98 protein-coding genes, 6 pseudogenes and 1 riboswitch (2 of these 105 cut by a window edge) are annotated in these 115,343 nt (G+C 63.4%); of the genes and pseudogenes, 39 read left to right on the top strand and 65 right to left on the bottom strand.

The features are described from left to right. Positions 1-80 carry the start of a DUF2259 domain-containing protein gene (locus tag NLY44_RS25360; protein WP_245260737.1) on the bottom strand. 577 nt of this gene lie to the left of the window's left edge, so only the first 80 of its 657 coding nucleotides appear in the window; its start codon is at positions 78-80; its stop codon lies off the left edge, out of view. A 358-nt stretch (positions 81-438) separates the two neighbouring features. Between NLY44_RS25360 and NLY44_RS25355 the strand changes: the two genes are divergently transcribed. Together NLY44_RS25355 and NLY44_RS25350 are read left to right on the top strand one after the other, a co-directional pair. Beyond that, positions 439-2,346, top strand: a complete 1,908-nt coding sequence (locus NLY44_RS25355; RefSeq protein ID WP_023732537.1) for a propionyl-CoA synthetase — start codon at positions 439-441, stop codon at positions 2,344-2,346. Positions 2,347-2,417: 71 nt separating this feature from the next. After that, on the top strand, positions 2,418-3,119 hold the full coding sequence (locus tag NLY44_RS25350; RefSeq protein WP_348524264.1) for a metallophosphoesterase family protein: 702 nt from the start codon (positions 2,418-2,420) through the stop codon (positions 3,117-3,119). Between the two features lie 89 nt (positions 3,120-3,208). Here the strand turns inward: NLY44_RS25350 and NLY44_RS25345 are convergent, their stop codons facing one another. The 6 genes from NLY44_RS25345 to NLY44_RS25320 all read right to left on the bottom strand — a co-directional run bounded on the left by NLY44_RS25345 (position 3,209) and on the right by NLY44_RS25320 (position 10,846). Then, the gene (locus tag NLY44_RS25345; RefSeq protein WP_023732539.1) at positions 3,209-5,587 is read right to left on the bottom strand and encodes a polysaccharide biosynthesis tyrosine autokinase; all 2,379 of its coding nucleotides are present in this window, start codon (positions 5,585-5,587) and stop codon (positions 3,209-3,211) included. A gap of 190 nt (positions 5,588-5,777) precedes the next feature. Beyond that, entirely contained in the window at positions 5,778-6,674 is an 897-nt protein-coding gene (gene galU / locus NLY44_RS25340) for a UTP--glucose-1-phosphate uridylyltransferase GalU (RefSeq protein ID WP_023668795.1), read from the bottom strand. 75 nt (positions 6,675-6,749) lie between these two features. Continuing rightward, on the bottom strand, positions 6,750-7,700 hold the full coding sequence (locus NLY44_RS25335; RefSeq protein WP_023806156.1) for a glycosyltransferase family 2 protein: 951 nt from the start codon (positions 7,698-7,700) through the stop codon (positions 6,750-6,752). Beyond that, a complete protein-coding gene (locus tag NLY44_RS25330) occupies positions 7,690-8,637 on the bottom strand; it encodes a glycosyltransferase family 2 protein (RefSeq protein ID WP_023732541.1) in 948 nt (315 codons plus the stop codon). Before NLY44_RS25330 ends, NLY44_RS25335 begins: the two co-directional genes overlap by 11 nt. Further along, on the bottom strand, positions 8,634-9,629 hold the full coding sequence (locus NLY44_RS25325; protein ID WP_023806157.1) for a glycosyltransferase family 2 protein: 996 nt from the start codon (positions 9,627-9,629) through the stop codon (positions 8,634-8,636). Before NLY44_RS25325 ends, NLY44_RS25330 begins: the two co-directional genes overlap by 4 nt. 44 nt (positions 9,630-9,673) lie before the next feature. Beyond that, complete coding sequence (locus tag NLY44_RS25320) at positions 9,674-10,846, bottom strand: glycosyltransferase (RefSeq protein WP_286439494.1); 1,173 nt, start codon at positions 10,844-10,846, stop codon at positions 9,674-9,676. A 177-nt stretch (positions 10,847-11,023) separates the two neighbouring features. Between NLY44_RS25320 and NLY44_RS25315 the strand changes: the two are divergent. Continuing rightward, positions 11,024-12,190 (top strand): annotated as a pseudogene (locus NLY44_RS25315) (polysaccharide pyruvyl transferase family protein); the annotation flags it as partial. Between the two features lie 225 nt (positions 12,191-12,415). Here the strand turns inward: NLY44_RS25315 and NLY44_RS25310 are convergent. The 10 genes from NLY44_RS25310 to NLY44_RS25265 form a co-directional block, all read right to left on the bottom strand. Further along, entirely contained in the window at positions 12,416-13,879 is a 1,464-nt protein-coding gene (locus NLY44_RS25310; RefSeq protein WP_023684224.1) for a lipopolysaccharide biosynthesis protein, read from the bottom strand. Beyond that, complete coding sequence (locus NLY44_RS25305; RefSeq protein WP_023806159.1) at positions 13,876-15,045, bottom strand: glycosyltransferase; 1,170 nt, start codon at positions 15,043-15,045, stop codon at positions 13,876-13,878. The genes NLY44_RS25310 and NLY44_RS25305 overlap by 4 nt, the downstream gene beginning before the upstream one ends. A gap of 221 nt (positions 15,046-15,266) precedes the next feature. Next, positions 15,267-15,917, bottom strand: coding sequence for a glycosyltransferase (locus NLY44_RS25300; protein WP_286455638.1), 651 nt, complete (start codon positions 15,915-15,917; stop codon positions 15,267-15,269). After that, positions 15,806-16,507: a glycosyltransferase gene (locus tag NLY44_RS25295; protein ID WP_286455637.1), complete on the bottom strand. Its 702-nt coding sequence runs from the start codon at positions 16,505-16,507 to the stop codon at positions 15,806-15,808. The genes NLY44_RS25300 and NLY44_RS25295 overlap by 112 nt, the downstream gene beginning before the upstream one ends. 216 nt (positions 16,508-16,723) lie before the next feature. Next, complete coding sequence (locus NLY44_RS25290) at positions 16,724-17,803, bottom strand: glycosyltransferase (protein ID WP_023702333.1); 1,080 nt, start codon at positions 17,801-17,803, stop codon at positions 16,724-16,726. A gap of 31 nt (positions 17,804-17,834) precedes the next feature. Next, a complete protein-coding gene (locus NLY44_RS25285) occupies positions 17,835-19,166 on the bottom strand; it encodes a UDP-glucose dehydrogenase family protein (protein WP_023755600.1) in 1,332 nt (443 codons plus the stop codon). A 55-nt stretch (positions 19,167-19,221) separates the two neighbouring features. Continuing rightward, a complete protein-coding gene (exoK, locus tag NLY44_RS25280) occupies positions 19,222-20,121 on the bottom strand; it encodes an endo-1,3-1,4-beta-glycanase ExoK (protein ID WP_023806161.1) in 900 nt (299 codons plus the stop codon). Between the two features lie 121 nt (positions 20,122-20,242). Beyond that, a complete protein-coding gene (locus NLY44_RS25275) occupies positions 20,243-20,638 on the bottom strand; it encodes a hypothetical protein (protein ID WP_023806162.1) in 396 nt (131 codons plus the stop codon). Positions 20,639-20,765: 127 nt separating this feature from the next. Further along, positions 20,766-21,788, bottom strand: a complete 1,023-nt coding sequence (locus NLY44_RS25270; protein ID WP_023806163.1) for a glycosyltransferase family 2 protein — start codon at positions 21,786-21,788, stop codon at positions 20,766-20,768. Between the two features lie 145 nt (positions 21,789-21,933). After that, entirely contained in the window at positions 21,934-23,058 is a 1,125-nt protein-coding gene (locus NLY44_RS25265) for a nucleotidyltransferase family protein (RefSeq protein ID WP_023806164.1), read from the bottom strand. Positions 23,059-23,536: 478 nt separating this feature from the next. Between NLY44_RS25265 and NLY44_RS25260 the strand changes: the two genes are divergently transcribed. The 6 genes from NLY44_RS25260 (at position 23,537) to NLY44_RS25235 (ending at position 29,252) form a co-directional block, all read left to right on the top strand. Then, entirely contained in the window at positions 23,537-23,689 is a 153-nt protein-coding gene (locus NLY44_RS25260) for a lasso RiPP family leader peptide-containing protein (protein ID WP_023684233.1), read from the top strand. Positions 23,690-23,823: 134 nt separating this feature from the next. Further along, on the top strand, positions 23,824-24,123 hold the full coding sequence (locus NLY44_RS25255) for a PqqD family protein (protein ID WP_023806165.1): 300 nt from the start codon (positions 23,824-23,826) through the stop codon (positions 24,121-24,123). 25 nt (positions 24,124-24,148) lie between these two features. Next, the gene (locus NLY44_RS25250; protein WP_245263854.1) at positions 24,149-24,523 is read left to right on the top strand and encodes a lasso peptide biosynthesis B2 protein; all 375 of its coding nucleotides are present in this window, start codon (positions 24,149-24,151) and stop codon (positions 24,521-24,523) included. A 3-nt stretch (positions 24,524-24,526) separates the two neighbouring features. Further along, positions 24,527-26,443 carry a lasso peptide isopeptide bond-forming cyclase gene (locus tag NLY44_RS25245; RefSeq protein WP_023806167.1) on the top strand — a complete coding sequence of 639 codons (1,917 nt, stop codon included), beginning with the start codon at positions 24,527-24,529 and terminating at the stop codon, positions 26,441-26,443. Continuing rightward, entirely contained in the window at positions 26,443-27,411 is a 969-nt protein-coding gene (locus tag NLY44_RS25240; RefSeq protein WP_023806168.1) for a phosphoenolpyruvate carboxykinase (ATP), read from the top strand. The genes NLY44_RS25245 and NLY44_RS25240 overlap by 1 nt, the downstream gene beginning before the upstream one ends. A 5-nt stretch (positions 27,412-27,416) precedes the next feature. Further along, positions 27,417-29,252: an ABC transporter ATP-binding protein gene (locus NLY44_RS25235; protein WP_023703578.1), complete on the top strand. Its 1,836-nt coding sequence runs from the start codon at positions 27,417-27,419 to the stop codon at positions 29,250-29,252. Positions 29,253-29,299: 47 nt separating this feature from the next. Here the strand turns inward: NLY44_RS25235 and NLY44_RS25230 are convergent, their stop codons facing one another. Next, positions 29,300-29,572 carry an exopolysaccharide production repressor protein gene (locus tag NLY44_RS25230; protein ID WP_023668815.1) on the bottom strand — a complete coding sequence of 91 codons (273 nt, stop codon included), beginning with the start codon at positions 29,570-29,572 and terminating at the stop codon, positions 29,300-29,302. A gap of 607 nt (positions 29,573-30,179) precedes the next feature. Here NLY44_RS25230 and NLY44_RS25225 point away from each other — a divergent pair. From NLY44_RS25225 to NLY44_RS25215, 3 genes are all read left to right on the top strand, one after another. Next, positions 30,180-30,857 carry a sugar transferase gene (locus tag NLY44_RS25225; protein WP_023668816.1) on the top strand — a complete coding sequence of 226 codons (678 nt, stop codon included), beginning with the start codon at positions 30,180-30,182 and terminating at the stop codon, positions 30,855-30,857. A 218-nt stretch (positions 30,858-31,075) separates the two neighbouring features. After that, on the top strand, positions 31,076-32,299 hold the full coding sequence (locus NLY44_RS25220) for a polysaccharide biosynthesis/export family protein (protein WP_032905183.1): 1,224 nt from the start codon (positions 31,076-31,078) through the stop codon (positions 32,297-32,299). Positions 32,300-32,415: 116 nt separating this feature from the next. Then, on the top strand, positions 32,416-33,507 hold the full coding sequence (locus NLY44_RS25215; protein ID WP_023806170.1) for an acyltransferase family protein: 1,092 nt from the start codon (positions 32,416-32,418) through the stop codon (positions 33,505-33,507). 10 nt (positions 33,508-33,517) lie between these two features. Here NLY44_RS25215 and NLY44_RS25210 read toward each other — a convergent pair whose 3' ends face one another. The 5 genes and pseudogenes from NLY44_RS25210 to NLY44_RS25190 all read right to left on the bottom strand — a co-directional run bounded on the left by NLY44_RS25210 (position 33,518) and on the right by NLY44_RS25190 (position 40,785). Beyond that, on the bottom strand, positions 33,518-34,801 hold the full coding sequence (locus tag NLY44_RS25210; protein WP_023806171.1) for an O-antigen ligase family protein: 1,284 nt from the start codon (positions 34,799-34,801) through the stop codon (positions 33,518-33,520). A gap of 274 nt (positions 34,802-35,075) precedes the next feature. After that, positions 35,076-35,903, bottom strand: a complete 828-nt coding sequence (locus tag NLY44_RS25205) for an SDR family NAD(P)-dependent oxidoreductase (protein ID WP_023806172.1) — start codon at positions 35,901-35,903, stop codon at positions 35,076-35,078. A 96-nt stretch (positions 35,904-35,999) separates the two neighbouring features. After that, complete coding sequence (locus NLY44_RS25200; protein WP_023729650.1) at positions 36,000-36,485, bottom strand: acetone carboxylase subunit gamma; 486 nt, start codon at positions 36,483-36,485, stop codon at positions 36,000-36,002. After that, positions 36,482-38,686, bottom strand: a complete 2,205-nt coding sequence (locus NLY44_RS25195) for a hydantoinase B/oxoprolinase family protein (protein ID WP_023806173.1) — start codon at positions 38,684-38,686, stop codon at positions 36,482-36,484. Before NLY44_RS25195 ends, NLY44_RS25200 begins: the two co-directional genes overlap by 4 nt. A 12-nt stretch (positions 38,687-38,698) precedes the next feature. Continuing rightward, positions 38,699-40,785, bottom strand: a pseudogene (locus NLY44_RS25190) (hydantoinase/oxoprolinase family protein). 182 nt (positions 40,786-40,967) lie between these two features. Here NLY44_RS25190 and NLY44_RS25185 point away from each other — a divergent pair. Continuing rightward, positions 40,968-41,746: pseudogene (locus tag NLY44_RS25185) on the top strand (helix-turn-helix transcriptional regulator). Positions 41,747-41,755: 9 nt separating this feature from the next. Here the strand turns inward: NLY44_RS25185 and NLY44_RS25180 are convergent. From NLY44_RS25180 to NLY44_RS25145, 8 genes are all read right to left on the bottom strand, one after another. Beyond that, positions 41,756-42,337 carry a DUF1349 domain-containing protein gene (locus tag NLY44_RS25180; protein WP_023755594.1) on the bottom strand — a complete coding sequence of 194 codons (582 nt, stop codon included), beginning with the start codon at positions 42,335-42,337 and terminating at the stop codon, positions 41,756-41,758. A gap of 14 nt (positions 42,338-42,351) precedes the next feature. Further along, positions 42,352-43,791 (bottom strand): aldehyde dehydrogenase family protein, encoded by a 1,440-nt coding sequence (locus NLY44_RS25175; RefSeq protein WP_023684246.1) that lies wholly within the window; start codon positions 43,789-43,791, stop codon positions 42,352-42,354. Between the two features lie 165 nt (positions 43,792-43,956). Then, on the bottom strand, positions 43,957-44,442 hold the full coding sequence (locus NLY44_RS25170; RefSeq protein ID WP_023694218.1) for a hypothetical protein: 486 nt from the start codon (positions 44,440-44,442) through the stop codon (positions 43,957-43,959). A gap of 75 nt (positions 44,443-44,517) precedes the next feature. Beyond that, a complete protein-coding gene (locus tag NLY44_RS25165; protein WP_286439495.1) occupies positions 44,518-45,423 on the bottom strand; it encodes an ABC transporter permease in 906 nt (301 codons plus the stop codon). After that, positions 45,420-46,379 carry an ABC transporter permease gene (locus NLY44_RS25160; protein WP_031196280.1) on the bottom strand — a complete coding sequence of 320 codons (960 nt, stop codon included), beginning with the start codon at positions 46,377-46,379 and terminating at the stop codon, positions 45,420-45,422. The genes NLY44_RS25165 and NLY44_RS25160 overlap by 4 nt, the downstream gene beginning before the upstream one ends. A gap of 37 nt (positions 46,380-46,416) precedes the next feature. Continuing rightward, a complete protein-coding gene (locus NLY44_RS25155) occupies positions 46,417-48,060 on the bottom strand; it encodes an ABC transporter substrate-binding protein (protein WP_023806176.1) in 1,644 nt (547 codons plus the stop codon). Positions 48,061-48,095: 35 nt separating this feature from the next. Next, entirely contained in the window at positions 48,096-48,872 is a 777-nt protein-coding gene (locus NLY44_RS25150; RefSeq protein WP_023806177.1) for a DUF427 domain-containing protein, read from the bottom strand. Between the two features lie 15 nt (positions 48,873-48,887). After that, positions 48,888-50,246 carry an LLM class flavin-dependent oxidoreductase gene (locus tag NLY44_RS25145; protein ID WP_023806178.1) on the bottom strand — a complete coding sequence of 453 codons (1,359 nt, stop codon included), beginning with the start codon at positions 50,244-50,246 and terminating at the stop codon, positions 48,888-48,890. Positions 50,247-50,437: 191 nt separating this feature from the next. Between NLY44_RS25145 and NLY44_RS25140 the strand changes: the two genes are divergently transcribed. After that, positions 50,438-52,240 (top strand): dipeptide ABC transporter ATP-binding protein, encoded by a 1,803-nt coding sequence (locus NLY44_RS25140; RefSeq protein WP_023806179.1) that lies wholly within the window; start codon positions 50,438-50,440, stop codon positions 52,238-52,240. A gap of 77 nt (positions 52,241-52,317) precedes the next feature. On the opposite strand, the pseudogene NLY44_RS25135 reads toward NLY44_RS25140, so the two are convergent. Next, a pseudogene (locus tag NLY44_RS25135) lies at positions 52,318-52,497 on the bottom strand (ATP-binding cassette domain-containing protein); the annotation flags it as partial. Positions 52,498-52,666: 169 nt separating this feature from the next. Between NLY44_RS25135 and NLY44_RS25130 the strand changes: the two are divergent. Genes NLY44_RS25130 through NLY44_RS25110 form a run of 5 tightly spaced genes read left to right on the top strand, consistent with a single transcriptional unit; the run spans position 52,667 to position 57,492 of the window. Further along, positions 52,667-53,872 (top strand): ROK family transcriptional regulator, encoded by a 1,206-nt coding sequence (locus NLY44_RS25130; protein WP_023709211.1) that lies wholly within the window; start codon positions 52,667-52,669, stop codon positions 53,870-53,872. A gap of 14 nt (positions 53,873-53,886) precedes the next feature. Beyond that, on the top strand, positions 53,887-54,966 hold the full coding sequence (locus NLY44_RS25125) for a Gfo/Idh/MocA family protein (protein ID WP_023668836.1): 1,080 nt from the start codon (positions 53,887-53,889) through the stop codon (positions 54,964-54,966). Beyond that, positions 54,966-55,802 (top strand): sugar phosphate isomerase/epimerase family protein, encoded by an 837-nt coding sequence (locus NLY44_RS25120; protein ID WP_023668837.1) that lies wholly within the window; start codon positions 54,966-54,968, stop codon positions 55,800-55,802. Before NLY44_RS25125 ends, NLY44_RS25120 begins: the two co-directional genes overlap by 1 nt. Next, a complete protein-coding gene (locus tag NLY44_RS25115) occupies positions 55,799-56,602 on the top strand; it encodes an alpha/beta fold hydrolase (RefSeq protein ID WP_023806181.1) in 804 nt (267 codons plus the stop codon). The genes NLY44_RS25120 and NLY44_RS25115 overlap by 4 nt, the downstream gene beginning before the upstream one ends. After that, positions 56,599-57,492, top strand: coding sequence for an ROK family protein (locus NLY44_RS25110; RefSeq protein WP_023806182.1), 894 nt, complete (start codon positions 56,599-56,601; stop codon positions 57,490-57,492). Before NLY44_RS25115 ends, NLY44_RS25110 begins: the two co-directional genes overlap by 4 nt. Before the next feature lie 26 nt (positions 57,493-57,518). On the opposite strand, the gene NLY44_RS25105 is transcribed toward NLY44_RS25110, so the two are convergent. The 6 genes from NLY44_RS25105 to NLY44_RS25080 all read right to left on the bottom strand — a co-directional run bounded on the left by NLY44_RS25105 (position 57,519) and on the right by NLY44_RS25080 (position 64,066). Continuing rightward, complete coding sequence (locus NLY44_RS25105; RefSeq protein ID WP_023668840.1) at positions 57,519-58,517, bottom strand: ABC transporter ATP-binding protein; 999 nt, start codon at positions 58,515-58,517, stop codon at positions 57,519-57,521. A 30-nt stretch (positions 58,518-58,547) separates the two neighbouring features. Continuing rightward, a complete protein-coding gene (locus NLY44_RS25100; protein WP_023806183.1) occupies positions 58,548-59,609 on the bottom strand; it encodes a Gfo/Idh/MocA family protein in 1,062 nt (353 codons plus the stop codon). After that, on the bottom strand, positions 59,606-60,445 hold the full coding sequence (locus NLY44_RS25095; RefSeq protein WP_023668842.1) for a carbohydrate ABC transporter permease: 840 nt from the start codon (positions 60,443-60,445) through the stop codon (positions 59,606-59,608). Before NLY44_RS25095 ends, NLY44_RS25100 begins: the two co-directional genes overlap by 4 nt. A 227-nt stretch (positions 60,446-60,672) precedes the next feature. Then, positions 60,673-61,602 (bottom strand): carbohydrate ABC transporter permease, encoded by a 930-nt coding sequence (locus NLY44_RS25090; protein ID WP_023806184.1) that lies wholly within the window; start codon positions 61,600-61,602, stop codon positions 60,673-60,675. A 245-nt stretch (positions 61,603-61,847) separates the two neighbouring features. Further along, positions 61,848-63,107 carry an ABC transporter substrate-binding protein gene (locus NLY44_RS25085; protein ID WP_023668844.1) on the bottom strand — a complete coding sequence of 420 codons (1,260 nt, stop codon included), beginning with the start codon at positions 63,105-63,107 and terminating at the stop codon, positions 61,848-61,850. Next, positions 63,104-64,066 carry an N-acetylmuramic acid 6-phosphate etherase gene (locus NLY44_RS25080; protein WP_023806185.1) on the bottom strand — a complete coding sequence of 321 codons (963 nt, stop codon included), beginning with the start codon at positions 64,064-64,066 and terminating at the stop codon, positions 63,104-63,106. The genes NLY44_RS25085 and NLY44_RS25080 overlap by 4 nt, the downstream gene beginning before the upstream one ends. A 197-nt stretch (positions 64,067-64,263) precedes the next feature. Here NLY44_RS25080 and NLY44_RS25075 point away from each other — a divergent pair, with 197 nt between their 5' ends. The 6 genes from NLY44_RS25075 to NLY44_RS25050 all read left to right on the top strand — a co-directional run bounded on the left by NLY44_RS25075 (position 64,264) and on the right by NLY44_RS25050 (position 71,370). Next, a complete protein-coding gene (locus NLY44_RS25075) occupies positions 64,264-65,142 on the top strand; it encodes a glucosamine kinase nucleotide-binding domain-containing protein (protein ID WP_023689956.1) in 879 nt (292 codons plus the stop codon). Further along, on the top strand, positions 65,139-65,921 hold the full coding sequence (locus NLY44_RS25070) for a GntR family transcriptional regulator (protein ID WP_023689955.1): 783 nt from the start codon (positions 65,139-65,141) through the stop codon (positions 65,919-65,921). The genes NLY44_RS25075 and NLY44_RS25070 overlap by 4 nt, the downstream gene beginning before the upstream one ends. Continuing rightward, a complete protein-coding gene (locus tag NLY44_RS25065; RefSeq protein ID WP_023668848.1) occupies positions 65,918-66,949 on the top strand; it encodes an SIS domain-containing protein in 1,032 nt (343 codons plus the stop codon). Before NLY44_RS25070 ends, NLY44_RS25065 begins: the two co-directional genes overlap by 4 nt. Next, positions 66,946-68,121: an N-acetylglucosamine-6-phosphate deacetylase gene (nagA, locus tag NLY44_RS25060; protein ID WP_023806186.1), complete on the top strand. Its 1,176-nt coding sequence runs from the start codon at positions 66,946-66,948 to the stop codon at positions 68,119-68,121. Before NLY44_RS25065 ends, nagA begins: the two co-directional genes overlap by 4 nt. A gap of 9 nt (positions 68,122-68,130) precedes the next feature. Beyond that, positions 68,131-69,243 carry an NAD(P)/FAD-dependent oxidoreductase gene (locus tag NLY44_RS25055; RefSeq protein WP_023806187.1) on the top strand — a complete coding sequence of 371 codons (1,113 nt, stop codon included), beginning with the start codon at positions 68,131-68,133 and terminating at the stop codon, positions 69,241-69,243. Between the two features lie 72 nt (positions 69,244-69,315). Continuing rightward, positions 69,316-71,370: an ABC transporter ATP-binding protein/permease gene (locus NLY44_RS25050; protein ID WP_023806188.1), complete on the top strand. Its 2,055-nt coding sequence runs from the start codon at positions 69,316-69,318 to the stop codon at positions 71,368-71,370. Positions 71,371-71,442: 72 nt separating this feature from the next. On the opposite strand, the gene NLY44_RS25045 is transcribed toward NLY44_RS25050, so the two are convergent. The 3 genes from NLY44_RS25045 to rpe form a co-directional block, all read right to left on the bottom strand. After that, positions 71,443-72,954, bottom strand: coding sequence for a malonate--CoA ligase (locus NLY44_RS25045; protein ID WP_031356166.1), 1,512 nt, complete (start codon positions 72,952-72,954; stop codon positions 71,443-71,445). 230 nt (positions 72,955-73,184) lie between these two features. Further along, on the bottom strand, positions 73,185-73,922 hold the full coding sequence (locus tag NLY44_RS25040; protein WP_023694237.1) for a GntR family transcriptional regulator: 738 nt from the start codon (positions 73,920-73,922) through the stop codon (positions 73,185-73,187). Positions 73,923-74,413: 491 nt separating this feature from the next. Continuing rightward, complete coding sequence (gene rpe, locus NLY44_RS25035) at positions 74,414-75,091, bottom strand: ribulose-phosphate 3-epimerase (RefSeq protein ID WP_023684266.1); 678 nt, start codon at positions 75,089-75,091, stop codon at positions 74,414-74,416. A gap of 172 nt (positions 75,092-75,263) precedes the next feature. On the opposite strand from rpe, the gene NLY44_RS25030 reads away from it, so the two are divergent. After that, complete coding sequence (locus NLY44_RS25030; RefSeq protein ID WP_023806191.1) at positions 75,264-75,404, top strand: hypothetical protein; 141 nt, start codon at positions 75,264-75,266, stop codon at positions 75,402-75,404. A gap of 59 nt (positions 75,405-75,463) precedes the next feature. On the opposite strand, the gene NLY44_RS25025 is transcribed toward NLY44_RS25030, so the two are convergent. Together NLY44_RS25025 and NLY44_RS25020 are read right to left on the bottom strand one after the other, a co-directional pair. Continuing rightward, positions 75,464-79,321 carry a DUF7929 domain-containing protein gene (locus NLY44_RS25025; protein ID WP_023806192.1) on the bottom strand — a complete coding sequence of 1,286 codons (3,858 nt, stop codon included), beginning with the start codon at positions 79,319-79,321 and terminating at the stop codon, positions 75,464-75,466. A 10-nt stretch (positions 79,322-79,331) separates the two neighbouring features. Continuing rightward, positions 79,332-81,285, bottom strand: a pseudogene (locus NLY44_RS25020) (NHL repeat-containing protein). A 499-nt stretch (positions 81,286-81,784) separates the two neighbouring features. Between NLY44_RS25020 and NLY44_RS25015 the strand changes: the two are divergent. Together NLY44_RS25015 and NLY44_RS25010 are read left to right on the top strand one after the other, a co-directional pair. Next, a complete protein-coding gene (locus tag NLY44_RS25015) occupies positions 81,785-83,377 on the top strand; it encodes an ABC transporter substrate-binding protein (RefSeq protein WP_023806194.1) in 1,593 nt (530 codons plus the stop codon). A gap of 6 nt (positions 83,378-83,383) precedes the next feature. Beyond that, positions 83,384-84,247: a hypothetical protein gene (locus tag NLY44_RS25010; protein WP_023806195.1), complete on the top strand. Its 864-nt coding sequence runs from the start codon at positions 83,384-83,386 to the stop codon at positions 84,245-84,247. 5 nt (positions 84,248-84,252) lie between these two features. Here NLY44_RS25010 and NLY44_RS25005 read toward each other — a convergent pair whose 3' ends face one another. The 7 genes from NLY44_RS25005 to bcoG all read right to left on the bottom strand — a co-directional run bounded on the left by NLY44_RS25005 (position 84,253) and on the right by bcoG (position 91,996). Continuing rightward, entirely contained in the window at positions 84,253-85,188 is a 936-nt protein-coding gene (locus tag NLY44_RS25005) for an alpha/beta hydrolase (protein WP_023806196.1), read from the bottom strand. A gap of 124 nt (positions 85,189-85,312) precedes the next feature. Then, positions 85,313-86,095, bottom strand: coding sequence for a carnitinyl-CoA dehydratase (locus tag NLY44_RS25000; RefSeq protein ID WP_023711294.1), 783 nt, complete (start codon positions 86,093-86,095; stop codon positions 85,313-85,315). Next, positions 86,088-88,166, bottom strand: coding sequence for an acetate--CoA ligase family protein (locus NLY44_RS24995; protein WP_023711295.1), 2,079 nt, complete (start codon positions 88,164-88,166; stop codon positions 86,088-86,090). Before NLY44_RS24995 ends, NLY44_RS25000 begins: the two co-directional genes overlap by 8 nt. Positions 88,167-88,169: 3 nt before the next feature. Next, positions 88,170-89,333, bottom strand: a complete 1,164-nt coding sequence (locus NLY44_RS24990) for an acyl-CoA dehydrogenase family protein (RefSeq protein ID WP_023668860.1) — start codon at positions 89,331-89,333, stop codon at positions 88,170-88,172. A gap of 4 nt (positions 89,334-89,337) precedes the next feature. Beyond that, positions 89,338-90,432: a carnitine 3-dehydrogenase gene (locus NLY44_RS24985; protein ID WP_023806197.1), complete on the bottom strand. Its 1,095-nt coding sequence runs from the start codon at positions 90,430-90,432 to the stop codon at positions 89,338-89,340. Between the two features lie 2 nt (positions 90,433-90,434). Beyond that, positions 90,435-91,058, bottom strand: a complete 624-nt coding sequence (locus tag NLY44_RS24980; protein WP_023806198.1) for an HD domain-containing protein — start codon at positions 91,056-91,058, stop codon at positions 90,435-90,437. 14 nt (positions 91,059-91,072) lie between these two features. Then, the gene (bcoG, locus tag NLY44_RS24975) at positions 91,073-91,996 is read right to left on the bottom strand and encodes a 3-dehydrocarnitine:acetyl-CoA trimethylamine transferase BcoG (protein ID WP_023668863.1); all 924 of its coding nucleotides are present in this window, start codon (positions 91,994-91,996) and stop codon (positions 91,073-91,075) included. A gap of 77 nt (positions 91,997-92,073) precedes the next feature. On the opposite strand from bcoG, the gene NLY44_RS24970 reads away from it, so the two are divergent. Then, on the top strand, positions 92,074-93,054 hold the full coding sequence (locus NLY44_RS24970) for a GlxA family transcriptional regulator (RefSeq protein ID WP_023668864.1): 981 nt from the start codon (positions 92,074-92,076) through the stop codon (positions 93,052-93,054). A gap of 61 nt (positions 93,055-93,115) precedes the next feature. On the opposite strand, the gene NLY44_RS24965 is transcribed toward NLY44_RS24970, so the two are convergent. Together NLY44_RS24965 and xylA are read right to left on the bottom strand one after the other, a co-directional pair. Further along, positions 93,116-93,319 carry a hypothetical protein gene (locus NLY44_RS24965; RefSeq protein ID WP_023668865.1) on the bottom strand — a complete coding sequence of 68 codons (204 nt, stop codon included), beginning with the start codon at positions 93,317-93,319 and terminating at the stop codon, positions 93,116-93,118. 205 nt (positions 93,320-93,524) lie between these two features. Next, on the bottom strand, positions 93,525-94,850 hold the full coding sequence (xylA, locus tag NLY44_RS24960) for a xylose isomerase (RefSeq protein WP_023684279.1): 1,326 nt from the start codon (positions 94,848-94,850) through the stop codon (positions 93,525-93,527). A gap of 113 nt (positions 94,851-94,963) precedes the next feature. On the opposite strand from xylA, the gene NLY44_RS24955 reads away from it, so the two are divergent. Continuing rightward, positions 94,964-95,326, top strand: coding sequence for a nuclear transport factor 2 family protein (locus tag NLY44_RS24955; RefSeq protein WP_023806199.1), 363 nt, complete (start codon positions 94,964-94,966; stop codon positions 95,324-95,326). Between the two features lie 191 nt (positions 95,327-95,517). Here NLY44_RS24955 and xylB read toward each other — a convergent pair whose 3' ends face one another. From xylB to NLY44_RS24940, 3 genes are all read right to left on the bottom strand, one after another. Beyond that, positions 95,518-96,972 (bottom strand): xylulokinase, encoded by a 1,455-nt coding sequence (gene xylB, locus NLY44_RS24950; protein WP_023806200.1) that lies wholly within the window; start codon positions 96,970-96,972, stop codon positions 95,518-95,520. A gap of 81 nt (positions 96,973-97,053) precedes the next feature. Continuing rightward, positions 97,054-98,379, bottom strand: coding sequence for a tetratricopeptide repeat protein (locus NLY44_RS24945; protein WP_023806201.1), 1,326 nt, complete (start codon positions 98,377-98,379; stop codon positions 97,054-97,056). Positions 98,380-98,403: 24 nt separating this feature from the next. Next, positions 98,404-99,027, bottom strand: coding sequence for a LysE family translocator (locus NLY44_RS24940; protein WP_023694251.1), 624 nt, complete (start codon positions 99,025-99,027; stop codon positions 98,404-98,406). 229 nt (positions 99,028-99,256) lie between these two features. On the opposite strand from NLY44_RS24940, the gene NLY44_RS24935 reads away from it, so the two are divergent. The 6 genes and pseudogenes from NLY44_RS24935 to NLY44_RS24910 all read left to right on the top strand — a co-directional run bounded on the left by NLY44_RS24935 (position 99,257) and on the right by NLY44_RS24910 (position 103,779). Further along, complete coding sequence (locus NLY44_RS24935; protein WP_023668871.1) at positions 99,257-100,024, top strand: L,D-transpeptidase; 768 nt, start codon at positions 99,257-99,259, stop codon at positions 100,022-100,024. Between the two features lie 99 nt (positions 100,025-100,123). Beyond that, on the top strand, positions 100,124-101,290 hold the full coding sequence (locus tag NLY44_RS24930; RefSeq protein ID WP_286455630.1) for a diphosphate--fructose-6-phosphate 1-phosphotransferase: 1,167 nt from the start codon (positions 100,124-100,126) through the stop codon (positions 101,288-101,290). Then, the gene (locus NLY44_RS24925; RefSeq protein ID WP_050588119.1) at positions 101,290-102,054 is read left to right on the top strand and encodes an MBL fold metallo-hydrolase; all 765 of its coding nucleotides are present in this window, start codon (positions 101,290-101,292) and stop codon (positions 102,052-102,054) included. Before NLY44_RS24930 ends, NLY44_RS24925 begins: the two co-directional genes overlap by 1 nt. Positions 102,055-102,081: 27 nt before the next feature. Beyond that, a pseudogene (locus tag NLY44_RS24920) lies at positions 102,082-102,300 on the top strand (PDZ domain-containing protein); the annotation flags it as partial. Between the two features lie 130 nt (positions 102,301-102,430). After that, complete coding sequence (locus tag NLY44_RS24915; RefSeq protein ID WP_023806203.1) at positions 102,431-103,042, top strand: molybdopterin-dependent oxidoreductase; 612 nt, start codon at positions 102,431-102,433, stop codon at positions 103,040-103,042. Then, positions 103,039-103,779 carry an FAD-binding oxidoreductase gene (locus tag NLY44_RS24910; protein WP_023703620.1) on the top strand — a complete coding sequence of 247 codons (741 nt, stop codon included), beginning with the start codon at positions 103,039-103,041 and terminating at the stop codon, positions 103,777-103,779. The genes NLY44_RS24915 and NLY44_RS24910 overlap by 4 nt, the downstream gene beginning before the upstream one ends. A gap of 45 nt (positions 103,780-103,824) precedes the next feature. Here NLY44_RS24910 and NLY44_RS24905 read toward each other — a convergent pair whose 3' ends face one another. From NLY44_RS24905 to NLY44_RS24870, 8 genes are all read right to left on the bottom strand, one after another. Then, positions 103,825-105,291, bottom strand: coding sequence for a nucleotidyltransferase family protein (locus tag NLY44_RS24905; RefSeq protein ID WP_023806204.1), 1,467 nt, complete (start codon positions 105,289-105,291; stop codon positions 103,825-103,827). After that, positions 105,291-105,983, bottom strand: a complete 693-nt coding sequence (locus tag NLY44_RS24900) for a glycosyltransferase family 2 protein (protein WP_245260052.1) — start codon at positions 105,981-105,983, stop codon at positions 105,291-105,293. The genes NLY44_RS24905 and NLY44_RS24900 overlap by 1 nt, the downstream gene beginning before the upstream one ends. Continuing rightward, positions 105,968-106,720, bottom strand: a complete 753-nt coding sequence (locus NLY44_RS24895) for a glycosyltransferase family 2 protein (RefSeq protein ID WP_023668879.1) — start codon at positions 106,718-106,720, stop codon at positions 105,968-105,970. The genes NLY44_RS24900 and NLY44_RS24895 overlap by 16 nt, the downstream gene beginning before the upstream one ends. A 33-nt stretch (positions 106,721-106,753) precedes the next feature. Next, positions 106,754-107,497: a glycosyltransferase family 2 protein gene (locus tag NLY44_RS24890; protein ID WP_023668880.1), complete on the bottom strand. Its 744-nt coding sequence runs from the start codon at positions 107,495-107,497 to the stop codon at positions 106,754-106,756. After that, positions 107,494-108,543 (bottom strand): hypothetical protein, encoded by a 1,050-nt coding sequence (locus NLY44_RS24885; RefSeq protein WP_023806205.1) that lies wholly within the window; start codon positions 108,541-108,543, stop codon positions 107,494-107,496. The genes NLY44_RS24890 and NLY44_RS24885 overlap by 4 nt, the downstream gene beginning before the upstream one ends. Before the next feature lie 152 nt (positions 108,544-108,695). Beyond that, positions 108,696-109,118: a PqqD family protein gene (locus tag NLY44_RS24880; RefSeq protein WP_023696905.1), complete on the bottom strand. Its 423-nt coding sequence runs from the start codon at positions 109,116-109,118 to the stop codon at positions 108,696-108,698. 161 nt (positions 109,119-109,279) lie between these two features. Further along, positions 109,280-110,380: an FAD-binding oxidoreductase gene (locus tag NLY44_RS24875; protein WP_023690258.1), complete on the bottom strand. Its 1,101-nt coding sequence runs from the start codon at positions 110,378-110,380 to the stop codon at positions 109,280-109,282. Positions 110,381-110,417: 37 nt separating this feature from the next. Continuing rightward, entirely contained in the window at positions 110,418-111,665 is a 1,248-nt protein-coding gene (locus tag NLY44_RS24870; RefSeq protein ID WP_023668884.1) for an aromatic ring-hydroxylating oxygenase subunit alpha, read from the bottom strand. Positions 111,666-111,782: 117 nt separating this feature from the next. After that, positions 111,783-111,984, bottom strand: a riboswitch (cobalamin riboswitch). 499 nt (positions 111,985-112,483) lie between these two features. Between NLY44_RS24870 and NLY44_RS24865 the strand changes: the two genes are divergently transcribed. The 3 genes from NLY44_RS24865 to NLY44_RS24855 all read left to right on the top strand — a co-directional run bounded on the left by NLY44_RS24865 (position 112,484) and on the right by NLY44_RS24855 (position 113,265). Beyond that, positions 112,484-112,690 (top strand): DUF680 domain-containing protein, encoded by a 207-nt coding sequence (locus tag NLY44_RS24865; protein WP_023668885.1) that lies wholly within the window; start codon positions 112,484-112,486, stop codon positions 112,688-112,690. 66 nt (positions 112,691-112,756) lie between these two features. After that, positions 112,757-112,960, top strand: a complete 204-nt coding sequence (locus NLY44_RS24860; protein WP_023668886.1) for a DUF680 domain-containing protein — start codon at positions 112,757-112,759, stop codon at positions 112,958-112,960. A 71-nt stretch (positions 112,961-113,031) separates the two neighbouring features. Then, the gene (locus tag NLY44_RS24855) at positions 113,032-113,265 is read left to right on the top strand and encodes a DUF680 domain-containing protein (protein WP_023694259.1); all 234 of its coding nucleotides are present in this window, start codon (positions 113,032-113,034) and stop codon (positions 113,263-113,265) included. 72 nt (positions 113,266-113,337) lie between these two features. Here the strand turns inward: NLY44_RS24855 and NLY44_RS24850 are convergent, their stop codons facing one another. Both NLY44_RS24850 and bglA read right to left on the bottom strand, forming a co-directional pair. After that, on the bottom strand, positions 113,338-114,450 hold the full coding sequence (locus NLY44_RS24850; RefSeq protein ID WP_023806206.1) for an ABC transporter ATP-binding protein: 1,113 nt from the start codon (positions 114,448-114,450) through the stop codon (positions 113,338-113,340). Between the two features lie 66 nt (positions 114,451-114,516). Then, a protein-coding gene (bglA, locus tag NLY44_RS24845) for a beta-galactosidase BglA (protein ID WP_031198273.1) crosses the window boundary here: on the bottom strand, positions 114,517-115,343 show its final stretch. Its footprint extends 838 nt past the window's final position; only the last 827 of its 1,665 coding nucleotides appear in the window; its start codon lies beyond the right edge, outside the window — the gene reads right to left on this strand; its stop codon occupies positions 114,517-114,519.

Below are 115,343 nucleotides of genomic sequence, written 5' to 3'. Positions count from 1 at the left end.
ACCGTCGTGGTCGCCTCTTCCGATTCATCGAGGACAAGGATCGGCTTGCCGCCGACGAACTCGTCTGTGCTTGTGTCGATGATGTCGATCTGCGACCAGCCGGAAACGGCAGCGTCGAGCTCGCCATATTGCTCGAAGGCGAAATATTTGCCGTCGGGGGAAAAGCCGATGATGCGCCGCGGGCGGCATCGCCGGCCTGGGCGGCGAAAACGATCGTCAACAGCAGCGCTGCTCCAACGGCAGATCCAACCCCGTATCGTACCGTCATTGCGCGCCCTGCCCCGGTTTCAAACCCGGCCATGGTGCCTGCAATTTATGGCCAAGGCGAGATCGGCCAAGCCCCAAATTTCGGGAAAGACATGGCATTTGGGGAAAGACGTGGCCGGGAAAACCCGCATAGGCTATTGCAAGATAGAGAGTTTTCCCGAGGAGGGATGAATGGCGTCACGCTACCACGAGGTCTATGACGGCTGGAAACGCGACCCGGAACAATTCTGGGCCGATGCGGCCGAGGCGATCGACTGGTATTCGCCGTGGGCCAGCGTCTTCGATGCCAAGGCGGGCGTTTACGGGCGCTGGTTCAACGGCGCCAGCTGCAACACCTGCTTCAACGCTCTCGATCGCCATGTCGCAGGCGGCCGCGCCGACCAGATCGCACTTATCTACGACAGCGCGATTACCGGCACGGTCAAGAAATTCACCTATGCCGAATTGAAGCGCGAAGTGGTAGCGCTGACTTCGGTGCTCAAGAACCGCGGCATTCGCAAAGGCGACCGCGTCATCATCTACATGCCGATGGTGGCCGAAGCGGCGGTCGCGATGCTTGCCTGTGCCCGCATCGGCGCGGTGCATTCGGTGGTGTTCGGCGGCTTTGCCTCGCACGAGCTCGCCACCCGCATCGACGACGCCAAGCCGAAGCTGGTCATCTCCGCGTCCTGCGGCCTGGAGCCTGGACGTGTCGTGGCCTACAAGCCGCTGCTCGACAAGGCGATCGAAATGTCCCGCCACAAGCCGGACGCCTGCCTGATCCTGCAGCGCGACCAGCTGCGCTGCGATCTGAGGGAGCATTACGATATCGATTTTGCCGACGCCGTTGCCCGCGAGCGCGCCGCGGGCGCCAACGTCGATTGCGTTCCGGTGCTCGCCACCGACCCGCTCTACATCATCTACACCTCCGGCACGACCGGCCAGCCTAAGGGCATCGTGCGCGACAATGGCGGCCACATGGTCGCGCTCAAATGGACGATGGAAAACGAATTCGGCGTCAGACCGGGCGAAGTGTTCTGGGCGGCCTCCGATGTCGGCTGGGTGGTCGGCCATTCCTACATCGTTTACGGACCGCTGCTGCATGGTGCGACAAGCGTGCTGTTCGAGGGCAAGCCGATCGGCACACCCGACGCCGGCACCTATTGGCGGGTGATCGCCGAACACGGCGTGGTCGCGCTGTTCACCGCGCCGACAGCCTTCCGCGCCATCAAGGGGCAGGACCCCAAGGGCGAATTCGTGCCGAACTACGATCTGTCGAAATTCCGCACTCTGTTCCTGGCCGGCGAACGCGCAGACCCGGAAACCATCAAATGGGCGGAGCAGAAACTCAACGTGCCGGTGGTCGATCATTGGTGGCAGACCGAGACCGGCTCGCCGATGACCATCAACCCGGCGGGCCTCGGCCTGCTGCCGGTGAAATACGGCTCGCCCGGCGTGCCGATGCCGGGCTACGACATTCGCGTGCTCGACGATGCCGGCCATGAAGTGCCGCGCGGCACACTTGGCAATGTGGTGGTGAAACTGCCGCTGCCGGCCGGCTGCCTGCCGACGCTGTGGAATGCCGACGAGCGTTTCCGGCAAGCCTATCTCGAGGAATTTCCCGGCTTCTACAAGACGGCCGATGCCGGCATGATCGACGAGGACGGCTACCTCTATGTCATGGCGCGCACAGACGACATCATCAATGTCGCCGGACACCGGCTGTCGACCGGAGCCATGGAGGAGGTGCTTTCAGCGCATCCCGATGTTGCCGAATGCGCCGTCATCGGCGTCGCTGACGCTATGAAGGGCCAGGTCCCGCTCGGCTTCGTCGTGCTCAATGCCGGTGTGTCGCGCGATACCGCTGCCATCGAAGGCGAAGTGGTGGGGCTGGTGCGCGAACGGATCGGCCCTGTCGCGGCCTTCAAGACCGTGGTGACGATCAAGCGCCTGCCCAAGACGCGCTCCGGCAAGATCCTGCGCGGCACCATGCAGAAGATCGCCGACAAGGAAGAATGGACGATGCCGGCGACCATCGACGATCCCGCCATTCTTGACGAGATCACCGCGGCGCTCAAAGCCCGCGGCATCGGGGTCTGACGGCCCCAGTGGCGTTGTTTCAGCGGTCCAGACCTCCCCGGCCGGCGCCGCGCGAGCGCCTGGAAATGGATATGGACGACACCGTCGTCTACGCGATCGGCGACGTGCATGGCTGCTACAAGGAATTGCTGTCGCTGGAGCAGAAGATCCAGCTCGACGCGCTGCAATTTCGCGGCCGCAAGATTATCGTCATGCTCGGCGACTATATCGATCGCGGGCCGCAATCGGCGCGCGTGCTCGACCACCTCTTGGCTCTGCCGCCAACAGGGTTCCTGCGCGTCTGCCTGGCGGGAAACCACGAAGTGGCGATGCTGAACTATCTCGACGGCTATCTGTCGCGGGACCGCTGGCTGGCGGTCGGCGGCCTCGAGACGCTGTTTTCCTATGGGGTCGATCCGGCGCGGCTTGCCAGCCTCTATGCCTCAAGCGACGCGGTCGACCGGCGCGTGAAGGAAGTCATTCCGGCCAGCCATATCGACTTCCTGCGCAGCCTGCCGGTGCTGCTCTGTTCGGATAAATTCGTTTTCGTCCATGCCGGCATCAGGCCGGGCATCGACCTGGTCGCACAGGATGAGCAGGATCTGCTCAACATCCGCGACGAGTTCTTCAACGCCGCCTATCTGCTCGACCGCTTTGTGGTGCATGGGCACACGCCGGTCGATATCCCCAGGATTGACGGGCGAAGGCTCGGCATCGACACCGGCGCCTTTCAAAGCGGCCGGCTGACAGCGCTCAGGATCGCCGGTAAATTCGGCAAGCTGATCTTTTCCTGACCTGCCGTGCTTCTTCGTTTGAGCGTGATCCTTTCCGAAAACCGGATCCGCTTTTCCGGATCACGCTCCTTTTCAGGATCGCGCTCCGTTCAGGCGGCGGTCTTGGCCCGCACGTCCGATTTCTCCAGATAGTAGGTCGAATAGCGGTCGAAGAACTTTTCCGAGCCGCCGAGCGAGCCGTATTTCGGCAGCTTCTTCAGATCGACCTTGTTGAGCACCGCGCCGACGACCTTGCTTGCGACGTAGGGTTCCTGCTCCAGCAGCGAGCGCACCATGGCGCGCGGCGTGCGGCCCCATTCGGCAACCAGCACGAAGCCGTCGACCAGCGGCGCAAACGCCTTGGCGTCGACCACGGGGCCGAGCGGCGGCAGGTCGACGATGATGTACTCGAACGTCTCCTTGGCGTTGTCGATGAAGCGCCGCATGCCGGCCGACGACAGCAGCTCGCTGGTGTGCGAGAACTGGCCGCGCAGCACGGCCGGGATGATCGCCAGCTTGGTCTGGCGGTCGACCTTGCCGACCGACTGCCATGTCTGGCCGTTGACCACGGCCTCCATCAGCCCCTGCTCGGCCTCCATGCCGAGGTTGCGGCTGAGACCAGGATTGCGCAGATCGGCGTCGATCAAAAGCGTCTTCGAGCCGTTGGCGGCCAGCAATCCGGCGAGATTGGCGGCGACCGTAGACTTGCCCTCGCCGGGCAGGACCGAGACCACGCCTATGACCCGGCTGCCTTGCCCTTCCATGACGACGTCGAAGGCGATCTTGGCGTTGCGCAGCGTTTCGGAGAACATCGATGCCGGCGCATCGACGCTGACCCGCATGCGCGCCCGTTTCTCGACCGCCGACAATGTGTTGGCGCCTTTGGCATCCGCCGCACCGTCGTCGGCGTCCTTGCCGAGCCTGCCGCCGATCATCGGCAAATAGCCGAGGAATTTGAGGCCGACGCGATCGCGAATGTCCTCGCCGGTCCTGAAGAAGCGCTCGTTGAACTCATTCAGGCCACCAAAGCCGGCGCCAAGCAGCACGCCAAGCACCAGCGACAGCGCCAGCACCCTGGATGTGCGCGGGCTTGAGGCGGAAAGCGGCGTTGAGGCATCCGAGATGATGCGGACCTTGCCGACCGGGAAGGATTGCTGCTGCGAGGCCTCCTCGTAGCGGCTAAGGAAGGTCTGGTAGAGCGTGGTCAGCGCCTGCGCCTGCTGGTCGAGTTCGCGCAGTTTGACCTGGCTCTGGTTGTCGATGGAGCTCTTGCCGGCCGCGTCGGCGATCTTCTGCCTCAGTGAGGTCTCGCGTGAAAGCGCGACTTCATATTCATTGCGATAGCTTTCGGTCAGTTGCTTCAACTCGCCGAAAATCTGGGTCGACAGGTCGGCCTTTTCCTTGGCCAGCGCCACCGCCTGCGGATGGTCGGCGCCGAAATTGGCCGTCACGTCCTGCAGCCGCTTGGCCACTGCGAGATAGCGGGTCTTGAGCGTTGCAATGACGGAGCTTGCCGGCTGATCGCTTGAGATGGCGGAATCGTTGAAGGCATTGTCCGAGCCGCTTTCGACGATGGTCTTGTATTGCTGATAGCGGGCGCTGGCGCGCGCCGTATCGGCCTGCGCGACGATCAGTTGCGCGGTGAGATCGGCAATCTGCTTGTCGCTGATCAGCTGGCCGTCGCTGTTGGCGGCCAGACCATGCTCGGCCCTGAATTTCTCGACCGCCATAGCGGCCGCCTGTGAGTTCTGACGAAGCTCGGTCAGCCGGCCCTGCAGCCAGACCGCAGCGCGCTCGGTGGCGTCGAAGCTGGCATTGAGCTGGTCGGCGAGATAGGCGTCGGCATAGGCCTTGGTGATGGCGGTGGCGAGCGCCGGATTGGTCGACTGGTAACCGATGGCGAGCACATAGGAGCGGCCGTTGCGCTGCGCCAGCACCTCGCTCTGCAGCTTCAGCACGGCATAGTCGTGGCGCGCCGTCTGCATCATGGCCTGGCGTGTCGCCTCATCGACGTTTTCCATGCCGGGAATCTGCTCGGCGGAACTTGAGCGGAAATAGCCGATCACGCCGCGCACGAAGCCGATGCCCTTGACCAGCGCCGATTGCGGCGGGTTCATGAACTCTGCGTTCTGGTCGAGTTTCAGCTTGTCGACCACCACCGAGGCCAGCCGCGCCGAGGTGATGATTTCGATCTGGCTGAGCAGGGCGGCGTCGGTCTGCATGGTGACGGATGCAGCCGAGATGTCGTCGATGACCTTGTTCAGGCCTTCGTCGATCAGCACGCTGGCGACCGACATGTATTGCTTGGGCGTGGTCTGCAGATAGAGCAACCCCAGGAACAGGCCGATGATGGCGCAGACCGCCACCACCTTGACCTGACGCGCCGCCATGCCAAGCAGGCGCTCGACGTCGATGAAGTCTTCACCCTTTTCCTGATCGGGGTTGGGCAATGGCATCCTCTTGTCGAGAGGAAAGCTGGCATAATTCATCTTCGATCCAATTCTAGGTTACAGGCGCCGGAGCGAGACGGGTCAGGTCCCACCTCGTCCGAAGCTGCGGAGATCGGGGGCAAGATATGCAACGCAAGCTTCATGCCATCCGGCGCCGGGCCTGAGCGGCCAGGCGTGCAGGCATGAGCCGCGCCATCGTCCAAACGCATATGCCCTCGAAAGATGGGCATTATGCGGCCACTTCCTGACGCTCATGCGACCGCACGAACGCCTGCAGCATTTCCAGCACAGGTCCCTTCATGTCGTCGCGCGCCAGCGCGAAGGCGATGGTCGCCTCTATGAAGCCTTCCTTGGAGCCGCAGTCGAACATTCGGCCATTGAAAGGCTGGGCAAAGAAAGACTGGCTTTTCGCCAGCCGCACCATGGCATCGGTAAGCTGGATTTCGTTGCCGGCGCCGCGCTGCTGGTTGCCCAGCAGCGAGAAGATCTCGGGCTGCAGGATGTAGCGGCCGTTGATGTAATAGTTCGACGGCGCATTGGCCGGCGCCGGCTTTTCGACCATGGCAGTCACCTCGAAGCCGCTCCCTGTCTCGGCGCCGCGCCCGACGATGCCGTATTTGCTGGTCTCGCTGGGATCACAGCGCTCGACGGCGATCACATTGCCGCCGGTCTGCTGATAGAGATCGACTGTTTCAGCCAGGCAACCTCGGCGACCGAACGACACCATATCGGGGAGCAGCAGGGCGAAGGGCTCGTCGCCGATGACTTCGCGTGCGCACCACACCGCATGGCCGAGACCATGTGGCGACTGCTGGCGGATGAAGCTGGTGGCGCCGGCCACGGGCAGCATGCTTTCGAGCGCCTCCAGCTGGGTCTTCTTGCCGGTTTGTTCGAGCGTTCCAATCAGTTCGGGGTGCAGGTCGAAGTAGTCCTCGATGACAGCCTTGTTGCGGCCGGTGACGAACACGATGTGCTCGATGCCGGCTTCGAAGGCCTCGTCCACCGCATATTGGACGACCGGCCGGTCGACCACGGGCAGCATCTCCTTCGGAATCGACTTGGTTGCCGGCAGGAACCGTGTTCCAAGCCCCGCCACAGGGATGACTGCCTTCCTGATTTTCTTCATCGCAAATTCCTTCTGAGCAGATCGATTTCAGCCTGTTGCAGGCCACGAACAAACGTCTTCATGTACTCGCCCTCCTTACCTCTCCGCGCCGACGGCAAACTGCGCCGCCACCCTTTTGAGGCGGACGGCGATCGGCATCGACATGTGCCTGACAGCCGCCGGATCACTTAGCGCGGTGCGTATCGCTTTCAACGGCGAACGCGCCTTGATGTGCTGGACCAGCGACAGGAACGATGCCGCCTTGCGCAGGCTGCGGGCGCGTTTGGCGAAGGCGGCCGCAGCAGCAGCGTCCATGGAATTGGTCTCGGCGAAGACCGCGTCGGCCTTGCGCATCGCCTCGATATGGTGAAGCTCGAGCACGCGCGAGATCGAGCCCGTGCGGATGTGGTAGATATAGCCGGTCGTCGGCTCGACGACGCATTTTCCGCTCTTGGCCAGCGCGTTGGCGAGCAGGATGTAATCCTCGCCTATGCTCAGACTTTCATCATAGCGAAGCCCGTTTTCGATCAGGAAACGGCGCTGGAAGATCGGCTTGAGATAGCCAAGGTTGAACGTGGATTCGAAAACGATGTTGCCAGCGATGTAGTCGGCGAGCGTGATTTCACGCAGGCCCTCCAGATATTTGGCGGGAAACATCGTCGCTTCGGCAATGCCGTCCTCGCGCACCACCTGGAGGTTGTCGACGGCGATTACAGCGCCCGCACTTTCGGCTCGCGCGATCATGGCGGCGAGCCGCCCGGGCAGGACGGCATCGTCGGAATCGAGCACCGCGACCCAGCGGCCTGTGGCGAGGTCGAGGCCGGCATTCCTGGCGCCGCCAGGGCCACGATTTGCCGGCAGCGCAACCACTTTGACGACATCTTTTGGATAGGCTCTTGCGACGTCGAGCGTGTTGTCGCGCGACTGGTCATCGGCGACGATGATTTCGACGCTGATATCGCGCTGGGCCATGGCGCTTGCGATCGCCCGGTCGAGCGTGGCCGCGGCATTGTGGGCTGCGATGACAAAGGAGACGTCAGGCTGCACGCTTGCCTCCTTGCTGCGGGGAAGACAGTCCGTATTGGCGAATTTCGCTGATACCGACCAGGCCGCTGACGACGCCGACATGCATGATGCCGCGCAGCACGCTGCGGTTGCGGCGGACCGGGCTAATCGCAGTCAACGCCGCCATGCCGAAGCAATAGGCGGCCTTGGCCGAGGCGAGGCCGACCTCCTTCGCCCGACGGACTGCGCCCGCATTGTGGCCAACAAGGTGGCCATGCGTCTGACCGAAGCGGAAGCGGCGGCGGCGCAGCCAGTCGAAAGCGGCTCGCGAACGCGGCACGACTTCCTCGACCAACGCCTCCGGCGCAAAGGCGATGCGACCGCCTGCCTTGACCATGCGGTCGAAGAATTCGGTGTCTTCGCCGCCGCTCTGGCCGCGCGCCAGGCTGAAACGACGGTCGCGCAAGCTGTCGGCGCTCATCCTCAAAAGGACGTTGCAGGTGTAGCCGGTGCGGATTTCGCCCTGCACCCAGACCGGCAAGGTCGAATGGAAATCGCCCTTGCGCATCCAGTCCGGCGCATCCGGGCGGTAGAGCGCCCGCACCGGACCGAGCACGGCCTCGGCGCCGCTTGTCTCCGCGATAGCAATCAGTTCGGCCAGCCATTGCCGGGAAGCGGTTTCATCGTCGTCGATGAAGGCGAGAAAATCGGCCGTGCTGGCATCAAGACAGGCGTTGCGGGCGACCGAGATGTTGCGCGCCGGGGCGTGCCGGTAGCGGACCACGAGCTTCAATTCGCTCGCCAGCGCGGTCACCAGCGGCTCGGCGGTCGGCTCGTCGTCATTGTCGGCGACGATGACGCCGATGCCGAAACCGGCAGGCATATCCATGGCAGCGAGCGACCGCAGCGTGTCGGCCAGTTCCGGCCGCCGGAACGTGCAGACGCAGATGTCGATTCGGCGGCTGTCGGCGACCATCATGCCACCCCGCGCTGCGATCGCGAGCCGAGCAGTTGCAGCCAAAACCCGAGCGACCAGCCGAAATGCATGACCATCGCCGAAATGCCCGCCAGCACATTGTTGGGATTGCGCTGGCTGATGGCGGTCACAGCGCCGTAGCCCAGACAGACCGAAGCCCAGACCAGCAGCGGCACCGCCGCCAGCCAGTGGATAAAGGAAAATACCGCGAGAAGGACGACCGGCGCCACCAGCAGCGGGATCATCTGCCGAACTTTCGGGATCATGCGGTGCTTGAGCACATTCTTGGCGCGGCCGCGGCCATAGCCGAGATATTGGAAATACAGGCCCTTCAGCGACGAACGCGGATAGTAGACCATCTGCGTCTTGCCGCTCATCCAGATGCGGTAGCCTGCCCGGCGCAGGCGGTAGTCGAGTTCGGCATCCTCATTGTGGCTGAAGGTCTCGTCATAGCCGCCGACCGCGGTGAAGGCCGAGATCCGGATCAGCGCGTGATGGCCATGGTCCACCCATTCGCCGGCGGAAAGGTGCCGGTGCTTGGAGCCGCCGGTGCCGAGCTTGGAATTCTGCGCCGCCGCGACCGCTTTCTGCACCGCGCCGCTGCCGCTGGTCAGCATCGAGACGACGACCGAATCGGCTGAAGTGGCGAGCGCCTCCTCGACCAGCCGGTCGCAATAATCGGCGGGATAGCCGCCATGGGCATCAATGCGGATCAGGTATTCGGCGCCGTCACCGAGGCTGGCGACGGCGAGATTGATCGCCGCGCTCTGGATACGTTTTGGGTTGTGCAGGAGGACGACCTGAGGGTCCTTGGCCGCAACCGCTTCGACAATGGCCAAAGTACCATCGGTGCTGCCGCCATCGGCAACGACGATGCGGGCGCCGAGCCTTAGCGCTGCCGGCCTGAGCTGCTCGAGCAACGCGCCGATATGGGCTGCCTCATTCAGGCACGGAATGACGATCAGGCTTGGCGGCAGCGCTTCGGTTTGCGTCATCGGCGCCTTCCCATGCTCTGTATTTTTCCCATCATCAGCCATCGCTAAGCCAGCGCTTCGGTGACGAAGGGACCGGGGACCGCCGCCAGACCGCGCAGCCTGTCGACAAAGGCGCGGCAGTCGCTGCCGTCGTAGCTCCAGGTTCGTGGGTTGCGGGCCAGCACGCGCGCCTTGGCCTTGCCGAAGTGCTCCTGGTCCATGCGGCCGAGCGCGGTTTCCAGGATTTCGGGCGTGGCATCGGAAAGCAGGATGCCAATGTCCTGCTGGTTGAGAAAGCGCCCCGTCTCGGTATTGCCCATCGAGATCGGTACGGCGCCGAAGCGGCAGCCCTCATAGAGGCGGTTGGGCAGCAACCATTCCGAATTCTGCCCTTCCTCGAAGAAATCGATCGCCCAGGAAAAATGCACTTCGCCGTAGATCGCGGCCATGTCTTCCGGGTTGCGGTAGGGGCCACGAAAGGAGAGATAGGGTTCGGCCTCGACAAAAGCGTGGAAATCCGGGAATTCCGAGAGTGCCGGACGGCCCCGGAGGACGACCTCGAAGCGCCCGCCCTGACGGCGCGTGAAGTCGGCCAGCAGCTCCAGCGAGCGGCGGCAGCGCAGCGCGCCGAACCAGCCGATGCGCCACGGGGGTGCTGCAGGGTTTTCGGCCTTTGACCTGTCATCCAAGGCGATCGGCGCGGTTTCGAAGTATTTGTTTTCGACCAGTTCCACCGGTGCGGCGACCTGCCCGAACGGCTTGAAATAATTGGCGATGAAGGCCGGTGAGCTCGTCACCAGAAGCTTCACGTCGCGGGCGAGATAACGCTCCGCTGTGCGCAGTGCTTTGCCCAGCATGTCATTGCGCAGCACCAGGCGATGGATGTCGAGGCATTCGTAGACGATCGGCACGCCGCCGCGAAAGGCGGCCTTGGCGCGCCTGGCCAGCGCCAGCATTTCCAGATTGCGCGCGATGATGAGGTCGGGCTTCGGCATCGCCGCAAGCTTCGAGCCTATCGACAGCGCCGCCTTGGCGACCGCCGCCAGACGCTGGCCGAATCGGCCGTCACGCGTCGCGCCGAGGTCGACCGGCTGCAGCCCCTCGACGTCGGGAACAGCATTTGTGGTCCGACGGAAGCCGGCCAACGTGACCCGCGCGCCGCCTGCCTTGAGCATTATGATCCGCCGGCGCACCGCCGGGTCGGAAACATCGTGCACAAGGTACAAGACATGCAGCATGAAAACTCGACCGCTGTTGGCCCACCCAGGGGAATGCTAACCCAGCTTTTGCTGCATCGCAACATTTTTGGTGCGCCGTAGCATAAGTGCACGTTTTTTGTTGCACTGCAAAATTGATGCGTTACCCTCCGTCGGGCTTGAGCGCCGCTCTGGCTGGTCACCCAGCCCGATGCAGCGATGGATTGTGACGCGAGCCGCATCGGGATCGTCCTGGCGTGGGTATTTTCGGTCACCATGCCCGTCCTAGGCACCGCAGGCCACGCCGCGGAATCTGCTGACGAAATGAGGTATCCCATGAAGATCGTCGTTGAAAACACAGTCTGCCTGAATACCGGGGATGCGGCGATTCTGCTGGCGATCCGCCACATTCTCAAGACGATCGTGCAAGGCGACGTGCGGTTTGCCGTCTTCGACAGCCAGCCCGAGGTTGCGGAACGACTCTATCCGAAGACGGATTATCCCGACCTCGAATTTCATAAGCTGCTGTCGGAATCCCTGTTCCGATACAAGAATGGCAGCGGGCTGAGGGACCGGTTCAAGCCGATCTACAATCGGCTCGTTCTCCAGGCCCTGCGCTGGTTTGGCAGCAGCGCGCTAGGCAATTTTTTCAGCCATCGCGACCGGCGCGGTCTCGATATCTACGCCGACGCGGACATGGTGGTCACCACAGGGGGAACCTATCTCGTCGAGAACTACAATCTCGAACGACGCCTCAATCAGTTCAGGCTCGATGCCGTATTTGGCAAAGATCCGGTCTTCTTCACGCAATCCCTCGGTCCGTTCGACAAAAGTTACAACCGCCAGGAGCTCGGCCCGATCTTTGACCGCAGCCCGCTCATCCTGCTGCGCGACGAACGGTCGCGGACCCATATCCGGGACTTGGTGAAGGATCTCGGCAAGTGCCACGTGGTGGCCGATGCCGTATTCGCCTTGGCCGATACCGACAGGATCGGCAAGCGTCTCGCTTCCAGCCAGCCGCCGGCGTCGACGGGCCGCGTCGCTATTTCGGTCCGCCACTGGAACTACGTCAGCGACGGTGAGGGCGGCATGCGCCGCTATCTGGATTCGGTCCGCGAGATCGCCACAATTCTTGTCAGGGACCTTGGCAAGGAGGTGACCTTCGTCTCCACGTGTCAGGGTGTGCCGGAATATGCCCATGACGATTCCAAGACCGCGCAGGCCATCGTTGCCGAGCTCGATCCTGAGATCGCCAGCCACGTGACGGTGGACGCTTCGTTCCACACGCCGGACCAGTTGATGGCGCTGGTGAAGGGCTTCGACTTCGTCGTCGCGACTCGCATGCATATGATGATCATGTCGCTTTGCGTCGGCACGCCGGTGCTGCCGATCGCCTACGAGTTCAAAACCAAGGAAGTGGCCAAGCGAATCGGTGTCGACGATGTGCTGCTCGACATCGACACCGTGACGCCCGAAGAGGCGCGCGAAAAGCTCGGCCGGTTTGCGGGAGATCTCGACCGCTATCGCAAGACAAGCCTTCAGGCCGTGCTCGAAGAACATGCTTCGGCAATGTCGGCCACAAACCTGCTGGCGCCGCTGTTCGCCGGCCGCTCAGCGGATATTGCGCGCGGCGTTGGACAGGGTGGTGAACAAAGCGCGTCGCGACTGCGGGACGGCAAGCATGAAAACGAGACCGATGCCGTAGTTGAGGGCAAGCGCCAAAAAGACCGCGAGCAGGTCTGACTGGCCCGTTAGAGACGCCGGCAACCACAGGTACAGGAACCAGGCAAGCAGGGACGAGGCGATGAAAAGCCCCTGCATGAGCAGGAAGTCGGCGGCGGTCACCGGACCCACGCGATGGACCAGTAGCGCCAGCACGGGAACGCGCAGCACGTAACCGCTGATGGCATAGGCCGCGGCAACGCCGACGGCGCCCCAGTGCAGGCCGACGACGAAGGCAGCGACGGTCGTCAGCGACGAATAGATGCCCCAATGGAACATGGTCTTCGTCTTGCCCTGACAGATGAATATCCATCCCGTCGTGCTTGAAACGGACTGGACCAGGCTGGCGATGCCCAGCCAGGCAAAGATCGGTGCGACCGGTGCCCAGCCCGCGCCGAAGAGAAGTCCGACGATCTGATTGGAGGTCAGCGTCAGCGCCGCGATGCCCGGCATGGTAACGGCCGCCAGCATCCAGTTGGTGCGCACATAGATATCGCGAAAGCGGGCCTTGTCATCGTGAATGCGGCTGAGCAGCGGCACCATGACCCGTGTCAGCGGCTGGTTGATGTTCTGCAGCGGGAACAACAGGAGCTTGTAGGCGCGGTCGTAATAGCCGAGTTCGATCGCACCGGAATATTTTCCGATGAGAATGTTGTCGAGATTGCGCGAGAAGAAGTTGGCGAGGTTGAAGCCGGTCAGGTTGGCGCCGAACGACAATATATCGGCATCGACCTTCAGGTCCGGCCGCAAAGGCGTCCAACGCGCCACCAGCCAGGCGGCAGCCAGGGCGATAGCTGCCGAAACCGCCGGGCCGATGACCAGCGACCAGTAGCCCAACCCCGCATAGGCCGCGATCGCGGCGGCCAGAAGTCCGGCGGCGGCGCTTATCACGTCGTTCAGTGCGAGCTGGCCGAACTGCAGGTGCCGGTTCATCAACGCCAGCGGCACTGCGGCCAGACTGCCGAGAAGCAGCGGCAGGGCAGAGCCAAGGGTGATGCCGGACATACGTTGATCGCCATAGAACGCGGCGATGGCAGGCGCCAGGCCGGCCACTACCACGGCACTACCCAGCCCGACGAGCGCGCTGATCCAGAACACCTGGTTGAGCTGCTGGTTGCTGATGTCCTTGCGCTGAACCACAGCCTGCTGCAGGCCCAGATTCTGAAGCAGCCCGACGAAGGCCACGATCGGCCCGACGGAAGCCACCAGACCGAAATCCTCGGGGACCAGCAGACGGGCCAGCACGATGACGGAGAGAAACTGGATCGCCATCTTGAAGCCCTGGGCGCCGATGGTTACCAGCCCGCCGCGCAGGGCGACACGACCGAACTGGGGGGGCGGATTGGCGTTCATGCAAGCGACCTCGTTTCGCCAAGCCGCATGGCGATTTCCACGAAATGTTGGTTCAGCAGATCGGAGTTGAACTCGGCCTCGATCTTCTTGCGCGCCGCGAGAGCGATCCCTTGACACGGCTTCGGATTCTCGGCGATCCAGGCAAGCTTGCCGGTCAGCGCCGCAACGTCCCGCTCAGCCACGAGAAAACCCGTCTTGTGATCATCGATCAGTTCAGGGATCCCGGAATGATACGTGCTGACCACCGTCAGGCCGGCGGCCATCGCTTCCATCAGGGAAACCGGAATGCCTTCCAGATCGCCATCGCGGGCGCCGACGCTGGGCAGCAGGAACACATGCGCGGCGCGCAGAAGCTGTTTGACTTCGCTGTGCGGCCGGGGCCCAAGAAAATTCACCCTGTCGGCAATGCCGAGCTCTGCGGCGATCCCCTTCAGCTCCTCGAGAAGTTCTCCGCCGCCGATCACCGAGTAGATCCAGTCTCGCCGCGGCAGGCCAGCAAGCGCGCGAAGCGCATATTCGATGCCCTTCTTTTCAGTCAGGCGGCAGACCGAGATGAAAGAGAGCGTAGCCTGCTCCCATGAACGCCACCGATAGTCGATGTCACTCGGCCGCACCCCCATATGGTGAACCACAACCTGCTCCGGCGATGCACCGACCTCAATCAAGGCATCGCGGAAAAACGCATTCACCGGCAGTTGAAGAACGCCCTTTTCGAACACAATCTTGTAGCGCGCGAGCGTATTGTCATGCAGCGGTTCGCCGACATCACGGCCGTGAAATATCGTCACCAGGGGAGCGGAAATCCTCCCGCGCTTGATCGCGCGGGCCACGCGCATGCCGTTGTTGCCGAAATGGGCAACGATGACGTCGGCGCCCTGCAGTTTTCGCGCATGAGCAATGTCGATGGCGGTCGAGAGCTTGTCCCAGAACCTGCCGGACCACTTCCTGAGCAGCGGGCGATAGCGACCCAGGCCACCCCACCAGCATACGACCTTTCCTGGCAACGCCTGCCAGCGCGGATCATCGATGTTGCTGTCCCTGCCGAAGGACGTCTCGTTGCAGACGACGCCGACTTCCATGCCGCGCTCAAGGCATCCGGCTATCTGGTCGAGAACAAAGGTTTCGGACAATGAGGGAAACTTGTCGACTACAAAGCAGATCTTCATCGGCAGGATGCGCTCGTCCGGGGAGCCGGTGTCCCTTTGACAAAAGCCGGGCCGAAGACAGGGTGGCGGAAGCACAAGACATGCAGCATGGAACTCTACCGCTGTTGGCCCACCCGCAGGAACGTTAGTACAGGTCTTGCTGCACTGCAACATTTTTGGTGCAGTGTAGCAAGATTTCCCTCAGCTTGGCGTGCCTGCCGATCAAACGCAGAGGAGCAGTGTCAGCCGGCAGATGAAGGATCCGCCAAGCCCTCGGAAACGCCGACATGACCGGTGGGTGCATGCGCAGGGCTCGATGTGGCCAGTTGGGTAACGATCTGCGCAAAACGTTCATTCAGAACATCTGCGTTGAAGTCCTCCTCGACTTTGCGGCGTGCGGCAAGCGCGATACGCTCGCATTCGGTCGGGTGCTCCGCGGCCCAGGCAAGCTTGCCGGCAAGCGCTGAAATATCTCGCTCGGGCGCAAGCAACCCCGTCTCCCCATCCTTGATGAGCTCCGGGATTCCCGAATGATACGTGCTGACCGCAATCAATCCGGCGGCCATGGCCTCCATGAGCGCGACCGGAATGCCTTCCATATCCCCGTCGCTGGCAGTGATACTTGGCAGCAAAAAGAGATGCGCCATGCGAAGCCGTCTTTTCACCTCTGCGTGAGGGAGGCTGCCGAGGAATGTTACGCGACCAGCCAAGCCCAGCTCTACGGCCAGCTTCTCCAGATTCATCCGCAGAGGACCGTCGCCAACAATGTCGTAACGCCAGTCTAGCTGCGGCTGGGAGGCCTTGAGGGAGGCCAGGGCTCGCAAGGCGAACTCGACGCCTTTCTTTTGACCAGGCGGCAAACCGTCGTCACGACCAGTTGGGTGCCTTCCCACGATTCCCAGCGATAGCCGATTTCGCGGGTGTCAATTCCCATATGGTGGACCGTCGTGCTCGCCTGGGACAGGCCGGCTTCCAGCAGCATCGTGCGGAAGTAATCGTTGACGGGCAGGTTCAGGGTCCCATGCTTGGTCAGCCCGGCATATTGTGTCGCGAGCACTGCCTGCCGCGCCGGGATCGCCACGTCCGCGCCGTGAAAGATGGTTATGATCGGTGGTTTGAGCACCTTCCATTTCTTCAGTGCGGCTGCTCTCTCGCCGTTCTGTCCGAAGTGGGCGACAATCACGTCGCAGCGGTTCAGGCGGCGTGCAAAGGCGATGTCGAGAACGGTCGAGGCCTTGTATCGCAGACGCGGCGGCAGACGCTGTACAAATTTGCTGATTACAGCGGCCCATCGCCACCAATGTCGGGTTCTGGCGAGCAGCGTCGCCATCGGCTCGCTTTGCCGGTCAATTCGGTGGTCACCTTGCATCTTTTCGCAGACCACTTCGACCTGAAAGCCCCGCGCCAGCAGCCCAGCCATCTGGTCCACGACGAAGGTTTCCGAAAGCAGAGGGAATTCGCCGACGACAAAGCCCACGCGCATGACCCGCCCATAAGGTTGGGGCTTGCTCGGACCAAGCGGTCGCACAAGCCCTAATGTAGACAGGCAGAATACACGTTGATTGCTGCAGTGCCACAAAATATTGCACTGCAGCAATTAAAAGTGATCCGGACGGGCGCACGACGCCTGGACCTGGCTAACGGGACTTTGCGCGACCACGGTCGTGCAGCGTCTCAGCTGAAATGCAACACGACGCGTTTAGGCTGCGCGCTCCAAACCGACACGTCTTGCGCGGTCGAGAACGCCCATGAACGTTGCGAACTGGCTGTCGGGGTTCATTTGCCGCCGCTCCGAAAACTGACGTGCTGTCGCTGACAGCCGCTTGTACTCGGCCTCATCGCTCCACAGCCGCCTGATCGTTGCGACCCAGTCGGCGAGCGGGGCGTCGTAGTCCAGTACCACGCCGCCGGCGCCGATCGCTTCCGGCAGACCGCCGCGGCGCGAGCCGACCACGGGAATGCCACTACAATGCGCTTCCGAGGCCACCCGGCCCCAGGCTTCTTCCCATTTGCTGGGCGCAAGCAGGATTTTCGTGCGGCCGTAGACCGTCTTCATGTCGCTGGTGCGGCTTTCCAGCTTGACGTTCTGGAGGGGAGATATTGTTGCTTCGATCCGGGCTCGATGATCGTCGTCGAGCTTCCAGCTTTCGACGAACAGGAACGGGATCTCGGGACAGGCGGCGGCAATGCGCACCGCAAGATCGAAGCCTTTTTCCTCATATGGATTGATGAGCGTGACAAATTCACCGGTCGTCGGTGTGCTGTAGAACGCGGGATTGATGGTCGGCGGAATAACCGTCGAATCGATATCGAATTTTGCCTTATAGGCGCGCGCGGTGAACTCGGAGTTGGCGATATAGACCGCCGAATGGAGCTCACGCAGATCGCCGGCCAATTCGTCGAATTCGACATTCCTCAGATAGACGGTCAGCGGCACGCCAAGCCTCTGCAGCTCTCTGCCGATCGGCACCGAATTGTGGCACTGCACGACCGCGACATCCGGCCTCAACTTTTTGACGGCGAAGCCGGCCGCTTCCCAGGGAAACCACGCCCGTACAACCGGATAGCCCGGGAAATTGTCGATGACCGCGCGCTGACGAAGGAGCTTCATCTTGGCGCGCGCCCTGAAGCCGAACATGCCGTCGCCGAACAGCGCTGCCAGAACGGATGCCTCGTGACCGTTTTCGCGCAATTGCTCGACCAGGTGGTGGGTGCTCGACTGGACGCCCCCGCTGAATTGCGGCGTGTAGCCGGTGCCGCCTGCAAACAGAACTTTCATGAACCTGGCTCCGCGTTGTGCCGCCCTGCCTTCACGCCGCCATCCTGCCGATCGAGAAATACTCGATGCCGTGACGGGCGATGACCTTGGGATCATAGAGGTTGCGACCATCGAAGATGACCGGCGTGGTCAGAGCATCCTTCACCGCGTCGAAGGACGGGGCGCGGAAACTCTTCCACTCGGTGGCGATCAGCAACGCGTCGGCGCCGCGCAACGCCGCCTCCTTGGTGCCGCACAACAAAAGGTCGTCGCGCAGGCCGTAGATGGCCTGGCATTCCTGCATAGCCTCGGGATCGTAGGCCTGCACATTGGCGCCGGCCTGCCACAGCGCCTCCATCAGGACGCGCGCCGGCGCCTCGCGCATGTCGTCGGTGTTGGGCTTGAAGGCGAGGCCCCAGAGCGCGAAGGTCTTGCCCTTGAGACTGCCCTTGAAATAACGGTGCACCTTGTCGAACAGCACCGACTTCTGGGCATTGTTGCGCTCCTCCACGGCGCGCAGCAGCTTGGCGTCGAATTTGACACCTTCGGCGGTCTTGATCAGCGCGCGGACATCCTTGGGGAAGCACGAACCGCCATAGCCGAGGCCGGGATAGATGAAGTGATAGCCGATGCGTGGATCCGAGCCGATGCCCTTGCGCACCTCCTCGATGTCGGCGCCGAGTTGCTCGGCCAGATTGGCCATCTCGTTCATGAAGGAGATCTTGGTCGCCAACATGCAGTTGGCGGCGTATTTCGTGAATTCGGCGCTGCGCACGTCCATCACGATCATCTTCTCGTGGTTGCGGTTGAACGGCGCGTAGAGCTCGCGCATCACCGCCTCGGTGTCCTCGCTGTTGGTGCCGACAATGATGCGGTCAGGCTTCATGCAGTCGGCGACGGCGGAACCTTCCTTGAGGAACTCAGGATTGGAAGCGACGTCGAAAGCCAGGTCCTGGCGCCCGCGCGCCTTCAGCGTCTCGGCGATTTTGGCCTTCACCTTTTCGCAGGTGCCGACCGGCACGGTCGACTTGCCGACGACGATCTTGGGACTGTCCATCTCGCGGCCGATGGTCTCGGCCACCGCCAGCACATATTTGAGGTCGGCCGAACCGTCCTCGCCGGGTGGCGTGCCGACCGCAATCATCTGGATCTCGCCATGCTTGACGCCGGCGGCGGCATCGGTGGTGAACTTGATGCGGCCGGCGGCGTGGTTCTCCTTGACCAGGGCCTCCAGTCCCGGTTCGAAAATCGGCACCAGGCCCTGGTTGAGCCGCTCGACCTTCTTTTCATCGACATCGACGCACACCACCTGGTGCCCGACCTCCGCCAGCACCGCGGCCTGCACGAGACCGACATAGCCAATTCCAAAGACCGTCAAATTCATTCGGGTTAATTCCTGTTCACGCCCTTTGGCCTTATATGGCCGGGCCGGTTCAGATCTACTTTATGCTGCTTACACTGCATGCCAGCGATTCCGGAAACTGGCACGGCTGGCCGAGCGCGGTGAAGGCCACGCGCTGCACCTGCATCGTCACCTGGCGGCCGGGGTCCGAAAAGGCGCCCATCCAGTTTTTCAGCGTGTCGCTGCCCCAGAGGCTGAAGAATATCTTCTGCGAGTGGGTCGGCAATTGCTCGGGATTGGTCACTTCCTGGACCAGCTTGCCGTTGACGTACCAGCGCAGCCGGTCCTTTTCCCAGATAAAGGCATAGTCGTTGAAGCCCTTGTCGGCGCCGCCTTCGACCTCGGCCAGCTTCTCGTTCTTGGGCTTGCCGGCGATGTAGCTGTTGACCTGCACCTTGGATGTATCCTTGGTCAGCACCTCGAAGTCGATCTCATACCAGGGCTGTTTGTCGGCAGGGCCGATATAGGTGAAGAAAGCGGCGTTGAGACCGGATCCGGTGTCGGTCTTCATCCGTGCTTCATAGGTCCCATAGCCGAAGCGCTGCTTGGTCTGGATCTCGGCGCAGGCGAACTCGCGGTCCTTCAGTTTGCGCTTTTCGAAGCCGAGCGTCAGCATGTTGTCGGAAAGTTTTACCAGGCTTTTCGACCAGGTGCAGTTCTGGTGATTGCCGTTCGACCAGCCGTCGGAGACATACCAGCGCGAACGATCGAAACTCTTGAAATCGTCGACGAAGGACGGTGCGCTTTGCATCTCCGGGGAGGCGTCCTGGGCGCGGGAGGGGTGCGCGGCGCCGAGCAGAGCTGCGGCTGCCGCCAACAGAAGCGCACCAACCGATAGAAGACGCGGTGGGAATACAAGACGCATTGGCCGATTTGGCCGCGTCGAAATCATGGCATCGATTGCCGCCATGGGCGTCGTCTTCGGATCTGCGTTCATATCAATTCACCTTTGTGCTGTTCCGCCCCAACCCAAAGTCACCGATTGGCCCACATTGCTAACGGGCCGATCCCGATCCTCCGTCCCCGAACTTTCTCTTCTGTGTCTCGTGTGACCGTGTTCAGCCGAAGCGACCTGCGGATTCGACATATTCGCCGTGCGAATCAAAACCATGGCCATTCTCGCCGACGATCGCGTCGAGCGAATGACGCAGCTCCTTCATCCGGCTCGTCTGGCGCACCAGCTCGGCGATGCGCTGTTCGCAGTTCAGGATGGACTTCGTCAACTCGCCGACTTCCGACAGCTTGCTTGCCGACGCCGAGCCGTTCTCCATCGACTCGACCAGGAAGGCCGCGTTGGTGGACTTCGACCGGTAGCGGGCCTCCAGCCCGGTCTTTTCGGCCGCAATCTCGGCCGTGATCTGATCCAACAGCTTTGCCAGACGGTCGAAACGCGCCAGATCGGTCTGCTTGTCCCGCGCTGGGTCCCTGGACCTGAAGCTGAAAATTGAAGCCATTCCGTTGGCCTTCCAAAATTGCTGCACCGCAACATACAGTGCCATCGTCGGGGCGTGTAGGCAACCTCCGAGTTTCAGAAAGGCAATTTTTTCAGCCTTGCGGCCGCCGTCCCGGACTTGGCGGAGCCTACTTTTGCGCCGCCGTGTTGGTAGCGGCCATGAGGAAGCGCAAGGGCGGCACCGGCTGCTGCCGCGGGGACAGACCGGCGTGGCGAAACAACGCATCGAGCTTGTCGGCGGCCACGCCGACAACGATAGGAATGAGGTTCGACTGGCTGGCCAGCGCATAGGCGGCGGCAGACGCCATGCCGCGCTCGGCCTTCACATCGAGGAAATTGCGCAGCCGGTATTTGTCACGCACATGCCGCTCGTGCTTGCGCAGCAGGGCCTTGGAGCCTTCCGGCAGGCTGTCGATCTCGAGCAGTGCCAGATCCGCATCGGCGAGGCGCTTCAGATCCTGTGTCTTGTGGCGCCCGCTCAACGAATCGGCGCGCACGATCGCGCCATAGCCGCAGGAACGGATGACCTTGAAGCGTGCGCCAAGGGCAAAGGCGCGGGCGTACAGTTCATAGTCTTCGCCGAGACGCAGGTTCTCGTCGTAACGCAGCCCATGCCTGTCGAGGAAAGCTCTTGATATCACCGGCTTGAGAAAGCCGAGTTCGCCGCGCTGGACACGCCGTCTGGAGATGTTGCCCTCGATGAACCGCTCGAAGTCGAGGAATTCCGGGTCCGCCGAAAAGGACGGGGCGACGATCTTAGAGACGTCGGTCGCCGTATCGTCACGGATCAGCATGATGTTGTCGGCGGCGAAATCCCAGTCGGTGCTGGCAAACAGCTGGCGAAACCGTCCCTGAAGGAAGAAATCGTCGGCGTCGAGAATGCTGATGAAAGGCGATTTCGACCCGGCAATGGCGGCATTGCGGGCGAAGGACGGGCCGCGATTGACGTCGAGCCGGATGACCGAAAGCCGACCGCTGCCATCGTCGGCAGCGCTGGCCACTTTTGCGGTGTCGTCGGTGGAGGCGTCGTCGACGACAACGACTTCCGCCACCTCCGGCTCGCGCAGCGCCGAGGCGATGGCTGCGGGAATGGTCCGGGCCGCGTTGCGCGCCGCGATGATCACGCAGACCCGGGATTCTGTCATGGACATAGGATGGCCTTTCGATTGCGTAAAGTGTCGCGAGGCCCCTCGCCCTCCCGGCGCGCGGCGCCGGACCCCGATCCATCCTCCCATGATCCATCCCCAGCGGATCGGGACGGAACGTTTTCTGCCTGCTGCATGACGACCCTCATCGTCACCGGCTTTCCCGCTCGAAAATCCGCCGGCTGAGGTCGGCTGACGCGGCCCAGCCGGCCTCGGTCAGATAGCGGACAGGTTCGCGGCCGCACAATTCCCACAAAACGGTGCGCCGTTGCGGCCATCTGAGCGACGACAGCCACGGCGCGATGACCATGTGGAACAGGTCTTCATTGCCGATGCGTGACAGGATCCTGGTGGCCCGATCCGACAGCAGCGTGCCGGCGCCACCAAGCAGCACATCGGCGACGCGCAGGCCCAGCAGCAGGGTGTCGGCCAGCCCCTGCTCGGCCGCGTAGTCGAGCACAGTCTGCTGCTCGGCCTCGCTCAGCCGACTGGCAGCGGCCCGGATATCGCAGACATAGCCCGCGCATGGCTCGCGGTTGAACAGCGCCTTTGCGACACTGATGCAGGACAGAAGCAAAGTGTCGGAGGCCGAGATGAACGGCACGCTGGAGCCGGCGATCGCAAGCGCGCGCTTGCGGCGCAGGAACCCTTCCGTATCGCGCGGGCTGGGCGATCCCGGCTGCTGGAGCCGGTAATGGAGATCGACGGTGGACAATTTCCGACCTTGGCTGCGAACCATGTGCTGCTCGCCCAGAAAGCGCACCCACCAGACGGAGCGGGACTTGCCGGCGACCTCGTAGCCGATCGAGCGCAGCGCATCGCGAGCTCTAAAGAAGCCGACCGGCGACACCAATATGTCGACATCTCCGGACGGCTTCATGAAATGGTCGCCATAGAGCAGTTGCTGCTGGAGGGGCCCCTTCAGGAACACGAAATCGATGCCGCTGCCGCGCAGCGCCTTGTCGATGGCCATCGAATCCATGATGCCGGACGAGTTCATCGCAATCGTGCGCCGGCGATAAGTGTCGAGCCACTCGAGCAATCCCGGCGGCGTCTCGCCCGCCGGTGGGCGCGACAGCGCCTTCAGAATGAAGGTGGCGACCTTGTTCAGCCTGGCGATGTCGCAAACATCGGCAACGGAGATGGCCGGTGCAGGCGCGGTGCTGGGGCTCGCCCCGGAGGCGAAGAACAGCCGCAGGCACGCCTGCACATAGGCCATTTCGTCGGCGCAGCCAGCGGCGCGCAACCTTTCGAAGGTCCCTTCCTGCAAGGCCATCTGCTGCAGCATCTCCGCAAAAAATTCGCCAGGCGCGTTATATTGCAAGTGCGAAGCAAAGCATCGCCAAATTCATGCGCCGCGTCCAGTTTTTCCTTTGGCGCCAATTTCCTGCAACCTGAACGTTTCGCAACACAGTCCTAGATGCAAGGCGCCGCCTGATCGGGGCTTGTGACGGGTACGTCAGCAACAATTTTGTGGGAATGCGCCAGCGCCCAAGTGAGGAGCATTCGAAGAAAAATTTAACGCAATTAGATCAGACAATTAGTTGGTAGCCTCGGACACTCTGCTGAATTCTCCTGGGATGTGAAAATGCAAAGCGCTTTGATCACCATTGAAGGGAGTCGCAACCGAGAATTGATTAACGGCTGGTAAATCAGGCTTGACTCATAAATGCTGCCATGCAGCTATTGCGGTGCAGCAATAGCTCGCTGCCGGCAATCGACAGGCCGCTTCCAGTCCACAAGTGGAGAGTAAATTGGAACAGAATGTTGAAAAGCATGAGTACGAAACCCCTAGCCTGACGGTCCACGGCTCGATCGAGACCATCACGCAAGGCGGTAGCGGTACTACGGCACTCGACGCCTCGTTTCCGGCACATACGCCGGTCGGCGAACTCACCTTCTCCTGAGTCTTCTCTCGTTGGGGTGACAAAGTCCGGACTCTGCAAACAGAGCGCACTAAGGAGAGTCGGGGGTCAAACCCCGGCTCTCGCGCCTTTTTCCGGACTTGCCGAAGCGTTGGTGTTGTGAGTGAGGTTTAGGAATGGACTGGAACCCCTCGGACCATGATCGGGTGAGCGCGAGCGAGGATGCCGTGGCCTGCGAATTTGGCAACGGCCTGGCGCTGCTCGATATGAGGTCCAACATCTATTACAGCCTGAACAGCGTCGGCGCCTATATCTGGGAGCTGATCCAGGAGCCGCGGCCGATTTCCGAAATCCGCAGCGCCGTGCTGGATCGCTACAATGTCGATCCGGAACGCTGCAAGGCCGATGTCGATGGATTGTTGAAGGGCTTGGCGGACGCCGGGCTTGCGAGGCTCCATGATGAGGAACTTGTCTAGAGCTTTCTCACTGAGCGGGCCGGAGATGCTCTTTCTCGCCCATTGCCTTGCGGTGGTCGTGGCGGTGCGGCTGGGGCTGACGCTGCTTTCCTACAACAAAGTGCGCCGCATGGTGACCCGGCTCGACGCGCGCGAACCAGCCGACATCGGCGATCTCAGGCGTGTCGCCTGGGGCGTGGCTGCGGCTGCCCGCCTGGTGCCTGGCGCAAGCTGTCTGACCCAAGCGCTTTCCGGCCAATATTTGCTTGCCCGCCAGGGCAACGCCTCAAAAATCCGCATCGGCATCGAGCGCGATACCGGCACCGAGTTGAAGGCGCACGCCTGGCTGGTCAGCGGCGACCACATCGTGCTCGGCGGCTCGCTTGGCGGGTTTAACCATCTCGTCGACCACGGCCATTGAGCGATGAGCGGCGTCGCCGGAATTCTGCTGAGGCAGGAAGGCAGGCAGGCCGCCGCGGCCGGCATCCAGCGCATGCTTGCCCGCATGCAACATCGCGCGCCTGACGGCAGTTCGTGGTGGATGGACGAGGGCGTCGTTCTTGGCCACGCCTGGCTCAACACCACCGCTGAAGCCGGCCCCGGCCCGCTGACCATGGCCGGCGGCAAGCTCGCGATCACCGCGGACTGCCGGCTGGACAATCGCGACGAATTGCTGGCCAGGCTCGGCATCCGGGACAATTCGGTTGCCGACGCCGTGCTTGTGATGCGCGCCTATCTGCGCTGGGGCGAAGCCTGTCCCGAACATCTGCAGGGCGACTTCGCCTTTGCCATCTGGGACGCCGAGCGCCGGCAGCTGTTTTGCGTGCGCGATCATTTCGGCGTCAAACCCTTCTATTACCATTCGAGCGACCGGCGTTTCGTCTTTGCTTCCGAGATCGGGCCGATCCTCGATGTCGGCGGCGTCGACATGCGCATCAGCGAACACCAGATTTCGGGATTCCTGGCCGGGCTGCCCGATAATCCGCAGTCGACAGCCTATGCCGATATCTTCCGCCTGCCGGCGCGCCACAGTCTGACAGTGACCGGCAACCAGGTGGTGCTGCGCCGCTACTGGCAGATCGAACCCTCGCCAAGGCCGATGCGATCGGATACGGCCGAGGAATTCCGGCATCTGTTTTCGCAATCGGTCCGCAACCGTATGCGCGGCACGCCTGCGGTCGGTGCTATGCTGAGCGGAGGGCTCGATTCCTCGTCGATCGCCTGCGTGGCGGGCCTGCAGAATGCCGCGCAGCGAAAGCCGAGGCTGCCGACCTTCTCGCTGATGTTCGAAAAGGGTTCGCCGATGGACGAGCGGCCTTTCATCGAGGCAGTGCTTGGACAGGAGAAGGTCGACGGCACTTTGATTTCCGTCGGCAACTATGCGCCCTTCGCCGAATTCGAACGCATTCTGGAGGAGCAGGAAGAAACGTTCCTAGCGCCCGGCCTGTCGCTGACCCGCGACATCTACAGGACCGCCGGCGCCAAGGGCATGAGGGTGCTGCTGGACGGCCATGGCGGCGACGAGGTGGTTTCGCAGGGCCACGGCCATCTGCACGAACTCGCCTATGCCGGCAAATGGATGGAGCTGTGGCGTGAGCTGCGCAGCGCTTCCAACACTTATGGCGACGGCATGCTCGGCCTTTACTACAAGTTCCTGACCCTCTACGGGCCTGCCTGGCGCGTCGCGAAAATCATGCGGTTCGCGAACCGCGCAATCAACAAGCTGCGGCGCCATCCCGCCGGGCGCCCAGCGACCAGCTGGCGCGGGCTGATCAATCCGGACCTGGCGATGCGCACGGACCTCGTCGAGCGCTTTCGCCGGGCCGGCTACATGTCGCCCGCGGTCAGCGCCAGCGAGACCTTGACCCATCGCTGGCTGCTGTCGAACGGCATGGTGCCGCACGCCTTCGAGGTACTCGACAAGGCGGCGGCGAATTTCGGCGTCGAGCCGCGCTACCCCTTCTGGGACAAGCCGCTGGTCGAGTTCTGTCTGGCGCTGCCCGGCGCGGAAAAGCTGAACCAGGGCTTTGGCCGCTCGGTGCTGCGCCGCGCCATGGAAGGTATCCTGCCGCCGGCAGTGCAGTGGCGGCGCGACAAGATCGATTTCACCTCCAATTTGGTCAAAGGCATGCTCGGCAATCACCGCGATCTCCTGGACAAGGTGCTGGTGAAAGATGCGGCGCGGATCGCCCCTTACGTCAACCTGCCTGAGGTGACCGCCGCCTATGGCCGCATTTCCAGCCAACCCGAGGCCGCGACCTTGCCCGATGTCCAGTATGTATGGCGTTCGATTTCGCTATCGTTGTGGCTGCGGCAGGTGCAACAGCGCGGGAGCCACTGATGATGCCGGCCAACATGCCTCTTGCCGCTGATGACCGCCATGCAATTGCTGCTCGCGCACAGCACTTCTACAAAGCCTATGGGCTGACGATCGCTTCTCAGGTCGAACTGCCTGAGCTAGAGCCGAGCGAACCAGCTTGCGTCGATGTGCTGATCACGGTCGGCCCGATCGACCTGCCAAAACCCTCGCCCGAGACCGGAACCGCTTTCGGTTTCGAGGCGCGGCAGCAATATTTGGCATGGCAGACGGTCGGCGCCTTCCTGATCACCGATGCCTGCCGGATCGAGGTGGAGCCGGCGCCCGATGTCGACGATGCGCTGCTGGCGTTTCCGCTGCTCGGTCCGGTCATGGCACTGCTCCTGCACCAGCGCGGCCTGCTCATCCTGCACGCCAGCGCCATTGCCGTCGGCGGCAAGAGCGCTGTTTTCATGGGCGACAAGGGCGCCGGGAAATCGACGACCGCGAGCGCGATGATCCGCGCCGGCCATCGCTTGCTGACCGACGATGTCGTGGCGCTCGATCTCACGGACCGGCCGATGATCGTTCCGGGTTTTCCGCAGTTGAAGCTCGCCGCTGATGCCGCCGCCGCGTTTCCCATCCGCCAGGCAGAAATACGCCCGCAGGTGCATGCGGCGATCGACAAGATGCAGCATCGCCTGCACGCCGGATTTGCGGCAGACGCGGTGCCGGCGACCCGGATCTATATCCTCGAGCGCAGCGACAAGGCAGCGATCACGCCGCTGCCAGGCATCGGCGCCCTGCCGGCAATCATCAAATTTTCCTATGTGACGCGTTTCGGCCGTCCAGCCCTGGTCGGCGATTTTGCCACGACACATCTTCGCCAATGCGCCGCCCTGGCCAGCCAGATCGGCGTCTGTCGCCTCGAAGTGCCCACCGGGCTCGACCGTATCGGCGAAGCCGTCGCCCTGATCGAAAACGATCTGGCGGCCGACAAAGGGCCGCGGTGACTGACATGTCCGCATCGCAGATCCTGCGCTTTTCGTTTTACCGCGATGTCGCCGGCTTCGGCGCCGCCATGGCCCGGATCGGCGGGCGCAGGACCTTCACGGCATTGCTGTTCCTGATCCTGGGAAGCCTGACCGAAGGCATCTCGATCCTGCTTCTGGTGCCGCTGCTGCATCTGGTCGGGCGACCCGAGCAGAATTTCGCGGTCAGGTTGCCTGACCGCGACTGGGTGCGCTGGCTGGCTCCGGACGGAACGCTGCAATTGACCACGGTGCTTTGCCTGCTGGTCGGGCTTGTCGCGCTGCAGGCAGCGTTCAACCGCTATAAATCCGTCTACATGGCGCGACTGCTGCTCGACTTCATCAATCGCCTGCGCATGAACCTGTTCGAGAGCATCGGCAAGGCGCGGTGGGGGATATTCGCGCGCATGCGCAGCTCCGATCTCGACCATGCGCTGACCGGCGATATCGACCGCGTGCAGTCGGCGGCGTTCTCGCTGCTGATGCTGGTGCAGATCGCCGTGCTTCTGGCGGGTTATCTCGTTGTCTCGCTGTTCATTTCGCCAGTGATGACGGCGTTTGCCATTGTCGTCGGCATCGTCACCTTCCTGGCACTGCAGCCGTTTCGGGCACGAGCCAGCGCCTTCGGCCGGGTCTTGACCAGCAATCGCCAGGAGCAGTACCGAACGGTCTCGGAGTTCCTCGGCGGCATCAAGGTGGCCAAGAGCCTGAATGTCGAGGCGACCTATTACGCGCAGCTTCGCGCGACGCTGGAGAAGATGAAGGCCGACAACATCAACTATGTGCGCAACAGCACCATCGGCACCGCGCTGTTCCAGGTCGCCAGCGTCATTGGTCTGAGCCTGTTCATCTATGTCGCCCTGGTCCGCTTCAACCTCTCACTGGCCGAGATCGTAGTCTTGCTTCTGGTGTTCATGCGCATCGCGCCGCGTTTCATGGACATGCAGATGCAGGCGCAGCAGGTGCTGATCAATCTGCCGGCCTATGCCTCGATGCGCGACATGCAGGCGCGTTTCGATGCCGAAAGCGAGCCGGCAAACCTCGAATCGGATGCCAAGCTGTCGCTCGATGTCGGGCTCAACATCCGCAACGTCTCCTTTGCCTATGAGGCCGGCGGCAAGCCGGTGGTGAGCGATGTGACGTTTGGCCTTCCCGCCGGCAAGGTAACGGCGCTGATCGGTCCGTCAGGCTCGGGCAAGAGCACGCTTGCCGACATGCTGCTTGGCCTGCTCGAACCGAGCGAGGGCAAAATCCTGGCCGATGGCGTCGAGATCGGCGCCGCCAACCGCCGGCGCTGGCGCGACCAGGTGGCGTATGTGCCGCAAGACGTGTTCCTGCTGCACGATACGATCGCCGCCAATCTGCGCCTTGCCGCGCCGCAAGCCAGTGACGCGGAGCTGTGGACTGCACTGCGCGCTGCGCATGGCGCCGACTTCGTCGAGCGGCTGGAGTTGCGGCTCGACACGGTGGTCGGCGACCGCGGCGTCCGGCTCTCGGGCGGCGAACGCCAGCGCATCGCGCTGGCGCGCGCGCTGCTGCGCAAACCTTCGCTGCTCATTCTCGACGAGGCGACCAGCGCGCTCGACTGGCAGAACCAGTCCCTGATCGCCAAATCGATCGACGGCTTGCGCGGATCGATGACGATCCTGACCATTGCGCACAGGCCATCGATGATCGCCTTCGCCGACTGGGTGGTTGCAGTCGAAAACGGACGAATCGTCGAAGTGGGGCAATATCAGAGGTTGAAAGCGAAGGCCGGCAGCCGCCTGTCGAAAATGCTTTCAGGCGAGCAATCGGAACCCGAGCCGGCCGAAGCAGGCTGAGTCCGGCTGCAAGATGATCCGAGGCCGACCTTGCGGCTTCAGACTGTTCAATGCACGCTGCGCCTCGCCGAGAGCTTCTCGCCTTCAACCGCCTTGTCGGCGCCGAGGCTTCTTTCGGCGTCGCGAGCCCTGTCGGCCGATGTCGGCGCGCTCCTGGCGATCATCACATACACCAGCAGGAAATAACCGATTTGGATGAGGACAGCGCAGCCGATGACGCGAAGCACCGTTGTGGTGACCGTCGCGCCGTCGACATAGGACCACGCGACCACGATCGCGAGGGCGAAAACCATTCCAATGACGAATTTTGGTAATGACATGTTCGGCGGCCCGTCAACCGGCCCGAGCATGCAAAAGCGATGACTTACCCACCCGAGTATCTCCCCATTCGCCATGCGAGCTTATTTAGCTGCTCTTTTTCGGCCGGTTGCTTCCGGCCTTCCCAACCCATCCAGACTCTATCAGGAATAATTTGCGACTCTATTAAGGCGCGAAACTGACGGCAAGGGCAACCAGCAATAATTTTCGGCTTGGCGGCGGCTTGGACTCCGCCATGCTGCGATGCACACGCAGGGGTGGTGGCCTAACTCGTCATGCGCTTTATACTACAGTAGAATCTGCAATGTTGATTAGTATTTTACTTGATTAATTTAGCAAAGCCAGTGATTCGAAAATCAGTTAAAGCCGTTCCCTCTGCGGCAAAGGACGATTTGCCCAAAACCCGCCGAAAAAAGGCATTACATTTCCTACGGTTGCTAATTATTCGTCACAAACCCGCCATAAAGGGCAAAATTTGGGCAAGGAGGGTTTATTAATTAGTCAATTCCTGACGTGACTATTTCAGCCATATGGGAAATTGTGTGTTGCGCTGCAGCATTTTTTTGGTATCGTGGCATAAACCATCCGTTCAACGTATGGAGCTTTTGCATGAGGGACGTTGCCAAGTCGGCTAATGCGGCATTTTCGCATGTCGGCGTAGATTTTCCGCCACCCATCGGCGGGCTGCTGAAGCGCAGTTTCGATATTTTCGGTTCACTTGTCGGCCTGGTGGCGCTTAGCCCGCTGTTCCTGATGGTGGCCCTTCTGGTCAAGCTTTCCGACGGCGGCTCGATCTTCTACGGCCACAAGCGCATCGGACGCGGTGGGCGGATTTTCCCCTGCCTCAAGTTCCGCACCATGGTCGAAGACGGCGAACGTGTGCTGGCCGCCTATCTCGCGGCCAATCCGGAAGCCAACGCCGAATGGATCGCGACCCGCAAGCTGAAGAACGATCCGCGCGTCACCCGCGTCGGCGCCGTTCTGCGCAAGCTCAGCCTCGACGAGCTGCCGCAGATCATCAACATCCTGCAGGGCGACATGAGCCTTGTCGGGCCTCGCCCGGTGGTGCGCGACGAGCTTGAGATCTACGGCAGCGCCGCGGTCTATTATTTGAAGTCGCGGCCGGGCCTGACCGGGCTTTGGCAGGTCAGCGGACGCAACGATGTCTCCTATGACAGTCGCGTCGCGTTCGACCGTCACTATGTCGAGAACTGGTCGCTGTTCGAAGACGTTCGCATCATCCTCAAGACCGTGCCCGCGGTGTGGATGTCGCGCGGTTCCTACTGACCGACCGCAACTGGTCAGCAATCGGGCCGGTACGGCCCGAAGCCAATCCGGTCCAAAGCTATTCGGTGATGGGCCGGTCTCGCATTGCAGCCATAGTGTTCTGCCAGGTTCCGAAGGAGGCACTCGGCAGCAGGCCTATCGGGCGGATGGGGCCAAAACGGATCGGAAACGTTCAGTTGAAAACAGACATATCAGCGTATTTTCGCCTTGCCGGCCCGATGCGGCCGGCACGGCTCGTCGCCACGTGCCTCGCTCTGTCGCTCGCGGTTCCGGCCATGGCCGACGAGTACCGGCTCGGCTCGCAAGACAAGCTCAACATCCGCGTCGCCGAGTGGCAGACGGTGGAAGGCACGTTCCGTGACTGGTCGGCGGTAAACGGCGAATATTCGGTCGGTCCAGCCGGCAATTTGTCGGTGCCGTTCGTCGGCGAACTGCCGGCCGCCGGCAAGACCACGTCGGAGGTTGCGGCCGCGATCAGCGTCGCCCTGCAGCGCAAGCTTGCCTTGTCGGACAAGCCGGAAGCCTCGGTGGAAATGGTGCAGTTCCGGCCGTTCTACATCTCGGGCGAGATCCAGACGCCTGGCCAGTTTCCCTATGTGCCGGAGCTGACCGTGCTCAAGGCGATCAGCATCGCCGGCGGCATCCGGCGCAACGCCGATTTCGGCACCCAGCTCGGCAAGGACCTGATCACCGCCAAGGGCAATTTCGACATTTATGACGACCAGCGCGTGCGGTTGATCGTCAAGCGTGCCCGCATCGATGCCGATCTCGCCGGCAAGGAGAGTTTCGAGGCGCCTAAGGAAGTCGAGGGCGACCCGCGCCTGGCGACAATCGTCTCCGACGAAATGCAGATCCTGATCTCCGACCAGAAAGCGTTGAAGCTGAAGCTGCAGGCGCTTGACGATCTGAAAGGGGTCCTGCAGTCCGAAATCGAGGCGCTGCAGAAAAAGATCGTCAACCAGCAAAAGCAGGTCGACCTGGCGCAGCAGCAGGCGGACAGTATCGGTCCGCTGGCGCAAAAGGGCCTGGTCGCCAACGCACGCCTGCTTTCCTCGCAACAGTCGGTCACCGATCTGCAGGGCAAGATCCTGGACTATGAGACGGCGATCCTCACCGCCAAGCAGTCGGTCAGCAAGGCGACGCAGGATGCCATCGATGCCCAGAACACGTTGAACTCGAGACTTGCCGCCGACCGGCAGCAGGTCGAAGCAGACCTCAACGAAGCCGCACTCAGGGTCAACATGCAACAGGGCCTGATGGCCCAGGCATCGGACCCGGCCACGACCGCCGCCATGACAAACAGCAATGAAGAGCCGGCGCTCATCTATTCGCTGGTGCGCGTGACCGACGGCAAGACCAGCGAGATAGACGCCAAGGAAGATACACCGGTGCTGCCGGGCGACGTCATCAAGGTGAAGCTGGCGCCGACGGCCAGCCAGTAAGTTCCTGTCTCGCTCAGCTAGACCGGAACGACGGAGGGGCGGGAGGAACCAGTTCGGCTCGTTCGCGCCAGGGTGCGGGCGGGAACTTCCGTTTTTCGACCGCTTGAAGGCATTCCATGCAGCCCGCCGCACCGCGCCACGTCTACCTCAATCTCGATGCCATCCGCGGCGTCGCGGCGATCAGCGTCATGCTCTACCACTTCTCGCCGTTCCTGGCCGCCGGCAAGGTGCTGCCGTCGAGCTATCTGGCGGTCGACCTGTTCTTCCTGCTCAGCGGCTTCGTCATCGCGCATGCCTATGACCGCAAGATCGAAAACGGCATGGGCTTCGGCACGTTCCTGGCGATCCGCCTGATACGCCTCTACCCGCTCTACCTCGCCGGCACGCTGCTCGGTTTCTTCTATCTCATCGTCAAGAACCGGCTGATTCCGGCGGAATACATGCCGATCTCCGAGATCGGCACCATGCTGACGACCGGCATGTTCTTCATCCCGCTGGTCAGCGATGCCTATCACACGATCTTTCCGCTCAACCCCGCGTCGTGGTCGCTGTTCTTCGAGCTGATCGTCAACATAGCCTATGTCGCCGTCTTCTTCCTGCTGACGAAACGCGTGCTGAGCACGCTCATTGCCGTCAGTCTGGTGTTGCTGGTGGTCGTCTCTATCATTGCCGGCACCCTCGACTTCGGCATGACCGGATCGACCATCATCAGCGGCCTGCCGCGCGTCTGTTTCTCGTTCTTCCTGGGCGTGCTGCTTTGCCGGTCCATGACACGCTATCAAAGCGGGCTCGGCTTTCTGCGGCGCGGCTGGTGGATAGAGGCCGCGATCGCACTGACGCTCGTCGTCTTTGCCATCGCGCCGGCCGGCGGCGCGCGCGTCGCCTACGATCTCGCCTGCGTCGTCTTTGTTTTCCCGGCGCTGGTGGTGGTCGGCACTATTGCGCCGACGGCGCCGCGCCTGTCAGGCCTCTATGGCTGGCTGGGGCGGATTTCCTACCCGATCTACATCATCCACACGCCGCTGCTGATGATCATCGCCGGGGCGGGCAAGGCCGCAGCGATCGACCCGTTCGCGCATCATCCCTGGTTCGGCATCGTCATGGCGGTTTCCGTCATCGTCATCGCCGACATCGCCACGCGCCTCTATGACGAGCCGTTGCGCCGCTTCCTGCAGCGGCTGATGCTGCGCAAGCGCGCCGTCGCGTGAGATAAGCAAGTCAGACGCGCGCCGGCATGCGGCCGTTGGCGGTGTTCTCGTCCGGCACCGGAACATAGGCCCGCCTTGCCCTGGCGAGCGGCACCGGGCGCAGCTTGAACAGGCCGTAATAGACGATGAACGAGGCCATGAAATAGGGGCCGAGGATCTCGACCTCGAAGAAGGAGCGGATCAGCATCATGCCGACCGCGCCGGCGAGCACCACTGAATCGGCGCTCCAGTCACCGAACACCACCTTCGAAACATGGCCCCAGAAGGAGCGCAGGATGATCAGCGCCAGCATCGTCACGCCGATGAAGCCGAGCTCGACCAGCGTCTCGATATAGGTGTTGTGGAAATGGAAGCCGGTGCGGGTGGAGATGTAGAACTCGGCCCAGAGCCGTTCCGGATCGGCAAAACCCTGGATCCAGTAGGCGGCATAGCCATAACCGAGCACCGGACGCTGCTGCGCGGCGGCCCAGCCCTGTTCCCAGAGATAGGTGCGGCCGGTCAGCGTCGAATCCTTGCCGAAGATGCCGAGCACGACATCGAGCAGGCCAAGGTTCAGCGCAGCCATCACACCGCCGACCAGCGCGGTAGCGCCGACGACGAACAGCACGCGGCGGTAGCGGCGTGACAGAACCTTGCTCATGGCAAGCAAGGCAACGACACCGATCACCGCCGGAAGCGAAGCGACCGACGTCGCCGAGTGGGCGATCGCCAGCATATAGACCGACAGCAGGATGATCGGCGCGGTCCAGACGAAGCTCATCCAGTTGCGCCGGTAGAAGGCCAGAAAAGCGAAGCAGAAGAAGATGCCGAGCGAGGCGAAGAAGCCGATCTGGTTCTTGGAGCCGAAGGCGCCGACGAAATTGGTGGTGCCGTCGATAGTGTCGAGCGCATAGGCGCCAACCTTCAGCGAATACAGCAGCACGATGAAGATGCCGATCAGCGAGCCCAGCACCAGCGTGCGCGTGCTGATGGTGCGCGCCGCGATGTAGGCGCACAGCATGTGGGAGAAATATTGCAGCCCCGCCCGCGCGCTGGTGCCCGCCGCTTGTGACCAGAACAGCGACAGGCAGACATAGGCCGCAAACAGCAGCGGCAGCCAGGCGCTGGAGAGATCGCGGGCGAAACGCCGGTAATCGACGAACAGCAGCGGCAGCCATACCAGATAGTAGGCGAGGATCAGGATCTGGCCGAAATTGGTGGAGTAGGCGAAGGCAAAGACCGACACCGCAACGGCGAAGGCGGCATAGGCCTTGTTGTTGTCCGGATCGATCAGAATGGCTTTCGGGATCTTCATATCCGTACCGGATTTCTCATGCTGCCGCCTTTCGGCTGGGCTGAAGCGCCCATGGTCGGCTTTTCTGCGTCATGCGCGATCGCCGGAACCTGCCCTTGCCGGACCCCGATCAGCGGGCATCCATTGTGCAGTGCACAATATAACCTCTATCGCCTGTCACTCAATGGTAAATTTGCCGCGAGGGGTAAAGTTGCGCAGGCAGGGCCAAAGCGACCATGCAACCGACAAATGGCGTTAATGCGGCTCGCTCGTTCGAAAATTCAAACTGTGGCCGCTACCACAGCGCTCCGCCGGTGACCTGGATGTTTTCCATGGTGATGCCCTTGGCCAGATCCGAGCACAGGAACACGGCTAGAGCCGCGATTTCCTGCGGCTGCAGCATGCGCTCCTGGGGATTGCCCTTGGCGATCTCGGCCATCGCTTCCTCGGCGGTTCTGCCCTTGCCCTCACGCTCGACGACCTGCGCCACGTTGCGGCGCATCAGTTCGGTCTCGACCCAGGTCGGGCTGATCATGACGCAAGTGACACCGTGCGCGGCGCCTTCCAGCGCCACGCAGCGGGTAAGGCCGAGCAGCCCGGCCTTCGAGGCGCAGTAGGCCGGGTTGTCCTTCCAGCCGACGGAAGCCGCTGTCGAGCCGATGTTGACGATACGGCCCCAGCCGCGCTCGATCATGCCGGGCAGCACAGCTCGGGTGACGCGGAACGCTCCGCTCAGATTGGTGTCGACGATCTTGTCCCACAGTGCGTCGGAATGGCCGCAGACCGGCTGTTCGGCGGTGGTGCCCGCGGCATTGACCAGTATGTCTCCCGGGCCGATGGCGGCTTGTGCGTCAGCCGCAAACCGGTTGGTCACATCGCTGTCGCGGACATCGAGATGGGCGGCATAAACCCTGGTGCCGTGTGCCGACAGGGCCAACCGCACGCGCTCGATTTCATCGGCGCCGGGATAGTAGGCGGCGTCGGTTCTGTCGGCGCCGGCGGGGGCGATGTAGGAGCCGACCGCTACATTTGCGCCGGCCTGCGCCAACGCCGTCGCAATGGCGAAGCCCATGCCGGAAAACCCGCCGGTGACGATCGCACTGCGGCCGGAAAGGTCTGTCATGGGCAGTGAATCTCCGATGCCGACGTTTGATGCCATAGTCTTAGACCCAGCCCGGTGACGAGCGCTACCTTGCCTGCAGCGCTGGTCACCACGTCGCTAAAGCGGTTTGCCCAGCCACTCGCGATAGAAGCCTTCGAGATCGGGTTCGAAATCATGCACGATCGGATAGCCGGGTGCTGCCGCCTCGACCTCGTGCATGGTGCCGCATTGCGGGCAGATGAATTCGCGGATTTCCATCCATTGCGGATCGGGGATATCGCTGTTGGGATAGATCTCGCGCAGCGCTGCCTCGGTGTTGCGCACGTTGATCGCGGCCTTGAGCTTCCAGTTCTTGCGGTAGTCGCCGAAGGAGTGGCCGCATTCGCAACGGGTGATGCGCTCGTCGCCGCTCTGGCAGATGAACAGGTGATCCGAGACCGGCAGCAGGATCGGGTCCTTCCAGGTGACACGGTCCTGATAGACGGCGAGCATCTTGAAGAAGCGGTCGTCGTCCTTGTAGGCGCTCATGATGCGCTTTGTCTGAGGCCAGGGGAGCTTGCCGGCTGAGAGATCGCCGAGGACTTCCTTGCTGTATGAGGTCATGGCTTTGCTCCCGGCATGAAGATCGATCTGGCGTCGACGGTCCAGAAATCGCTGAAATCCCTGGTGAAGCGCGACGACAGCTTGATCGCGCTGGCATACATTTTCTTCACCTCGGGCGCGAAGTCGGCCTTCTCGACACGGCCGTGTTCGGCAGCGATCCAGTCGGAAACCGGGATCGCCTTGGCCAGACGCTCTCTGCGCATGGCGGCACGACGTTCGACGGTGGCGTCGATATCGGCAACCGGATAACCCTCGGCGTCGTCCTTCAGCACGATGCCGAAAATCTGGATCGCCGCCTGGCGGGTGAGAAAACCGTTCTCGACATCCCAGGCGGTCTTGACCGGATCGCGCTCCAGCACGTCGCCGTAACCGCCGCCACCATTGTAGGAATGGCTGAAGATGTCCCCCGACTTGTGCGGCGAGGTGATGTAGGGGCCTTCGACCACGGCATGGTCGCCGCCGATGTTCTTCTCGTAGTCGGAGACATGCGGATCGATACCTGGGGCATGCGCGAGCGGTTCGCCTTTTGCCGCCAGTTCATGGATGTTGGAATTGCGTACCGCGCGATGCTTCTGGCAGGTCGGCGCGGGATAGCCGCCACACATGCCGCCATTGTCGAATACCCGCGAGGAGTGTTCCGAGGTGTGCAGTCGCAGGTGCGAGGTCTTGTTGATCAGCCAGGTCGAGACGAAGGAACAGCCGCCGCGATATTTGCCGGCGCCCCCTGAATTGGGGACGATCGAGCGGCCGATATAGACCATCGGCATCGATTGTTCCCAGACCTCGATGTTGCCCATGTCGGATTCCGGATTCCAGCCGACATAGGCGGTGTCGAGGCCATCGGCGATGGCCAGCGCGCCGGAGCCGGCGGCGGCGCATTCGAAATGCGCCATGCCGAACGGCGTACCGTACTGGCTTTCGCCGCCCATCTCGATCATCGGGCTGTTGACCTGGCCAACGAAGGCCTCCTCGACGAAGCCGCGCGCGACGAAGCCGCGCGACAAAAGGCGCTGGAACACGCCATAGGCCGGCAGCAGCAGCGCCCAGGATGTGGCGGTCGCCACCATCTCATTGTCGGGGTTGGTCCAGGTGCCGTGCGGCAGCTTCAGCTCGGTCGCCATCCAGGCGCCGTCATTGACCAGGCCCTCGAAATTCATGTGCTGGGTCAAGGTGACGAACATGCCGCCATCCATGCCGGCCGGCGTGCAGTTCATCGAATGGTAGCCCCAGGGCTGCGTGCCCTCGAAGTCCATGGTGATCTTGCCGTCGGTGGTGATCTCCATCTCGATCGGGATGTTGTAGAGCCAGTCGGGATCGCCAAGCAGCTGGAAGCCGGGCTTGCCCGCCGTGACATGGCCGTAGAAGGTGTGGCCACGATAAATGCCGGGCACGGTGAGCTGGCGGGTGCGGGCGAGCTGGGCGCGACGGCCCTCCTCGATGAACTCCTTCGACACCTTCATCCAGTAGTCGAGGCCGATCTCGGAGATCAGCTGCTTGACGCTTTCGCGCATGTCGATGCAGGAGGCGACCTTGGCCTTCTCGTCGAGCACCCAGTAGATCGGCATGCGTAGATTGCGCTCGCAGCGGATGACGTGGTCGCGGCGGATCTCGTCATTCTCGCCGATCTTCTCGGCGCAGACGAACAGGCCTTCGGTGAAGCGCTCCTGCGCCAAGCAGACGTCGCCGCCGGGCGTGATGCCGCCGGCTTCGAGCTCGTGGCAGACCGCACCGGCCCAGCCGACCAGCGTGCCTTGATGGAAGATCGGCACCACGTCCATGACGTCGGGCACCTGCACGGTGCCGATGAAGGCATCGTTGTTGGCAAAGATGTCGCCTTCGCGGATCTTCGGGTTTTCCTCGTAATTGTTCTTGATCATCCATTTGATGAAGCGGCTCATCGTGTGGACGTGGACCATGATGCCGTTGGACAGCGCGATCGCATCGCCCTCGGGCGTATAGATCGCCACCACCATTTCGCCGACTTCGCGCACGCCGGGCGAGGCCGAGATGCGGCGGGCCATTTCGCGGGCCGAGACGCAATAGGCGCGCAGCTTGGTGTGCAGCGTCTCGAATTTCAGCGGGTCCTGGTTGCGCAAGGTGAGCTCGGTGATGCCGTCATAGCAGCCGGTCTCTTCCATCAGCCGTTCTGAATCGAGCAATCGTTCGCGAAGGCGCAGGGCCGAGGCAGGTTTGTCCAACATGGCGGTGCCCTCTCAAGAATGGGTGTAGTGCAGCAGCGTCCATTCATCGACATGGACACGGTCCTGCGGATGAACGACGAGCGTCGTCGCGGGATGTTCGATGATGGCCGGACCGAACACCTCATGGCCGGGCTGCAGTAGGTCCATCTCGTAGAGATTGGCCTTGTGCCAGCGTCCCCCGATATAGGCCTCGCGCACGCCCTTGTGCGCTGCTGCCGGGGCCGACTTGCCGAGCGGGCGCTTCAAGAGCACCGGCTTGACCTTGTCGGCGGTGGCGATCAATCCGAGCTCGGTGATGGTGAAGCCGGCTTCGCCATAGCGCGAAACGCGATGGTTGACCTTGGCGTAGCCCGCCTCGAACTCGTCGATGACCCTGCGCATGTCGTCAGCCGAATTGACCTCGGCAAGCGGTGCCATGACCTCGACATCCTCGAGCTGGCCGGTGTAGCGCATCATCAGGAACGGCACGGTCTTGATCTTGTCTCTGATATGGCCGTCGCTGATCATCTCGTCGACCGCCGCCTTGGTGAGATCATTCCAGACGTCGGTGACCTTCTTGCCGAAAGCGAGCAGCTCGTCATCGCTTGCGCGGGCGCCAATGTCGTGCTGCGTCGACACCGAATGCCGACGCATGAAATCGGCGGTGGTGCAGCCGAAGGCCGAGAAGGCGGCGGCAAACTGAAAGGTGATGATGTCCTTGAAGCCGATGCCCCTGGAGCAGCCGGCCAGATGCAGCGGACCCGAGCCGCCATAGGACAGCAGCGTGAATTCCGAGGGATGGATGCCCTGGCCGGAAATGACCCGGCGCAGCGCGTTGTTGGCATCGGCTTCCAGCATGTCGATCATGCCTTCGGCAGCCTCCTCGACCCCGACGCCAAGGATGCTGGAGCATTTTTCCTCAAACGCTTTGCGCGCCTTCTCGACGTGCAAGACGACCTTGCCGCCGAGGAAATAATAGGGGTTGAGGCGCCCGAGGATGGCGTCGCAATCGGCGATGGTGGGTTCGGTGCCGCCCTTGGCAAAGCAGATGGGGCCGGGATCGGATCCGGCACTTTCCGGCCCGAGCGAGACCTTCTTGGTCAGCGGGTCGACCTTGAGGATCATGCCGGCGCCGGCGCCGATCGTGTCGAGATGCAGCGTCGGCACGTTGAGCTTGAAACGGTCCATCAGCGGCTCGTTCTCGATCCGCGTCTGGCCGCGCGAGATGACGCCCATGTCGAAGGAGGTGCCGCCCATGTCCGAGCAGATCAGCGAGTCGTTGCCGATCAGCTTGCCGACATAGGCCGCGCCGAGAATACCGCCGATCGGGCCGGAAATCATGGTTTCGTGCAGGCGCGGATGGTTGATCGAGGTCAGGCCGCCAAAGGACAGCAGCGTCTGCACGCCGTATTTGAAGCCGTATTTTTCGAAACGTCCTCGATGCTCTTGAGCTGCTTGCGGCCGCGCGACGTCGCGTAGGCTTCGATCAGCACCGAGTTCAGCCGCGACTGTTCGCGGATGACCGGGCGGACCTCGTGGCTGGTGTAGATGAGGATGTCGGCGCCGGCTTTCAGCACCTCCTCGCGGCAGATCTCGGCGATGCGCTTTTCGTGCACCGGATTGACGTGCGAGAAGATGGTCATGATGCAGATCGCTTCGACCTTGTCGGCGATCAGCTTTTTGGCCGCAGCCGAGACCTCATGGTCGTAGAGCGGCAGCACGATGTCGCCGAACTGGTCGATGCGCTCGGTGACGCCATGGGTGCGACGGCGCGGCACCAGCGGATCGGGATGATGGTGGGTCACCGCATGCAGCCGGTCGGCATAGGAATAGTCGGCCCAGGCCTGCAGGCCGCGACCCATCAGGATCATGTCTTCCAGACCCTTGGTGGTGATCAGGCCAAGCCGGCGCCCGGTGCGCGACAACAGTGTATTGAGCATGCCGGTGCCGGAATAGAGCACGACGTTGACGCCGGAGAACAGCTGCTCCAGCGAGATGCCCCAGGCGTCGGCCGCGTCTTCGGCCGATGCGAGGAAGCCTTCGGCCTCGTTCTTCGGCGTGGTTGCCGACTTGCCGATCTTGAAGTGGCCGTCCTGGTCGACAAGGATCGTGTCGGTCATGGTGCCGCCGGCGTCGATGCCGATGACGATTGGATTGCCGACGATGGGGCTGGTGAGGTTGGGTTGGGTCACGGTCGCCTCAGGATTGCTGTAGGATGGCTCAAGCTAGATTCCTTGGGCGGCCTTGCGCCATATGCCAAAAGACACAATGTCCGCCGGACCGGGATCGCCGAGAAAAGGGCATGCGCATGGGCAATATCTGGGGGCCGCTCGCCAGGGCGATTGCCGCCACCGGTACGGACAGGCATGTCGACTGCCTGATTGACCTGATCGGCGCCGATATCGAGCACGATCTCGTCACCGTGACCCGATATTCGGCGACGCAGACGCCGGAATTCATCAAGCACCGGCGCTTCTCCGACGAGATGGTCCGGCGCTATCTCGACAATTACTACGTCTTCGACCCGTTCTATGCCTCGTGGCGGCGTGAACGCCGGCTGGGCATCCTGCCGCTGAAGCGGCTTGCCGACGACGAGGCCAAGCGCGGCCAGTACATAGCGGGCTTCCTGGCGCAGTCGGAAATCTGCGACGAGGTCGGCATCATGCTGGCCGATGGCGGCGACTGGTGCCTCGGCATCTTCCTCGACCGCTCGACCTCCACCTTCAAGGAGAGCGAGATCGCCCTGCTGGACGAGCGGCTGCCGGTGTTCGAGGCGCTGCATGCACTCGACATTGAGGCGCGGGGGACGGAATTCTCCCGCACATCGGCGCCGACCGGCCCCGGCGCCTCGCCCCGGCAAGAGCCGACTATTCCTGCGAGCCTGTGGCCGGAGCTTTCCTTGCGCGAGCGCGAACTGGTGCAGCTGATCCTCGCGGGTCACCCGACCGCCAACATCGCCGAGCGGCTCGGCATCACCGTTGGCACGGTGAAGAACCACCGCCGCCGCATCTATGAGAAGCTCGACATCACCACCGAAAGAGAACTGTTTTACAGTTCTTCCAGCACCGCGCGGACGGCTAGGTATCGCCCTCAGTCGTGCAACTGCCTGGAAATCGGCGGGCCGACCGTAAAGCCCGAAAAGGTGACTTCGAAACCCTCGCGCTGCGGCGAGCAGCACATCATGCCGACATCGACGGATTTCGAGACCGGGAAATAGGCCAGCCGCACCGGCTTCCAGTGACTATCGGTGGAGTCCAGATACTGGACGCGGATCGCCTCGGCGTGGCGGGTCAGGCGGATGCGGACGCCGTCGGGGCCGGCCGCGATGGCTACAAGGGACCAATCGGAGGTGTCGTTGGTGACGACGACAGAGAAATACGCCAGCCCGTCGGTGTATTCGATGCCGGCCTTGATCCAGTGCGTTTCGCTCAGCCGCAGCATCAGCCCGGCCTGGTCGTAGAGCACCTTGTAGTCGCCCTTGACGGTGACTTCGGCGCTGAAGTCACCCTCGACCGGCCGATACAGGAAATGGCCATTGTCACGCCAGAAACCGTAAAAGGTTTCGCGCCAGAAGTCGGTTTCCTTGCCGGTGCGCACATGCACCGTGTCGTCGCCGACAACATGATGCGGCGGCGGGTTGAGCCAGGTCAGGTCCTCTTTCGCCGCCGTCATCGGTTCCCCCGCGATCAGCCGGCAAATGTATAGGCCGTCTTTACCGTGGTGTAGAACTCCGCGGCATAGCGGCCCTGCTCGCGCGGGCCGTAGCTCGAGCCCTTGCGACCACCGAACGGGACGTGGAAATCGACGCCCGCCGTCGGCAGATTGACCATCACCATGCCGGCTTCGGAGTTGCGCCGGAAATGCGTGGCATGCTTGAGGCTCGAGGTGCAGATGCCGGACGTCAGGCCGAAGGGGGTGTCATTGGCAACCGCCAGCGCCTCGTCATAATCCTTGACACGGATGACATTGGCGACCGGCCCGAAGATTTCTTCGCGCGAAATGCGCATGGCGTTGGTGCTCTCGGTGAACAGTGCCGGCCTGAGGTAGAAGCCGGGCGTTTCGCGATCGAGCCGCTCGCCGCCGAAAGCGAGGTTGGCGCCTTCCTTGCTGCCGATGGCGATGTAATCCTCGTCCTGCTTGAGCTGGCTCGCATCGACGACCGGTCCTATCTGGGTCTTGGTGTCGAGCGCATCGCCGATGACGAGCTTTTCCAGGCGCTCCTTGAGCGCGGCGACGAAGCGGTCGTGAATGCCCTCGGTCACCACCAGGCGAGAAGAGGCCGTGCAACGCTGGCCGGTCGAGAAATAGGCGCCGTTGATGGCGCATTCGACCGCCGTGGCGAGGTCGGCGTCATCAAGCACGACCATCGGGTTCTTGCCGCCCATTTCGAGCTGGAACTTGCGCATATGCTCGACGCTTGCGGCGGCGACGCGTTTGCCGGTGCCGACCGAGCCGGTGAAGGTGATGGCGTTGAGGTCGGGGCTGTCAAGCATGGCCTGGCCGACCACCGAGCCCTTGCCCATGACCAAATTGAGCACGCCTTTCGGCAGGCCGGCGCGGTGCAGGATGTCGACGATGGTCCAGGCGCTCTCCGGCACCAATTCGGCCGGCTTGAAGACGATGGTGTTGCCGTGGGCCAACGCCGGCGCGATCTTCCAGGTGGGGATGGCGATCGGGAAATTCCACGGGGTGATGATGCCTACCACGCCGACGGCTTCGCGGGTGATCTCGACGCCGACGCCCGGGCGCACGCTGGGCACCAATTCACCCGACAGGCGCAGCGTCTCGCCGGCGAAGAAGTCGAAGATCTGGGCGGCGCGGATGGTCTCGCCAATGCCCTCGGCCAGCGTCTTGCCCTCTTCGCGCGACAGCGCGCGGCCGATCTCGTCCTTGCGCGCCATGATCTCGTCCGACGCCTTTTTCAGCACGGCGTGGCGCACCAGCGGCGCCGAACGCGACCAGGCCGGGAAGGCGGCTTTGGCCGCCGCGATGGCCTGCTTTGCCTGCTCGGCGCCGGCCGAGGCATATTCGCCAACGACATCGCCCGTGTTCGAGGGATTGATGTTGCGCGAGCCGGCCTCGCCCACCCACTCGCCATCGATCAGATTTTTACGAAACAGGCTCATGTCGCGGTTTCCTTGTATTGGTTCGCTGGGGGTGCCGTATGCCTGAATCATTTATCAGACAAATGACGACACTGTGAGGGCTGAAATCTAGCTGCGGACTGGATAGCCGATGGCGCGCGGCTATGAAAGCCGCGACCTCAAGATGGACAATATGAAGCGGCCCTGTCAGGTCGGAAAAGTCCAGAACAGGCAAGCCAGCGTCGCCGCGGCGAAGATGACGAAGAACAAGCTCCTGAGCAGGATGTTGCGGCGCAGCTCGTTCATGGTGAAATGGCTGCCAACGATGGCCGCGGCGAACAGGAAACGCCAGTTCAGGAGCGCCCACAGCACGCTGCTCTGGCCGAAAGCCCAGCGGGCGACGAGACAGCCGACAATTGTGGCGAACAGGGCAATCACCGCCCAGAACAGCGCATCCGCAGCATGGGTCAAGACGATGCCGGCGGCGCGGATCGGCAGGATCATCATCAGCATGGCGCCGAAAAAATAGACGGCGGCGAGTGGCAGGAACGACCCGGCATCGGCGATGCCGTCCAGCCGCCTCACCCCGATCGCGCCATAGGGATAGCCGTGCCTGGCGACCGCCAGGCTGAGCGCCATGAGCAATGCGGTGAGCACCGCGACCAATGCGAATGTAATGAGGGCCTTGCTCATGCCGTTCCTTGCTTTGAGGCCCTGTCAGAGCCGAATCACGAGGAACGATTTTAGCGCACGGTCCGCGATTGCGCGTCAGCTTTGCTGAGCGTTCCGCTCTTCACCGGTCGCTGTTTTCGAAGGCCCCATGCCTTGCGCGATCAGATTGGTTGCCATGACAAGCGAAACGATGGCTGCGGAGTTGAAGATCACCACCCACCATTTGCCGCCGGTCAGGAAGCCGTAGCCGTCGGCGACCGCCAGTCCCCAATCGGCTGAGGGAGGCTGGATGCCGAGGCCGAGGAAGCTCAGCGTGGCGATCGAAAAGAAGGCGTAGCCAAGCCTTGTGACCAGCTCGATGAGGATGGTTTCCCTGACATTAGGCAGGATCTCGAGGAACATGATGGAAAGAGCGCTCTCGCCGCCGAGACGAGCGGCGCTGACATAGTCGCGTTCGCGCTGCTCGCGCACGGCGGCACGCACCGTCCGTGCCACCAGCGGGGCATAGGCGATGCCGATCACAAGGATGACGGTGAGGTTCGATGGCCCAAGCGCGACCAGCGCCATGGTGACGAGGACGATGAAGGGAAAGGCCATCAGCGTGTCGAGCAGCCTGGCGCCGATGGCGTCGATCAGCCCGTCGAAATAGCCGAGCACGAGGCCAAGCACGCTGCCGGCGGCAACGCCGAGCAGTGTTGCTGCCGGCGCGACCAGCAGGATGTCACGCGAGCCGACGACGATGCGCGACAGCACGTCGCGGCCAAGTTGGTCGGTGCCGAACCAGTGCGCGGCATCAGGCGGCGCCAGCATGACGAGGAAATCCTCGGCATAGGGATCGTAGGGCACAAACAGGCTGCCTAACACGGCGCAGCCGACCCAGAACAGCAGGATCAGCGATCCAACGATCACCGAGGGCGGCAGCTGCGAAACAGTCTCGCGGATGCGACTTGCTGCCCGCCAGCCCAGCGTACGGCGCTCCGGCAATTCCATCAGTTCCATCATGGCGAAACACGGCGGCGCTGCCGCGGATCGAGCAAGGCATTCACGAGATCGCCTGCCGCGGCCGACAGCACGAAGATGGTCGCCATGACCAGCACGCCGGCTTCGAGCATCGGGAAGTCACGCGACTTGGCGGCGTTGAGCACCAGATTGCCGAGACCCTGTATGCCGAACAGCGCTTCGATCACCACCAGCCCGCCAAGCATGTAACCGGTCTGCGTCGCCAGCACGGCGATGGTCGGCGTCAGCGCATTACGCAGCACGTGCCGGATGAGGATTTCGCGACGCTCAAGGCCTTTCAGGACGGCGGTGCGCGTATAGTCGGCGGCCAGCGCCTCGATCACACCGGCCCGCGTCATGCGGGCGATGTAGCCGGCAAGGTTCAGCACCAGCGGCAGCGCCGGCAGGATCAGATAATAGCCACTGACCCACAGCCCGGCGCCATCGGGAGCAGCGCCGGTGATCGGGAACCAGTTCAGCCACAGGCCGAAGACGATGAGCAACAGCAGGCCGGAGACGAAGTCCGGGACGATGCCGAAGGACACGCCGGCGAGTACGATCAGGCGGTCGACAAAGCGGCCCTGGTTGAGACCGGCGACGATGCCGGCGCCGATGCCCAGCGGCAACAGAAAGACGAGGATAATTCCGGCAAGGGCCGCCGAGCGCTTGAGGCTTTCCAGAACGAAGGGCGCCACCGGCAAACGCAACGACAGGGAGGTGCCGAAGTCGCCTGACAGCACGCTGCTGAACCAGTGCCAGTATTGCACGAGCACCGGCTGGTCGGCGCCGAGCTGCCTGTTCAGCGCCGCGACGGCCTCGGCATCGGCGAACGGCCCGAGCATGAGGCGGGCGACATCGCCGGGCAGAACCTGCCCGGCGAAGAACACCAGCATGCTGACCAGCCACAGCGTGAGCAGAAGCGAGGCTGCCCGCACCGACACAGTGCGGCCGGTCAGCATCGGATTCCGGTGCCCGGAGTGGCTGGACGTCTCGCAATCATGCCTGGGCGAACGTCACGCGATCGAGCAGCAGATGCGAGATTGCCGTGAAGCGGACGCCCTCGACCTTCGACGAGACGATGCGGCTGTATTGCGAGAAGTAGCTGATGATCAGCGGCGTCTCGTCCAGCAGCAAGGTCTGGATCTTGCCCGCGGCAAGGCGTTGCGCCTGAAGGTCGCGGGCCTTGCCGTATTCGAGCAGCAGCCCGTCATAGGCCGGGTTGTTGAAATGCGCGGCGTTCCAGGCGCCCGAACTCTTCAGCGTCGCGTTGAGGAAGATGTCGGGCGTGCCGCGATGGCCAAAATCGGTAATGCCGAGATTGGAATCGAGCCATGGCGACGAGCCGAACTTCGCCGAGCCATAATAGGCGTCCTGCGGCAGCACGTTGAGCTTGATGTCGATGCCGGCCTTCTTGGCAAAATTCTGGATCAGCACGGCATAATCGGGAATGTCATAGGCGCGCTCGGTGGTCAGCGTCACCGGGAAGCCGTTCGGCACGCCGGCCTCGCCAAGCAGGCGCTTGGCCTCGGCGATGTCCTGCTTGCGCTGCGGCACCGACGGATCGGCCGAGGGGAAGATCGGCGCGAACGGGGTGTCGTTGCCGACGATGGCGCGGCCCTTGAGCAAGCCCTTGACCACCGCCGCGCGGTCGATGGTGAGCGCCAAGGCGCGGCGAATGCGCTTGTCGGTGAACGGCGCCTGGTCGGTCCTCAGATGCACCTCGTCATGCGAACTTGCCTGCACGCTGAGCAGCTTGAAGTTGGGATTGCCCTCGATCGCCAATTCCAGCCGGGTCGTGCTCGGGATGACGTCGAGCTGGCCGGCCTGCAGCGCCAGCACCTGCGCCTGCTCGTCGTCGAAGAACTTGATTTCGACGCGGTCGGGCAGCGCCTTGTCGCCCCAATAGTCAGGGTTGCGCACGAAGCTGGCGCCCTGCTTGGGGCGGAAGGATTCGAGCTTGAACGGGCCGGTGCCGTTGAAATTCTTCTCGAAATCGCCGGCATAGTCGGCCGGCAGGATGACGGCATTGTAGACGTCGGACGAGACATAGAAGGGGAAGTTGCTGTTGGGCCCGTCGAGATCGAAGGCGACTGTCTGGTCGTCGACGACCTTGGCGCCGCCCTTGGACAGGATGCCCTTATAGGCCGACAAAGCGGACGAACCGCTGGCCGGATCGACCAGCCGCTCGAAGCTCGCCACCACATCCTTGGCGGTGACGGTGCGGCCGTCGTGGAATTTTACGCCCGGCCGCAATTTGAAGGTCCAGCGGCTGGCGGTCTCGTCGGCCTCCCACGACAGAGCGAGCTTGGGCTGCAGACCGTCCTTGGGATCGTCGAGGATGAGATATTCGCCGACCTGGCTGATGACGCCGATGCTGGCCGGATCGGTGATGGAGACGGGATCGATCGCCTTGGTCGGCTGTCCGAGCCCAACGCGGACCGTGCCGCCGGCGCCGGCAGCGCGCGCCGTGCCGAAACCAGCAAGTCCCTGCGAGGCGGCAAAGCCGGTGAGGCCGATCAAGGCTGCGTATTTCAGCAGATCGCGGCGCTTGAGGAAGCCGGCCTGGTGCTCATCGACGGCGACGTTCCAGATGTCGCCGGACAGATTGCGAAGCGTATCGATGTCGTTGCGTTTGGTCATTTGAAACCCCTGTCTGAAATGACTGTTGAATGCCTTTAAGCGACTGGTTCGCCGTCGAGATGGATGCAGTCGACGGCTTGCGGGTAGAAGGCGATGAGGCCCTTGATCTTGGGCATTTCGGCAATGGGATCGCGGTAGCTCCAAGCGATATCAGGGCTCACCGAGCCGTCGGCGCGCAGGCCCGACCAGTAAGAGGCAATGCCCTTGTAGGGACAGCGCGTCGTGCTGTCCGAGGCGACCAGACGGTCGAGCCTGACATCGTCCGGATGCAAATAGAAACGCGTCGGCAGATGCGTTTCGAACAGCAGCACCGGGCGATGGCTGTCGGCGATCACTTCGCCGTCGAACCAGATCCGGACGTGACTTGAACTCTGCAGCACATCGATGCGTGCGTATGGATCGCGGGCGTGGACGAAGACTTCTTCCTCCTCCTCGAACCATTGGTCGACCGCTTTCCAGGTGAAGGCGATGCGTCCGGCCAGCGGCGACAGGCTTTCATCCGGCGGCGCGACAAGCGACCAGGCCGCGTTGGGCGAAGCTTTTTCTCCCGTCTCCAGGTTCCAATAGGTGGTTTCGCCACCGACGGGATGGGGCTGGCTATGCTCGGACGGCTTCAAGAGCGAGCGGTCCACCGAGGATGCCGGGAAGAAATAGATCGGCAGGAAATGGTTGGAGCGCAGCACCAGGACGTTGCGGCTGTCGGCGATGGTGCGGCCGGCGAATTTGACCCGAATGCGCTTGGGGCTGTGCAGAACATTGATGAGCTGCGGAGCCGTGGCTTCGCGGGGCTGGAGTTTTGGCGCTGCGGTCATACCAATTGCTCCAAGTCAGGATACGGCGCGCACATTGTCGCGCTGTTCGGTGAAGCGGTTGGCCGGCCGCGCCAGGCCGAAACGGTCCCGCAGCGTCCCCGGCGCATATTCGGTGGGGAATACGCCGCGGCGCTGCAGTTCCGGCACGACCTGCTCGGCAAAATTCACCCAATCCTCCGGCAGCAGCGGGAACATCAGGTTGAAGCCGTCGGCGGCACCTGCCTCGAACCAGTCCTGCAGCTGATCGGCGATCTGGTTCGGTGTGCCGACGACGGTCGGCACCGAACCGCTGTTGGCGAGCTTGCGAGCGATCTCGCGCAGAGTGAGGTTCTGCTTCGACCATTCCTTGACTCGATTGAGCGAGGTGCGGCCGCCATTGAAGGTGCTCTCGTCCGGCAGCGGCGGCAGCGGGCCGTCCGGCGGATATACGGAGAGATCGACGCCGCTCCAGCTAGAGAGAAGGTCGATGCCGACCCGATCGGGAAGCAAGCTCTGCAGATACTCCTGCCGCTCGCGTCCCTCCGCTTCGGAAGCTGCGACGATCGGCAGGATGCCCGGCAGGATCTTGAAGCTCTCGGGCTTGCGGCCGTAACGGGCGAGGCGCTCGTTGATGTCCTGCCTATATTTGATGCCGTCTTCCTTGGTGCTGTAGATGGCAAAGTGCGCATCGGCATGCGCGGTAGCGAAATTCTTGCCGTCTTCGGACGAGCCGGCCTGGACGATCAGCGGATGGCCCTGCGGCGGGCGCGAGACATTGAGCGGTCCGCGCACCTTGAAGTGCGGGCCCTTGTGGTTGATCGCATGGACCTTGTCGGGATCGGCGAAATAGCCCGATGCCTTGTCGATAAGCAGGGCTTCGTCTTCCCAGCTGTCCCACAGTGCCTTGACGATATCGAGGAATTCGGTGGCGCGCTCATAGCGAAAGGCGTGCTCGATATTGCCGTCGCGGCCGAAATTGCGGGCCTCCTCGTCCATGGCCGACGTCACCACATTCCAAGACGCCCTGCCCTTGCTGATATGGTCGAGCGAGGCAAACATGCGGGCGACATTATAGGGCTCGCTGTAGGAGCTCGAGGCGGTGGTGATGAGGCCGATATGCCTGGTCACGCCGGCAAGCGCCGACAACAGCGTCAGCGGTTCCAGGCGGGCATTGGCGTAATGGGCTACGCCGCTCTGTACGGAATCCCAGATCGCGACATGGTCGGCGACGAAGATCGTATCGATCCTGGCGCGCTCGGCAGACTGGACGAGATCGCGGTAGAAGTCGAAGTCGAGCACTTCGCGGCCCGGCGCGCGCGGATGGCGCCACGACATGCGATGATCGCCCTGCGGATTGAAGAAAAACGCGCTGAGGATCATGTGGTCGCGTGCCATGCCGGTCTCCTTGCAGAACTGCTTCAGGCGACCGTCGCGATGCCTCGACCGGCTGCGACAATCTCTCCTGAGCGGTGAAAGGTAGATTGCGCTCCAGCTTAATTCGAGTAATTTTATAGAGATTGTGCGGCGCGAAAGCGGAAGCGATTGCCCTCGAAGACCGCGCCGAAAGAAAGTGGTTTCAGCAAGACATGTCGTCATCGGTTCTGAACGTCGAGCAGCTCACCGTCGCCTATGATGAACGCCGGGGATCGCATCCGGCCGTCAACGGCGTGTCGCTCACCATCGGCGAAGGCGAAGCGCTCGGCCTTGTCGGCGAGTCCGGCTCGGGCAAAAGCTCGGTGGCACTCGCTATTCTGCGCTATCTGCCGAATAACGCCCGGATCGCCGCGTCGGCGCTCGAGTTCCAGGGCCGCGAGATCCGCAATCTCTCCGGCGAACAGCTGCGCCGGCTAAGGGGCGATCGCATCGCGGCCGTCTACCAGCATCCGGGTGCGGCGCTCAATCCGGCCATGACGATTGGCCGGCAGATCACCGAGACGATCATGCGGCATCGCCCGGTTCGGCAGGACGAAGCACGCACCCGCGCCGCCGAGCTGCTCGGCCGCGTCAGGGTGAGCAATCCGGAGCGGGTGCTCGATCTCTATCCGCACGAATTGTCGGGCGGCATGCAGCAGCGCGCCAACATCGCGATTGCCATTGCGCTCGACCCGTCGCTGCTGGTGCTGGATGAGCCGACGACGGCGCTTGACGCCAGCGTCCAGTCCGAGATCGTCGCCATCCTGCAGGACTTGCGCCGCGATCACCAAACCAGCGTTCTGCTGATCAGCCATGACATCAACATGGTCCGCCGGGCCTGCGATAGGGTGGCCGTGATGCAGTCGGGGACGGTGGTCGAAAGCGGCATCGCCAACGATGTCTTCGAGAACCCTGTTCACGCCTACACCAAGGCGCTGATCGCCTCGATCCCGGCGCTCAACTTCACCAAGCGCGACGGCAGGCTGGCCGAGATGCACACAACCGGCCCGTCGAAGCCTGTCCGCAGCGATCAACCGGAAGCCGCACGTCCGATCGCCGTCGCCTGCAAAGGCATCAGCCGCGCCTTCGGCTCCCAGGCCGTCCTGCACGATATCGACCTGGAGATAGCCCAGGGCGAGACGTTCGGGCTGATCGGCGAATCCGGCTCCGGCAAGTCGACATTGGCAAGGATCGTGACTGGCCTCCAGACGCCGGACGCTGGGTCGGTCGAGCTGTTCGGCAGCACTGTCGCGCCGCGCGTCGAGAAAAGAAGCCTGAGCGAACGGCGCGACGTGCAGATGGTGTTCCAGTCACCCGACCGCACGCTCAATCCGCGCCAGCGGATCGGCAGGATCCTCGGCCGTCCGCTGCGGCGGCTCGCCGGCTTTAGCCGCAGCGAGGTGAAGCAGCGTGTCGGCGATCTCCTGGCCTCGGTTCGTCTTGCCGCTACGACCGTCGACCAGAAGCCGAGATCGCTGTCTGGTGGCCAGCGCCAACGGGCGGCGATTGCGCGCGCCTTTGCCGGCGTGCCGAAGCTCGTGGTGTTGGACGAGCCGACCTCTGCGCTCGACGTTTCCGTGCAGGCGACCGTGCTCAATTTGCTCAACGACCTGCAGCGCGACAAGGACACCACCTATCTGTTCATCAGCCACGACCTCAGGGTGGTGCGCTATATGGCCGACAGGATCGGCGTGCTCTATCGCGGCCGGCTGGTCGAGACGGGATCATCCGAGCAGATTTTCCGTGGCCTCAACCACCCCTACACGAAGCTGCTTCTGGCCGCGTCCTCGGATGAGACGGCGCCGAGGGCTCCGGCTCAGCTCCACGTCGCGGCACACGATGCCGAGACCTCCGGATGCTCCTTTGCCGCCCGCTGTCCTGTCGCGCTGCCCGATTGCCGAAAGGCGCAACCACCCGTCAGGCAGGCCGGCGACGGTCATCTGATCGCCTGCTGGAGAGACGCAAGCAGTCTCTGATTGCGAAGCGGGCAACTGACAAGCCTTCTTTCGAGGAGATGTCCCCCGGCCGATGCGGCCGGAGGACAGGCTTGGGAGGCGCCTGACGTCGGCTGGAAATTTCCGGCGATGGTTTTGACCAGCGTCGATTTGCCGGCGCCATTGTCGCCCGTCAGGCCGAGAACCTGGCCCTCATTGATGTCGAGCGAGACATTGTCCAGCGCGCGAACGGCACCGAAATCCTTCACGATATGTTCGAGACGCGCTAGAACCGTCATCGCATCTTCCCATGCCAATTTGTAAGTTTCTAATACAAATCATCGTTTGAAACTTGGGTCAATGGGCTTGGAGATGCTGAAGATTTATTGCAATGCACCCAACCTTGGGTCTTTCAAACCGCCTAGAAATTCTATTAGTATGTCAAGCAAACAAATTGTGGAGAACGACATGCTGGTGTCGACCGATCTTCGGCCGAACGAAACGCGGGCACTTGCGGCGCTGTTTCGTGCCGGCGCGTCGAGCCGGGCAGCGCTCGCACGCGATCTCGGCCTGACCCGGTCGACCACCGGCGCCCTGGTGCTGGGGCTGACGGAAGCCGGTCTGGCGCGCGAGCGGTCGGATGGAGCGGATGACGAGCAGGATAGCGAGGGTCGGGTCGGCCGTCCCGGTATCCTGGTCGAGATCGACGGCAATGGCGGCTTCTTCCTTGGCGCTTATATCGGCGTCAACTGGATCGCAGTCGTGACTGTCGACCTTGCCGGCGCGCGGCGTGCGAGCGCCTCTAGGGCATTTGCCGGCCCCGGTAGCACGCCCGAAGCCGCGGTCGACATCATCGGGGAACTCGTCGCCGAGATCCGCTCACAATTGCCTGCGGGCACGCGCCCCTACGGGCTCAATGTCGCCGTGCCCGGCTTCCCCGCCGCCGACGGGATTTCATACCATGCCACCATCCTTGGCTGGCACGGGGTCAATCTGGCGGAGCTTTTGCGCACTGCCTTTGGCGCGGACTTTCCAATCCTCTTGGAAAACGATGCCAATGCCGTGGCGGTGGCCGAGACATACCGGGCGCAGCCGGGCAAGGACCATGAGGATGCTCTGGTCATCCTGATCGAGAACGGCGTTGGCGGCGGCATCATCAATGCCGGCAGGCTGCATCGCGGCCGGCTCGGCGGCGCCGGCGAAATCGGGCATCTGCGCATCGGCGACGAAGGTTTTGTCTTCGACGCGAAGCGCCCGGGCCGACTGGAATCCTATGTCGGCAAGGATGCTTTACTGGCTCGCTATTTGCACATAAGCGGACTGCGCGCCGGCGTGGATGAGTTTGTCGCAGCGCTGGCCGGCGGCGATCCGGCAGCCGTTGCCACCGCGCGCGACTGGGCGCTCTGGTTCGGCCGCGGCCTGGCGACACTTGCCTGCACCTTGCAGCCGGAGCGCATCATCCTCTCCGGCTCCGTCAATGCTGTCTATCCCTTTGTCGCCGAGCAGGTGGAAGCTTTCTTGCTGGAGTTCCTGGCTGAAGGTTACCCCGTTCCTACGGTCGAACTGTCGCGCGTCGGGGCCGACGGTCCGGCATTGGGCGCTGCCTGTCTGCTGCATCAGGCAGCTTTGTCGGGCGATCCGCAATTTCAACTTCGCGGCCTCGCCGCGCGCTAATCAGGAGAGATTCCATGCCTCGCAAAGACGAAAAGCGGCTGCGTGTCGGCGTGCTCGGCTGCGGTCCGATTGCCCAGGCGGCGCATTTCGAATCCTGCACCAAGGCACGCAATACCGATCTCTATGCCATCTGCGATGTCGCCGACGATCTGCGCGACAGGATGGCGGCGACCTACGCGCCTGAAAAATCCTATGCCGACTACGGCCTGATGCTGGCCGATCCCGATCTCGATGCCGTCATCATCGCGACATCGGACATTTTTCACGTCAAGGCCGCGGAACTGGCGCTCGATGCCGGCAAGCATGTGCTTTGCGAAAAGCCGCTGGGCGTTTCGGTCGAGGAGGTCGAAGGCTTGCGGGCCACGCTCGACAAGAGCGGCAAGGTGCTCCAGGTCGGCCATATGAAGCGCTTCGATCCCGGCATCCAGGCGGCAAAGGCTTTCGTCGACGACGAAATGGGCGAGCGGCTGGCGTTCAAAGGCTGGTACTGCGACAGCACCCACCGCTACCCGATGACCGATGCGGTGCAACCGCTGATCATCACCAGCGCCAAGGCGCGCAAGCCTGCCGTCAATCCCAAGGCGGATCTGCGCCAATACTACATGCTGGCGCATGGCAGCCATCTCCTCGATACGGCGCGCCATCTGCACAGGCCGATCGAGGCGGTCGAGGCCCGGCTCACCGAGCGCTATGGCGCCTATTGCTGGTTCATCACCACCATCTTCGCCGACGGCACGATCGGCCATCTCGACCTGACGGTCGCCGTGCGCATGGACTGGCACGAAGGGTTCCAGATCTATGGCCAGAACGGCAGCGTTCTCGCGAAGACGTATAACCCCTGGTACTACAAGAGCAGCGAGGTCGACATTTTCCGCGAGGCCGATGGCAGTTGGCATCGCACGCTTGGCGCGGATGGCCACTTCTATCGCCGGCAGCTCGAAGGCTTTGCCGATGTCGTGCTGAATGGCGCGCCCATGATCGGCGCCAGCATCGAGGACGGCATCGCCTCGGTCAGGGGCATGGCGGCCATCGCCCGCTCGGCCGCTGCCGGCGGCCGCGCCGTCCGTCTGGCCGATGTCGACGGGGTCGTGTGATGCAGCTTGGGATTTTCGCCAAGACCTTCGCCACCACCGGCGCCTTGCCGGTGCTGCGCGCGGTCGCGGACGGCGGCTACACGGCGGCGCAGTTCAACATGGCGTGCCTTGGACTGCCGTCGATGCCGGACAGCATTGAGCTCGGCGCGGCCCGGTCCGTCGCTAAGGCGAGCGGCGAGGCCGGCGTTTCGATCGCGGCCGTGTCTGGAACCTACAATATGATCCACCCGGATCGCTCGGTTCGTGTGTCAGGTCTTGCTCGGCTGGAGGTGCTGGCTGCGTCATGCGCTGACATGGGCACGCGCCTGATCACGCTGTGCACCGGCACAAGGGATGCACAGGATCCGTGGCGCTGGCATCCCGACAATGCAAGCGAGGCGGCATGGAGCGATCTGCGGACGGAGATGGAAGCGGCGATCGCGATTGCCGAGCGCTTCGACATCGAGCTCGGCATCGAACCGGAACTGGCCAATGTCGTCTCCAGCGCGCGGGCCGCTCGCCGGCTGCTCGACGAGATGAACAGCGCGCGGCTGCGCATTGTGCTCGACCCGGCCAATCTATTCGAAGTGGCGGACAGCGCGGAGCGTCACCGCCTGATCGACGAGGCCGTCGATCTGCTGGCTGCGGAGATCGGCATGGCCCATGCCAAGGACCGCAATGCCGATGGCAGTTTTGCCGCCGCCGGACAGGGCGTCGTCGATTTCCCGCATTTCATCGGCTGCCTAAGAGCCGCCGGGTTCGACGGCCCCCTGATCACGCATGGCCTGACAGAGGCCGAGGCGCCCGGCGTCGGCGCGTTCCTGCGCAATGTCCTGGAAGCGAGCGACGACACGTGAAAAAGACCTTCAGCCGAGATGGCGTCGACCTTGCCTACCGGGAGGTCGGCACGGGCCTTCCCGTCATCTTCCAGCATGGGCTGGGCGGCGATGAGGCGCAGGTGGCCGACGTGTTTCCCGATCTGCCGGTGACGCGGCGCGTGACGCTCGAATGCCGTGGCCAGGGCGGATCCGGCTACGGGCCTGTCGAGCAGCTTTCGATCGCGACGTTTGCCGAGGACGTCGATGCACTGGCCGACGATCTCGGCCTCGGCCCGGCCGTCGTCGGCGGCATCTCGATGGGCGCGGCGCTGGCGCTTCGCCTGGCGGTGCACAGGCCGGCGCGGGTGCGGGCGCTGGTGCTCGCCCGGCCTGCGTGGGTATCCCAGGCTGCACCGGCCAATATGAGGCCCTATGCCGTGGTCGGCGATCTCTTGATGCGGCATTCGCCCCAAGACGCCAGGCGTCTGTTCGATGACAGCGCTGTTGCCGGCGAACTGGCCAGATTGGCGCCGGACAATCTCGGCAGCCTGCAAGGCTTCTTCACTCGCCCGGACCCGGTTCTGTTCGGCAGGCTGCTTTCGGCGATCGCCGGCGATGGTCCCGGCGTGAGCGAGGCGGACATCCGCGCTATCGCGGTGCCGACTCTTGTCATCGGCCATGACCATGACCTCGTCCATCGACTGGACGACGCACAGACGCTGGCCGGACTCATTCCGTCGGCCCGGCTTTGCACCATCACAGCCAAATCGCAGGATCGCGCCGCCTACCGGCGGGAATTCCGCGCCTGTCTTTCGGAATTCCTGGAAGCGCTGGCATGACGCATCAAACGATGGACGACACGATCGCCGTGGTCGAGATCGGCGGCACGTCGGTCAAGGTTGGCTTTGCCGATCGCGGCCACCCGGTGGATTTCGCCCGCACCTACCCGACCGCCCAACTGCGCCAGGGCGCGCCCGTGGCGGGGTTGGCCGATGCGGTCACCGCAGCCTGCCGCGATGCCTGCCTCACGCCTGCGCGCGTCGTTGCGACGGTGCCGGGTTTCATCGACCGCGATTTCGACACCGTACTGCACACGGCCAACATTCCCGAACTGAACGGCATCCGGCTGGGTACGGAATTGGCTTCTAAGTTAGGCATCCCTGTCCGCCTGGAGCGCGATGTCGTGTTGCAATTGCTGGGCGAAAGCGTTGCCGGCGCGGTGAAGCGGCAAAAGGAAGTGCTGGCGGTCTATCTCGGCACCGGCATTGGTGCAGCCTATCTCGGCAAGGACGGCATTTTCAGGGGCGGCGGCTGGGCGCTCGAGATCGGCCACATGCCGATCTACCGACCCGACGAAAGCGGTCCGCCAAACCGGGTCGAGACCTATGCCTCAGGGGCAACGCTCGTCGAACTCGCGACAGACTACGATATCCCGGTGGCCGATCTGTTTTCGGCGGCCGGGCAGCCGCCATCGCTGCGCGAATGGCTCGACGAAATCGTCTGGCAACAGGCGGTGGCCGTCGCAACGGCAGCCGCCCTGTTTTCCCCGCAGACGATCCTGATCGGCGGCGGTATCGTCGACATGAAATCCTATCCCCGCCAGACGCTCAAGCAGCGCATCGCGGACAGCCTGCCGCATTCGCTTGTTGTAGAGCCTCTGGACATACGCTGGGCGGCCCTGGGCTGGCAGGCGGCGATCCATGGCGCGGTGCTGCTCGGCGCGGTGTGATCGCCGTGGTTGCTGTCCGCGAAGGATTACTTGATCGTCTTCCCGTCCGCCCCAAACCGGTATGTCTTACCCGGCTCGGGCGTCGCATACAGCGTCGCGCCCGGCTCCGCGTCGTAGACACCGAAAATGCGCACCGTGATCAGCCCGGCCTTTTCGCAGTCGAGATAGAGGTTGGTGTCGGCGCCGAGATGTTCGGCATGCACCACCGTTCCCTTCCAGGCGCCGGACCTTGGATCCACGGTCAGATGCTCCGGCCGCACGCCGATCGTCTTGGCCGTCTCGCCCAATCTGGCGCCGTCGATGAAATTCATCTTCGGCGAGCCGATGAAGCCGGCGACGAACTCGTTTGCCGGCGAATTGTAGAGCTCCATCGGGCCGCCGATCTGCTCGATCTGGCCGGCGTTGAGCACGACGATCTTGTCGGCCAGCGTCATCGCCTCGACCTGGTCGTGGGTGACGTAGATCATCGTCGCCTTCAGCCGGCGATGCAGCTGCGCGATCTCCAGCCGCGTGTTGACGCGAAGCGCTGCATCGAGGTTCGACAAGGGCTCGTCGAAGAGAAACAGTTTTGGCTCACGCACCACGGCGCGGCCGATGGCGACGCGCTGGCGCTGGCCGCCCGACAGTTCCGCCGGCCGGCGCTCGAGATACGGTTCCAGCGACAGCATCGACGAGGCGACGCCGATGCGTCGCTCGATCTCTGGGGCGGGCGTGCCGGCCTGCTTGAGGCCGAGGCCCATATTGTTCTTCACCGTCAGATGCGGGTACAAGGCATAGGTCTGGAACACCATGGCGATGCCGCGTTTTGCCGGGGGCGTGGCCGAGACATCGGCGCCGTCGATCACCACCCTGCCGGAGGTCGAATCCTCCAGCCCGGCGATGACCCTGAGCAAGGTTGACTTGCCGCAGCCAGATGGGCCGACGAAGACGACGAATTCGCCGTCGGTCACTTCGAGGTTGATGCCTTTCAGCACCTCGACCGGCCCGAAGGCCTTCTTCACATTCTCGATTACCAGCGAGCCCACGGCTTCGTCCTTGTTCTAGAGTTTGCCCTACTAGAGCTTAACTGGGGCGCCGCTGCGCACGCTCTCATCGGCGGCAAGGCAGACGGCGAGCGATTTCACCGCGTCGTCCATGTGGCGGGTCAGGTCAATGTCTTCCCGGATCGCCTTCAGCACGAAGGCCTGTTCGAGATCGCAGAGGTCCTGGTGGCCGGGTTCGCCGTCCATCGACAGCATCTCGTCCGGCCTGGCGAACTTGCCGTCCGCGCCGGTCGCCGCACTGTGCAGGCGGATGGTCGAGGTCTTGGTGTGGGTGTCGATGTCGTCCGACTTCACACCTTCCTTCATGACGATCGACACGCAGCCATTGGGCGAAATCACGTCCTTCACGAAGAACGCTGTCTCCGAGATCATCGGGCCCCAAGCCGCCTCGTACCAGCCGACCGAGCCGTCGTCGAACAGCACCTGGAGATGGCCGTAATTGTACATTGTCGGCGCGATCTCCTCGGTCAGCCGCAGCCCCATGCCGCGCACCTCGACCGGCCTGGCGTCGGTGATCTGCAGCATCACGTCGAGATAGTGCACGCCGCAATCGACGATCGGCGACGTCGTCTGCATCAACTGCTTGTGCGTCTGCCAGGTCGGCCCTGACGATTGCTGGTTGAGGTTCATGCGGAAGACATAAGGGCCGCCGAGCTTGCGCGCTTCGGCGATGAGCCGGACCCAGGACGGGTGGTGGCGGAGGATGTAGCCGATCACCAGTTTTCTGCCGTTGGCCTTGGCCGCGGCGACGACGCGCTTGGCGTCGGCGACCGTCGTTGCCAGCGGCTTCTCGACGAAGACGTGGCAGCCGGCCTCGAATGCCTTCACCGCATAGTCGGCATGGCTGTCGGAATAGGTGGCGATGCAGGCGACATCTGGTTTCTCGTCGCGCAAGGCGTCGTCGAAGGAGCGCCTGATGCCATAGCCCGATAGCCCGTCCGGCAATGGGACGTCAGAACGGTTGATCAGTGCAGCGATCTCGAAGCCCGGATTGTTGTGATAGGCCAGCGCATGGCTGCGGCCCATATTGCCGAGGCCGGCGACGACAACACGAAGAGGTTTTTCTAGACTCACTTGACGGCTCCGGATGTGATGCCGCGGATCAGCTGCCGCGAGAAGATGACGTAGAGGGTCAGCACCGGCATGATCGCCAGCGAGAGTGCGGCCAGGATGGCGTTCCAGTTGGTGACGAACTGGCCGAGGAAGAGCTGCGCGCCGAGCGTCACCGTTTTGGTCTCTTCCGACGGCGCCAGGATCAGTGGGAACCACAGATCGTTCCAGATCGGGATCATGGTGAAGACGGCGACCGTCGCCATCGAGGGCCGCACCAGCGGCAGCACCAGCCGGAAGAAGATGGTGTATTCCGACAGGCCGTCGATGCGGCCGGCATTCTTCAGATCGTCGGACACCTGCTTCATGAATTCCGACAGGATGAAGACGGCCAGCGGCAGCCCCTGCGCGGTGTAGACCAGGATCAGCGCCGTCAGCGTGTTGACCAGCCCGCTCGCCACCATCAATTGCAGGATGGCGACGGTGCCGAGCCGGATCGGGATCATGATGCCGAGCGCGAGGTAAAGCCCCATCAGCGTGTTGCCGCGGAAGCGGTATTCCGAGAGCGCGAACGCCGCCATCGCGCCGAACAGAAGCACGAAGAACAGCGAGGCGACGGTGACGACCAGGCTGTTCTGGAAATAATGGATGAAGTCGCCCTGGCCGATCACCGTGGTGTAGCCGATCAGGTCGAAGGTTTTTGGCGTCGGCGGCGTCAGCGGCTCGCTGAAGATGCCGGCGCGCGATTTGAACGAGTTCATGATGACCAGGATCACCGGAAACAGCGCGATCGCCGTGTAGGTCAACAGGATCGCGTGGGCGCCGATGGTGCGGGGCAGCGAACGGGTGGCGGTGCTCATTGGAAGGTCTCCTGACGAGCGATGACTGTTGAGGTCGGCACCAAGGCACCCCCCTCTGTCCTGCCGGACATCTCCCCCTCAAGGGGAGAGATTGGCAGCGTTGACCTTGCCGTCCACCTTGCAACGCTGGTGATTGGCGAAAGCGACGATGACATCTGATCTCCCCCCTTGAGGGGGAGATGCCTGGCAAGGCAGAGGGGGGTGTTTAGCCGTAACATGTCTGCCCCTCAGAACTGGTAGCGACGCAGGCGCGTCTGGACGAGGAAGAGGTAGACGCAGACGCCGCCGAGGATGATCAGGAACATCATCGTGGCGATCGCCGCGCCCATATTGGGATCGCCGGTCTGCAGCTGAAAGCCGAAGAAGGCGCGGTAGAGGAAAGTGCCCAGAATGTCGGTCGAATAGTTCGGGCCGGCGAGCGCCCCTTGCGCGGTGTAGATCAGGTCGAAGGCGTTGAAATTGCCGACGAAGGTCAGGATCGAGATGATGCCGATCGACGGCAGGATCAGCGGCAGCTTGATCTTCCAGAACTGCGACATGCCGGTGATGCCGTCACATTCGGCCGCCTCGATCACCTCTTCGGGGATCGACAAAAGGGCTGCATAGATCAGCATCATCGGGATGCCGACGAACTGCCACACCGAGATCAGGCTGAGCGCGGTCAGCGCATATCGTTCCTTGCCCAGCCACGGCGTGAACAGGCTTTTCAAGCCGACCAGGTCCATCAGATGCGGCGCCACGCCCCATAACGGCGACAGGATCAGTTTCCAGGCGAAGCCGACGATGACGAAGGACAGGATGGTCGGCACGAAGATCGCGGTGCGGTAGAAGGCGGCGAACCTCAGCCTCGGGCTGGAAAGAAGTGCGGCCAGAAGCACGCCGATCGGGTTCTGCACCACCATGTGGATGATGAAGAACCAGGTGTTGTTCCTCAGCGCGTTCCAGAAACCCACCGACCAGTTGGGGTCGCCGAACAACGTACGGAAGTTGGTGAAGCCAACGAACACCTGATGCTGCTCGACGTTGCGGAACAGCGACAGCTGCAAGGTGCCGGCCAGCGGCAGGATCATGATCGCCGTATAGACCAGCAGCGCCGGCGCCAGGAAGACGCCGATATGCCAGCGGAACGGTCGTTTCGGTCGTATTTGTGCGGCCATGAGTGCGGTCCCCGCCGATCAGGTTTAGCAATGCCTTCGACGGCAGCGCTGCCCCTCACCCTCACGCTCTCCCCGTGAAGGACGGGGAGAGGGGGCGCCTGCGTTTCGGCTGATCCTTCTCCCCGTCACTATACGGGGAGAAGGTGCCGGCAGGCGGATGAGGGGCGGCGCCGTCGTTCGCAGTCGATGATGCTGTCGAAAAACGCAGGGCCGTCCACTTGGGGCCCTGTCTGTTGTCTGAGCTCTTACTTGCCCGGCTTGTACCAGCTGTCGAGGCCGTCCTGCAGCTTCTTGGCGGCAGCTTCCGGCGTGTCGGTGCCATTGATGACGTTGGCCGATTCAACCCAGGTTTCGTTCTCGAGGTTCGGCGTGCCGCGCGACAGGATCTGGTAGGTCGAGCGGATCGTCGACTTGCACTTGTCGCGCCAGGAGACGAATTCCTGCGCCAGCGGGTCTTCCATCTTCACCGGGGTGGAATTCAGGCTGAAGAAGCCCGGCAGTGCGTTGGCGTAGATGGTGGCGAAGTCCGGCGAGGCGACCCAGGACAGGAAGGTCTTGGCCGCGTCGGCATTCTTCGACGCCGCATTCAGGCCCATGCCGATATCGGTATGGTCGGAGATGTAGCAGGTGTCGCCGGCCTTCTCGACCGGCGGCGGGAAGGCGCCCATCTTGAACTGCGCCTGGGTGTTGAACAGGCCGATCTCCCACGATCCCGCCGGGTAGATGGCGGCGCGGCCAAGCGTGAACAGGTTCTGGCTGTCCGGATAGGTCTGGGCCTCGAAGCCGTCGCCGAGATAAGGCTTCCACTTGGCCAGTTCCTCATAGGGAGCAACCCAGTCCTTGTCGGTCAGCTTCTGGTCGCCCTTGATCAGCGCTGCGCGGCCCTCTTCGCCCTTCCAGTAGTTCGGACCGATGTTCTGATAGCCCATGGTCGCGGCTTCCCATAGGTCCTTGGTGCCCATGGCCATCGGGATGTAGGTGCCGTCGGCCTTGATCTTGTCGAGCGCGGCGAAGAACTCGTCACGCGTCGTCGGCACCTTGAGGCCGAGCTTGTCGAAGGCGTCCTTGTTGTAGATGAAGCCGTGAATGACCGAGGCCATCGGCACGCAGAAGCTCGCCTTGCCGTCGTCGGTCTGCCAGGCGGCCTTGGCAACGGGCGAAAAGTTTTCCATGCCGGGCAGCGCCGACAGGTCGGCAAGGTTGCCCTTCTTGAACAGTTCGAGCGACTTGTCGAACGGGCGGCAGGTGATCAGGTCGCCAGCCGAGCCGGCGGCGAGCTTGGCGCCGAGTGCGGCGTCATACTCGGTCGGCGCCGACGGTGCGAACACCACTTTGATGCCCGGGTTCTTGGCCTCAAAAGCCGGGATCAGCTTGTCCTTCCAGATGGCAAGGTCGTCGCCGCGCCAGCTTTCGATATTGAGCGTTACGTCATCGGCGTGAGCCAACCCGGCGGTGCCGAGAATGCTGGTGCCGAGAAGCAGTGCCGTCAGTAACTTCGTTGTCATGCTAGTCTCCCTGTTGACCTTTTTTTAGGTTCGGTTTTGAGAACAGGGGCCTTCGCGCCCTTGTTCCCCTCGATCGCGGAAAGGGCTGGCCGCAGCTTCTGGTCGGTCCCTTCCAGTATCTTCTCGGCCGCAACGGCGTTGGCAGCGCCGGCGGCGAGCAGAATGGCTATCTTGACGACGCCGCCGCTCGCTTCGAGCAGCCGCACGGCGTCTTGCCGGTCGCGGCCGCTGATAGCGGCGACGATGCGAGCCGCGCGGTCGCGCAGCTTGATGTTGTCGGCGGTGAGATTGACCATGTAGCCGTCATGGACATGGCCGAGATGAATGGCGGTAAGCGTCGACAGCATGTTGAGCGCGATCTTCTGGGCAGTGCCGGCGCCCATGCGCGTCGAGCCGGCAATCACCTCCGGTGGCGTCTCGAGCAGGATGGCGACGTCGGCCAGCCTGAGCAGGGGCGTGTCCTTGTTGTTGGCAATGGCGATGGTTGCCGCGCCCCGGCTGCGCGCATCCTTCAGCGCCTGCACCGCATAGGGCGTCGAGCCGCTGGCCGAAATCGCGATCAGGCAGTCGCCCTTGCCGATGCCGGCGCCGGCAATTGCCGTCGAGGCTTCGTCGGTGTCGTCTTCCGGTCCGCCGGCCAGGGTCTTGAAAGCGTCGTCGCCACCGGCGATGAGGATGGCGATGCGTTCGCGCTTGATGCCGAAGGTGCCGGGCAACTCCAGCGCGTCGGCCAGCGCCATCAGGCCGGAGCTGCCGGCCGCAGCATAGGCGAGCTTGCCGCCGCCGTTCAGCCGCCCGGCGATGATTTCGGCTGCGGCGGCGATGGCGGGAATGGCGTCGCGCACAGCCTTGGCGGCCTCGATCTGCGCATTGACCAAAGAAGAAAGGATGGCGTCCGGGGCCTGGATGTCCAGTCCCTCGGCATTGCTGTGAAGCGCTTCGGTGCGCGGTTCGGCCATCCCTGTCCCTCCCATGGACGAACAATACCAAAAAATACCACTTGTCCAGACGCATTAACGAAATTGCGAACTGGAAATCGTTGAGCCGGCGAAATTCCCGGGTTTTTCAACCTGATACGCCTTAATCTTTTTGAAACGGAAATTAATCCCTTGGCTATTGGTATTTTATTGGTATTATCGCCCGGAGGAGACATCGCGTGAAATTCGTGCTCGGTATCGACGGCGGCGGCACCAGCTGCAGGGCAGCCCTTGCGACAGGCGATGGCGTTGTCATTGGCCGTGCCAAAAGCGGCGCCGCCAACATCCGCACCGATCTCACCGGCGCTCGCACCCACATCGTCGAGGCTGCTCGTCAGGCCTTCATCGCCGCCGGGCAAGATCCGGACCTGATCCCGCAGACACCAGCTATTCTCGGCCTTGCCGGCGCCAATGTCGGCACCTACCGCCAGCAGCTTGAAGCAATCCTGCCGTTCAGCATCAGCCGCGTCGAGACGGACGCCGAGATCGCGCTCGAAGGGGCAGTCGGCTCTGGTGACGGCGCCATGGCCATCCTCGGCACCGGCACCGCCTATATGGCGCGCAAGGGCGGCACGTCGCGCGCCATCGGCGGCTGGGGCTTTCAGGTCGGTGATCAAGGCAGCGGCGCCCGGATCGGCCGCGACCTGCTGGAGCAGACGCTGCTCGCCCATGACGGCGTCCGGCCGCGCTCAGCCCTGACCGACAGCATGATGGCCATTTTCCGCAACAATCCCGAAGACGTGGTCGAGTTCACCACCAATGCCAAGCCCGGCGATTTCGGCGGCTTCGCGCCCAAGGTTTTCGAGCATGCCGAGAAGGGCGACAGCGTCGCCAACTGGATCGTGGACAAGTCGGTTGCCGATGTCGAGGCGTCGCTCCACGCGCTCGACCTCTCTGATGACGCCCCGCTCTGCCTGCTCGGCGGGCTGGCGCCGCTCTATGGACCGCGCCTCTCGCGGCGCTACCAGGCGCTGCTGAAAGCGCCGCTCGACGATGCGCTGGGCGGCGCCGTGCAGATGGCGGCCCGCATCTTCGTCAAAGCGGAGGCGACGCGATGAGCGATGCCGCCGACCAGATCTTCGCCACGCTGAGGCAGTCGTCGCAGAGCGGCGCCCCGCTCTACCTGCAGCTCAGGAAAAGCATCGAGGACGCCGTCAATCGCGGCCTGATCGGGCCGGGCGATGCGCTGCCTTCCGAGCGCGACATCGCCACCAAGGCCGACATTTCGCGCGTCACCGTGCGCAAGGCGGTGCAGGATCTGGTCAAGGGCGGCATCCTCGTGCAGCGCCACGGCTCCGGCACCTTCGTCGCGCCGCGCATGGAGCGCGTCGAGCAGTCGCTGTCCAGGCTCACTTCATTCACCGAGGACATGGCAAGGCGCGGCATGGCGGTGCGTTCAGTCTGGCTCGACCGCGACCTCTACCCGCCCTCGCCCGACGAGATGATGGTGCTCGGCCTGTCCTCGAACGAGTTGGTGGCGCGCGTGGCGCGCCTGCGCATCGCAAACGACACGCCGCTGGCCATCGAACGCGCCTCGTTGTCGGCCAGCGTGCTGCCGGATCCGGCCGGGATAGGCTCGTCACTCTATGCGGCGCTGCAACTGACCGGCAACCGGCCGGTGCGGGCGGTGCAGCGCATTTCCGCCGCCAATCTCGGCGACGCCGATGCGCGTCTGCTCGAAGTGCCATCCGGCATTGCCGGCCTGCACATCGAACGCATTTCCTATCTCGCGAGCGGCAAGGTGATCGAGTTCACCCGCTCCATCTACCGCGGCGACGCCTATGATTTCGTTGCCGAACTGCGCCTGACAGGGCCGAGCGAAGAGGGCCGACCATGATCCCCAAGACCACCCATATGCGGCGCGAGATCGACGAAATTCCGCAAGCCGTCGCGCGTCTGCTCGATGGCTCGGCGGCGGTGCTGACCGAGGCCGGACGCGGCATTCGCGAGCGCGATCCGAGCTTCGTCGTTACCGTCGCGCGCGGTTCGTCCGACCATGCCGCCACCTTCATGAAATATGCCGTCGAACTGACCGCCGGCCTGGCCGTGGCATCGGTCGGTCCGTCGATCGCCTCGATCTACGGCGCCAAGCTCAAGCTCGCCGGTTCCGCTTGCCTCGCCATCTCGCAATCCGGCAAGAGCCCTGACATCGTCGCCATGGCCGAGACGGCACGGGCCGGCGGTGCGCTCACCGTCGCCATCACCAACACCGCCGATTCGCCGCTGGCGCGGGCTTCGGATTTTGCCATCGACATTCTGGCCGGCCCCGAGCGCAGCGTCGCGGCGACCAAGACATTCGTCAATTCGGCGGTCGCCGGCCTGGCGCTGATGGCGCATTGCACCGGCGACGACAGACTGCTGGCCGCCCTTGCCCGCCTGCCCGAGCATTTCAGCAAGGCGATCGCCTGCGACTGGATGGCGCTGGCCGGCGCGTTGGAGACGCCGCAATCGCTGTTCATCCTGGGACGTGGCCCGTCGGCGGCGATGGCCGACGAGGCGGCGCTGAAATTCAAAGAGACCTGCGGCATGCATGCCGAGGCCTACAGTGCAGCCGAAGTCATGCACGGCCCGCTGGCGCTGGTCGGGCCAGGCTTCCCGGTGCTGGCGCTCGCCGCCCGCGATGCCTCCGAGCCGTCCGTGGCAGAGGCTGCCGACAACCTTGCCGGCAAGGGTGCAGCAGTTTTTGTAACCTCGGACAAAGCCAAGAGCGCGGCGCGGCTGCCGCATGTCGCCACCGGTCATCCCTTGACCGACCCGCTGACGCTGATCGTCTCCTTCTACGGCTTCGTCGAAGCCTTCGCCCGCCATCGCGGCCTCGATCCGGATGTACCGCGCAATCTGCGCAAGGTGACGGAAACCGTATGAGCGACCGTTTTGCCCTGACTGGCGCCCGAATTTTCGATGGCGACGACTGGCATGATAACGCCGCCCTTGTCGTGCACGGCGATGTGGTCGAAGGCATTCATCCCGTCGGCGCCATTCCGTCGGGCGTTGCCCGCATCGACGCCGGGGGCGGCATGCTGGTGCCGGGTTTTGTCGACCTGCAGGTCAATGGCGGCGGCGGCGTCATGCTCAACGACCATCCCGATGTCGCCTCGCTGGCAACAATCTGCCGGGCGCATGCGCCGTTCGGCACGACCGCACTGCTGCCGACGCTGATCACAGATACGCCTGACATCACCGCCGCGGCCATTGCCGCCGGCACCGGGGCGGCACGGCAAAAACTGCCGGGATTTCTCGGCCTGCATCTCGAAGGGCCGCATCTCTCCGTCGCCCGCAAGGGCGCGCACGAACCGGCGCTGATCCGGCCGATGACGGATGCGGATGAAGCGGCGCTGGTCGCGGCACGCAAAAACCTGCCGGTGCTGCTGACGACGATAGCGCCTGAATCCGTCGAGCCTGCCCGCGTTGCGGCCTTGGCCAAGGCCGGTGTGATTGTCAGCCTCGGCCATTCCGACACCGGCTACGCCACGGCCAGAGCCTTTGCCGATGCCGGCGCCAGCGTGGTCACACATCTGTTCAACGCCATGAGCCAGATCGGCAACCGTGAGCCGGGGCTGGCGGGTGCGGCCATCGACATAGGCAGTCTGTCGGCCGGGATCATCGCCGACGGCATCCATGTCGATCCCGCCACCATGGCAATCGCGCTGCGCGCCAAGCAGGGGCCGGGCAGGATCGTGCTGGTCACCGACGCCATGGCGACGATCGGCACCGACATGACGTCGTTCACCCTTAACGGCCGCATCATCTATCGCAAGGATGGCAGTCTGCGGCTGGCCGACGGCACGCTGGCCGGCGCCGATCTCGATATGATCTCGGCCGTCCGCTACATGCACAGGATCGTCGGGCTGGACCTGTCGGAAGCGTTGCGCATGGCCTCGCTCTATCCGGCGCAGGCGGTCGGCCAGGCCCACCGGCTCGGCCGCTTCGCCAATGGCACGGCTGCCGATATCGTCGCTCTGTCGGACGCCCTCGACGTCAACGGCGTCTGGATCGGCGGCGACAAGGTTTTTGCAGGCGCGGACAGTCCGCGCTAAAGTCCACCCATGCATGATGTCGACTGCGTTGTCGCCGGAGCCGGTGTTGTCGGCCTCGCCATTGCTCGCGCGCTGGCGCTGTCGGGCCGCGAGGTGCTGGTGGTCGAGAAGGCCGCAGCCATCGGCACGGGCACCAGTTCGCGCAATTCGGAAGTCATCCATGCCGGGCTTCATTATACGCCGGGCAGCCTGAAGGCCCGTCTCTGCGTCAACGGCCGCGAGCGTCTCTATGCCTATTGCCGCGAGCACGACGTCGCCCATCATCGCACCGGCAAACTGATCGTTGCCGTCGAACCCGACCAGTTGGACAAACTGCAGGCGATCCAGATCAACGCGGCGCAATGCGGAGTCGGTGACCTCAAGCTTTTGACGCGCGCAGAGGCCGAAAGCCTGGAACCGGCGCTGAGCTGCGCCGGCGCGCTGCTGTCGCCGTCAACCGGCATCGTCGACAGCCAGGCGCTGATGCTGTCATTGCGTGGAGACGCGGAAGCGGCCGGCGCATCTTTCGCCTTGCTCACCGTTGTCTCAGGCGCGAGCATCGGAGCGGGCGGCATCCGGATCGACACGCGCGACGCCGATGGCGAGGGTTTCACCTTGAAGACCGGCGCCTTCATCAACGCCGCCGGCCTCGACGCGCAGGCGCTCGCCGGCCGCATCGAAGGCCTCCCGCAAGACCGTGTTCCGCCGCTGTGGCTGGCGCGCGGCAATTATTTCGCGCTTTCCGGCCGCTCGCCCTTTTCGCGGCTGATCTATCCAGTGCCAGTCCATGGCGGCCTCGGCGTGCACCTGACCCTCGACATGTCGGGGAGCGCGCGCTTTGGCCCAGATGTCGAATGGATCGATCGCGTCGACTATACCGTCGATCCCGCACGAGGCGCTGCCTTCTACGACGAAATCAGGCGCTACTGGTCCGGCCTGGCGGATGGCGCCCTGCAACCGGCCTATGCCGGTGTCAGGCCGAAACTGTCGGGTCCGGGACAGCCGGCCGCCGACTTCGTCATCCTGGGACCGGCTGACCACGGGGACGGCCAGATCGTCAATCTGTTCGGCATCGAGAGCCCTGGCCTTACCGCCAGCCTCGCCATCGCAGAACATGTCGTTGGGCTTTTATATCCGCAATGACGGGCGTTTCCTGAAACGTCGGGCAGGCGCATACCATGAAACCTTTTGATATGGAGGTCGTTGTCGGGGCATATGTCCGAGGCAAAACCCAAATCGAAACCGGCCGACGGCATCGAAGCGCGCGATGCCACGAAGTCGCGTCGGGAAAAGCCGTCACGGCAAACGCGCGGAGATGGACCGCGCGAGGACACGCCGCGCGAGAAAAAAGCATCGGCCGCCGAAGCCGCGTCCGAGCCCGTTGGCGAGGCTGCGCCGCCGCCGGATGCCGTCGAACCCGATCCCAAGCTGACGCCCGAGCAGGCCGAGCAGGCGCGCAAAAAATATCTGCTGCGGCGTTTCTGGATCAGCGGGCGCGGCTATTGGGGGAGGCATGGCGACAAGCTCGCCTGGCCTTTGACGATCGGAGTGCTGCTGCTGATCTGCATCAACATCGGTTTCCAGTATGGCATCAACGTCTGGAACCGCTCGATGTTCGATGCCCTCGAGCAGCGCAACGCCCGCACGGTCTATCTCCTCAGCGCCGTATTCGTGCCGCTGGTGATCTGCAGCGGCAGCCTTGTCGTCGCGCAGGTCTATCTGCGCATGACGATCCAGCGCCGCTGGCGTTCCTGGCTGACCACCGGGGTCGTCGCGCGCTGGCTGGCAAACGGCCGCTACTACCAGCTGAACCTCGTGGGCGGCGACCACCAGAACCCCGAGGCCCGCATGACCGAGGACCTGCGCATCGCCACCGAGTCGCCGGTCGATTTCACCGCCGGCGTCCTCAACGCGTTCCTGTCGGCCTCGACCTTTATCGTCGTGCTGTGGACCATCGGCGGCGCGCTCACCCTGCCGATCGGCGGCGAGAGCATCACCATTCCCGGCTTTCTGGTCATCACCGCGATCATCTATGCCGCCATCACCTCGACCTCGATGGTGGTCATCGGCCGCGATTTCGTCCAGCTCTCCGAGCGGAAGAACCAGGCGGAGGCCGAACTGCGTTACACGCTGACGCGCGTGCGCGAAAACGGCGAGAGCATCGCCTTGCTGGGAGGCGAGGACGAGGAGCGCAGCGGCATCGACAGAAATTTCGGCCACGTGCTGAGGCAATGGGCTCTGCTGACCGGACAGCACATGCGCACGGCGGCGGTGTCGCAGGGATCGAGCCTGTTTGCGCCGGTCGTGCCGATCCTTTTGTGCGCGCCAAAATTCCTCGAAGGCTCGATGACGCTTGGCGAGGTGATGCAGGCGGCGTCTGCCTTTGGCATCGTGCAAGGCGCGTTCGGCTGGCTGGTCGACAACTATCCGCGCCTCGCCGACTGGAACGCCTCCGCGCGGCGCATTGCCTCGCTGATGATGTCGCTAGACGGGCTCGAGCGCGCCGAGCAGAGCGATGCGCTCGGACGCATCAACCGAGGCGAAGCCGAAGACGGCGCCATCCTCAGCCTCGACAATCTTTCCGTGACACTCGACGACGGCACCTCCGTGGTCAAGGAAACCGAGGTCGTGATCGAGCCGGGCGAGCGGGTGCTGGTTTCAGGCGAATCCGGTTCAGGCAAGTCGACGCTGGTGCGGGCCGTCGCGGGCCTGTGGCCATGGGGCGGCGGCAGCGTCAATTTCCACACCGACAGGCGCCTGTTCATGCTGCCGCAACGCCCCTACATCCCTTCCGGAACGCTTCGCCGCGCGGTCGCCTATCCCGCGGCGGCGGACAAGTGGACCATCAAGCAAATCAAGGCTGCCCTCGACAAGGTGGGGCTTGGCTATCTCACCGGCAGGATCAAGGAAGAGGCGCCATGGGACCAGACGCTGTCGGGCGGCGAAAAGCAACGCCTCGCCTTCGCGCGCCTGCTGCTGCATCGCCCCGATATCGTGGTGCTGGATGAAGCGACTTCGGCGCTCGACGAGAAGAGCCAGGACACGATGATGTTGACGGTGATCCGCGAACTGCCTGACGTCACCATCATCAGCGTGGCGCATCGTGCGGAGCTCGAAGCCTTCCACAGCCGCAAGATCACCCTGGAGCGGCGCGAGGGCGGCGCCAAGCTCGTCAGCGACGTCGACCTCATCCCGCGCAAGCGCAAACGCAGCCTGCTGAACCGCGCTTTGTGGGGTTCCAGCACTCGGGTGAAAAAGCCGCGCAGGTAAAAGGCGCCACTGCCGAACCGCGAACAGATGTCCAGGCGAAGCGCTTAGGCAAAGACATTAGCCGGCTATGGATTAGCCGTAGAGACCCTTGTAGGTCTCGCGCAGCAGGTTCTTCTGCACCTTGCCCATCGTGTTGCGCGGCAGCTCATCGACGAAGATCACCTGCTTCGGGTGCTTGTATTTGGCCAGCTGGCCGGCAATGGCGCCAACGATCTCGGCCCCGGTGATCTGCGATGCCGGCGCCCGCACCACGACAGCGGTGACGCCTTCGCCGAAATCGGGATGGGCAATTCCGATGACGGCACTTTCCAAGACGCCGGCAACGGCGTCGATCTCGCTCTCGATCTCCTTGGGATAGATGTTGTAGCCGCCGGAGATAATGAGATCCTTGCCGCGGCCGACGATGTGGACGTAGCCGTCCGCGTCGATGATGCCGAGGTCGCCGGTGATGAAGAAGCCGTCCTTGCGAAACTCCGCCTTGGTTTTTTCCGGCATGCGCCAATAGCCGGAAAAGACATTCGGACCTTTGACCTCGATCATGCCGACTTCACCCTGGCCAAGCGCATCGCCGCTGTTAGGGTCGGCGATGCGCAGCGAAACGCCGGGCAGCGGGAAGCCGACCGTGCCGGCCCGACGCTCGCCCTCATAGGGGTTCGACGTGTTCATGTTGGTCTCGGTCATGCCGTAGCGCTCGAGAATGGCGTGGCCGGTGCGCTCGCGCCAGGCCTTGTGCGTTTCGGCGAGCAGCGGCGCCGAGCCGGAAACGAACAGGCGGATGTTCTTCGCCGCCTGGGCATCCAGCCCGTCCTGCTGCAGGAGCCTGGTATAGAAGGTCGGCACCCCCATCATCACTGTCGCCCGGGGCAAGAGCGAGACGATGCGGCCGGCGTCGAATTTCCGCTCGAACAGCATCGAGGCGCCGGCCATCAGGGTGACGTTGGTGGCGACGAACAAGCCGTGCGTATGGAAGATCGGCAACGCGTGGATCAGCACGTCATCCCCGGTGAAACGCCATTGCTCGACCAGCACGCGCGCATTGGAGGCCAGGTTTTCATGGCTGAGCATGGCGCCCTTGGAGCGTCCGGTGGTGCCCGATGTGTAAAGGATTGCGGCCAGATCGTCCGGCCCGCGCGCCACGGCGTCGAAATCCGTGGGCTGTTGTGCCGCCAGTGCGGTCAGCGAGCCCTCACCATTGCTGCCAAGCGTGACGGTGGCAGCACCCGACGCCTGCGCCAACGGCGCGATAGCGCCGGCGCGGGCCGGGTCGCAGACGACCAGCCGCGGCTCGGCATCACCAAAGAAATAGCCGAGTTCGGCCAGCGTGTAGGCGGTGTTGAGCGGCAGGAAGACCGCGCCGGCGCGCAGGCAGGCGAGGTAGAGGAAAATGCATTCGGGGCTTTTTTCGACCTGCACGGCAACGCGGTCGCCCGGCTCGACGCCAAAATGCCTCAGCGCATGTGCCAGCTGTGCCGATTGCGCCAACATGTCGCCATAGGCGATCGCGCGTCCGTCATCGGTCGCCATCAGGATGCGCTCGGAGGCTGAAATCCGGCTGCGGAACTCGTCGAACAGGTGATTGGTCATGCGCATTCCCTAGAGATGATGCCGAAAAGTGTGAAGCGGTTTTCGGAGGACATCATGCTCTATCCCTTTGATTTAGAGCCGGATGGCTTTGGAACAAAGGAAACGATTTCGCCTCCGTCCGGCAAAAACGTGAAATCGGGTTTGCCGCCGATCAGATGAAGGCAAGCGGACTTGGATAACGGGCGATTTTGGATAGCGGGCGGATTTTGGATAGCGGACCGGAAGCGCTTCTATCTGCGGCTGCGCAGCGCCTTGGTGGCGCTCACGCGTGGATCGCCGCTGTCGTTGAAGCGCTCCATGCACATGGCTGCCGTCAGACGGTAGTGGTTGAGGAGGGCTTCAACGGCGCCGTCGGCATCGCCATCCACCGTGCGCTCCGCAATCAGCCGATGTTCACTGATTTCGTCGCGCTCGCTGCCGTCCTGGGAGATCAGCCGGTAACGGGAGGCCTGATCCGAAAGCTGGTCGCAAAAGCCGGTCAGCCAATGCGAGCGGCAGCCTGCGATCAGTGCCCGATGGAAGGCGCGGTGCAGCTTTTCCCATTCCGGATTGTTCGAGGACGGATCCTCCGGCAAGCGGCGCGGGGCACGCGCCAGGCGATGCAAGGCCAGCACGAGCTGCTCTTCCCATTCGCCGGTGCGGTTGGCAATGGATTCACGCAGCGCCCGCTCTTCCAGCCAGCAGCGGGTGCGCGTCAATTCCTCGAGTTCCGGGGCACTGACCGGCATGATGAAGAAACCGCGCTGGTCGTGGCGGCCGAGCAGGCCTTCCGAAGCAAGTCGGTTGAGGGCCTCGCGAACCGGTGAGGCGCCGGCGCCGTAACGGGAAACCACCCATTCGACACGAAGCTTGCTTTCACTTTCAAACACGCCGCGCAGGAGATCGTCGCGAAGCTGTTGATAGACCGTACTAGCGAGTGTGCTCTTGGGTCCCGCGCCTTCGCTCACATCGGCAGATCCGTAGGTCAATATGACTCCTGTAGCTCGCCATGCTCCGCTAGCCCGTTCGCGAAGCAAACGATTTCCCCTGGAAATTTACTGTAACTCCTAAGGCATCCGCCCCTCAAGCGAAAGATCACGATATTCGACTTAAAGAGGAAGGTTGACTGCATCTTATTCGCCGGAAGTAACTAAAATCGTGAAAAACTTGTTCTTCTGAAGAAAGTTTGTCTCCCTGCATGGCAGGCGCCCTCGAGAAACAGCTTCGAGATCCCGAATACGGATAATTTTTTCTTAACGCGCGTCATGCCGCCGGATTGACCTCTCCCGCATGCAGATCCCTCGGCAGTTATCCACTAGATTTATAGGCCAAAACTAGTGCCGGATGCCGCGATCCTGTCGCTTGCCGCGATGCCCTTGCGGCTGCCACCCGTTGACGGCTTTTTGGGAGATCGAAGGATCAGGCAGGGAGATCAGGCCGAGGAGAACCGACCAGCCGGGAACTTGCCCTGGAACTGATGTCAGCCGGCAGCCCGGTCGGCCGCGGTTCGGATGGCTTCTATATTGGCCCGGTAGGCTTCGACGCTGCCGCCCTTGAAGATGGCGGCGCCCGCCACCAGCACATCGGCGCCGGCTGATGTGACCAGGGGGGCGGTTTCCGGCGACACGCCGCCGTCGATCTCGATGCGAATCGGCCGGTTGCCGATCAGCGCTTTCACCCGCTTGACCTTGTCGACCATGGCCGGGATGAAGGCCTGGCCGCCAAAGCCCGGATTGACGGTCATGATCAGGATCAGGTCAAGCCGGTCGAGCACATATTCGATCGCACTTTCCGGCGTCGCCGGATTAAGCGATACGCCGGCCTTCTTGCCGAGACCCTTGATGGTCTGAAGCGAGCGGTCGAGATGCGGTCCGGCCTCGGCATGCACGGTCATGCCGTCGCAGCCGGCATCGGCAAAGGCGGCCAGATAAGGATCGGCCGGCGCAATCATCAGATGGCAGTCGAAGAAGGCCTTGGTGCGGTTGCGGATGGCCTTGATCACCGGCGGGCCGAAGGTGATGTTGGGCACGAAATGCCCGTCCATCACGTCGAGATGGATCCAGTCGGCGCCGGCCGCCGCCACCGCCTCGACCTCGTCGCCGAGCTTCGAGAAATCCGACGCCAGCACCGATGGCGCGATCAGGGTCTTCCTGCTCATGATGCGGCCCCTTTGGGCGCCCTGTTTGCGGGCGCGATCCAAACGTCTGCCTAGACCATGATCCCGAAAAGGGAAAGTCGGTATTTGCTGGCTAGGAGCGGACCCGGCTCATTACCTGCTCGGCCTCGCTTCCGGTATGGCCTGATTGGCGAAAACAGAAACGAGAGCTCAGATGAGAAGGACCGTCTATTCCATGCTGACGTCGCTGGACGGCTTTATCGAAGGACCGTCGGGCGACATCGGCTTGCCGGTGTCCGAGGAAGATTGCACCGGCATTTCGACGACGAGATGCGGCGGACCGCGATCGCGCTGAAAGAAAAAGCCCGCCGGATCGCTCCGGCGGGGTTCTGACTTTTGACTCGTATTCAGATCCTATGGCTTGAAGTTGGCCGCAGGATCCCTTTGCGGCTGTACCTGCGTCTGCGGCGTGCGCTTCGGTATGAACTGCTGAAGGACACCTGGATTGAGCAACAGGGTCGGGTCGAGCGACGGCTGCTGCCGGATCGCCCTGCAGTTCGGGAACCGACCAACGGTGCCTTCGGGGCAGCGCCGCTTGATGATCGGCACGCACTGGCCGCCGACCATCTGCGAGCCCGGGGCGCAGTCTCCCACCTGCGGCCTCGGCTTGCGGCATGCGCCGTCGATCACCTGGGTGCCGCGCGGGCAAACACACTCGCCGCGCTTGTTGTGCACCTGGCCGCGTATGTCGCATTGTTCCAGCACAGGCTTCTTCTGCCGGCAGGCATTGCCTTGCACCTCGGTACCCCGCGGGCAGACACAATTGCCATTGGCGTCGTGGACCTGGCCGCGGATCGAGCACTGCTCGGGCTTCGGCCGGATCGGCCGGCAGACCTTGCCCCTGACCTCTGTGCCGTCCGGGCAGACGCAATCGCCATTGGCGTTTTGGATCTGACCACGGATCGAGCATTGTTCAGGCTTTGGCCGGATCGGCCGGCAGGCTCCATTGCGCACCTCTGTCCCACGCGGGCAGACACAATCGCCATCGGCGTCATGAACCTGGCCGCGTATGCTACACTGCTCGGGCTTCTGCTTGTCGCGCACGCAGGCATTTGCCTGTCGGTCGAGATGCGTACCTTCCGGGCAGTAGCAGCCATTGCCGTCCGACGTCGGGACCGAACCGGGGATGGCGCAGCCAGGCTTGTCGGCTTTGACGCAAGCGCCGTTCTCAAGCTCGGTTCCGCGCGGGCAGACACAGCGTCCATCCTCGGTGCGGATCTGGCCCTTGAGCAGCACGCAGGGCCTCGGATCCTTCGGCTGGATGATGACGCCGCCGTCGGGCGAGCACTGGCCGTTGCGGAACGTCGTGCCTTCCGGACACACGCACCGGCCGGCATCGTTCATGACGAAGCCTGGCGAGCATTCCTTCTTCACCTCGCGCTTGATGGTGAACGGATGGCAGGCATAGGCCTTGCCGCGATCGCCCTGGACGTTGGTCAGGTCGCCGGGCAGTACGTCGCCGCCGCCTTGCACCCTGGTGTCGGGAGACAAGACGCCGACGCAGTTCTGGCCGCTGACGTTGCCCCGCAGATTGACCAGGGGAGCGTCGGGAAGGACCACGGTGACCTTGTGCACATGGCTTTCCCCGGCGCCGAGCGTCAGGTTGGCAATGCAGGTCAACGGCAAGGTCGTCGGTTCGGGCGAGCAGCCAAAGGGCGGTTCGATCGAGGTGATCGCGACGCCTTGCAGCCGCCCCAAGCCGTCCACCCCGATCGCATCGCCGATGCGGACCGGACCGGAGAAGGCGGTCTGGCCATCATTGGTGATGGTGATCTCGAACGAGCAGGGTTGCCCCGGCTGGCACTCGGCATCGCCGGTCTTCTTGACGCTAATGGTGGACGTGCCGCCGCCCTTGGCGCAGGCCTGGCCGATCGGGTAGACGACGTCGTCTCCAGGGGCCGGGCCGTATGAGCCGCGTGCGCAGTTCTCGAACGCGCCATTGGCCAAGACCGTCACGTCGAAGTGCCTGGAGGTTCCGGGCGTCATCGCGGCGCCGGGTATCTGGCATGACAGCGCATTGGCCGGAACCGCTCCGCAGGCCCATTCCGCACCGTCGGGTGTGACGGTCTGGATCTGGACCGGCGCGCCACCCGATATCAGCGTGGCAGCATCGTTGACCCGCACCGGACCGGTGGGGGCAGAGGTGCCAAGGCTGATGACGGTGATGCGGCAGGAAACCACCGCCGCACCGGCGAGCGAGCCATTGCAGACCTTGGTGATGCGTAGGGTCGGCTTGCCGCCATTGGGATGACGGAAGCGTTCCTTGGCGCAGGCCTTGTTGTTGGTGAGGTCGACCTCACCGGAGACGGGCTTCAGCGCCGCGCAGTTCTCGACCGAATCCGACTGGTAGCCGGCCGGCATGACCGCCCTGACGACGATCGGCGTCGATGCGCCCGGCATCAGCACGATGCCGGCATTGTCGCAGCGGAACTGGCCGGGACCGTTCGGTCCGCATGTCCAGGGCGGAGACGGGCCGAAGGTCGAAGAGGCCGGCGCGCCGCCCGGGTAATTGTCGACAACCGTCAACGGCCCATTATAGGGGACGCTGCCATTGTTGATGATGTCGATCACGAAGTAGCAGATGCCGTCGGGCGTGCAGACCGGGATGCGGGCACGCTTCTTCAGGATCAAGTCGACCTTCTTGTCGACTGGGGGCCGGCAATCGCGGTCGCGGTCGCCACGCCGGCAGATCGGGATCGAGGCACAGCCGCGATCGTTCTGCTGGCTGCCGAACAGCGGCTTGCCGCTGGCGCCGTAATTATAGGTGGCGCAGTTGCGCAACGCGCTGCCTTGCCAACCACCCGCCGGCTTGAAGCCGAGCTTGAGGTTGATGGAGGCCCCCGGATTGAGCGTGGTCACCGGATAGGTGCACGTCATCGGGGTCACGCCGGGCATGCATACCCAGGGCGGGTTGGGCCCTGAATCCAGAGTCGAGCCGGCCGGCAGCGTCACCTCGTCGAGCACGATCTTGCCGTGATACGGCCCGTCGCCGACATTGGTGACCTTGATGGTGAAGTCGCAGCCGCCGCCCATCGTGCAACGCGTCACGTCGGCGCGTTTCTCGACCTTGAGGTCCGGTTCCTTGTCCTTGGGGGGACATCTCAAGTCACGCGGGATGACGATGTCGATGGTCTGCGTGCAGCATAGTCCCCAACCCTCCTTCGGGCCGGCATAGGTCTCGATGCCGGTGACGATGAGGTGGATGACGTCGCCGGGCGATGCACCGACGATCTTCCAGTTCAGCACACCGCCGCCCGCCGGCACCAATTGCGTGTCGGGGATGATGGTGATGCCTGGGGTCGTCGTCGATACCTGCACCCATTTGCCGCCCATCTCCGGGCCGACAGGCATGTGGTAGATGAACGCGCCGCCGCCTTGCACGCAATCGACCGTGCCGCGCTCCACCTTGAAACATTCCCGGTCGGGAGGCGGAGGCCGCTTGTCACAGTTGGTGAGGTCGATCTTGATCGAGGTCTTGGCCCCGGTCTTGTAGTCGCCGTCGTCGGGCTTGCCCGGATCCTGCGACGGGATGATGGCCCCCGTGCCGACGCCCGGCGTCACCTTGATCATGCCCTGGTTGTCGACGATGGTCGGCGAAGGAAACGCCGCATGGTCGATCTTGGCGGTGATCTTGAAATTGATGACGCGTTCATTGCCAGCCCCAGCGCCGTCGAGATCGGTGGTGGAAATCCGGAAATCGGAAACCCTTGCCGTATCGTTCGGATTAGCCGAGGTGCTGATTGTCGCACCCGGCAGCGGTCCGCCAGACGCATCCGTGCCGTCGCCGGACACGTTGACGTTGACGATCGCAAGACCGTGCGGAAGCTGATCCTTGAAGTCGAGTTGGAGTTTCTTCAGCCTGGCCGAAAAGCTTGGGTCGGCAAAGCCTTGCGAGTCGCCGCGCAGGCCAAAGCTCAGGGAGTAGACGACGTAGTCGCAGCTCCTCTGTGTGCCTGTTTTGGTGAAGAACGGCACGATCCGTTCCGGCCTCGGATTGACGATTTTTGAATTGTCGAGGTCGAGCCGCAGTTCCGGAGTGATCGGGACTGCATCTTCGGCGTGGCTTGCCACAGGGGTGAACATGGCGACCGCGATACCGGCCGCCATCAGCCAGCGCGCGCCGCGCCTGGCATATGACAGGGGTTTCATGATGGTCTCCATGACGTTGGATTGACTGCTGTTCGCGGTCGGGGAAAGTGCGAGATTTTTCATCTTCCCCTCCTCAACGTTCGCAGCTGACGGCTGGGGTTCTGAGCGGCAAAGTCATCTTGCAGCAAGGGTAGTAGCCACCCTTGTCCTTGTCGGACTGCCTGTAGAAGCAAAGTCCAACATCGACTCTGTCGCCCGGAGAATGGCCGGTGATGTCGACCGTGTAAGGCTTACCGGGAGCATGCGACTGGGGTGATGTCACCCCGACGCCTGGTGTCATGGACTGGACCTTGATCGAATCGCCGCCAAAGCCGGCATGGTCATGGAGATAGAGGTCGGCCTGGAGGCCGCGAGGCGTGCAGTAGAACTGAACATCCTCGACATCGATGCACGGAGGCAGATCGCCGGGCGGTGGGAAGCCCGGCGGATAGAACGGCGGCAGATAACCGCCTGGGATCTCTTCATAATAGCCGGCACGGCCGTCGCAGGGGTGCCAGACCTCGACGTCGCCGACATGGCCTTCCACTTCTGGGTCTTCGAAATAGCCGTCGAAGTCGACGAACCACGAGCCGAAAGGCGGCACGTTGGCCGGCTTGACCAACGGCGTCGGCGTGATCTGCACGCCGTGCACGGCAAGCGGCCCGCCGGCGGCGAGCTGGTCGGCAAGTGTCGGGTTGTCGCGCAGCTTGTCGCCGGTGTTGACCAGCGTGTCGGTGCACACGCCGGTGTCGAGATTGCCGTCGGCGTCATAGCCATATTGCAGGTCGAGCCCACCGGCCGACTGCCGGTTGCCTTGCGGGAAGCCGACTGCATATTCCTGCGGCTCTTCCACCCAGACCGATTCCGTCGCCGGATCGTCCGGGTTTTCGCGCCAGTAGCGGATGACCTCGCCCTTGCCGGAATCGGCGAACTGGCTGTAATCGTAGCGATTCTCGACCGGGCCGCGCTGCGCCAGATACATGAAGCCCTGGCTGTCGAAGGCGATGTCGGTGACGGCGTAGTCCTTGTCGGCCTTGACCGTCAGCTCCCAGCGCGGATCACCGGCAAAGCTGCCATCGCGGGCAATGCCAACCGACCAGATCTCGGCCTTTTCGCCGACCGAATAATAGAGCCGGCCGCCATGATAGGCGACGGACCAGACGCGGCGTTCGTCCTGCGTGTAGCCCCATGTGTCGGGGTCTTCCGAGTCGAAGGCAGCACCCTGTATGTCCATCACCGCACCGTCATCGGCGACGGGAGCCAGCCCATGCGCCGGCCGCCCGGCAACGCCGTGATCGAATGTGTCGATCAGCGTGCCGTTGGCGTCGAGGCGGTGGATGAAGCCCGTGTCGAGGTCGCTGGCGAAGAACTCGCGGTGATTGCTGTCGAAGCTGATGTCGCCGATGCCGGAACCGCTGTTGGTGTCAATGTCGGCGAATTTGGAGACCGCGCCGGTGATGCCGTCGATCTTCCAGATCGTGCCCGGACCGCACCGCTTTCGGTGCCGAACTGGCCGTCCATGAAGACGGCGCCTGCGGTTCCGCGGCGCTGTCGCTCGGGCCGACCGTCGGCATCTTCGTCCGGGGTGACGATACGGATGCCGTGCAGCGAGGTCGCGCCGGCATAGAGGTTGGGGACGCCCGTGGGAACGCCGTCGCGCACACCGTCATCATAGGTAATGGCGAATACCTGGCCGATCTGTTCGGCCGTCACCTCGAAAGGCGGCGGCGTGTAGACGAGCTGGCCGGAAGCCGGTCCGCCGAGCGCCGAAACGTCGAAGACGCGCAAGGTGGCGCGCGTCGTGTCGATGAAGGTTTCGTCGACCGGGTCGACGCCGGGCGGCAGCCCCCCCTTTCGGAATCGGCAGAGTCGAAATTGGGAATGACGGTGCCGGAAAATCCGGTGACCGCCATCGAGCCGGGATAGATGATCTGGGTTTCCTGCGCTTGGGCGGCTGTGCCCAACCAGAGCGCGGCGCTCAGCGCCAGGGCAAGCAAACCGCCGGCCAGATGGAGCGAACGGCGCAAACCGCCGCTTGGAGACGACATGGACGCGCCGCGATCGCAGGACATAAAACTCCCCCCGAAGTTTTCGGGAGGAACATCCGGTCCGGCCGCGCGAAACAGGGCAAGGCGCGGCGTTCCGGCACGTTCGTCCCTGATCGAATTGTCTGCTTTCCTCATCTTCACGATACGCCTGCTCCTGCGCAGGGTCAACGGAATCAGCCGAAAGCCCAGCGCATCGACTCCATCCCGAAGGCGGTGGTCGCGCTGAGCTTGCGTTGGTCCCGGAGACCGTGGAGCCTCTGGGGTCCTGGTCATGGGGCATCCTTTCCGGCCCGCACCATGCGGCGCCTGGTCGTCAGTCGCCGGCTGGAGCAGAAAGGTTCATGCAAAACGGCGGCCGGGTCTGTCCGCCATTTCACAGAGGCGCGGCTAATTCCTTGTGTCAACTCAGGTGGAAAACAGTCTTGGCGCGCGAAAGACCGGCCGGCTTACTTACCGTCAGTGCCGGCTTCTGCTAGCGTCTTCCCAACGCTGGGGGATCATGACACGCAGGCACTTCGTTCTCTTGCTGGCGGCGCTTTTTCCATGTGCGTTGCCGGTCCATCAATCCGTAGCCAAGACCTTGGTCTACTGCACCGAGGTTAGCCCCGATACGTTCGATCCCGCACTCGCCTCCGGATCCCGCGACGCCTCGGCCACCGCTCTCTACAACCGCATGGTCGAGTTCGAGCCCGGCACCACCAAGGTGCGCCCCGGCCTTGCCGACAGCTGGGAGATTTCCGACGACGGCCTCACCTACACATTCCACCTGCGGCACGGCGTGAAGTTCCACAGCGTCGAGGGCTTTACGCCTAGTCGCGACTTCAATGCCGATGACGTGCTGTTCACCTTCGACCGGCAGGCCAACGCGCAGAACCCGTTCAACAATTACGCCAAACGCCAGTACATTTACTTCGACGGCATCGGCATGCCGGATCTTGTCGCCGGTTGGCGCAAGCTTGACGACCATACTGTGGTGATGACGCTGAAGGCGCCGCATTCGCCGATGCTTGCCGACCTGGCGATGGATTTCGCTTCGGTCGTTTCCAAGGAATATGCCGACAAGCTCGTCGCAGAGAAGCGGCTGCTCGACATGGCGCTGAAGCCGGTCGGGACGGGTCCGTTCCAGCTTGTCGACTACCAGCAGGATGCAGTCATCCGCTACAAGGCCAATCCGGACTACTGGCGCGGCAAGCCGAAGATCGACGATCTCGTCTTCGCCATTGCCACCGATGCCAGCATTCGCATGGAAAAGCTGCGCGCCGGCGAATGCGATCTCATGCCCTATCCAAATCCGGCCGACCTGGAGGCGATCAAGGCGACGCCCGGAATCAAGGTCATGCGGCAGGAGGGCCTCAATACGGGATACCTCGCCTTCAACACCTTGCAGAAGCCCTTCGACGATCCAAGGGTGAGGAAGGCGATCGCCATTGCCATCGACACGCAGGCGCTGGTCGACGTCGTGTTCCGCGGCACCGGCGAAGTCGCACGCAATCCGCTGCCGCCAACCTCCTGGGCCTATGACAAGACGAGCCCCGATCATGTCTTCGACCCCGCTGCCGCCAGGCAGGGGCTCGCCGATGCCGGCGTAAAAGACCTGCACATGAAGATCTGGGCGATGCCGGTGCAGCGTCCGTATAACCCGAATGCGCAGCGTATGGCCGAAATGATCCAGTCCGACCTGGCAAAGATCGGTGTCACCGTGGAAGTCGTGACGTATGAGTGGACTGAATACCTTGCCCGCTCGAAGTCACGCGACCGCGATGGCGCCATGCTGTTCGGCTTCACCGGCGACAATGGCGACCCCGACAACTTCCTGTCGGTGCCGCTTGGCTGTGCCGGCGTCGGCACCACCAATCGTGCCAACTGGTGTTTTCCGGCCTTCGACGATCTGCTCAAGCAGGCAGCCGGGATCGTCGATCCCGCTGCCCGCGCAAAACTCTATTCGCAGGCGCAAACGATCTTCAGGGAGCAGATGCCGTGGGTCGCTATCGCCCACTCCGTGGTCTCGATGCCGATGCGCGAACAGGTGACGGGCTATGTCATGGACCCCTTTGATCACCATGATTTCTCGGGCGTCGATATCAAGGAATAGCGTTCGGTGTCTGCCGCCGATCTCGATGTCTATGTAGAGAGCCTGCGCAATTTCCGACTGGTGCGGAGCTATAGCATCGCGCAGTTGCTGCCTTACCTGGAACAGGCTGGATTGAAAGTGCGCCTGCTCGACCGGCCAGCCGGCCGAGATCGGGCGCCGGTGGCCTTTCTGCATGTCGACCTGACAGTCGTGCCGCCAACGTACCGCGGGCTCGGCCACCTCTACGACCGCACCATCAATGGCCGCGCGCTGTCCATCCACAGGCACCTCTATTCGACACTGAAGCTGGAAGCAGGCGACAGCCACGAGGGGCCGGTTGTCGTCAAGACGGTCCTCAACTCCAGGGGCCGACCAGAGCAGCGCTGGTGGCAGCATCGCAACGGCCTGACCAGGAGCGCGCATGCCATCCGCAAGCTCTTCGAACCCGGCTACAAGGACCGCCTGTGCCCGCCCTATAAGGTCTACCAGACGATCGGCGAGGTTCCGCGGGATGTATGGCGCAACAATCGCCTGATGGTGGAAAAGTTCGCTTTCGATACGCTCGACCTGCCCATCGTCAAGCACCGCTACATGTTCCTGCTCGGTGCCGAGGTCAACATGCGGCAGGTCTACGACGATGTGTTGTGCGCCGGCTCAAAAATCCTGAGCAATGAGGTGGGCGGCGCCGTGCCGCCGGAAGTGCTGGCGGTGCGGCAGCGGCTGAACCTGGACTTCGGCGCCATCGACTATTTCATTGTCGATGGCAAAGGCGTTGTCGTCGATGCCAACAAGACCGTCGGCTCAAATCCGGAATGGCTGAAGAAAAACCGCTTTCGCCGGGAGTTCAACGATCGCATGGCCGAGGCGCTGATCGCCTTTGTCCGCGGCTGAGCCGTTCACCCGATCCAGTCGCCCTTGCCCAGCACCGACACCGCTTCGACGATACGGTTGAAGCTGGCGCGGGCCCGGCCGACCGTGTGCCTGGCCCGGAGATAGCCGTGCACCAGTCCCGGCTCCTCGAACCAGGCGGCATGGCCGCCGGCAGCGAGGACGCGGTCGCGATAGGCCTCGCCGTCCGACGACAGCGGGTCGCATTGCGCGGTGATCAGCACTGTCGGTGGCAGGCCGATGAAATCTGCGTCGGCCAGTGGATACAAAGTGATGTCGCCGGTCCCATCGAGGCCGCCGGTGCGGATATCCCTGTAGAAGTCGAGATCGCGCACCGTCAGCATCGGCGCTTCCGCATGCGTCAAATAGGAGCCTTGCGAACGGTCGCCGCCGAGGCCGGGATAGATCAGCACCTGGCCGATCGACTTTTTGGCATGGCTGCGCGTCGCGTGGGCGAGAGCCGCGCAGAGATTGCCGCCGGCGCTGTCGCCGCAGAGCAAAATAGGGCAGTCGTAGTTTGAGGCCGCCCATTCAAAGGCATGCAGCGCATCGTCGAAGGCGGCCGGGTGCAGATGCTCCGGCGCCAGCCGGTAGTCGATGGAGACCACTTCGAAGCCGGTCCGGGCGCACAGCTCGGCGCAGACATCGTCATGGCTGTCCAGCCCACCGAGGATGAAGCCGCCGCCATGGATGTAAAGCACCATCGCGTCCCGGTTGGGTGAGGCAGAGCGATAGATGCGGATCGGGATGTCGTGGCCGGCAATGATTGTCGTTTCCGCCGTCACGCCATCGGGATAGCCGGCAAAAAACTCGCGGCACATCCTGTCATAGATCGCACGCTGCTGGGCGATGGTGTAGTCGATCGTGTCGGGAGGATAGTAGGAGTTGGTCTTCTCGATGAAGGCCCAGGTTTCCGCGTCGATGAGGGTTTTGTAGTCGGTCATGCAGCTCCTTTACCTCCCCCTTGATGGGGGAGGTCGCCGCGAAGCGGCGGGTGGGGGGTGGTGGCGCATCACCCCACCCCGGACCTTCGGTCCGACCCTCCCCATCGAGGGGAGGGTAAAGAGGCTACTTCCCCTTCCACACCGGGTCGCGCTTTTCTGCGAACGCACGAAACCCTTCCATATTGTCCTCCGAGCCATAAAGCGCATCGACCGTCGCCAATTGCCGGCGCGTCACGCGGTTCATCGCGTCCTGGAAGGTCAGCGCCTCCGCCACCCGCGCCGTCTCCTTGATCGCGGCGAACACCAGCGGCGGGCCGCTGGCGAGCAGCCTTGCGATCTCCCAGACGCGCTCCTCGAGCTTGTCCTTGGGCAGCACTTCGTTGACCAGGCCCCAGCGATGCGCTTCCGCCACATCCATCCAGCGGCCGGTGAGCAGAAGGTCCATGGCGACATGGTAGGGAATGCGCTTGGGCAGCTTGATCGTCGCGGCATCAGCCAGCGTGCCGGCGCGGATTTCGGGCAGGGCGAAGGAGGAATGGTCGGAGGCGAAAATGAGGTCGCAGGACAGCGCCAGCTCGAAGCCGCCGCCCACCGCCATGCCGTTGACGCAGGCAATGATCGGCTTGTTCATGTCGCGCAGCTCCTGCAGGCCGGCAAAACCGCCGACGCCATAGTCGCCGTCGACCGCGTCGCCACCGGCGGCTGCCTTCAAATCCCAGCCGGCGCAGAAGAACTTGTCGCCGGCGGTCTTGACGATGGCGACGCGCAATCCGGGATCGTCGCGGAACGCCTTGAAGGTCTCGCCCATCAGCCGCGAGGTCTTGAGGTCGATGGCGTTGGCCTTGGGCCGGTCGAGCGTGACCTCGAGGATGGTGCCCTCGCGGCGGGTGGAAATGACGTCAGACATTCTTCTTCTCTCCCAGCACCAGCAGCGCGTCGGCGATCCAGGCGCCCTTGCCCTCGGCGCAGACGATCAGCGGGTTGATGTCGAGTTCCTCGATCTCTCCGGCATTCGTCTGCACGAAGCCGGCAATGCCCGCGATGGCGTCGATGGCAGCCCCGACATCGGCCTTGGGCCGGCCACGATAGCCGTCCAGCAGCGGAAACAGTTTAAGCCCACGCAGGGCGGCCTCGATGTCGTCGCGCGTCGCCGGCAGCATGAGCGTAACGCTGTCGCGCAACAGTTCGACCAACACGCCGCCGGTGCCCAGTGTCATGACCGCGCCGAACATCGGATCGCGGGTGAAGCCGACGATCAACTCGGCAACGCCGTCGCGCACCATGCGTTCGACATAGAGGCCGGTGCCGAGCGGCAGCAGATCATGCGCGGCCGTGCTGACCGATTCGGCGTCTTTCAGATTGAGCCGCACCGCGCCGACTTCCGACTTATGGGTGACGCCGAGCGCCTTCAGCGCCACCGGGAAGCCGAGCGCCATGGATGAGATGACGGCCTCGACAGCGTTAGCGGCACGTTCTGCCTTCGGCACCGGCAAGCCGGCCTTGATCAGCCGCGCCTTGGCTTCGGCCTCGTCAGGGGTGACATGATCGCCGCCGGCAGCACCGGCAGCCGATGTGTCGATCGGCTGCGCCTGCGGCTCGGCCCAGGCCCAGCCGATGAAGGCCGCCGCGCCTGCGGCATCCATGGCCTCGGAAATACCGAACAAAGGCACCATGCCGCGCGCCATCAGCTCGGCGGTGTATTCCTCCGGCAGGTTCTCCGGCAGCGACGAGACAATCGCGCCATGCGCCTTGTTGGTCTTCAGCGCCGATTCGAAGGCGCGCAGCGTCGCCCACCAGTCGGTGACCGAGCAGCGGTCGGGGCGCGGGAAATCGAGCACCAGCATGTTGAGGTCGAAACCGCCCGACACCATGGCGGTGAAGGTGGCGGTCATCGCCGGTTCGTTGTTCCAGATGAAGGTGTGATAGTCCAACGGGTTGGCGACCGCGACCAGCGGCCCGAGCGTCGATTTGACATGGGCGCGGTGCTTGCTGGTGAGCTCCGGGAAATTGACCCAGCGGCCTTCGGCGCTGTCGGCCATGACAGAGGCTTCGCCGCCCGAGCAGCTCATCGATGACAGTCGATAGCCGGGCAGTGGTCCTGTGACATGCAGAAGCTTCAGCGCCTCGATAAAGGCGGGGATGGAATCGACGCGGGCAATGCCGAGCCGCCGCAGGAAAGCGCCCGAGGCAGCGTCCGAGCCAGCCAGCGATGCCGTGTGCGAGACCGTCGCCTGCCGCGCCTGTTCGGACCGGCCGACCTTCATGGCGATGATCGGCTTCTTCAGTTCGCGCGCCCGCGCCGCCAGCTTCTCGAAGCCGGCTACCGAATCGAAGGCTTCGATGTGCAGGCCGAGCGAGGTGACGCGCTCGTCCTCGATCAGGCCGAGCGCCATTTCGGAGAGGCCGGTCTGCGCCTGGTTGCCGGCGGTCATCAGGAAGGCGATCGGCAGGCCGCGCTTCTGCATCGTCATGTTGATGGCGATGTTGGAGGACTGGGTGATGATGGCGACGCCCTTGGCGCCTTCGGGCAGCCTGATGCCGCCATGCTGGTCGGGCCATAGCAGCGCGCCATCGGCATAGTTGATCAGGCCGTAGCAGTTCGGCCCGATGATCGGCATCTGGCCCGCGGCAGCCACCAGTTCGGCCTGCAGCCGCTCGCCGTCATCGTCATAGGCCTCGGTCTCAAGAAAGCCCGCGGCAAAACAGACGGCGCCGCCGGCGCCGCGCTCAGCCAGCGCCTTGATTACCTCGATGGTGAGATGCCGGTTGACGCCGACAAAGGCAGCGTCCGGCGCGTCGGGAAGGTCGGCGACCGAGCGATAGGCCTTGCGGCCGGCGACCTCGTCCTTGTTCGGATGCACCGGCCAGATTTCGCCGGCAAAGCCCATCTTGATCGATTGCGCGACGACGGCAGCGGCCTGCGCCCCGCCGAACACGGCGATGGATTTTGGACGCAGGAGACGTTCAAGCTTATGCATGGTTTATGCCCCGAACGGGCGCAGCAGCGCCCGCGAAATGATGTGGCGCTGGATTTCCGACGTGCCTTCCCAGATGCGCTCGACGCGGGCGTCGCGCCAGATGCGCTCCAGCGGCAGGTCATCCATCAGCCCCATGCCGCCATGGATCTGGATTGCTTCGTCGGCAACAAAGGCGAGCATTTCGGTAGCCTTCAGCTTCGCCATGGCCATGTCCTGGTCGGTGACGGTGCCCTGATCGTACTTCCAGCCGGCTTCGAACACCATCAGGTCCGCCGCCTTCAATTCCGTCGCCATGTCGGCGAGTTTGAACGACACGCCCTGGAACTTGCCGATCTGCTGGCCGAACTGCTGGCGTTGCGCTGAGTATTCGATGGCGTGGCCGAGTGCCCGCTCGGCGCGGCCGAGACAGGTGGCGCCGACCTGCAGGCGCGTGGCGCCGAGCCAGGAATTGGCGACGTCGAAGCCCTTGTGGACCTCACCCAGCACCTGGCTTGCCGGCAGGCGGCAATCGTCGAATTCGAGGATGGCGTTGGTGTAGCCGCGATGCGAGACGTTGCGGTAGCCGTCGCGCACGGTGAACCCCTTGGTGCCCTTGTCGACGAAGAAGGCGGTGATCTTCTTGCGCTTGCCGCGCGGCGTTTCTTCCTCGCCCGAAGCCATGAAACTAATTGCGAAATCGGCCAGATCGGCGTGGCTGATGAAATGCTTGGTGCCGTTGAGCACCCAGTCGTCGCCGTCCTGCACGGCTGACGCCTTCATGCCGCGCAAATCGGAGCCGGCGCCAGGCTCGGTCATCGCCAGGCAGTCCCACTTCTCGCCACGAATACACGGGAACAGGTATTTTTCGCGCTGCTCCGGCGTGCCGGCGAGCAGGATGTTGGAGGGGCGCGCGACGCAGGTCCAGTGCAGCGCATAGTTGGCGCGGCCGAGTTCCTTCTCGTAGAGCAGCCAGGTCACCGTATCGAGGCCGGCGCCACCGACATCGGCCGGCATGTTGGCGGCATAGAGCCCGGCTTCGATCGCCTTGACCTTGATCTCTTCGATCAACTCGCGGCGCAGCACGCCGGTGCGCTCGACCTCACGTTCATGCGGGTAAAGCTCGTTCTCGACGAAAGCGCGCGTGGTCTCGACGATGAGCTTCTGTTCCTCCGAAAGACCGAAATCCATGGCCTCAGCCTTTCTTCTTTTTCTTCGGCTTTTCCGCCTTCTTCACCGGCTTCGATGCCTTGGCCTTCTCTGCGGCCTTGGAAGCGGCCGGCTTCTTCGCCGCCAGCTTGGCCAGCTGCTTGGTATAGTCCTTGTGCAAGGTGCCGGCGCCCCAGCCCTTGCCTTTGTTCTGTTTCGACAGAGCATCCATGATCGCGACCAGATTGTCGTCGCGGATCTTTTCCAGCTCACGGATCGACAGGCCGTGCGCCTGGTCGTCCGACTGGGTGGCGATCAGATCGACCAGCTCGTCGTTGAACTCCGGCACGTCCATCAGCTTGGTCCACGGCCATTTCAGGCACGGCCCGAACTGCGCCATGAAGTGGCGCATGCCGGCTTCGCCGCCGGCGACGCGATAGACCTGGAACATGCCCATCTGCGCCCAGCGCAGGCCGAAGCCATAGCGCATGATGTCGTCGAGTTCCTCGACGGTGCAGATGCCGTCCTTGATCAGCCACAGCGCCTCGCGCCAGGCCGCTTCGAGCAGGCGGTCGCCGACAAAGGCCTCGATCTCCTTGCGGATCACCACCGGCTTCATGCCGATCGATGCATAGATCTCCTTTGCGACCTCGATCGCCTCTGGAAAGGTCTGTTCGCCGCCGACGATCTCGACCAGCGGCAGCAGATAGACCGGGTTGAAGGGATGTCCGACAACCAGACGCTCCGGATGCTTCTTCATCGCCACCTGCATGTCGGTCGGCTTGATGCCGGAGGTCGACGAGCCGACAATGGCGTTGGCCGGCGCGTAGAGATCGATCTCGGCCAGTACGCGGTGTTTGAGGTCGAGCCGCTCCGGCACGCTCTCCTGGATGAAATCGGCGTCGGCCACCGCCTCGGCGATGGTCTTGGCAAAGGTCAGTCTGCCTTCCCTGGGCAGGCCGCCGGGAACCATCTGCTTGTAGGCGCGGCGCGCGCCCTTCATCACTTCCGAGACCTTGCGCGACGCTTCCGGGTCCGGATCGAAGATCGACACGTCGATGCCGTTGAGCAGCAGCCGCGCCACCCAGCCGGCGCCAATGACACCGCCGCCAATGGCGGCTGCCTTGTTGATGATGCTCATGGTCAGGCTCCGGTTCTTGTCTTGGCGGTTTCGGGGTCGATGAGAGGCACGCGCTCGCCGGAGCGGATCACGGAGGGGTCGTAGGCCTTGCGGGCGAAGACTTCGAGCACGAAGGGCCGGAAGAATTCGATCGGCAGCGTGTCGAAGTCCGGGTCGAAGCTCGACTGGTCCCAGCGTTCGCAAAACTGGTCGCAATCGTCGAAATAGGCATGGCCGGCGAAGCGGTCGCGAGCATGGCGGTTGCCGCCGAGATGATGCGCGTAATAGAGCCGCTGGAAGTCGCCATGCTTTTCCACCACCCAGGTGCATTGCTCGCGCACGAAAGGTTTCAGGATCGAAGCGGCGTATTCGTCGTGATTGTAGGGAGCGTAGATGTCGCCGATGTCGTGCAGCAGCGCGCAGGCGATCCAGTCGGTGTCGGCGCCGTCACGCCAGGCCCGCGTCGCCGCTTGCAGCGAATGGCCGAGCCTGGTGATCTTGTAGCCCGACAGGCCTTCGTCGAGTTGCACCAGTGCGTCGAGCAGCCGCTCGCCGGTCCTGGCGGCATAGTCGATCTCATGGGCGGTCAGGAACTCATAGTCTTGCCTGTCGCCATCCTTCATCGCAGTGAATTTGACGGTAGCCATGATCCGCTCCCGTCTTAAGCAGCCGCTGCGATCGGCGCCCGCTTGGTGAGGTTGAGCTTCCTGCGCACTTCCTCCGGCCCCAAAATCCTGGCACCGAGATTGGTGACGATGCTGGCGGCGCGCTCGACCAGCTGCGCATTGGTGGCCAGCACGCCCTTGTCGAGCCAGAGATTGTCTTCGAGACCGACGCGGACATTGCCGCCGGCGAGCACTGCAGCGGCTGCATAGGCCATCTGGTTGCGGCCGATGGCGAAGGCCGACCAGTTCCAGGTCGACGGCACGTTGTTAACCATGGCCATGAAGGTGTTGAGGTCGTCCGGCGCCCCCCACGGCACACCCATGCAGAGCTGCACCAGCGCGTCGGGATTCAAGACCTTTTCTTCGACCAGCTGCTTGGCGAACCAGAGGTGGCCGGTATCGAAGGCTTCGATCTCCGGCTTGACGCCGAGCGCCGTCATCATGCCGCCCATTGCGCGCAGCATGCCGGGCGTGTTGGTCATGACATAATCGGCCTCGGCGAAGTTCATGGTGCCGCAATCCAGCGTGCAGATTTCCGGCAGGCACTGGCGCACATGTTCCATGCGGTTGGTGGCGCCGCCCATGTCGGTGCCTTTTTCATTGAGCGGCAGCGGCGCTTCCGGTGAGCCGAACACCATGTCGCCGCCCATCCCGGCGGTCAGGTTCAGGATCACATCGACTTCTGCCGCGCGGATGCGGTCCGTCACTTCGCGGTAGAGATGGACATCGCGGCGCGGCTTGCCGGTCTCGGGGTCGCGGACATGGCAGTGGACGATGGCGGCACCGGCCTTGGCCGCATCGATCGCCGAATCGGCGATCTGCTTGGGCGAGCGTGGCACATGCGGGGAGCGGTCCTGCGAGCCGCCTGACCCGGTCACGGCACAGGTAATGAAAACCTCACGGTTCATCGCGAGCGGCATGGACATCTCCTCCCATAGAAACAGACCCTAACAATGACCGACTTGCCGGAAACTGTTTTGCAATTTACGAAGCTCTCGTGATCAAAAGCGAAAAACCGACCATCTTTCGCGCTGAGCGATCGCCGCTCAAGGTGACGCTGCTGGTGTTTTCAGGCTCGTCCATCATGTGCGTGGCGTCGACCGTCGACCCGCTGCGCGCCGCCAACCGCATCTCAGGCGAGACGCTGTTCGATTTCAAACTGGTCTCGGTCACCGGCGAGGCGCCGGTCACCACATGCGGCCTGCCGGTGGCGGTCAGGGGCCGCTTCGATGCGGCCGAGCCGACCGACGTGCTTGTCGTCGTCGCCGGCTTCGGCACCCAGAATTACGCGACATCGGCTCTGCTTTCCGGATTACGGCGAGCGGCCCGCGCGGCTCGCGCCTGCGGCGGCGTCGAGGCCGGCACATGGCTGGTGGCGCGCGCCGGCCTCCTCGAAGGCCGCAGCGCCACCACCCATTGGGAAGACATGGAGGATTTTTCCTCCGCCTTTCCCGGCGTCGACGTGCGTCCGGACCGCTACGTCATCGACGGACCGGTGTTCACCTCGGGCGGGGCGTCGCCGACCTTCGACCTGATGCTGCATCTGATCCGCACCCGGCTCGGCATGGCCGTCGCGCTCGATGTCGCCAGCGTCTTCATCTACGACCAGGCGCGCGCCGCGACCGACGCGCAGCCGCTGGTCTCGCTCGGCCGGCTCGACGGCTACGACCCGCGTCTGGCGCAGGCTATCCGGCTGATGGAATCGCATGTCGACCAGCCGCTGACCATCGACGCGGTGGCAAAACGCGCCGGGGTGACGGCGCGGACATTGGAGAGCATTTTTCGCAAGTCGATCGGCGAGACGCCGGGCGCATATTATCTCAGGCTGCGGCTGGGCGCGGCGCGGCGGCTGGTGGTCGACACGCGGATCGCCATGGCGGATATTGCCGGGCGGACGGGGTTCTCGTCCGCCGCGGCATTTTCCAGAGCGTTTTCAAGAGCGTTCGGCGAAGCCCCGGTCAGGCTGCGCCGAGGTTGATGCATGTCGCCCAAAAGTGTGTCGCGGTTTTGGGATTACGACATGCACGGACAAAGGGAGATCAGGCTGCGTTCTGTCGATCGCTGCCGGCGTCCATCTGCGAGCGCATCTGCCTCGCCAGACGGACTTCAAATCGGCTGCTGACAGCACGATCCCATTCGTTTTTCACGCTGTCGGTCGGCCGCGGCAGCGCCATCAGCCGGTCGATGATCGATCCGGTCTCGCCGGATGAGAGCAGGGCGTCGATTTCGCGTTCATGCTGCATATCGGTTCGCCTCCTTCCTTTTCACCCGCCACAACCGCATCCTTATACGAGATACGTGACGGCAGTTTGAAGGCAAGAGCGAGGTCATTGAGGGGCGCCAAAGGGCAAACCCTTGTCGTCGGATAGGGTCTTGCGCAAACCCCATTCCGGGGCGGCCGGAATGTTATCCAGCCACCCTTGAGCACAACGAATCGGCTTTCCGCCCTCAGACGTAGCGGTTGACGATGTTTTCCAGCAACTCCTGGCGGCCGGAGCGTGGCTGCGGCTCGATCTTCTTCTTCACCACGCGCTCGGCGATGTCTTCCAGCGAGCGCTTGCCCGACAGCATCGCCTTGCCCTCGGCCGTGTTCCAACCGGCATAGCGCTCGGCCAGCGGACCCGACAGCGCCTTGTCCTCGACCATCTTGGCGGCTGCCTTGAGACCTCGTGCGCAGGAATCCATGCCGCCGATATGGCCGATCAGCAGGTCCTGCGGGTCGAGCGACTGGCGGCGCAGCTTGGCGTCGAAATTGGTGCCGCCGGTCTTGAAGCCGCCGGCCTGCAACACCTGGTAATAGGCCAGCGCCATCTCGGGCACATTGTTGGGGAACTGGTCGGTGTCCCAGCCCGACTGGTAGTCGTTGCGGTTCATGTCGATCGAGCCGAAGACGCCGAGCGCATTGGCCAGCGCCAGCTCGTGCTCGAAGGAATGGCCGGCAAGAATCGCGTGGCCCTGCTCGATGTTCAGCTTCACTTCCTTCTCCAGCCCGAAGCGCTTGAGGAAGCCGTAGACCGTGGCAACGTCGTAGTCGTACTGATGCTTGGTCGGCTCCTGCGGCTTCGGCTCGATCAGGATCGTGCCTTTGAAGCCAATCTTGTGCTTGTAGTCGACGACGAGACTGAGGAAGCGCCCAGCCTGCTCCTGCTCGCGGGCAAGATCGGTGTTGAGCAGCGTTTCATAGCCCTCGCGCCCGCCCCACAGTACATAATTCTCGCCCTTCAGCCGCTTCGTGACGTCGATGCAGCTTTTCACCGTCGCCGCCGCATAGGCGAAGACATCCGGATCGGGATTGGTGGCGGCGCCCGACATGAAGCGGCGGTTGGAGAACAGGTTGGCCGTGCCCCAGAGCAGTTTGACGCCGGTCTTCTTCATCTTGGCGGCAAAATAGTCGGCGATCTCGTCGAGCCGCGCGGCACTTTCGGAGAAATCCTTGCCTTCCGGCCGCACGTCGGCGTCATGGAAGCAGAAATAGGGCGCGCCGAGCAGCGAGAACATCTCGAAGGCGACGTCGGCTTTCAGCTTGGCCAGTTCCATCGTGTCGACGCCGCCAGCCTTGGGAAACCAGGGCCGGTCGAAGGTCTGGCCGCCAAAGGGATCGCCGCCCGGCCAGGCGAAAGAATGCCAGTAGGCGACGGCGAAGCGCAGATGGTCTTCCAGCCGTTTGCCGGCCACCACCTCGTCGGGATTGTAGAAGCGGTAGGCCAGCGGATTGGTCGAATCCGGCCCCTCATACTTGATCGCTTTGATGTCGCCGAAAAATCCGCTGCTCATGATTTCTGTCCTCTCTCGAATAGTTCACCCTGATTACCTCAGGCGTAATTGGTTTCGCTCTCGCTTGGGGTGAAAAGCCTCGTGTCAAAGCCACTCAACGAAGGAGACAGACCATGACCGACCTCAACACGATCGCCCAGAACTACATCACCGCCTGGAACGAGGCCGATGCGGATCGCCGTGCCGAACTGCTCAAGGCCACCTTCACCGAAGACGTCAGCTACCGCGATCCGCTGATGCAGGGCGACGGCCACGCCGGCGTTGCTGGGCTGATCGACGGCGTACAGCAGCGCTTCGCCGGCTTCCGGTTCTCGCTGAGGGGCCAGCCGGACGGGTTTGGCGACCGCATCCGCTTCTCGTGGAATCTTGGGCCGGAAGGCGTGCCGTCGGTTATCGAAGGCACCGATATCGGTGTTATCGAAAATGGGCGCCTGAAGAGCGTCACCGGGTTTCTCGACAAGGTGCCGGCGCAGTGATCGATTAAGGGTGGCGCGAGACACCCCCCTCTGCCCTGCCGGGCATCTCCCCCGCAAGGGGGGAGATTGGCTGGCATCCACGCCTTCGCTAATCACCCACCTTACAAGACTGGCATACCCGCCGACGCTGCCGATCTCCCCCCTTGCGGGGGAGATGCCCGGCAGGGCAGAGGGGGGTGCTTCGCGCCGACTCACGCGGTCACGCCTTTGATCGCCGGGTACAGCGCCCGGTAGCGCTGATAGGCATCGGCATACGCCCCGCCAAGCGGGACATCCGGTTCGATCGTCGCATCCGTCCTCGGCGCCGTGCACACCTCCAGCGGATCAGCCCCTGTCGCCGCGATCAGACCAAGCCTCGCCGCGCCAAAGGCAGCACCGAAATCGCCGTCGGCCGGAATGTCCACGGGCACCTGCAGCGCCGTGGCGATCGCCTTCAGCCAGTAGCGCGAGCGCGAGCCGCCGCCGATCGCCGTCACCCGCGTCAAGATCGTGCCCGCCGTCTTCAAGGCTTCGAGACTGTCGCGGAAGGCGAAGGCGACGCCTTCAAGCAAGGCCTGCGTCAGCACTGCGCGGCCGGATTCATGCGCCAGTCCGGTGAAGGACCCACGAATGGCGGAATCATTATGCGGCGTGCGCTCGCCCGAGAGATAGGGCAGGAACGACACCCCGCTCGGCGCTTTCAGCACATCGCCAAGTTCGGCGGTCAATTCGCCGGCCTTCTTGCCTGAAATCTCCGACAGCCAGTTCAGCGAATCGGTCGCCGACAGGATGACGCCCATCTGGTGCCAGGTGTTTGGCAGCGCGTGACAGAAGGTGTGCACCGCGCTGGCCGGATTGGGCAAATAGGACGCGTTGGCGGCAAACAGCACGCCGGATGTGCCAAGCGACACGAAGGCATGGCCGGCGCCGACCGTGCCCATCCCGCAAGCCGAGGCCGCATTGTCGCCGGCGCCACCGGCCACCGGGACGCCTGATGCGATGCCCCAGCTGGCGGCCAGTTCGGCGCGCAGCGCGCCGGCCTTCTCCGTGCCTTCGACCAGCGACGGCATCTGCCTTTCGTCGAGCGATGTCGCCGCAAGCAGCTCGGAAGACCAGCGCCGTTTGCCGACATCGAGCCAGGAGGTGCCGGCCGAGTCGGACATTTCTGAGATATGCTCGCCGGTAAGCCACAACCGCAGGAAATCCTTCGGCAAAAGCACTTTTGCAACCTTGGCGAAAACCGCGGGCTCGTTGTTCTTCACCCAGGCGAGTTTCGGCGCCGTGAAGCCGGGGAAGACGATGTTGCCGGTCAGTTGGCGGAAGCGCGGGTCGGCATCGAGCGCCGCGGCCTCGGCGTGACTGCGCGTATCGTTCCACAGGATGCAGGGGCGCAGCACCTGGTCGCCGGCATCGAGCAAGGTGGCGCCATGCATATGGCCGGAAAGGCCGATGCCCTTGACCGCGGCAAGCTCTTTCGGGTGCGAGGTTTTCAGCTCGGCGATGGCCGTCTCGCAGGCGCGGATCCAGTCGGCGGGGTTTTGTTCGGACCAGCCGGGATGCGGCCGCGATACGTCAAGCGAAGCATGGCCGGAGCCGATGATCTTCTGCCCGGCATCGATCAACAGCGCCTTGACGCCCGACGTGCCGAGATCGAGGCCGAGATACATGCATTCCTCCCATCGCCATTAATTTTTTCGGGTCTCGAAAAAATCTGGCTTGCCAGTTTTTAAAACAAGATCCGCCGCGGGTCAATTCTCTGACAAATTGGCGGCGCGTTGCGAAAACAGCGCCGACAGCGGACTGTCCGGCCGGACCAGTGCGCGCTCGGCCGTCAACGCCCAGGCAAGCGCCGTGTCGTCGGCGCGCAACGCCGCCTCGATCAGCGTGAGATCAATCACATCGCGCTGGGCGTGGCTGCCGCCAAAGCGATGGGCAATGGCGCGGATCGGTCGGATCAGGCGCACCGCTTCGCTGTAATTGCCCTCGCCGAATGCCTTGATGCCTTCCGTCAGTGGCTGGCCGACATCCCGGGTAAAGGCGGCGTTGTCGTCGCTGCCGCGCATCGCCTCGTGCTGGGCTTCGAGCAAGATCTTGACCGGCGCTTCGAGACCGGCGCCGACGAATGCCATCATCGCATGCGCATCGTTGAAGGCGTAATTGCCGGCTCCAGCCTTCGGCGCCCAGTTGGCGGCGAGCGCTGCCCAGCGGTCGCCGACATCGACACCGCCGAGATAAAGCCGCCACAGGATCGCGGATGCATCGACCATGTTCAGCGCCAGCGTCGAACGCTCGCCATAGATCGGCCCGTCATAGAGTTTGAGCACCTCGTCGGTCTCGCCGAGATCGTAGTGGAACAGCGCCAGATGCCACCAATTATGCACCTGCAGGAAGCTCTCTTTGGTCCACGCCTCGGGATTGGCGCGCATCCAGGCGATGCCGTCCCGTTGCCGGCTCTGCATCTCCATGACATGGGCGACCGCGTGCTGCGCCCAGCCGTCTCGCGGCTCGATCTCGATCGCCTGTCGGCCGAAACTTTCGGCTCTGATATAGTCGCCCATCTCCTCGAGACCGAAGGCCTGCATACCGAGAATGGCGTGATAACCTGGCATGCCGCTCTGCCAGGACGGTAGCGCGCGGCCGATACGGTCGCGCAGCATGCGGGCATTGCCGGTGAAGAAGTCGATCTGGTGGCCGACCTGCAACGCCACCGCGTCGAGCGGGTTGTCGATGGCGATATCTTCGAGCAGGCGCGCGGCGTCATGCCAGCGTCCCTCGGCAAGGTGGCCAAGGGCCGCCACATGCGCCTGTTCGCGCGGCGTCGCGGCAAGCGGCAGTGCCGCAGCATGGCATGCCTGGGCGACCGCCGTTGCCTCGCGTTCGGTGGCGAGGCCGAACAGATACCCCTTGAAGACATGCGCCATGACGAAACCGGGATCCGCCGATATGGCGCGGTCAACGGAGCCGACCGGGTCGCCGACGAAGCATTGCAATTCATGAACGGCCTGGCTGTAGGGTGAAAACCCGGCCTCGGTCGCGCCCGAAAACATTAGGCCGAATGGATCTCTTACTGCCATATCGGCCCTGATGCTCCGCAGTTCCTAATGGCCCGAGCGCATCGCCACCGTAGCGATCCCGGCGCCGACCAGCAGCGTGCCGCCGGTGCGGTTGAAGATGCGGATCGCCTTGGGGTTGCGTACGACGTTGCGGGCGCGCGCCGCAATCAGCGCGTAGCCGAAGGCATTGGCGAAGGCGAGCGCCAGGAAGGTCGTTTCGAAGATCAGCATCTGTGTCCAGAAATCGGCTTCCCGATTGAGGAACTGCGGCAGGAAGGCGACAAAGAACGTGATGCTCTTCGGGTTGAGTGCGGTGACCAGCCAGGCGTGCGCCATCATCTTGGCGGCCGAGACGGCATCTGTGCGTGGTTCGGCTTTGAGCGCGCCGCCGGCGCGAAACAGTTTTACCCCGAGATAGATCAGATAGCAGGCGCCGATCAGCTTCAGAATGGTGAACACGGTCGCCGACGCGGCCAGCAGCGCGCCGATGCCCAGCATCGACAGGGTCATGGCGGTGAAGTCGCCCAGCGCCACGCCGACGGCCATCGGCAAGGCAGTGCGCCAGCCCTGGCCCAGCGCATAGGACACGACCAGAAGAATGGTCGGGCCCGGAATGATGAGCAGCACGGCCGAGGCGGCGGCGAAGGCGGCCCAGTTTTCGAACGACATCTTTGTCTCCTTGAGCGCAAAGAAAAGGATAAATCCTCGTGTGCGGAGGAATGTAAAGAGCCCTCTCCCAAAAATGCACGGCGGACCATTTCGCCAGATCGCTGCGGCTATTGGCGGCACACGCTTAAGACCGGTCGTTGGGCCTTCACCCTTTTTCAACCATGTTTGGCGAAACTGCCTGCTATCCGGCCGGACCGTGTTTCCCGCCGACAGCGTAGGGTTTGGGTGCATGCGTGAGTTGCCGCAGAATGTGACGCCGCCAGCAAATGGCGACGCAAACGAGACCGAACATCTCTATTCCCGCCGCTTCGTCCTGTCAGGGGCCGGCGCCATGACGCTGCTCGGCATGGCCGGCTGCAGCACTTCGACGCTCGAGCTGCCGCAATTCCAGCTGGATGACACGGTCACCGGCTCGGTGCGGCCGATCCGTCCGGCGATCAGCGTCGACAAGAACGTTACCGGCCCCGATGTCATGTACGCCTCGCTCAACGATGGCGGCTTCGAAGTGCCGGCGGTGCCCTATCAGAAGGTCAAGCCGGAGTTCCGCCGCCAGATCGTCGTCAACGAGACCGGCGAGGCGCCCGGCACCATTGTCGTCCATCTGCAGGAGCGAAAGCTCTATCTGGTGCAGGAGGGCGGCGACGCCATCCGCTACGGCGTCGGCATCGGCAAGGACGGCTTCCGCTGGTCCGGCCGCGCCAACATCCAGTACGGCAAGGAATGGCCGACCTGGACGCCGCCGCCGGAGATGATCCAGCGCAAGCCGGAACTGGTGAAATGGCAAAACGGCCAGCCCGGTGGCCTCACCAACCCGCTCGGCGCACGCGCTCTTTACATCTACCAGGACGGCAAGGACACCGGCTACCGCATACACGGTTCGCCGGAATGGGCGAGCATCGGCCAGGCGATGTCGTCGGGCTGCGTGCGCCTGATCAACCAGGATATCATCGACCTCTACAGCCGCGTTTCCAAGAAGAACCCGGTCGTCGTCGTCTGATCCTGTGCGGCGGTTTGGCGCCGCTGGAAACTCCCGTTGCGCGATGCGGCAAGCTAGGCCAAGGTGCCTTGAAAACCACAGCGCCGGGAGAAATCGAGCATGGCTGGAACGTTTGTCATCGCACAGGGCGGCGGCCCGACCGCCGTCATCAACCAGACGGTTGTCGGGGCCACGCTGGAAGTCCGCAAGCGCCATCCCGGCGCCAAGGTGCTGGGCTCGCTCCACGGCGTGCGCGGCATTCGTGACGGCAACTATGTAGACCTCTCCGCCATCCCCGAGAACCGGCTGCGGCTGATCGCCGGCACGCCGAGTGCCGCGCTCGGCTCGACACGCGACAAGCCCGACGCTGCCTATTGCGAAGTCATCCTCAACGGGTTGAAGAAGGCCGGCGCCGACGCTTTCATCTACATCGGTGGCAACGACACGTCGGGCACGCAGCAGATTCTGACCGACGCCGCCGGCGGCAGCATTGCTTTCGTCCATGCGCCAAAAACCATCGACAACGACCTCGAGGAAAACGACCACACGCCTGGCTTCATCTCGGCGGCCGAATTCGTCGCCGGCGCCTTCCTGTCCGTCGATCTCGATTTCCGCGCATTGCCCGGCATATATGTCGGCATCGTAATGGGTCGGCATGCCGGCTTCCTCACCGCGGCGGCTGCAGCCTGGCAGCTCGATCCCGACAGCGGCCCGCATCTGGTCTACGTGCCGGAACGGCCGTTCTCCGCCGCCGGTTTCATCGACGACGTGCGCGCCACGCTCGACCGCCACAAGCGTTGCATCGTCGCCGTCTCCGAGGGAGTCAGCACCGCCGACGGCAAGGCGCTGGTCGAAAGCCTGGTGCCGCCGGACAAGCTCGAGCGCGACGCGCATGGCAACGTCAAACTGTCGGGCAGCGACCTGCCGTCAGCTCTGGAACGTGCGCTCGCCGAAGGCCTGCCGGGCAAGCGCGCGCGCGTCGATGCGCTTGGCTACATGCCGCGCGGCTATGTCGGCGCGATCAGCGCCGTCGACGCGCAGGAGGCTTTCGGCGCCGGCGCCTTCGCGGTTGCCGTTGCCGGCGAAGGCGGTGGCTCGGTGGCGCTGCAATATGACGGCTCCAAAACCGTGCTGAAGAAGGTGCCGCTGAAGAACGTCGCCGGCAAGACGCGCCATATGCCCGACGATTTCATGAAGCCCGATGTCAACCAGCTGTCGGAAGCGGGCATGGCTTACCTGAAGCGGCTGGTGCCGGAAAAATACAAGGTGGGAAAGCCCTTCGTCTGATGGGCGGCCGTTTTGGCGGCACCCGTTTTGGTGGCGAGCGCGTTGTCGGCGACTGGTTCGGCAAGACGATCATCGACGACCGCACGACGATGCTGACCGAGCCGTTCGTGCATGATTTCGTGCGCGCCAACATCTGGCATTTCAGGGGACGCGACGCCGACCTGCTGGTCGACACCGGGATGGGCATCTGCCCGCTGGCGCCTGAGATCGACACGCCCGAGGGCAAGCCGCTCATTGTTGTCGCCACCCACATCCATCTCGACCATGTCGGCTCGCTGCACGAGTTTCCGCTGCGCGCCGGGCCGCGGCACAGTGCCGAGCATTTCGAGACCATGAACGATCAGGTGACCTACGCCTACATGTTCAACAATCTCGACGGCGCCGTTTCGAAATTGCCGGCGCCGGGCTGGACGGCGGCCGACTACAAGATCCCGCCGGCGCCGCTGACGCGCACGCTGGACGAGGGCGACATCGTCGACCTCGGCGACCGGCAGTTCCGCGTCCTGCATCTGCCCGGACATTCGCCGGATTCGATCGCTTTGTTCGAAGAGACGGACGGGTTGTTCTTTGCCGGCGACGCCATCTACGATTCCATGCTGATCGACGACCTGCCGGATTCCTGCCGGCCTGATTATCGCCGTACCATGCAGCGGCTCCTCGATCTGCCTGTCCGTCTCGGCCATGGCGGCCATGGGCCGAGCTTCGACGGCAACCGGATGCGCGAGATCGCCACAACCTATCTCAGGCGCACCGAAGGCCGCTGACGACATTGTGATCGGAACCAGCGTGGCGCCGTGGTCGAGCGCGTCAATCCGGACAAGGCAGCCGCCAATGCGGGCCTGCAGCCGGGCGACGTCATCGTCGCCGTCGACCAGTCGCCGGTGCGGAATGCGCGGCAAGCCAACCAGGCGATCGCCGAGGCCGGCAGATCGGGCCGGAAGTCGGTGCTGCTTTTGATCGATCGCGGCGACGCGCAAATCTTCGTCGCCGTATCCTTCGCCGCCGGTTGAGACATCATGGCAGGCTCGCCGGACCACCGACAGGCCTGCCGCACGGCCGCCGAAATTCCTATTGCCCGCCGCGACATCTTCGAGAACATTACGGCAGGCCGGCAATGGCCTGCTAAAAACGGACAGTCAAATGGTCACTCGCGGTTTTTCCTCCGGTCGAAAGCCTCCGACGGAGACCGATGCGCGCATTCCGCCCGGTCAGTATCTCGAACAGGGCTTTCCGGTGCTGTCGGCGGGGCCGACGCCGCGCGTGCGCACCGATGACTGGTCGTTCACGCTCAAGCACGGGCCACGCCCGATCAAGAAATGGAACTGGGCCGAGTTCAACGCGCTGCCCTTGACCAAGATGACGCGCGACATCCATTGCGTTACCGCCTGGACCAAGTTCGATACCGCCTGGCAAGGCGTGCTGGTCGACGACATCCTTGCCGATGCCGGCATCGAAGCGCCGACCGGCTTCCTGCTGGCGCATGGCTATGACGGCTATACCACCAACGTGCCGGCCAAGGATCTCACCGCGGGGAAGGCGATGGTGGCGCTGCTTTATGAAGGCAAGCCAATCACTGCCGACCATGGCGGCCCGGCGCGGCTCCTGGTGCCGCATCTCTATTTTTGGAAATCGGCTAAATGGCTGAACGGGCTGCAGTTCACCGAGCGCGACGAGCCGGGCTTCTGGGAATTGCGCGGCTATCACATCTCTGGCGACCCGTGGCGCGAGCAGCGCTATAGCGGCGATCCATGAGCGAAGCGCCGCAATCTCCCTGGCAGACGGCGAAAATCACCCGGATCGAAAAGCGGACGCCACGCGTTACCAGTTTCTTCTTCGCGCTGTCACGGCGATTCGCCTATCGCGCCGGACAGCATGTCGATGTCAGGCTGACCGCGCCTGACGGCTACCAGGCACGCCGCTCCTACTCCATCGCCTCGGCGCCGGAGAGCGGCGCCACGATCGAGCTGGCGATCGAGAAGCTCGACGACGGTGAAGTCTCGCCCTTCTTCCACGACGTCGCCGCGGTCGGTGACGAGATCGAACTGCGCGGGCCGCTCGGCGGCCATTTCGTCTGGTCCGATGGGGATGGCGGGCCGCTGCTTCTGGTCGGCGGCGGCTCCGGCGTGGTGCCGCTGATGGCGATGGTGCGGCATCGAACCTTGCGCAAATCGGCGGTGCCGGTGGCGCTGATGTTTTCGGTGCGGGTCTGGGACGAGGTGATCTTCCGCGACGAGCTGATCGGTCTCGGTGACCGCCGCGACGGGTTCGAGCTGGTGCTGACGCTGACGCGCGAGGCCGTACGGCGCCCGTCCGACTATTCGAGGCGCATCGACACGGCAATGGTCATGCAGGCGCTCACGCGGCTGCCGCGGCCGCCGGCGCTCGCCTTCGTCTGCGGGTCGAACGCCTTCGTCTCGGCGGCTGCCCAGGCGCTGATCGACGCCGGCATATCAGCGGAAATCATCCGCACCGAGCGCTATGGCGTCTGAGAGGGCCACAGTGGTTCACCGTTTCATGGAAACAGCCACCCGCTCTCAGGTGGGTGAAAACCTTGCCGACAGCAATTGGAACGGCAGCGCGCCATAGGCGGCGACTTCGGCCTCATTGTCCCAGTTGCGGAACTGGCGCGATGGCCGTGCCTCGATCACCAGAGGCCGGCCGGTGTCGTCCACCGTTACCTTGCCGCGAAAGCGCAGCACACGTCCGCCGCCGGCGCGGCTGATCACCATGGAACGCAAGCGGGCGACGTGACCGCCGCCGGCATTGATTTCCATCTCAATGCGGCGCCGGATTGGTGGAACGACGATCCTGACGGTGACGTCCAGCACCATCGCTCCAGTCCTGTCCGGACGCGGCAGGGGCTGGGAAAGTGCAAACGGCGCCGACGTCGCTCTTGCCTTGCGCAATGTCGGCCTGCCGCGCCAGACGGCGGGCGTCGGCTGCTGCAGGCGGCCCTTTTTGCGTTTGAGGCGCAACTGCTTGGCAAAGCCGCGCGACAGCCAAACGAGGCCGCCGAAATCGGTGCGCGGCTTGGCCTGCAGCACCGCGGACCAGCGCGACAGGCCGGCGCGGTCGGCCAACTCAATCGTCTTTGCAAGTTCGGCCTCCGGCACCGCAATGCCGATCTCCAGGCAGAGATAGGAGAGCGCCACCGCCGCGGCGACGGCGAGGCCCCGCTTGGCGACGATGTCGGCGAACACGCCCCAGTCGACTGCGCCACTCTCGATGGCGACCGCACAGTCGACCAGCCAGTCGCTGTGGGTGTGGGCATCGAGGCCGCCATGTGCGATGGCGAGCGCCATGCGGTCGGCCGGAGAGGGCACAAGCACGCGGACGCCATTGAAATCGGCTGACAGCGCCCGCTGCCAGATCGCCAGATCATCTTCCGCGCTTTGCTGCGACCCGTCATAAGCGAGCTGGTGCAGGTCGATGTCGCCGAAACTGCCCTTGAAAAAATTCATCGAACGCAAGGACGCCAGCCTGGTGCGCAGATATTGCGGACTGACGCCGGTGGCGATCTGCCAGTCGCGTTCGCTAAGCACATCGAAGGCGGCAATCATGGCCTGCGAGCGCACCAGTATGTCGATGTCATGCGCCACCCGGCCGCGCTGCGCCGACGCGTTGACGGCGATGCGGCTGGCGCCTTTGATAAGCATCACCGCGCAGCCGGCGTCGATCATGGCCTGTAGCGCCGGCTCGGCCTCGCGCGCAGCCAGTCGCGATTTGGTCCACAGCATCTTTTGCAGGCCGACAAGACGTGGATAGGCCGGATGCCCAGCGAGCTTGCGGCCGAACCTGTCGGAGATCGCGGCCAGCAGCCGATGCTCGCGGAAAGCAGCATGGTCGATATCGTTCTCGTCGAGCCAGCGCGCCGCATAGGCCCCGGCCGCCTCTTCATCGGGGAGCAATGCGGCCTTCAGCAACTGGTCGAGGCCGCCAGTGGGCCATGACCAACCATAGTCCGGAAACCGACGGCCGATACGGCGCATGGCATTGGCCATCAGTCGGCGCTCGCCTTTTTCGCTGCTCGCCTTTGCATGGCCAGCCTTACGACTTCGACATAACCGCGGTCGCGCACGGGGTCGCGTCCATAGGACATGCTGTCGGGCCGGATGCGGCGCAAGGTTAGGACATCGTCGAGCATGGCAAGCGCAAAGCCCGCCTCGCGGACACGGGCGATCCAGTCGACCATGTCGCCGCGACCGCCTTGCGGGTCGATGATCGGACCGACGGCCTCGGCTACCTCCCGGCGGATCATCATCGTCGTGCGCGACCAGCCCGCCACGGCCACGTCCTGTTGCACATCGGGCTTGTCATCGCGAAACGTCCGCCAGTGGGCAAAGACTCCTGCCGTCGCGGGAAACCGCTCGAAATGCTCCAGCTGCCTTTCGATCTTGGTCGGCAGCCACAGATCGTCCGCATCGAGCGTGGCGACGAAGGGCGTCGCCAGCGCGGCGATGCCCCTGGTGGTGGCGCTGCCTGGTCCGGCATTGTCCTGGCGCAACACCTGCACCGGCATGCCCAGCGCATTGACCACCGCGACCGTATCGTCGGTCGAGCCGTCATCGACGACGATTATGGCGTCGGGCTGGACCGTCTGGGCCGCGACCGATCGCAGCGTCTCGGCGATGGTGGCGGTCGCGTTGAAGGCCGGAATGACGACGCCGTAGCTGGCCATCACAGGAAACGCCAATTCGCAAGTTCCTTGAAATCGAAGATGCCGTCGACAGGGTGCAAGGAGCGGTCGGCCTCGCGCCGTTTCATCGACTTGTAGACGGCGCGCATGAATTCGCGAAAAGGAACATCGGCCTGCCTGGTCATGTTGCCGGGATGGCGCCGGTAATAGAGCGCAACAGTGTCGGGCATCGTGAATTTCGGACCGCTTTCGAAAGTGCGCAGCAGATAGTCGGTGTCCTCGGCCTGGTGGAAATCCTCGTCGAAGCTGCCGATGCGTTCGACCAACCGCCGGACGAAGATAGCGGGAGACAGGTGAATGCCGCGAACCGTCATCGAGTGGCTGTCGGCTGTCGGCTCCAGCGTATCGTCATCTATGTCGTCGACCAGCGTCATGCGCGAATAGGTGAGCTCGAGGGTGGGGTCTGCGTCGAAACAGGTCAGATCCGCCTTGAAGCGGCCCGGCGGGGAAATGTCGTCGGAATCGAGAAACGATACCAGCCCGGTCTGCGGCAGCAATTGCCGCAAGCCCGCGTTGCGTGCCCGCGTCACCCCGGCATTCTGCTGCTGGAAAAGGCGAATGCACGGCGCCTCCGCGATCAGCGAGCGCACGACCGCCACCGAACTGTCGGTCGAACCGTCATCGATAACGATGATGTCGAGATCGGCGGCATCGCGCTGCCTCAGCAGCGAGCGCAGCGCCGAGCCGACATGGCGTTCGCGGTTGTAGACCGGCATGATCACGCTCAGCTTCACGCACGCATTCCAGGCTGTGATCTATTCATTCTTTCACCACTCTGCCGGGCGCTTGATCTCGAAAAGCCCCTCGACCGGGCGCCGCGACGGATCGGCCTTGCGCCGCCGCAAGGATTTCTGAATCACACGCAGATATTCGCGCACCGCCACATCCCTTTGCTTGGTCAAATTGCCGGGGTGGCGCCGGTAGTATACCGCGACGGTGTCGGGAAAAATGTGCTTTGGGCTGGTTTCGAAAATGCGCAGCAGATAGTCGGCGTCTTCGCCCTGCCGGAACTCCTCGTCGAAAGCACCTGTACGGTCGATGAGTGCCCTGCGGAGTATCCCGGCGCTAAGGCTGACGCCGCGCACGGTGGGACCTGCGCCGCCCCGTGCCGGCTGCAGGGTTTCGTCGTCCATGAGATCGACGCGCGTCATCAGCGAGTAGGTCAGCTCGAGCGCAGGGTCGGCCGCGAACAGGGGTAGGCCAGCCTTGAATCGTCCAGCCGGCGAGACGTCGTCCGAATCCAGGAACGACACCAGTTCGGTTTGCGGCAGCAACTGCCTCAGCCCTGTGTTGCGCGCGTTGGCCACGCCCTGGTTTGCCTGCTGGAACAGGCGGATGCACGACGCTTCCCGCATGATGGCGCGGACTGCTTCAACGGAGCTGTCCGTCGAGCCGTCGTCGACAACGATGATATCGAGATCGGCATCGTCGCGTTGCCTGAGCAGGGACCGCAACGTCGAAACGACATAGATCTCCCGATTGTACACCGGCACAATGATGCTCAACTTCATGCAGCGCCCCGAAGGACGAAATCCGCAATCGTGCCGGCGATCTCGCGCGGCTCGGTCCCCAGCGACAGCCGGTAGCATGGCAGATCGCGGGTAAGCTCGCTGAAAAAGCGAAAGCCCGCTTCCCGCTCGCCCGGCATCTGCACGATTCCTGACGGGGCCAAGGCGATCATGGCATCCTTGCGCGATATGGGCATGACCGAGCTTCTCGCACCTCCCCTGATATGGGGCACTATCAAAGCAATAATGTCCAGACTTGCAGGAGGTGGTCGAGGCGCGATCTCGTCGATGCGAAAGGCATGCTTGCCTTGCCAGTTCAGCGGTTGGTACGACTTTAGCCGACCCTCCAGCTTCAGCCGCTTGAAGCCCTCCGGATCCTGCTTGAGCGTGGCAAACAGCGGATAGGCCGTCACGCCCTCGGTCCGGTCGATCAGCACATAGTCGTCGCCGACGCTATCGAGCCCATTGAGCAGGCCGGCGACGACTGTTCCCGATTTTCCGGCTCCCCCGGAGCCCGCCAGCAACACGCCCTTGCCATCGATGCCCAGCGTGCCGGCATGGGTAAGCCGCATGCCGCGCGCCGCATATTCCCAATGCAGGAAGGCGCGCAGCGGCGCCGCCTGTTCCCATGGCGGAAAGGCCTCGGCCGCCATCATCAGCTGCGCCCCGACATGGCGTTGCGGATCATGGAACTGCCAGAAATCGAGGTCATGATAGTAGCTGCCGCGCAATCCGGCCTCTTCCAGCCGGTTGGCAAAGGCATGATGGTTGTAATCGCCTCGGCCCCAGGTGGCCGGGGCGAGGACGCCATCGATGCCCGGGTGGGCGACGAAAATGCGGCAGCCGTCAGATGCAGACGGATTTTCCGGGGCCGGTATGAAGGCATGGCTCATGGCTTCCGCCAGCGTGCCATGGTCGAGGTGGACACTCAGCTCCAGTCCCGGCAACCGCACGCTGGCGGTAACGGGATAGAATGCGGCGGCGCTTTCCGCGGCCGCCAGCACATGGCGGGCATAATCCGGCAGGGTTTGCAGCGTGATCAAAGGCATGTGTTGGTTGTTCAGCGTCCAGAATTGCGCCGGGTCGCCTGATGCATGTCGCTCGGGGTGGCCCCGGTTTTGAGACGACGACATGCATAAAATAAAAGATCTAAACCGCGTCGCCTGAGTCCGTTCAAACGCGACGCGCTTTAGGGAAACGATTATGCCTGTTTCACCGCCGGCCAGCCGAGAGGTTCCTCGACCTCATGGATCGGGTCGACAATGATGAGATCGGCAAGGTCGTCATGGACATCGACCTTGAGCGGCTCATTGCTGGCAGCAAGCGCAGACGACAGCTCGCCCGAAAGCGGTTGTGCCGGTGTTTCGGCTGGCGCAAGCAACCCGAAATCGAGCAGTCGGGCAACGAAGCTTTCGAGGTCGGCCAGGCTTATTTTTGCGGCGCCCGCGGCAGCTCCGACCAGCGCTTCAGTGGCGACGCCGGACGACAAAGCCTGCCAGACCCGGCTGCCGGAATCGGAAAAGCCGAAATACTTGCCGTTCGAAAGATCGAGAACGACGGCTTCGCCATCGAATGATTCGAAAACGATGTCCTTGCTTGCGACCGCGTAGACCCGCTGTTGCATCGCTGTGTCCCCCGTCCCATGCGCCCTGAAGGGATGCGCCGGCTTCACGGTCTGCCAAGCCCTTCCTAAGTGCGTCTAAATCACTTGTCCGTTGGTTGGCAAGACAAAGACCCGCGAATACAACGCCTGCGTCGGCGACCGTTGCGGCGAAGTCGACCGGCTCAAGCCTCGATTTCGAGCGCCGACAATGGTTTCGAGCAGCAGGCAAGGATAAAACCGTCATCGATCTCGTGGTCGAGGATGCCGCCATTGTGGCTCATCTCGACTTCGCCGGAGACCTTCTTCACCTTGCAGGTGCCGCACAGGCCGAACTCGCAGGCGGCGGGAATCCGCACGCCCGAGCTGCGCGCGGTCTGCAGCACGGTCTGGCCGGCGACGCAGCCGGCGTCGACCTCCGAAAGCGAGAAGCGGATCGGCGTCACGGCTTCGACAGGTGCAGCGATGCCGTCCTCGACCGGGGAGGCAAACGGCGCCGGAATTTCCTCCACCACAGGCGCGGCAAAGCTCTCCTGATGGTATTTCGTCATGTCGAAGCCGGCGGCATCCAGCATGCCGCGCACGGCGCGCATGAACGGATCGGGGCCGCAGCAGAAGATTTCGCGCTCGCGGAAGTCCGGAGCCAGCAAGGGCAGCCGGATCGCATCGATGCGGCCCATATGGCCGTACCAGCCTTCGCGGCTGGAACGTTCCTCGATCATGAAGCCGAGCGACAGGCCGGGCATATGGCCGCCGAGCAGTTCGAGTTCCTTGCGGAAGATGATCTCTTCGGCACGCCGCGCGCAGTTGACGAAACCGACATCGGTCCATGGCGCGCAGTCGTTCAGCCAGCGCAGCATCGACATCATCGGCGTCACGCCGGAGCCGGCGGAAATGAACAGGTATTTGGCCGCCGGGTGGCTGTGCAACGAGAAGTCGCCGGCCGGTCCGTAGGCCTTGACATGCGAACCGGGCACCAGATGGTCGAACATCCAGCGCGTGCCGATGCTGCCGGCCTGCGCCTTGATCGTCACCGCGATCGAAAACGGCCGCGATGGCGACGACGACAGCGTGTAGGTGCGCATCAGCGGCCCGTCCGGTGTCGGCAGTTCCAGCGTCAGGAACTGGCCCGGCTTGTAGCGGAACCAGGTCTGGTTGTCGGAGCGGAAGGTGAAGGTCTTGACGTCGGGCGCCTCGTCGCTGACGCCGATCACTTCCAGCACCTGCAGCCTATCGTTCCACGGCGCCATCTGGTCAAGATGGCGATAGAGCCCAAGATCCGTCATCGCATTCATCCTCTGGTCCCTCTTCGCCTGCTCCAGCTCACGCGACGCTGCGTAGCGCCGGCCGGCCGCCTTCGGCAAGGCGCGGGCCGATGAAGGCCGCGTACCATTCGACGAACTGGATCACGCCGCCCTCGTGCAGCTCCGAATAGGGGCCGGGCTCATAGGCCGGAGACAGGATGCCGAAGGCGTTTTCCTCGACGATGCGGCGGTCCTGGTCGTTGGTCTCGGTCCAGACATGGGTGAGCTCCTCAAGGTTGTAGTCGACCCCCTCGACCGCATCCTTGTGCACCAGCCACTTGGTCGTCACCGCGGTTTCGGTGGCGCTGATCGGCAGCACCCGGAAGGTGACCGCATGGTCGATCAGTATGTGGTTCCAGGTCGTCGGATAGTGGTAGTGCATCAAGGTGCCGATGCGGTCGGCGGCAACAGTGTCGGACAGGTTCTTCGTCACCGCGCGCTTTCCCGACATCGTGTAGCTGACGGCATCGCGCAGCAGCGGCGCGCGGGTGGCGCGGTATTGCCCGGCCGGATCGATGCGGAACTTGCTCGGCAGGCCCGCCGCCTCGCATTTCGCCCAGTGCGCCAGCATCTCCGGATCGCTGTCGGCGCCCTGCACGCCGGTCACCGTCGGCGCTTCGGGGAATGTCTTGCACAGCTCTGGATGATTGCCGGCGCAGTGATAGCATTCGCGGTTGTTTTCCCAGACCAGCTTCCAGTTGCCCTTCTCGATGATGGTGCTCTCGAAGGCGACCTTGGCTTCATTCAGCCGGTGCGGCTTGAGGTAGGGCTCTATCATGGCGCGCATCGGCGCAAAGTCGGCAGGTTCTTTCGCCAGGCAGATGAAGATGTAGCCGCCGACGCTCTCGCAGGCGACGGGCTTCAGGCCGAACTGGCTCTTGTCGAAACCGTCGGCCATCTGGCGGGCAAACAGCAGCCGGCCGTCAAGCTCGTAGGTCCACTGGTGATAGGGGCAGACAAGCTTTGCCGCCATGCCCTTCTCAGTGTTGCAGACACGGCTGCCGCGATGGCGGCAGGAATTGTGAAAGGCGTTGATGTTGCCCTTCTGGTCGCGGACCAGCACCACCGGATAATCGCCGATCTGCACGGTGATATAGCTGCCGGGCTTCGGCAGTTCGCAATCATGGCCGATGAACAGCCAGTCGCGATACCAGATAAGCTCCATGTCGAGCTTGAAATAGTCCGGGTCGGTGTAGAAGGGCTGTTCCAGCGAAAAGCCTTGCTTGCGGCCGTTCAGGAGCCTCAGCATGTCGTTGCGCGTATCCATAGTTCTGTCCTCGTGGTTTAAGGACTGAACTTGGTGGTGATGGAGGAAGGATCGGACGCAGGCCGGCGCGGCGCCGGACATGCACTATCCACCTCTTGACCGCCCACCGCGATCAGTCGAGTCTATGCATCTCGGGCTGGTTTCCGGGCTCTGGAGTTGTCCTTGCGGACCATCGCGACACCTTCCCAGGCTCTTGCCCAGTGGTCTCCCGTTGCGACTTCAACTCCACCACCGTTGCGGGGGCAGCGCCGGATTCTGACCGGCTTCCCAATTCTCCGCTGCGTCGTCACGAAGCGGCACCTGAGATGCGATCATCTAATCACGGCAGCGATCGCGACGTCGGCATGAAAGCGACATCATATCCATGCGGCGCGACACGCGCGGCATACGCCCCGCCGACCACCGAAGGGCTGAGATCCTGTCTTGCGGCGCTATCATCGCCGTTTCGAATCGCTGCGGATCCAGTTCCGATCGGGGGCAAAAAGGGCTCAACGGTATCGAAAAGTTACTATTAGCAATCTCTAATCGAACCGAACGGTTCGTTTCTGTTGACAATGCGTGCAGGACGGTGTGAACGACGGCCCGGAAACCGACACCGGAGCGAACCACTCGGTTCGACATAAGCAACTGAAAACAATGCGATAAATGACCATAGAGGAACTTCCTGGCACAATTTCAAGGTGCAGGACCGTGGTCCACACGGAACAACTTCGTGATTGGAAACCAGCCTATGGCTTTCCCACATCGGGGCTGTCCGAACGACGCGAATTCCTCCCAAGACACGCCGCTAGACGGACAGACAAACTGGAGTACTAAAAATGAAAAAGATCATCCTCACTGCCGCAGCCGTTTTGGCGATCACCGGCAGCGCCTTCGCCGGTAGCGACAATTACGGTTCCAATGGTGCGAACCAGCCAGCCGTCTCGGTCGACAGCTCGTATACGGCTTCCATTCAGAAGCCGGCGCACGCTGACAAGCAGCCTGTCGTTCAGGGCGCCGACCGCGACCTCTACGGCAATCGCTGATCCCGACCAAAGAAGGGCGGCTAACCCGTCGCTCTCGGGATCCCAAAAAATTCAGGAGTATTTGAAATGAAAAAGATCATCCTTGCTGCCGCCGCCGTTTTGGCCATCTCCGGCAGCGCTTTCGCCGGCAGCGACAACTACGGTTCGAACGGCGCCAACCAGCCTGCGATTACGTCGACCGATAGTGGCCATACGGCTTCGGTTGAGAAGTCGGCTCCAGCCGAGCAGGCGCCTGCCCACGGTGCCGACCGTAACCTTTTCGGCCGCTAAAAGCCGGTTTCCAGCACGTGGCGGGCTTATCCGCTGCAGCTGGCAGCATCAGAAAAATTCAGGAGACTAAAATGAAGAAGATCGTTCTCGCCACCGCAGCCGTTCTGGCTGTTTCGAGCGCTGCCTTTGCCGGCAGCGACAATTATGGCTCCAATGGCGCCAACCAGCCGGCCGCTGCCGTCGACACCACCCGCACTTCGTCGACCGGCACCAACTCGGCGGTCTACAAGCTGCTGAACTCGTCGGACGACCAACAGAAGTTCGTTCCTCAGAGCAGCGACAGGGATCGGTTCGGCAACAACTAACAGCCGGAGCTTAAAAAAGAGCGGCGGGCCTGGCCCGCCGCTCTTTTTTCATGCCTGTACGACGCAGCTATCTCAAGCCGCCTTCACTTCCACCGGCTTGAGCGAGAAGGAGTGCCCATCGGCGTCGAAGATGTGCAGGTCCCCGGCATCCGCGGTCAGTCGCAGCTTTACCCCGCGCTTGACCTCGACATTGCCGGGCAGCTTGGTCACCAACGGCAGGTCAGCGCGGCCGATATCGACATAGACAAGCTGCACCTCGCCGAGTTGCTCGACATAGTCCACCACGCCCTCGAAAAGATATTCCGCGCCGGTGGCGGCCGACAGATCCTCCGGCCGCACGCCGAAGCTGACTGCCGCACCCTTGGCTGACGCCGGCGTTGCGATCGGCACCGTTGCCTTGCGGCCGCCGACATGGCTGACGATTGTCGGGTTGCCCGTCCTGTCGATCGTCGCCGGCAGGATGTTCATGGCCGGCGAGCCGATGAACTGGGCAACGAACAGATTGCCGGGCTTCTTGTAGAGGTCCATCGGCGTGCCGACCTGCTCGATATGGCCATCCTTCAGCACGACGATGCGGTCGGCGAGCGTCATCGCTTCGACCTGATCGTGGGTGACGTAGATCATGGTCGTGGCAGGCATCGATTCCTTCAGCTTGGCGATCTCGATGCGGGTCGCGACGCGCAGCGCCGCGTCGAGGTTCGACAGCGGCTCATCGAACAGGAACACTTTCGGGTTGCGCACGATGGCGCGGCCGATGGCGACACGCTGGCGCTGGCCGCCCGACATCGCCTTGGGCAGGCGGTCGAGATATTTGGTCAGCTGCAGGATTTCGGCGGCCTGCCGCACCCGCTTGTCGATCTCGGCCTTACTTTCCTTGCCGATCTTCATCGAGAAGGCCATGTTGTCGTAGACGGTCATGTGCGGATAGAGCGCATAGGACTGGAACACCATGGCGATGCCGCGCTTGGACGGCGGCACGTCGTTCACCACCTCGCCGGCGATCTTCAGCTCGCCGGAGGTGATCTCCTCAAGCCCGGCGATGGACCGCAGCAAGGTCGACTTGCCGCAACCCGACGGGCCGACGAAGACGATGAACTCGCCCGACTTTATGTCGAGGTCGATGCCGTGGAGAATGTGCAGATTGCCGTATGATTTCTTCACCTGTCTCAGCGTGACATCGGCCATAATTTCCTCCCAGTGATTTCCCTAGAGAACCTGGATTTCCTCAAAAAATCCAGTTTCGTCAAAAACTCAGTCGATGCGCCCGAACCAGGCGCCGTAGCCGCCGAGGCGGATGGAACCTGTGCCGGATTGTCCCGAAAAACCGTGCCCGGCCAATGGCAGCAGCGCCTGACCACCGAGATCGACCTCGGCCGGCTTGCTGGCCAGATTGAAGACGCAGACGATCTGCTCATTGCCCTCACGGCGGGTGAAGGCGACGGTGTCGCCCTCGCTTTCGATGAACTCGATGTCGCCTTTGGCCAGGGCCGGATGCTGGCGGCGGAAACCGAGAAAGCGCCGGTAGTGCTCGAGCAGCGAGGCCGCGTCGCCCTGCTGAACATTGACCGCTTGCGACAAGTGCTTGCCCGGCACCGGCAGCCAGGGCTTGGCCGTCGAAAAGCCGGCATTGCTGGCGGTTGCATCCCACACCATCGGCGTGCGGCAGCCGTCGCGGCCCTTGAATTCGGGCCAGAAGCGAATGCCGTAGGGGTCCTGCAGATCCTCGAACTGCAACTCGGCTTCGCCAAGCCCAAGCTCCTCTCCCTGATAGAGGCAGACCGAACCGCGCAGCGACATCAGCAGCGCCGAGATAACCTTCAGATAGGCGGCCGGGTCGGCCTCGTCGGCGGCCCAGCGCGAGGCCGGACGCATCACGTCGTGGTTGGAAAAGGCCCAGCACGACCAGCCGTCGCTGGCGACCTTGCCGAAGGCTTCCAGCACCTGGCGCACCTTGGCGGCGCTGATCTTTTCCGGCGCCAGGAAATCGAAGGAATAGCACATGTGGACGCGTTTGCCGCCGGCGGTGTAGGCGGCGACCACTTCCAGCCCACGCTGCGAATCGCCGACTTCGCCGACCG

Origin of the sequence: Mesorhizobium sp. C089B (assembly GCF_030323125.1) — a bacterium.
In the GTDB taxonomy this organism is placed as follows: Bacteria; Pseudomonadota; Alphaproteobacteria; order Rhizobiales; family Rhizobiaceae; genus Mesorhizobium.
Note: the sequence above shows the minus strand (reverse complement) of the source record. Positions and strands in the feature narration are given on the sequence as shown.

Coding starts and splice junctions, on each gene's coding strand:
- bcoG (WP_023668863.1), bottom strand. CDS start 91,996: ATGCCGCTCGCGATGAACCGTGAGGTTTTCATTACCTGTGCCGTGACC.
- NLY44_RS25225 (WP_023668816.1), top strand. CDS start 30,180: ATGAGGGACGTTGCCAAGTCGGCTAATGCGGCATTTTCGCATGTCGGC.
- NLY44_RS25065 (WP_023668848.1), top strand. CDS start 65,918: ATGATCCCCAAGACCACCCATATGCGGCGCGAGATCGACGAAATTCCG.
- NLY44_RS25235 (WP_023703578.1), top strand. CDS start 27,417: ATGTCCGCATCGCAGATCCTGCGCTTTTCGTTTTACCGCGATGTCGCC.
- NLY44_RS25030 (WP_023806191.1), top strand. CDS start 75,264: ATGAGAAGGACCGTCTATTCCATGCTGACGTCGCTGGACGGCTTTATC.
- NLY44_RS24930 (WP_286455630.1), top strand. CDS start 100,124: ATGGCTGGAACGTTTGTCATCGCACAGGGCGGCGGCCCGACCGCCGTC.
- NLY44_RS24935 (WP_023668871.1), top strand. CDS start 99,257: ATGCGTGAGTTGCCGCAGAATGTGACGCCGCCAGCAAATGGCGACGCA.
- NLY44_RS25320 (WP_286439494.1), bottom strand. CDS start 10,846: ATGCTGCATGTCTTGTACCTTGTGCACGATGTTTCCGACCCGGCGGTG.
- NLY44_RS24850 (WP_023806206.1), bottom strand. CDS start 114,450: ATGGCCGATGTCACGCTGAGACAGGTGAAGAAATCATACGGCAATCTG.
- NLY44_RS25145 (WP_023806178.1), bottom strand. CDS start 50,246: ATGGCACGCGACCACATGATCCTCAGCGCGTTTTTCTTCAATCCGCAG.
- NLY44_RS25285 (WP_023755600.1), bottom strand. CDS start 19,166: ATGAATTTGACGGTCTTTGGAATTGGCTATGTCGGTCTCGTGCAGGCC.
- NLY44_RS25325 (WP_023806157.1), bottom strand. CDS start 9,629: ATGACGCAAACCGAAGCGCTGCCGCCAAGCCTGATCGTCATTCCGTGC.
- xylB (WP_023806200.1), bottom strand. CDS start 96,972: ATGTATCTCGGCCTCGATCTCGGCACGTCGGGCGTCAAGGCGCTGTTG.
- NLY44_RS24880 (WP_023696905.1), bottom strand. CDS start 109,118: ATGCAACAGCGGGTCTACGCGGTCGCAAGCAAGGACATCGTTTTCGAA.
- NLY44_RS25215 (WP_023806170.1), top strand. CDS start 32,416: ATGCAGCCCGCCGCACCGCGCCACGTCTACCTCAATCTCGATGCCATC.
- NLY44_RS24860 (WP_023668886.1), top strand. CDS start 112,757: ATGAAAAAGATCATCCTTGCTGCCGCCGCCGTTTTGGCCATCTCCGGC.
- NLY44_RS24890 (WP_023668880.1), bottom strand. CDS start 107,497: ATGAAGTTGAGCATCATTGTGCCGGTGTACAATCGGGAGATCTATGTC.
- NLY44_RS25265 (WP_023806164.1), bottom strand. CDS start 23,058: ATGGCCTTGCAGGAAGGGACCTTCGAAAGGTTGCGCGCCGCTGGCTGC.
- NLY44_RS25085 (WP_023668844.1), bottom strand. CDS start 63,107: ATGACAACGAAGTTACTGACGGCACTGCTTCTCGGCACCAGCATTCTC.
- NLY44_RS25205 (WP_023806172.1), bottom strand. CDS start 35,903: ATGACAGACCTTTCCGGCCGCAGTGCGATCGTCACCGGCGGGTTTTCC.
- NLY44_RS25305 (WP_023806159.1), bottom strand. CDS start 15,045: ATGAAGATCTGCTTTGTAGTCGACAAGTTTCCCTCATTGTCCGAAACC.
- NLY44_RS25290 (WP_023702333.1), bottom strand. CDS start 17,803: ATGAAAGTTCTGTTTGCAGGCGGCACCGGCTACACGCCGCAATTCAGC.
- NLY44_RS25110 (WP_023806182.1), top strand. CDS start 56,599: ATGACGCATCAAACGATGGACGACACGATCGCCGTGGTCGAGATCGGC.
- xylA (WP_023684279.1), bottom strand. CDS start 94,850: ATGAGCAGCGGATTTTTCGGCGACATCAAAGCGATCAAGTATGAGGGG.
- NLY44_RS24990 (WP_023668860.1), bottom strand. CDS start 89,333: ATGGATTTCGGTCTTTCGGAGGAACAGAAGCTCATCGTCGAGACCACG.
- NLY44_RS25180 (WP_023755594.1), bottom strand. CDS start 42,337: ATGACGGCGGCGAAAGAGGACCTGACCTGGCTCAACCCGCCGCCGCAT.
- NLY44_RS25055 (WP_023806187.1), top strand. CDS start 68,131: ATGCATGATGTCGACTGCGTTGTCGCCGGAGCCGGTGTTGTCGGCCTC.
- NLY44_RS25015 (WP_023806194.1), top strand. CDS start 81,785: ATGACACGCAGGCACTTCGTTCTCTTGCTGGCGGCGCTTTTTCCATGT.
- NLY44_RS24995 (WP_023711295.1), bottom strand. CDS start 88,166: ATGCATAAGCTTGAACGTCTCCTGCGTCCAAAATCCATCGCCGTGTTC.
- NLY44_RS25080 (WP_023806185.1), bottom strand. CDS start 64,066: ATGGCCGAACCGCGCACCGAAGCGCTTCACAGCAATGCCGAGGGACTG.
- NLY44_RS25220 (WP_032905183.1), top strand. CDS start 31,076: ATGCGGCCGGCACGGCTCGTCGCCACGTGCCTCGCTCTGTCGCTCGCG.
- NLY44_RS25165 (WP_286439495.1), bottom strand. CDS start 45,423: ATGATGGAACTGATGGAATTGCCGGAGCGCCGTACGCTGGGCTGGCGG.
- NLY44_RS25160 (WP_031196280.1), bottom strand. CDS start 46,379: ATGCTGACCGGCCGCACTGTGTCGGTGCGGGCAGCCTCGCTTCTGCTC.
- NLY44_RS25000 (WP_023711294.1), bottom strand. CDS start 86,095: ATGTCTGACGTCATTTCCACCCGCCGCGAGGGCACCATCCTCGAGGTC.
- NLY44_RS25230 (WP_023668815.1), bottom strand. CDS start 29,572: ATGTCATTACCAAAATTCGTCATTGGAATGGTTTTCGCCCTCGCGATC.
- NLY44_RS25355 (WP_023732537.1), top strand. CDS start 439: ATGGCGTCACGCTACCACGAGGTCTATGACGGCTGGAAACGCGACCCG.
- NLY44_RS25255 (WP_023806165.1), top strand. CDS start 23,824: ATGGACTGGAACCCCTCGGACCATGATCGGGTGAGCGCGAGCGAGGAT.
- NLY44_RS24870 (WP_023668884.1), bottom strand. CDS start 111,665: ATGGATACGCGCAACGACATGCTGAGGCTCCTGAACGGCCGCAAGCAA.
- NLY44_RS25050 (WP_023806188.1), top strand. CDS start 69,316: ATGTCCGAGGCAAAACCCAAATCGAAACCGGCCGACGGCATCGAAGCG.
- NLY44_RS25350 (WP_348524264.1), top strand. CDS start 2,418: ATGGACGACACCGTCGTCTACGCGATCGGCGACGTGCATGGCTGCTAC.
- NLY44_RS25025 (WP_023806192.1), bottom strand. CDS start 79,321: ATGAAAAATCTCGCACTTTCCCCGACCGCGAACAGCAGTCAATCCAAC.
- NLY44_RS25155 (WP_023806176.1), bottom strand. CDS start 48,060: ATGACCAAACGCAACGACATCGATACGCTTCGCAATCTGTCCGGCGAC.
- NLY44_RS25240 (WP_023806168.1), top strand. CDS start 26,443: ATGATGCCGGCCAACATGCCTCTTGCCGCTGATGACCGCCATGCAATT.
- NLY44_RS24955 (WP_023806199.1), top strand. CDS start 94,964: ATGACCGACCTCAACACGATCGCCCAGAACTACATCACCGCCTGGAAC.
- NLY44_RS25170 (WP_023694218.1), bottom strand. CDS start 44,442: ATGAGCAAGGCCCTCATTACATTCGCATTGGTCGCGGTGCTCACCGCA.
- NLY44_RS24945 (WP_023806201.1), bottom strand. CDS start 98,379: ATGGCAGTAAGAGATCCATTCGGCCTAATGTTTTCGGGCGCGACCGAG.
- NLY44_RS25005 (WP_023806196.1), bottom strand. CDS start 85,188: ATGACCGACTACAAAACCCTCATCGACGCGGAAACCTGGGCCTTCATC.
- nagA (WP_023806186.1), top strand. CDS start 66,946: ATGAGCGACCGTTTTGCCCTGACTGGCGCCCGAATTTTCGATGGCGAC.
- NLY44_RS25295 (WP_286455637.1), bottom strand. CDS start 16,507: ATGCGCGTGGGCTTTGTCGTCGGCGAATTCCCTCTGCTTTCGGAAACC.
- NLY44_RS25345 (WP_023732539.1), bottom strand. CDS start 5,587: ATGAATTATGCCAGCTTTCCTCTCGACAAGAGGATGCCATTGCCCAAC.
- NLY44_RS24925 (WP_050588119.1), top strand. CDS start 101,290: ATGGGCGGCCGTTTTGGCGGCACCCGTTTTGGTGGCGAGCGCGTTGTC.
- NLY44_RS25250 (WP_245263854.1), top strand. CDS start 24,149: ATGCTCTTTCTCGCCCATTGCCTTGCGGTGGTCGTGGCGGTGCGGCTG.
- rpe (WP_023684266.1), bottom strand. CDS start 75,091: ATGAGCAGGAAGACCCTGATCGCGCCATCGGTGCTGGCGTCGGATTTC.
- exoK (WP_023806161.1), bottom strand. CDS start 20,121: ATGAACGCAGATCCGAAGACGACGCCCATGGCGGCAATCGATGCCATG.
- NLY44_RS24965 (WP_023668865.1), bottom strand. CDS start 93,319: ATGCAGCATGAACGCGAAATCGACGCCCTGCTCTCATCCGGCGAGACC.
- NLY44_RS25070 (WP_023689955.1), top strand. CDS start 65,139: ATGAGCGATGCCGCCGACCAGATCTTCGCCACGCTGAGGCAGTCGTCG.
- NLY44_RS25130 (WP_023709211.1), top strand. CDS start 52,667: ATGCTGGTGTCGACCGATCTTCGGCCGAACGAAACGCGGGCACTTGCG.
- NLY44_RS24980 (WP_023806198.1), bottom strand. CDS start 91,058: ATGGCTACCGTCAAATTCACTGCGATGAAGGATGGCGACAGGCAAGAC.
- NLY44_RS25245 (WP_023806167.1), top strand. CDS start 24,527: ATGAGCGGCGTCGCCGGAATTCTGCTGAGGCAGGAAGGCAGGCAGGCC.
- NLY44_RS24885 (WP_023806205.1), bottom strand. CDS start 108,543: ATGCCTTTGATCACGCTGCAAACCCTGCCGGATTATGCCCGCCATGTG.
- NLY44_RS25195 (WP_023806173.1), bottom strand. CDS start 38,686: ATGTTGGACAAACCTGCCTCGGCCCTGCGCCTTCGCGAACGATTGCTC.
- NLY44_RS24915 (WP_023806203.1), top strand. CDS start 102,431: ATGGTCACTCGCGGTTTTTCCTCCGGTCGAAAGCCTCCGACGGAGACC.
- NLY44_RS24940 (WP_023694251.1), bottom strand. CDS start 99,027: ATGTCGTTCGAAAACTGGGCCGCCTTCGCCGCCGCCTCGGCCGTGCTG.
- NLY44_RS25090 (WP_023806184.1), bottom strand. CDS start 61,602: ATGGCCGCACAAATACGACCGAAACGACCGTTCCGCTGGCATATCGGC.
- NLY44_RS25140 (WP_023806179.1), top strand. CDS start 50,438: ATGTCGTCATCGGTTCTGAACGTCGAGCAGCTCACCGTCGCCTATGAT.
- NLY44_RS25045 (WP_031356166.1), bottom strand. CDS start 72,954: ATGACCAATCACCTGTTCGACGAGTTCCGCAGCCGGATTTCAGCCTCC.
- NLY44_RS24910 (WP_023703620.1), top strand. CDS start 103,039: ATGAGCGAAGCGCCGCAATCTCCCTGGCAGACGGCGAAAATCACCCGG.
- galU (WP_023668795.1), bottom strand. CDS start 6,674: ATGAAGAAAATCAGGAAGGCAGTCATCCCTGTGGCGGGGCTTGGAACA.
- NLY44_RS25150 (WP_023806177.1), bottom strand. CDS start 48,872: ATGACCGCAGCGCCAAAACTCCAGCCCCGCGAAGCCACGGCTCCGCAG.
- NLY44_RS24875 (WP_023690258.1), bottom strand. CDS start 110,380: ATGACGGATCTTGGGCTCTATCGCCATCTTGACCAGATGGCGCCGTGG.
- NLY44_RS25330 (WP_023732541.1), bottom strand. CDS start 8,637: ATGATGGTCGCCGACAGCCGCCGAATCGACATCTGCGTCTGCACGTTC.
- NLY44_RS24855 (WP_023694259.1), top strand. CDS start 113,032: ATGAAGAAGATCGTTCTCGCCACCGCAGCCGTTCTGGCTGTTTCGAGC.
- NLY44_RS25270 (WP_023806163.1), bottom strand. CDS start 21,788: ATGTCCATGACAGAATCCCGGGTCTGCGTGATCATCGCGGCGCGCAAC.
- NLY44_RS25120 (WP_023668837.1), top strand. CDS start 54,966: ATGCAGCTTGGGATTTTCGCCAAGACCTTCGCCACCACCGGCGCCTTG.
- NLY44_RS25275 (WP_023806162.1), bottom strand. CDS start 20,638: ATGGCTTCAATTTTCAGCTTCAGGTCCAGGGACCCAGCGCGGGACAAG.
- NLY44_RS25210 (WP_023806171.1), bottom strand. CDS start 34,801: ATGAAGATCCCGAAAGCCATTCTGATCGATCCGGACAACAACAAGGCC.
- NLY44_RS24985 (WP_023806197.1), bottom strand. CDS start 90,432: ATGAGCATCATCAACAAGGCAGCCGCCATTGGCGGCGGTGTCATTGGC.
- NLY44_RS24865 (WP_023668885.1), top strand. CDS start 112,484: ATGAAAAAGATCATCCTCACTGCCGCAGCCGTTTTGGCGATCACCGGC.
- NLY44_RS25310 (WP_023684224.1), bottom strand. CDS start 13,879: ATGAACGCCAATCCGCCCCCCCAGTTCGGTCGTGTCGCCCTGCGCGGC.
- NLY44_RS25125 (WP_023668836.1), top strand. CDS start 53,887: ATGCCTCGCAAAGACGAAAAGCGGCTGCGTGTCGGCGTGCTCGGCTGC.
- NLY44_RS25175 (WP_023684246.1), bottom strand. CDS start 43,791: ATGAGCCTGTTTCGTAAAAATCTGATCGATGGCGAGTGGGTGGGCGAG.
- NLY44_RS25095 (WP_023668842.1), bottom strand. CDS start 60,445: ATGAGCACCGCCACCCGTTCGCTGCCCCGCACCATCGGCGCCCACGCG.
- NLY44_RS25200 (WP_023729650.1), bottom strand. CDS start 36,485: ATGACCTCATACAGCAAGGAAGTCCTCGGCGATCTCTCAGCCGGCAAG.
- NLY44_RS24905 (WP_023806204.1), bottom strand. CDS start 105,291: ATGGCCAATGCCATGCGCCGTATCGGCCGTCGGTTTCCGGACTATGGT.